Origin of the sequence: Ensifer sp. NM-2 (genome assembly GCF_003024455.1) — a bacterium.
Taxonomy (GTDB): domain Bacteria; phylum Pseudomonadota; class Alphaproteobacteria; order Rhizobiales; family Rhizobiaceae; genus Ensifer; species Ensifer canadensis.
On record NZ_PVZR01000008.1, the window covers coordinates 112,539 to 225,968 of the forward strand.

The following is a 113,430-nucleotide window of genomic DNA, read 5'->3' on the forward strand; positions in this document are numbered from 1 at the left end:
CGCGCTCAAGGCCGCCGAAGGAACGGCGCGACAGATCGCCGAATATCTCCGCGCGGCCATGTCGCGCACGCTGATGGCCAAGATCGGCTACATCCTGGCCAAAGGTGCCTTCGACCGCCTGCGCGAAAAAATGGACCCGCGCAAGGTTAATGGCGGCGTCTTTCTCGGCCTCAATGGTGTCGTGATCAAGAGCCATGGTGGCGCCGATGGCGAGGGCTTTGCGGCCGCTATCGACGTCGGCTATGACATGGTGAAAAATGGCCTGAAGGCGAAGATCGAGATCGATCTGGCGAAGTACCATGGCGCCGAGCCGCCGAGCGCGCTTCCCGCCGGCATGAATGATGAGGTTTGAATAAATGATCCGTTCCGTCGTTCGCGGCTTCGGTGCAGCGTTGCCGAAGCGCATTGTCACCAATCAGGAGCTGGAATCCAAGGTCGATACGTCAGACGAGTGGATCGTGCAGCGCACCGGCATCCGCCAGCGCTACATCGCCGGCGAAGGCGAAACCACGGCGTCGCTTGGCGAGGCCGCTGCACGCGCAGCACTGGACAATGCCGGGCTGACGGCGGCTGATCTCGACCTGATCATTCTGGCGACGTCAACGCCAGACAACACCTTTCCGGCAACTGCGGTCAACATTCAGAACCGGCTCGGCATGCACCATGGCGCGGCCTTCGATCTGCAGGCGGTCTGTTCGGGCTTCATCTACGCGGTAACGACGGCGGACGCCTATATCCGTGGTGGGCTGGCAAGGCGTGTTCTGGTGATCGGTGCCGAGACGTTCTCACGCATTCTCGATTGGTCCGATCGCACGACCTGCGTGCTCTTCGGCGATGGCGCTGGCGCGATCATCCTGGAAGCCCAGAAAGGCGAGGGCACGATTGCCGATCGCGGCGTGCTCACTGCCAAGTTGCGCTCCGATGGTGCGCATCGCGAAAAGCTTTATGTCGATGGCGGACCATCGACAACGGGTACCGTCGGCCATCTCAAGATGGAAGGCCGCGAAGTCTTCAAGCATGCCGTCGGCATGATCACCGACGTGATCGAGGCCGCCTTCGAGGCCACGGGAACGACGGCGGAAGACATCGATTGGCTCGTGCCGCACCAGGCCAACCGCCGTATCATCGATGGTTCGGCCAAGAAGCTCGGCATCCCGCTCGATAAGGTTGTGGTAACAGTCGATCTCCATGGCAACACCTCTGCCGCGTCCATTCCGCTGGCTCTGAACACCGCGGCGGCGGACGGCCGGATCAAGAAGGGCGATCTCGTTCTGCTTGAAGCCATGGGGGGTGGCTTCACATGGGGCTCCGTTCTGATACGCTGGTAAAAAATGCTGAGGCAACGCAGGCGCTTGACCGCAAAAGGCAAGGGCAATAGTCTTCGGTCGCTGATCGGCGTGCCAGACATCGGTGGGGGAAGATGAGCGGAAAAACAGTAACACGAGCAGACTTGGCTGAGTCGGTTTTTCGCAAGGTGGGTCTGTCTCGTACAGAGTCTGCCGAGTTGGTGGAAACCGTCATTGACGAAATATGCAACGCAATCGTGCGTGGCGAGAGTGTGAAACTATCCTCCTTCGCGACCTTTCAAGTTCGCGATAAGAACGAGCGCATCGGCCGCAACCCGAAGACCGGTGAGGAAGTGCCGATTTCGCCGCGGCGGGTGATGACCTTCAAGGCGTCTAACGTCCTGAAGCAGCGGGTGTTGAAATCGCATCTGAGCCGCAAGGCCAAGCTGAAGCCGGCCTCTCCCGTATCGTAAGCGGAGGTCGGCAACCACAATGTGGTTGAAAACCCATCCATAAGCCGTTGAAATGGAGCCGATTCGTGCGATCATCGCACGACATCGGTTCATTGCGCTTAGGCTTGCCCTGAGTCGCATGACATGGAATGGGAACGAAATGGAAAAAAGCCCCGACGCTTTTCGCACCATCAGCGAGGTCGCCGACGATCTCGATCTGCCGCAGCACGTCCTGCGCTTCTGGGAAACACGCTTCCAGCAGATCAAGCCGATGAAGCGTGGTGGCGGCCGGCGTTATTATCGCCCTGAAGATGTCGACCTGCTGAAGGGCATCCGTCACCTGCTCTATGATCATGGCTACACGATCAAAGGCGTGCAGAAGCTGCTGAAGGCCAACGGCAACAAATTCGTGGCGGCGATCGCCAGCGGCGATCTGGCGACGGTTGAGGCCCTGGCCGCCTCGAGCAACGAGGAGCCGCTACCGCCGAAGGCCGGCTTGTCCGACGAGGATCAGATCGTCGGTCGCGCCAAGGCGCCAGCCAGCCGCCGCTTTTTCTCCTTCGGCGGCGGCAATGACGACGTTCCGGAAATCTCTCTCGGCAAGTCCTCCTCCGTCGGCAAGGAAGATCGGGCGCTGCTTCAAGAGGCGCTTTACGATCTCCTGGAATGCAAGCGTTTGCTTGATCAGGCGCGGTAACTGGCGCCTGCTGATTCGGCAGCGAAGGTTGCGCGTCGGCGAGGCAGAGGCGCAGGCCGCGAAAGTAGAGGGGCTGTGCAGGTCACGCCGGAGGATTGCGGCAACTACGCCGGTCCCGAGCTGATGAAGCACGCCTCGATCCTGTCGCATAGTCGAATCACTTCACCGATGCAGGTGCGCGCTAAGGGTGTTCTTTGGGTGTCCTTTGATGGACTGCACAACTCCTTAAATTGACGGTGATTCAAGGGGGCTGCGGCGGGCCTTTAGCCGTGACTCATTCGACGTACACCCGTCGGCGTTCGCCTGAGAGCGAGAGCTGATCGCAAAGGGACCCCAGGGCCTGAGCTATTTTGCGCGAGGTCCTGATGGTTCTGGAAGATCGCGGATAGGCGGAAAGCGGTCCTGCATGTCAGGCAGCGTTCAGATCCGCAATCTCGCCGAACTGGACCAATAGGCGAGGGCTACTCATGTCGCCGCTTTCTTCGTCCACCTGGACAGCATAGGCGGCGACGCCGACATGCCTCGGCGCCATAGCCGCCGCAACCTTCTCTGCCCCAGCCGCGGTCGTGGCGGCACGCATCTCGCCGGGCGCGAGCCCACCGCGAACGCGTTTAAAGGGCATGATGATAAATTTCTCTGACATGGCAAAGCCTCCAATTTGTTCTACAAATGTTCTGATGCTGGTCAGAAGTCAACGGCTTAATTCTGCGGGAGACCAATCGCTCGTTTGCGCTGCAGAAAGACGGGCCTAGCTGGGTTGCCAGCCCTGTGAAGGGAGGGGCGAAGCGGCGGTGTGGCGACAACCGTTGCCGGCAGTGACCGCCGCGTTCACATGGAGTGTATTCTAGACCGACAATCGCAAAGTTTTGACCTGTGGGACTTCTCGTCCCATTTTCCACTTATCCACGCCGTTTGTTCCTTTTTCCTGCCGGGCCCGAAATTCCCGCTTGCGCTCTAAGCGTTGAGAATATAGGGATTTCCTCGGTCCGGAGCGTAGCGCAGCCCGGTAGCGCACTTGACTGGGGGTCAAGGGGTCGTGGGTTCGAATCCCGCCGCTCCGACCATTTCAATCACCAAGCCCCCAAGGGGTGATTGATAAATTCCTTCGTTTGTTGATTTTCCGTTGTCGCCAACTAGGCGGCTATACGGCGCCGCCAACTCACCCGTCTGAGCGTCAGAGGCCGAAAATCCGATACCTGGTCTTACGCCTGGCATCGTTCCAGCACATGCGGAATAGCATCAATCGGCTGTAGAGGGATGCGGGAGGAAGCTTGTCTTTGAGCTTGTAGCAGCCGATCGTGTATTGCCAGCGAGCTCGAATTTTTGCTGTGATGGATGTCACCATGTATTTTTTGTCCGAACCGGATCCCTCGGTGAATTCGTAGACAGGGCCGTCGGTGTAGGCGACGAGGTCGCGAACGACGAACTCCGTGACGACATAGGAGCTGAGCGCCCAGACCGCGCCTTCGTGCCACCGCTTGAGAACGATCTCGTCGGCTGCAGCAGACCGGAAGACGCCGTAGATCCACTCGGACGGATACATGAGATTCCGCGGGGCTCGGCCGCGTACGTAGCGTTCCTTGAAACGGAAAATGTCCTGGTTCGGCTTGGCGTGTTTTACTTTTGTGCCGTCGACGCGCTCGACGTTGCCCACGGCCAGCATTTTACTTGGATCCGCATCCAGCGATGCGACGAGTTCCTGCAGGAAGTCGGGTGTTGACGTGTCGTCGCACGCGCGAAGGCAGAAGTATTCGCCTTCGCATGCGCCTATTCTGAACGCCTTGGCAAATTGCTCGAGCGCGCTCAGAAAATTGGCGTTCTGAATAACGGAAAATCGCGGATCCCTTGCGCAAAATGCTCTGGCGATCTCTAAGGTGTCGTCGGTCGAGCCATTTTCCAGGATAAGTGCCCTGAAATCGGACAGGGATTGGTCCGCAATGCTCTGCAGACTTCGCTCAAGCGTTTTTGCGCCGTTGTGGACCGGAAAGACGACGACGATCTTGGATTTTTCAGGCATGGCTACACGTGTTACCGTCTGGGCTCAGTTGGAGCAATTGGCGTAATGAAGCCAAGGTCGAGCAACTGCTGCGAGCCGGTAAACTTCAATGAGTCGTCGGACTGTAGCTGCAGCGTCCCTTTTTTCGCGATGACATCCGTCATCTTCGAATACGCAGCCGCATTGTCGAAATATTGCCCGTCGCGTGCAGCCTCCGTTATTTCCTTCTCGTAGTCTGAGAAAAACTTGAAGTGGAGCAGGGCGCCCATCATGCTCGCGAAGTTTCTCCGATATGGAAGCGGTTGATGTATGCTGGGGCCGAAGCGACAGTCATCGTCCCAGTATATCAGGGGGTACTTGATGAGTTCGAGGTCTGCGTCGAATTCTCGTTTGCGCGCTCCGCCCTTGATTGAAATCGCCCGTTTGGTTGTAGACAGCGTGTACCCGGAGCTATCGAGGTGGTCCGCGATTTCCCAAGGCGCGCGCGAGCTCAGCAGATTGGCGTCCGCTTTAGATAGGTCGATGGGATACATATCGAGCATGGGCGCCGGCAGTCTCAGCGCGCCTGCCTTTTCAAGACAGTGTATAACAGACCAGAGTGTCCTGGTTTCGAACCCGTCATAGACGAGGAATTCATCGGAATCGACATTGACGTACCACCTTGGGCCGCCATAGAGGCCCAAAAGTGTCTCGCGCCATGCTCGGCCGCGGCGTGCGTCCTTGTAGCGGACAGGCGAAACCCACAGGTCCACATCGTCCTGTTTGAGGAGGAATTCTCTTGTTCCGTCCGTGGAGACGTCGTCCACGCAAATGAAGCGCGTTACACCTAGCTGCCGATAGTGCGAAAGGAATGCGGGAACCAGCTTTGCGTCGTTGTGCGTCAGGAAAACAAGCGGAAGTTCGTCGGGATATAGTGACGTTTGGCCGTGATGACTGACGCAACGCAGGCTAACGGATGTCGCTTTGCGCCGTTCGCGCCGTTCGACCTTCAGCGTTTCATACCAAGTGGAGAGACGCTCCAGTACCCCCCTGTCAGCGATCGAAGTCGCGTCGGCTTGAGCCCTGAAGGGATAGTTGATTTCGGCCATTCCCGCCCCAGTATAGCTTCCAGATATTATTTCGACTTAGATGAAAAGCTACGGTTTCGCAATGTTTGCGGTATGCCTACATGTCGTCATGCAGGTCGTCGTCCCAAAACCGTGTTATGTAATCAGGCGGTTACCCTGATACGTCGTCGTTCCGCCAGCTTCCAATAGAGCATCTCGGTTTGGTCGAGCATCGCGTCGAGCGTGAAGCGCTCCTTGACGCTGTCGGCTGCCGCCGCGAGCTTCCTGAAGGTGGCTGGCGTAGCGGACGCAGCCATAGTCTTGGCAAGCTCCGAGATATCGTCGGTATTCTGCACGATGAAGCCGTTGTGACCATCCTCGATCACGGTTCGTGCGCCGCCGATATCGCTGGCAATGATCGGCTTTCCGGCCGCCGCCCCCTCCAGCATGACGTAGGACATCGCCTCGTAGCGGCTCGGCATGACCAGCACATCGAAGGCAGGGGCCGCTTGCGGACCTGTGAATGCGGATGTCAGATGCATCCGGTTCTGTAGGCCGCTCTCGGAAATGGCGGTGCGAACCGTGCCTTCGAGCTCGCCGGCGCCAACCATGACGAGATGACTGTCTTTCACCGTCGCGGCGATGTTCTTAAAGGCGGCAACGAGCCGTTCGGGTGCCTTCTGCGCGGTCAGCCGGCCGATGAACCCGAAGACAAATGCGTTCGGCGCAATGCCGAAACTAGCCCTTATGGTCGTTGCCATATCCCGTGAGGGCGGAGCAACGCCATTGACGATCACCGACATCCGCTCCTCCGGCATGTATAGCGAAACGGCGTGGGAGCGCTCGTCGTCGGACACACAGATGAGATGGTCGGTATAGAACCAGGCGAGACCCCATTCGATCGCGCCATAGATCAGCCTGCCGCCGCGTCCCAGTGTCGGATCCAGCGTACGGAAAGCGTGCGGCGTGTAGATGCGCGGCAAATGGCGACCGGGCAAGCGCAGGCGCGTCAACGCTCCGGCCTTGGAGCTGTGGCCGTGAACGATATCGAAAGGGCCATGATCGCGCATAATACGACGCAGCGTCAGGAAGGCTGGGATGTCGGTGGGCCCTGGGGCACGCTTCATGTCGACGGCGTGAACAGCGGGAAGGCCAATAGCCTTCAGCTCGCGCACGAAACTTTCCTCGGCTCGCACCGGTGAGTAGACCGCCTCGACGTGATGCCCGCGGAGATGCATGCCGCGGCAGAGATCGATGAAATGCCGGCCCGATCCGCCACCGCTCGGCTCGAGGACTTCGAGCAGGCGCAGCGGCGCGGCGGCGGTGCGATTTGGCAAAGGATATTCCATGTTCATTGCTGCCATCCGGCCCGCATTGTTCGACGATGGCGGTATTCGAGGGCGGCACATCCCCAGATGATGCCGAGAAGCATGTAGAAATGACGCCAGTGATCGGTATCGATGACATTGCCGACGCCCACATGACCGATCAGCGCGACCCAGGCGATCATCAGATAAACCTGCCAGGGGCGCTCGAGCAGCAGGAAGCGGAAACCGAGCGACAGCGTCCAGATGATAAGCGTGACGTAGCTGACGAAACCGAGCCAGCCGTAGGATGTCAGCGACTTCAGCCAGACGTTATGTTCGTCCTCGGGAAAGATCGTGCTGAAGACCATCGGACCGATGCCGAGCGGTTTCTCCATCGACATCAGGAAACCGATGCGGTGACGGTCGAAGCGGCCGAGGTGGCCGCCGTCATAGTCCTGCACGAGCTGCGAGCGGCTGGAAAAGAGCGTTGCCACCTGCTCCGATTGCAGCGCGGCCAGCAGGGCGCCGACAACAAAGACACCGCCGACCAGGGCGACGACGAGGATGCGCAGGCGGAAGAGGCCGTTGCGCTCCTTGAGCAGCATCACGAAGACGAAGGCAACCACGCAGAAAAGGTTGAGCGCCCATGCAGCACGCGAGAACGACAGGAACACGCCGAGCGCCAGCACCAGAAGCGCGGCGATCTTGGGCGGGGCCTTGTGGATCGGCTGCGTCAACAACCCGTGGATTAGATAGAGTGCGGGAACCGACAGGAATGGGCCGAACACGTTCGGGTCCTGGAAGGCGCCTTTGGCCCGGTCGTAGAGTGTGAAGTTTTCAGCGCCCGGGATTGCGCCGAAGTAGCCGAGAATACCAAGCAGGGCGGTCAGGACGGCAGCCGTGACCCAGGCGTTGAAGATCAGCCGGAGCCGCTGATAGCGATCCTCGATGATGGCGGCGTAAAAGACCGCCGACAGCGCCAGAAATCCGGAGACCGCCATGTACATCGGCCCCTTGGTCAGGTCGACCATCGTCATCAGCGACAGGATCCCGCCGATCATGAACAGGGTGAGCAGAGTAAGAAGCGGCGCGACATAGCGCGAGATTTTCAGGCCGAAGAGCGCCCAGAGCCCAATGAGGACCACCAGGAATAGCTCGTAGGGCGCTGGTTCGGCAATCACGAAACCCGACAGAAACACCACAAGCGCAACCAGCCATGAGCCGAAGAGCGAAAGCGCGGCGAGCTGGGGTCTAAAGACGATCGGCGGTGGTGTGTCGACGGTGCTCAATAGGCATTTTCCGTGTTGAGCAGCCGGAACGGTGTCAGGAACAGGATCTTCAGGTCGAAGAGCAGCGACCAGTTCTCGATGTAGTGGAGGTCGAAGGCCGTGCGCAGGCGGATCTTGTCGTCACTGTCGATCTCGCCGCGCCAGCCGTTGATCTGCGCCCAGCCGGTGACCCCGGGCTTGACGCGGTGACGGGCGAAATAGCCTTCGACGACGTCGGAATAGGTGCGGTTCTGCGTCTGCGCTAGCACGGCATGCGGGCGCGGGCCGACGAGCGAGAGCTCGCCCTTGAGCACGTTGAAGATCTGCGGCAGTTCGTCGATCGAGGACTTGCGGATGAAACGCCCAACCGGCGTGACGCGGGGGTCGCCCTTCGTCACAGCGTTGCGGGCGCTCGGGTCGCTCAAATGCGTGTACATCGAGCGGAACTTGTAGACCTCGATGGTCTCGTTGTTGAAACCGTGGCGCTTCTGCTTGAAGATGATGGGGCCGGGCGAGGTGGCTTTGACCGCGATCGCAGCCCCCAGCATCACCGGCCACAACAACACCAGAGCGACGATGCTGAAGAAGATGTCGAAGCCACGCTTGGCGACGGAATCCCAGTCTGCGATGGGTTTGTCGAAGATATCCAGCATCGGCACTTCACCGACGTGGGAATAACTGCGCGGCCGGAAGCGCAGGTTGTTGGCGTGCGCTGCAAGACGGATGTCGACCGGCAGTATCCAGAGCTTCTTCAGGAGCTGCAGGATGCGTTTCTCCGCCGTCAACGGCAGCGAGATGATCAACATGTCGATGCGCGCCAGGCGCGCGAATTCCACCAGCTCGTCGACCGTTCCGAGCTTGGGGTAGCCGGCGATGACATTCGGAGACCGACGTTCGTCGCGATCGTCGAAGATGCCACAGATCCTGATGTCGTTGTCGGTCTGATGTTCGAGTGTGCGGATCAGATCCTTGGCCGGCTGGCCGCCGCCGACGACGACGGCACGACGCTCCATCGTTCCGTTGCGGGCCCAATGCCGGATGGAATAGGCAATGAATGCGCGTTCTGCCACGAGGAAGAGCGCACCGGCGACGAACCAGCCGCCGAACCACACACGCGAATATTGATGACCGGACTTTAGAAAGAAAAGCGCGATGGCAATGCCGCCGAATGCGATCGCCCAAGAGGCGAGGATACGCGGAGTAAAGCGCAACCAGGCGCGAAGAGCAGGGACCTGGTAGGTGTCGGCGATCTGCATCGCGGCAACGGCTAGTGCGGAGCCACCAACGAGGATCGTCAGGTAAAGCGGCAGCTGATCGAAGCCGGGCTGCACATAAAGCGCATTGATGGCATAGCCGATGGCGAACAGTGCGCAGAACTCGAAAAGACGCATCAGGCCCATGATCATGGCGGGCGAATAGGTGTCTGCGCGGAATTGTTCGGCAATCTGTCGGGCGAGGGGGTTGAGTTCCGTCGACGGTTCGTCACCGGCTTTTTCGTCCGGCGCACGGGTACGGATCTCCGAAATCTTCTTGCGAAGCGCTTCGGGGTCGAAGGCTTCCGACCGCTTAAACTCGTTCATGGCTTCCTTCCGGCACTGAAGTCCGCACGGGATAGCAGAAAGCCACTAAGAAACGCTTACGTTGCAACCTGAGGCCTTATCGGAGCCGATTGGTCCCGGCACAAATCCCGGTAGAGCCGCAGCACCTCCGCCGTCATGACCGAGGCCGCGAAGCGGGACTTGAATGTCTTCGGGTCGGGCATCACGCGCGCGGACCAGTCCTTCTCGACGATTGCAGAAGCCATGATCGTGGCAAGTGACTGCGCGTCTGCCGCTTCGGCAAGAGCTGCGCTGTGCTTGCCGAGGATTTCCGGTATGCCGCCGACGCGGCTGGCAATCACCGGCTTTTGCGCCGCGAGCGCCTCGAGCACGATATAGGGCATGGATTCTGCCCGGGATGGAATGACGATGTTTCGTGCCAGCGCAAAGGCTTCGCGGGCGTTCATGGCAGGGCGCATGGTGATCCGTCGCCCGAGGCCCTGCTCGAACGTGAGGTCGCGGTATTCTTGCTGCTGTGGGCCGTCGCCGACCATCAACGCCGAGAGCGGCCGCCCGACAAGCCGTTCCGTGCGGGCAAAGGCATCCACAAAAAGATCGGGACCCTTCAGGTCCCGCATCATGCCGATATAGAGGAAGTCGACCGCATCCGGCCGCGCCTCTACGGCCTCGAACTCGCGATCGTCGATGCCGTTGTAGATCAGCTCGTAGTGCTCGCGCGGCTCGCCGACCTTGGAAAAATAAGTCTGGCGCTCGAAGTCGCAGACGAAGACGAGCGCGTCGGTCAGGCGTTCCTGAAGCCGCTCCAGCGGGAAGACGATCCGCCCGACAAACGACTTCGGGCTGTAGTGGAGACTGCCACCGTGCGGGGAATAGAGGCGGGCTACGCGATACCTGTTGACCCGCAAGGCTGAACCGATGAGGCGGGCTATGGCGCCACCTTTGGCGCCGTGCCCATGCAGCACATCCGGTTGCAAACTTCTGATTTCCTTGTAACAGCGCCAGAGCGCGGCAAAATCCCTTGGGCCGATCGAGCGATGGATCGGCATGCGGACGAGGCCCAGCGCCAGATAGGGCCGGATTCCGTCGAAGAGCGAATCCTCATAGGATCCGCCAGTGGTACTGTCGCAGAGGATGCCGACCTCATGACCCGCCGCCGCGTGCGCCTCCGCCAGCTCGCGCACATGGCGGAAAATACCACCGACGGGCGATCTGAAGCAGTGAATGATGCGCAAGGGACGCTGCGGCTGCATCGAGATCAGAACAGCCGTTCGCGAATGTAAATCGTATCGCCAGCCAGTACGGCATCGGTAATCGGCACGCGACCGGTGATGATCCGGCCGTTGATTTTACGCGTGACGTCGGCGCTGGCCTGGTTGGCCCGCGGCGAGAAGCCGCCGGCAACCGCAATCGCGTTCTGTATCGTCATTCCCGGCACATAGGCATATTGTCCTGCCTGGCCGACTTCGCCCATGATGAAGACCGAGCGATAGCGATCGACTTCGATGGTGACATCCGGATCGCGCAGATAGCCCTGTTTCAACTTTGCGGCGATCATGCCTTCGAGTTCGGGCAGCGTGTGGCCGCGCGAGGCGACGGTGCCGATCAGCGGAAAGGCAACATAGCCTGCCTGATCGACCGTGTAGGTACCACTTAGGCCTGCCTGCTCGAATACGTTGATGCGCAGCCGGTCGCCGCTGTCCAGCCGATAGGGCTGGATCGTTGCTTCGCTGAACGCTTTGGGTGCCGGCTGATAGCTTGTGCAGCCGCCGAGCAACATCGACAGTGCTGCCACCGTAATAGCGAGACCCGTCTTCATACCTGCGGTTGACATGCTGCTCTTCGGCTCCGGAAACGACCACCTCTCTCGCCGTTATCGATCCGTTAGGGTTAATAGCTGGTAAACTCGCGGTAGAATTTTCAACGGGGGACCTGCGGCAGAGGAGGGGCGAAATCGCCCAGAGGTTGAGCAGCCATTAACCCTTGCGTTACCATGTTCATTTACCTTCCAGCGAGATTTTAAGGTTCGGAGCCAGAAGCATGTCGGGAAACGGCAGCGGACAACAGGATGTGGATATCGATCTCGGCGGGCTGTTCCGCGCCGTGTGGGATCGACGCGTCAAGGTATTGCTCGCCACTGCGTGTGTTGCAGCGCTCGCTTTCGGCGCCGCGAAGATGATCGCACCGGACTATCAGAGCGAGACGCGCGTCCTCATCGAATCGCGGGAGCCTGAATTCAGCGGCTCCAACCAGAACGCGCAGACAGGGTCCGACCGCGTCTTCGACGAATCCGGCATTCTGAGCCAGGTTCAGGTGCTGCGTTCGGCCGACCTGATCAAGCAGGTCGCGCGCAACATGAAGCTACACGAGCAGAAGGAGTTTGATCCTTCGGCCGCACCTTCGGCGGTTTCCGACCTGATGGTCATGCTGGGCCTGAAGAAGAACCCACTGGAAATGCCGCCCGAAGAGCGGGTGCTGAAGGAGTTCACATCGAAACTGCAGGTCTATCAGGTCGAGAAGTCGCGCGTGATCGCGATCGCCTTTACCTCGAAGGATCGACAGTTGGCGGCTGCGATCCCGAACGAGATGGCAAAGGTATTCCTTTCGCTGCAAAGCGGCGCGAAGCTCGACACCAATTCTGAAGCCAGCCGTTGGCTTGAGCCGGAGATCGCCAATCTGCGCGAGAAGGTGCGGGATGCCGAAGCCAAGGTGGCGGCCTATCGTTCGTCGTCCGATCTGTTGCCAACCGGCGAGACCACGAATTTCGCAACCCGGCAACTCACGGATATCTCGACCGAGCTGACCCGCGTGCGTGGCGAGCGGGCTAATGCCGAGGCGCGCGCCGAAGGTGTGCGGGCGGCGCTGGCGAGCGGCCGCGAGGCTGATACCATCGCCGACGTCGTTGGTTCGCCGATGATACAGCGCCTCAAGGAGACGGAAGCAAACCTGCAAGGGCAGGTGGCTGACCTTTCGACCACGCTTCTGGACGGCCATCCGCGGCTGAAGGCCCTGAAATCGCAGGTCGAAGGTATCAGGGCGCAGATCCGCTCAGAAACCCGCAAGATCCTCAGCAGTCTGGAAAACGAGGCGAAGGTCGGCGAGTTGCGCGAGCAACAGCTGACGCAGCAGCTCAACGCGCTCAAGGCCAAATCGGCCCAGGCCGGCGAGGAAGAGGTGGGCCTGCGTGCACTCGAGCGCGAGGCGACCGCCCAACGGCAACTGCTCGAGACCTATCTGGCGCGCTATCGCGAAGCGACGTCGCGCACGGTCGAGAATGCAACGCCCGCCGATGCGCGTGTCATTTCAAGCGCGGTCGTCCCCACCGGCGCCAGCTTCCCGAAGGTGATGCCGATCACCATCGTTGCGGCACTTGCGACCTTTCTTCTGAGCTGCATCATCATCATGCTCGGGGAGTTGTTCAGCGGTCGTGCACTGCGGCCGGTGTCAGTCGGTGCCGAGCGGCCGCCGGCACGTTCGCGGCCGGCCATTGCCGCCGTCGCTGCTGCTGATGGTTTCGATGAGAAGAAGCTCAACATCTCGCCTGCATTGAACGACGCCATCGATCTGCCACCGTTGGCGCCACTGGCCGAGGACGAGACGGACGATGTTGTCGACGACCCGAGCGGCGAGACGGCCGAACCGGATTTCTCGATCGAGGCGGTTGCCGATCACCTGCGTGAAAACGCAGTGCGGATCGCAATCTCTGTTTCGCCCGGTGGCGACGAGGGGTCGACGGCGACGGTGATGCTGGCGCGTCTGATCGCGGAGGAAGATCGCAAGGTCGTGTTGATCGACCTCACAGGTTCGGCCTGCCCGACCCGCCTGATGGCGCGTTCGGCGCAACTGCCTGGCATCACCAACTTGCTGGCCGGCGAGGTGGCGTTCACCGAAACCATTCATGCCGATCGGTTCTCCGACGCGCACATCATTCCGCAAGGCGATGCCGATCCGCGGCTCGCAATGCGCGGCATCGAGCGCCTGCAGATGATCATCGATGCGTTGACCAATGCCTATGATCTGGTGCTGGTCGAATGCGGACCGGCCGACGAGGGAGCCGTCGACAAGATTGCCCGCCGCGACGGCGCGGAAATCATCCTGTCGGCGCCGGCGGTTAGCGAAGAGAGAATCATTGAAGTCCTGACCGGCTTCGGCGAGGCCGGCTACCGGGACATCGTGTTGATGACTGGGCGGGGTGAACCCGGCCCGGATTATCCCGACCGCCACGCGGCCTGAGCCGAGGCGCGCTAACGGCGCTGCTTATTCGCTATCGATCTCGCCGGTCTGTCGATCGGTCTTCCGCTTGCGGCTCCGCACCCGCTGGAAGAATGAATAGGCGGCCCTGTTGGCCTTGATCGCCACTTTCGCCTGCACCAATGCCCGGTGGTAGCCGGCTGCAAACCGGCCGCGCACCGTCAGCGGCAGGACGATGTCCCTGAGCGGCGTCTCGACTGTACACCACGAGCGTTTGTAGGGCTGGTCTCCGACGCCGAAGTCGAAGAGCGCCGCGCCCTCGCCGCAAAGCCTTTGGATCATTCTGTAGAACAAGAGCTCGCCCGGGCTGGCGTCGCCTGCCAATTCCTCGTCGATGGAGCCGAATTGACAGATGACATGATCGGCCTTTCGCGACAGACTGGCGACGGCCACAATCCGCCCGCCATGTTCGCCTTTAAGGCGGATGGCATTGAGTTCGAGCAGTCGTTCGTCAGCTGCGCCGCAACTGCCCGCGACTGCGTGAAAGAACGTTCTGGTCGGGGCGCCCTGAAAGACATCGGGAAGTCCGAGAGCTGCAAAACGAGTGGCCTTCTGGCGAAAAAAGACGTCGAGCAACGACCGCGCTTCGCAGGGATCCTGCGCAATGACGTAGTCGTACCCCCCGAGAGCCTCGAGCCGCCGCTCGGAGATCCGCATCTTCTTGCGCCGCCGTTTGGCATTGACCTGTGCCAGCGTGCGTTCGAAGCTCGAAAACAGCGGCAGCTGAAACGAGGAATTCTGGTTCTTGATGCCGGGTAGGTTCGCAAACGGGCTTGCGGTTCCGCGCCAGGCAAGCGGCGTCTTTTCGAGCGCCACGAGATCGACTTTATGGCGCAGCCGATGAGTGAGTTCGCGCGCCAGTCGGTCAGCGAAGTCGTTTCGGGGAAGGGTCAGCGCATCTGCCGCGAAAAGTCCGGTATTGAGATTGCTGTGGGGCGCACCGACAAACCGCGCCGTGTTGAACAGGCGACCGGGCACGAATTCAAGAGGCAGGATGAACAGCAATTCGCCATCAAGGGCGCCGCGAACGACCTGCAACTCGCTGTCATGAGCCTGCGCCCATGCCGCGCACCAGTCGTAGCCTTGATGCAGGGAGTTGAAAGACAGCGCTTCCAGCGACCGCCATTCCTGCTCCAGCGGCGCCATCGTATCATGGATGGAGATCTCGAATCGGCTCATGGCGGCATCAGACCGGGACGCAGCGTGTGCGTCTCGATGGCCCGGCCGGCCGATGGTCAGATCTGTGTTCGTCATCGGCAAGGCCGTCCGGATGCTGGTTGCGGCTGCCATTCAACGGCAACTCCGCTACAATCCGTTTAATTCCTGAAATATGACTGCGACCTCCGGGCAACAACCGGCGAATGCAGTTAGCAAAGCATGAAGCCCGGATTGCTACCCACCGAGAAAACCTGTTGCAAGAGCTTGCGCCCATTGCAGGCGGTTTCGCTGCGCGGCAAGCCTTGCCATCGTCTCGTGCTGGTAGGGAACTGTGCGGAACGTGACACTCCAATCATTGCCAACGCTTTCGACGATGGCGTAGCGCGCATCCGGCGAGCCGACTTCAACCTTGTGGGCGACCGGGCTGTCGGCGTCATATCCAGGGCAACCAACGCTGCCGGGGTTGACTACGAGCCGGCCGTCCGCAAGGCGGATCGCTCGGGGAGTGTGCGTGTGTCCGCAGAGAATGACTGGTTGCTTGATGCCTGTAGCGAGGACTTCGATGGCGCTGCGCGCTGCCAGATGGACCACGCCCTCCGCCGTCAATGCTTCGAGCCAGTACGCCTCGTCGCTCGCAGGCGTGCCATGGCAAAGAAAGAATGCATCGCGATAGACGAGGGTGGCCGGCAGGGTCGCTAGCCATTCAAGATGCCGAGGCTGCAATTCCGCATGGGCCGCGCGGTCGGACAACCCCATGCCGGTGGGATCGAGCGTCAGCAGGTATCGGTCATGATTGCCAGAGATCGAGGGGATGTTGCGCGCCATCAGGATATCGGCGGTGCGCGCCGCATTGAGCGGACCGCTGACATGGTCGCCGAGATTGACAATATCGGCGATCCCCAGCGCGTCGATATCGGCAAGCACCGCCTCGAGTGCAAGGTCGTTGCCATGGATATCGGAAATGATCGCAACCTTCATCGAGGTCCCCCTTGGCTCAGCGGTCTTTCGCCGGCTTTTCCATCCACTTGATGATCAGCATCGCCGGCAGCACCCAGAGCAGGCCGGTAAAGAAGAAGTACATCAGATGCACCCACCACGGCGCAGCGCCGAGCAGCAGTGACGCGAAGGTGACGGCGGCGAGCGCATAGACGATGACGAGGATGATGATCAGGATCGTACCGATCAGCTTTCTGAGACGTACGGGCATTTCAATTCTTTCAAATGGCGCGAGATCCGGCCGCGACGGCATGCCGCAAAGGGTTCGGCCTTGTTTTGCATGCCGCTCTGGTGCAAATCAACGGCTTTCCGGCAGGCGCGGCGATGAACCGCTCGCCGCCAACCCCGCGATACCAGAGGGAAAGCCATGGCAGGCGTCGAATTGGCGACAGAACAGATGCTCCGAAGCGAGATTGGCAGGACCGATCGCAACCGCCGGCAGATCCGCGGCTGGCTCGTCGTCGTTCTCTTTACGCTTTTTGCGCTGGTGCTTGTCGGCGGCGCGACGCGCCTGACCGAATCCGGCCTTTCGATCACGGAGTGGAAACCTATCCACGGTGTGATCCCGCCGCTGACGGCCGAGGAGTGGGAGGAGGAGTTCCAGCTCTACCAGCGCATTCCGCAATACCAACAGCTCAACAACGGCATGACCGTCGGCGAGTTCAAGACGATCTTCTGGTGGGAATGGGCGCACCGGCTGCTGGCGCGCACCATCGGCATCATCTTCGCCGTGCCGCTCGCCTTCTTCTGGCTGACGGGTCGGGTCGAACGCCGGCTGCGCTGGCCGCTGCTCGGCATTCTGGCGCTCGGTGGCTTCCAGGGTTTTATCGGCTGGTGGATGGTTTCGTCCGGTCTGGTGGAGCGGACCGAAGTCAGTCAATACAGGCTGGCGACCCACCTCGTCATCGCCTGTTTGATCTTCGCCGCCTGCATGTGGATCCAGCGCGGCCTTTGTCCGCATTCCGATGATGCGGCGCCGACGGATCGTTCGCGTCGGATGGCCGCCATCATCGCAATCATGAGCCTGTTCCAGATCTATCTCGGCGCGCTGGTTGCCGGGCTCGATGCGGGCTTCAGCTACAATACCTGGCCGCTGATGGATGGCGCGTGGATCCCGTCCGATCTTTTCCTGCAGCACCCCTGGTGGATCAATGTCTTCGAGAACCCGAAGACCGTGCAGTTCATCCACCGGATCGGCGCCTACGTGCTGTTTGCGCTGGCGTTGATGCACGTGATCGCCTCGGTGCGGGCGGCGCCGGAATCGACCCATGCGCGCCGCTCGGTATTGCTGTTCGTGCTCGTCTGCGTCCAGGCGATCATCGGCATCACGACGCTCCTGCTGCAGGTGCCGGTCGGCTGGGGCGTCCTGCATCAGGGCGGTGCGCTGGTGGTGCTCGGCTTTGCCATCGCCCATTGGCGCGGCTTCATCGGCGAATATCCGAAGCCGACTGCAATCGAGTTGCGCAACTAAAACCCACAATCGCAAAGAAAAACCCGGCGAACGTCTCGCCGGGTTTTTTCGTTTGCAATTGCTGTAACCGATCAGGCGGACAGCATCAAATCCATGTTCTGGACAGCGGCCCCCGAGGCCCCTTTGCCGAGATTGTCGAGCAGAGCGACGAGGTTCACGTGAGTTCCGCCAGGCGTGCCGAACACGAACAGCTTCATCGTGTCTGCTCCTGCAAGTTCCGTGGCGTCGATGCGGCCGAGCTTTTCGCTGACGGCCAGCGGGACAACGTCGACGATCGATTGGCCGGCATAGTGCTCGACGAGCGCCGCATGAATGTTCTCGATCGTCGCGCCGGAGGCGAGATCGTCGAGATAGAGCGGAACCTGAACGATCATGCCCTGCGGGAATTTGCCGACGGATGGCGCAAATACCGGTGCGCGGTCGAGCAGGCCATGCATCTTCATCTCCGGCACGTGCTTGTGCTTGAGCGTCAGCCCATAGAGGAAATGTGGCGCGCTGATGTGATCCGGGTTCGCCTCGTCTTCCATCTGCGCGATCATCTGCTTGCCGCCGCCGGTATAGCCGGAAACGGCATTGACCGTGACCGGGTATCCATCGGGCAGGATGCCGGCCTGACGCAGCGGCCGGATCACGCCGATTGCACCCGTCGGGTAGCAGCCGGGATTGGCGACGTGGCGGGCGTCACGGATCTTGGCGGGCTGTGTCTTGTCCATCTCCGCAAAGCCGTAGGCCCAGTCGGGAGTGATGCGATGCGCGGTCGACGTGTCGATGATGCGTACCCGGTTGTTGCCGGCAACCATGGAGACGGCCTCGCGCGATGCGTCGTCCGGCAGGCAGAGGATTGCGATGTCGGCATTGTTCAGAAGATCTTCGCGCATCGCGGCATTGCGTCGCTCGGCTTCCGGTATCGACAGGAGTTCGAGATCGCTGCGGCCGGCCATGCGGGTGCGGATCTGCAGCCCGGTGGTGCCGTGTTCGCCATCGATGAAGATCTTCGGTTTCATGATTTTCCCGTTCGTCCAGAAGGTTACGAGTCATTCCGGAATCAATCTGACACAGATTTGATTCAGTTTCTCAACGCCCCGTTCGCGCGTGAAGCGCCCGCCCGGTGGCGCGGTGGTGTTCATATATAAGCAGCGGCCGGAGCCCGCAACTGGGCGGCCCGCGCAAGCAACGGGCCGGCGACGCCGCGCCGCGCATTCCACGCTTAACCATGAATTGTGATTTACAACCCAGAGGTTGCCTTGTCGTCGGTAATTCTGCATCTGAGGCGCTGTCATAAAACTGTCATATGGGAGCAGAGGGTGAAATACGTGATCGAGCAGGCCGGGCGCGTGCTCAGGCATCCGCTGCCTATCTCGCTGGCGTTCCTGACGCTGCTCCAGGCCTTACACTATTTCGATACGCGGTGGCGGTTCGTGCCCTTCCTCGTCGCCGTGACGCTGGCGATCGCCGCACTGCTGTTCCTCTTGTCGCGCCGGCCGACTTTTTCGCTCTGGGCAGCGGGATTGACGGTATTGCTCATTGCGGCGATGTCGGAGGTCAAGTTCCGCCTCAAGGGTTTTTCCCTGCACGTTTTCGATTTCGCCTTTACCGGCCTTGATCGATCTGCGCTTTCCTTTCTGGTCGGCTCCTACTTCAATTTGTTGATTGCCGGACTGGCTGCGCTGGCCGCAGCATTCGTGTTCCTGGTCGTGGCATTCAGGAGCGACCGCCGGTCGGCTCGCTCTTTTGTCGTGCGCGCTTGCCTGTTTGTCATAGCGGCAGTCGGTGTTGTCGCTCTTTATCCGCAGAAGAACGGCGAGCCAGACTACGTCCATTACATCTCCGGTTATGACGCCTCGTCCTTCTTCGTGTCGATCGGCGATCTTGAGTTTCCGCTCGGGCGGATCGTCCTTGCCGGTCGACTGGAAAATGTCGAAGCGGAGGGGAAGCTCAGCGATGACATCAGCTGCGGCGTGGCGGCCAGCCAGCCCGACCTGTTTCTCGTTCTCAGCGAGAGCCAGACCAGCCCCAGCTATTTCCCGCAGGTAACGGTCCCTGAATGGATGAGTGCGTCGTTCCAATCACAGGACGGCCGGGTGCATCCGATGCAGGTCGAGACGTTCGGCGGCGGCACATGGGTCACGAATTTCTCCGTGATGACGGGGCTCTCCGGAGCAGATTTCGGCTGGCAGAGCCCCTATGTGACGCAGATCCTGGAAGGCCGGGTCAAGGCGAGCCTGCCGAGCCTCATGGCACGCTGCGGCTATCGCACCATCGCCGTGATGCCGATGCAGGCGAGCTTCGTCAATGAAGGGCCGTTCCTGACCTCGATCGGATTCCAGGAAATCGTCGATTTCGACGCAATGAAACCGGAGTCGCACTTCGTGCGCGATCGTTTCTATTTCGATGTCGTAGAACGAATTGTGCGCGAGCACCGCGAAAAGGATCGGCGACCACTGTTCATTGCCATGCAGACCCTTTTCCCGCACGGCCCTTACGACATGACGCTGGTGCCGCAAGACGCCTTGCCGGACAAGGCTTTCGCTCCGGATGCCCAGGTTGACGAATACCTGCGGCGTGTTGCATTGTCCAAACAGGACCTGCAGGATTTTCGGCGCGAGCGTGAACGGATGCCAGGCCCCAATGGCACGATCGTGCTCGATTTCGGCGATCACCAGGCGGTTGCCACCAAGGACTACCTTGCCGCCGGTACCCCGGGAAACAATGTCTTTTCCGACCTGGGATCGATTGCCTACAAGACCTATTACACTGTGCACGGCTACGGGCGCGATATCGATATGCGGCCTTTCGCCATACCGTTGGACGTCGGTTTCCTTGCCGCAAGCCTGATCGAGGCTGCGGGCTTGCCGACATCGCCGACGTTCGAGGCGTTGGCACGACTACGCGATGCTTGCGAGGGGCGCTATCACGCGTGTCCTGATCGAGCGCTCGTCGATCAGCATCTCCGTCAGCGTCAGGACGCCGGTCTGCTCAATCTCGATTGACGGAGCAGGAAATCAGCGAAGCGTCGAACGCTCCGCCAGCTTTTCGGCGTGCAGGCCGAGCATGTACATGGCGACCGTCGCGCCGGCGATGGCGGTGATGTCCGCGTGGTCATAGGCAGGCGCGACTTCGACGACATCGCTTCCGACGACAGTCAGGGCTCCGAGCTTGCGTAGAACCGAGAGTATCTTGGCGCTGGATGGGCCGCCGGCGACCGGAGTGCCGGTGCCGGGCGCATAGGCAGGGTCGAGGCAATCGATGTCGAAGGTCAGATAGGCTTTGCGTTCCCCGACCTGCTGAATGATGGCGTCGGCAATGTCTGAAACACTCATTTCCTCGATGTCGTAGCCATAGAGAATGCGGATGCCGCAGTCTTCGGGCGCATGGGTGCGGATGCCGATCTGGATCGATGCGTCGGTATCGATCAGGCCCGCCCGCGCCGCACGGCCGACAAACGAGCCATGATCAATACGACCGCGTTCATCCGGCCAAGTGTCCTGGTGCGCGTCGAACTGGACGAGGGCGAGGGGGCCATGGATGGCCGCATGGGCTTTCAGGATCGGATAGGTGATGAAGTGGTCGCCGCCAAGCGTCTGCAGATAGGCGCCGCTCTTCAGGATCTTTGCCGCTTCGCGCTCGATCGTCGCCGGCGTTTTCGAGTGGTTGCCGTAGTCGAGCAGGCAGTCACCGTAATCGATGGTTGCCATTTCAGCAAAGAGGTCACGTTCGAACGGGTATTGCGGATCGTTGTCGAAGATCGCCGAGGCGCGGCGGATGGCCTGCGGCCCGAAGCGGGCGCCGGGACGATTGGAGGTTGCGGCGTCGAACGGGATGCCCCAGACGACGGCATCGACGTCCTTCAGCTGCTTTGAGTATTTGCGCCGCATGAAGGAGAGAATGCCGGCATGCGTCGGGTCCGATGCCGCCGATGTGAGTGAGCGCGCCGTTAGCGCGTGATCGATCGTCCTGTTCGCCATATCCCGTCTCCCGTGTATGGCGGAACGTTGGACAATCGTCGCCGGCAAGGCAAGTCCCTGCCGGCGAATTCTACTGCATAGTTCCTTAAATCGATTCCGATTTAAGGATAAAAATATGTAGCAGGTTCAAAGTGTTACAGCGTCCTTCGCGCGTCATATTTGACGCGCGGCGCTGTAATGCTGTCAGGACGCCTTGGCTTCGAAGGTCGGCGCGAAGTCACCCAGCGCCTTGGCCTCGGTAATGCGCGCGCCGATGTCCTCTTCGATGATGGACTCGAGCTGCGCGAAGCTGTCGATCACGTAGTAGATCGGCTGGACGATATCGATGCGATAGGGGGTGCGCAGCACCGTCATCAGGTCGAAGGGGCGAAATTCACTCGCCGACGGCTCCATCGCCGTGCGGGTCTCGTTCGGCGACGACACGATGCCGGCACCGAAGCAGCGCCGACCTTGCGGCGTGTTGATCAGTCCGAACTCGACAGTGAACCAGAAGATCCGGAACATATGCCAGGAATAACCCTTGCCAAGTGCGACGGCCTTTTCGCCGAAGCGGCGGACGAAGTTGGCGTAGCTCTGGTTGGTCAGAAGCGGGCAATGGCCGAAGACCTCGTGGAAAATATCAGGCTCTTCGATATAGTCGATGTGTTCGCGCCTGCGGATGAAGGTTGCGAGCGGAAACTTGCCCTCAGACAGAAGTTCGTAGAACCGCGATGGCGGGATCAGTGCCGGTACGCCTTCGACACCGAAGCCGGTGGTTTCCTGCAGGCGGCGGTTGACGTCCTGCAACTGCGGCACGCGGTCAGGGCCAAGGCCAAGTTTGCGCGCGCCCTCCAGATATTCGTCGCAGGCCTTGTCGGCGAGCAGTGCCATCTGTCGCTGGTAAAGTTCGCCCCAGATCGCATCTTCCTCGGGCGTGTAGTGGTAGCTGCCATCGGGCTCCGGCAGTTTCGCGGTGTAGCTGCTTTCCTTGGGCATGACGTCTCCTCATTCGTCAAAACATCCGGTTGTTGCAATTGTATCGCGAATGGAGCGAGTATTTGTTTCACAGTTGCCGGCGGAAGCCGCTGATGCGGGAGGAAATTTCAAAATGTCGTCGGATTTGAAGGAAACTTCCCAGCCATTGCGCAAGCTGCTGAGGCTGATTCAGGCCGACAGCGGCCAGTCGCTGTCGGAGCTCGCGGAAAGCGCGGGCATGTCGCAAAGCTCCGCCTGGCGCCGGCTGCAGGAACTGGAGGCCGACGGCGTGATCCGCAAGCGGGTGGCGCTGCTCGATCCGTCGAAACTGGATCTGAAACTCTGCATCATCGCCCATGTGACGCTGGAGGATCATCATGACGAGGCCATCGCCTCTTTCTCGGCGGTTGTCCGCGATCGGCCGGAGATTATGGAGTGCTATGCGCTGTCGGGAACCTTCGACTACATGCTGAAGATCCGCGCGAACGACGTCGACAGCTATGACGCCTTCATGACGCGCTATCTCATGCGCAATCCGCATGTGCGCACGGTGGTTTCAAGCTTCGTGCTGCGCGAGTTGAAGTCGACGACCGAGCTGCCGATCTGAAACAAAAAAAGGCCGGGCGAACCCGGCCTTCCAAAATGCAGTGTCTTCCAGCGATTAACGCTTGGAGAACTGGAACGAACGGCGGGCCTTGGCCTTACCGTACTTCTTACGTTCGACGACACGGCTGTCGCGGGTCAGGAAGCCGCCCTTCTTCAGGACCGGACGCAGGCCCGGTTCGAAGTAGGTGAGCGCCTTGGAGATGCCGTGACGAACGGCACCGGCCTGGCCGGAGAGACCGCCACCGGCGACCGTCGCGTCGATGTCGAACTGGCCATCACGGGCAGCTGCGACGATCGGCTGCTGCAGGATCATCTGCAGAACCGGACGAGCGAAGTAGTCGAGGTACGGCTTGCCGTTGACGGTGATCTTGCCCGAGCCGGGCTTGACCCATACGCGGGCGACAGCGTTCTTACGCTTGCCGGTCGCGTAGGAGCGGCCCTGTGCATCGACCTTCTTGACGTGAACCGGAGCTGCCGGTTCCGCAGTCGTGGCGATTTCCTTGAGAGCGGAAAGGTCGGCCATTAGGCGCTCCTTGTGTTCTTGCTGTTCAGCTTGGCGACGTCGAGGACGGCCGGCTGCTGTGCTTCATGCGGATGGTTCGTGCCTGCGTAAACGCGCAGGTTCTTCATCTGGCGACGGCCGAGCGGGCCGCGGGGAACCATGCGCTCGACGGCCTTCTCGATGACGCGCTCCGGGAAGCGGCCTTCGATGATCTGGCGCGCGGTGCGCTCCTTGATGCCGCCGGGGTAGCCGGTGTGCCAGTAGTACTTCTTGTCGGTGTACTTCTTGCCCGTAAGCACGGCCTTCTCGGCGTTGATCACGATGACGTTGTCGCCATCGTCAACATGCGGCGTGAAGGTGGCTTTGTGCTTGCCGCGCAGGCGGTTCGCGATGATGGAAGCGAGGCGACCGACAACGAGGCCTTCGGCATCGATGATGATCCACTTCTTCTCCACCTCTGCAGGCTTCTGAACGAAGGTTGCCATAACAAAACTCTTTCTCTGGACCCGAACGGCGAACCGCTGGGCGTTTCTTGTTGCTTGGTTTTGACTGAAACTCAGCCAAAAGAAGAAAGCGGCCCGAGAGGGACCGCGATCTGAGGGTGCTTATACCCAAGCCCTAAACCGGCGTCAACAACGTGAATTTTGCAAGGTCGAAATAAAGTATTGCGAAAACAACGACTTAGCAATGTGGTGCATTGATACCTCAATTTACTGAGGCGGAATCGAATAGGTCGCTGTCGCATGCGCCACGAGATCGTCGCTGCTGACCATTGCGATAGCGGCGTCAAGAACGGCCAATCGCTTACCGAGCTTGAGGATGCGGCAGGTGCATTCGAGCGGCCGCGGCTCCGGCTTGCGCAGGAAATTGATGTTGAGATTGGTGGTGACGGCAAGCGCCACAGGTCCGATATGGGCGATCAGCGCGATATAAGCCGAAACGTCCGCAAGCGCGAAAAGTGTCGGGCCCGATACGGTGCCGCCCGGCCGGATATGACGCTCGTTCGGATCGAGTCGCATCGTCGCAAATCCGGGGCCGGCCTCGGTGACATGGAACACTTTGCCGTCCGTGTGGACCTGAGGAAAGTCCGTGTCGAGAAACCGGTTCAGCTCCTCGACCGTCATGATGGGCTGGATCTTCATCGGCAGGTATTCCTTTGCGCTAACATCGACACTTAGTGAAGCCGACATGCGTTTTTGCGCAAGGCGGAAAAAGGTCTAAGTCGCGACAGCTACCACTGACTTGAAAGGTTGCAGGAGGCGGCGTACCACGGATGCCCATTTACGGGGATAGACAGGACAGCAGGAGAAAAGCATGGCGGACGTTGTTTCATTTCGGAAGGAAGAGCCGAGTGCATTGCTGGTGCGCGAGCTTTCGGGACCGGTGCTTCGGCTGACGCTCAACAACCCGCCAGCCAATGTGCTTTCGATCGAGCTGATGGAGGCGTTGCATACGGCGCTCGATGCCGTTGCCCATTCCAAGGACATCAGAGTTGTCGTGCTGGCGGCATCCGGCAAGCTGTTCTCCGCGGGCCACGACCTCAAGGAAATGACGGCACATCGGGCCGATGCCGACGGGGGCAGGGCCTTCTTCGAAACGACGATCCGCCTTGCTGCAGATTTGATGATCAAGATCACGCGGCTGCCCCAGGCGGTCATCGCCGAGTTCGACGGCCTGGCGACGGCAGCCGGTTGCCAGCTTGTTGCCAGCTGTGATCTGGCGATCTGCACCGACAGCTCCACCTTCTGCACGCCGGGCGTCAATATCGGCCTGTTCTGCTCGACGCCGATGGTGGCGCTGTCGCGGGCAGCACATCGCAAGCAGGCGATGGAAATGCTTCTGACAGGCGAGACCATCGATGCATCGACCGCCAAGGATTTCGGCCTGGTCAATCGCATCGTGCCCCAGCAATATCTTCGCCAGGTCGTCGACAAATATGCAGCCGTCATTGCTTCGAAATCGCCGCAGGCGCTGAAGATCGGCAAGGAAGCGTTCTATCGCCAGGCGGAAATGAGCCTTCCCGAGGCTTACGATTATGCGGTCGGCGTCATGGTCGAAAATATGCTGGCAGGCGACGCCGAGAACGGCATCGGCGCCTTCCTCGGCAAGCGGATGCCGGAGTGGGATAGGGAATAATTGGGATTGGGAATAGCGGTCAGGCCAGTTTCAGGAGCAGGGCGCCAAGCGCGATTACGCAGGCGGCGGCGATGCGCCAGATGCTGACGCGCTCCTTCAGAAACACCACGGAGATAACGACAGCGAACAGGATCGCGGTCTCGCGCAGCGCTGCGACGGTCGCGACCGGCGCCTTCGTCATCGCCCACAGTGCCAGGCCGTAGGCGCCAATGGAGCCGGCGCCGCCGATGAGGCCGCGCCACCAGTTCTTGTAGACGTGGCGGGCGACCGGCTTGATGCCCCGCCGGGCAAAGGCCCAGGTAAACAGCAACACCGGCGGAAGCAGCGCCATCCACAAAGTGTAGGAGATCGCGTTGCCCGACACCCGCGCGCCGATGCCGTCGACAAAGGTATAGCATGCAATCACGCAGGCATTGAGTAGCGCCAGGATGATCGCGTGTTTGCCGCCTTTTCGCGATTCGAAGGCGAGCGTCAGCACGCCGACGCTGATGGTCAACACACCCGCCATGGCGCCGGTTGTCAGCTGCTCGCCGATGATGACGCTGCTGGTGGAGGCGACGATCAGTGGCGCGACGCCGCGCATCAGGGGATAGACTAGCCCGATATCGCCGGCACGGTAGGAGGCAGCGACCAGCTGGAAATAGGCAAACTGGAAAAGCGCCGAAACCAGGATGAACGGCCAGGCTTCCGGCTGCGGCAATGGCAGGAACGGCAGGAAAGGAATGGCCACGACTGCCGCGCCGAGTGCGATCATTGCCGCATCGAGCGATTTCTCCGAGCCCGCCTTGACCAGCGCATTCCAGGTCGCGTGCAACAGCGCCCCGAAGAGGACGAGCGCAATGACATCAAGGGGCAAGGTGAAACCTCAGTGGAGAATGGGGCAGGCCGTTGCCAGCGTTGTCGCGCCACTGTACGGGAAAAGCAACCGGAAATTGGCGGGAGGATGCCTGTGCGGCGCTACAGCCGTTCCGCCGCCGCCATCGGGCGCTCGATTGACACCCGCCGCCACCGTGCGAACTATACACGCGTATAACAGATGAGTTCGGATCAGAACATGAACCACGACGCCTACCCGGATTATTACCTCGCCGACATCCTGCGTTCGACAAAGACGATCGCCCTCGTCGGTGCATCGCCGAACGCCGAGCGGCCGAGCCATCGGGTCATGGCCTTCCTGTTGCGCAAGGGCTATCGCGTCATCCCCATCAATCCGGGTCATGTCGGCAAGACGATCCTCGATCAGCCCGTCGTCGGCAGGCTCACCGACGTCAAGGAGCCGATCGACATGGTCGACGTCTTTCGCGCGGCCCATGCACTGCCGGCGCTCGTCGACGAGATCCTGGCGCTCGAGACCTTGCCGAAGGCGATCTGGGGCCAACTGTCGGTGAGGCACGACGCCGCTGCTGCCAAGGCGGAGGCCGCCGGTATCAAGGTCGTCATGGATCGCTGTCCGGCGATGGAGTATCCGCGTCTGATCGGCTGACACGGCATCGGCCACAGCGATGTTTCGTGCAACCGTCAGTTTTGAAAAAATCTTTCTTTGACCACGCGTGGCGGCTCTGGGATAGTGCCGCCGCTCCAGCGCATGAAGCCGAAATCGAAGCTGTTCTTCGACGCGCACGATGCCTGGAATCAAAGGGATAGGGTGCGTTTGGCGCCTCCATGGGAGGTGCGGCGCGGTCATGGGAGGGACGAATGACGAAAGACAATCCTGGTTTCAGCACGCTCGCAATCCACGCCGGAGCGCAACCAGATCCGACGACGGGCGCCCGGGCGACGCCGATCTACCAGACGACCAGCTTCGTCTTCAACGACACCGACCATGCGGCAGCACTCTTCGGCCTCCAGCAGTTCGGCAATATCTACACCCGCATCATGAACCCGACGCAGGCGGTGCTGGAAGAGCGCCTCGCCGCATTGGAAGGCGGCACTGCGGCGCTGGCGGTTGCTTCCGGGCATGCGGCCCAGCTTCTCGTATTCCACACGATCATGAGCCCGGGTGACAATTTCGTCGCCGCCAACCGTCTTTACGGTGGCTCGGTCAATCAGTTCGGCCATGCCTTCAAGTCCTTCGATTGGCAGGTTCGTTGGGCGGATCCGGGCGATCCTTCGAGCTTTGAGGCGAAGATCGATGCGCGCACCAAGGCGATCTTCATCGAAAGTCTCGCCAATCCGGGTGGTACCTTCGTCGATATCGCCGCGATTGCCGAGGTCGCACACAAGCATGGCCTGCCGCTGATCGTCGACAACACGATGGCGACACCCTACCTGCTGCGTCCGCTGGAGCACGGTGCGGATATCGTCGTGCATTCGCTCACCAAGTTCATCGGCGGTCATGGTAATTCGATGGGCGGCGTCATCGTCGATGGCGGCACCTTCGACTGGTCGAAGTCCGGCAAGTACCCAATGCTGTCGGAGCCGCGCCCGGAATATGCAGGCGTCGTGCTGCATCAGGCCTTTGGCAATTTCGCCTTTGCGATTGCTGCTCGCGTTCTCGGGCTTCGCGACTTCGGGCCGGCGATTTCGCCGTTCAACGCCTTCATGATCCTGACTGGCGTCGAGACGCTGCCGCTGCGCATGCAGCGCCATTGCGACAATGCGCTCGCCGTTGCCAAGTGGCTGAAGGGCCACGACAAGGTGTCCTGGGTCAACTATGCCGGGCTTGAGGACGATCCGAACAATGCGCTGCAAAAGCGCTATGCACCGAAGGGTGCCGGCGCCGTCTTCACCTTCGGTCTCAAGGACGGCTACGAGGCAGGAAAGCGCTTCGTCGAGGGGCTCGAGATGTTCTCTCACCTTGCCAATATCGGTGATACCCGTTCGCTCGTCATTCACCCGGCCTCGACCACCCATCGTCAGCTGACCCCGGAGCAGCTGGTTGCGGCGGGGGCAGGTCCCGATGTCGTGCGCCTGTCTGTCGGTATCGAAGACGTTTCCGACATCATCGCCGATCTCGAGCAGTCGCTCGCAAAGATCTGATATTGATATGAAAAAGAGGGGACGGACCTTCCGTCCCCTTATGGAGTTGGTGCGTGATGGTGAAGATGCAGAAATTCGACTTGGCGGCGATCGAGCCCGAAGTCGGCGGGCCTGCGGCCGATCGGCTGATTTCCGGCACGCCTCGGTTCCGCACCTGGAACGTCGAGGAGGCCGATGGCGGGATTTATGCCGGCGTCTGGGAATCCACGCCCGGAAAGTGGCGCATCGCCTATGACGAATGGGAGTACTTCCATATCCTGTCGGGCTACTCGGTCGTCACCGACGACGGCGGCGCAGTGGTGCACCTGCGCGCCGGCGACAGCATGATCCTCCAGCCCGGTTTCAAGGGAACGTGGGAGGTCATCGAGACGACCCGCAAGGATTACGTCATCCGCCTCTGATCGACCCGTTATCCCTTTGCGCCCGGCTCGGTACCGTCCGATGCCCGGGTGAACGCTTCGGCAAACGAGGCTTCCGAGATTCCGTTCAGCGCCCGCCGCAAGGCTTCGGCCTCCTGTTTACCGAGAGCATTGTCGAAGCGCGCCTGCGCCTTGCGCCAGAGATCCGTCGTCTCCCGCTGCTTCTTGGCGCCGAAGGGCGTCAGCTGAACGCGCTTCACTCGCCGGTCCGACGCGTCGGGCACAAGCTCGACATAGCCGTCGCGGATGAGTGGCTTCAGCGTGTGACCAAGCGCCGACAGGTCCATCACCAACAGATCCGCGAGCGTGCGCAGCGACGCATTCTTGCTATGGGCGATCTGGCTCAGCAGCGAATACTGCGTGCCGCGCAATCCGCTTGGTGCGAGCACATCCTCATAGAGCTGTCCTAACTGTCGCGAGGCGCGCTTCAGCGCACTGTTGGTGCAGAAGTCCCAGATTCCCTTCGGCGTGTCGTCCATCGTTTCCTCCGTCGGGAGCTGCGGCGCCCATTTTCGACTTTGGTAGCGCCACTCTTGCGCAGCGTCCAGTTTGCTGTATATTTAGTGGCATATACCACTAGATTGAAATCCGAACAAGGAAACCGACAATGCGTGCAGTGGAGAAAAGGGGTAAGGCGCTGGTGACGGGCGCGTCGTCGGGCATCGGCGCGACCTATGCGGACCGCTTGGCGCAACGCGGCCATGACCTGGTTCTGGTGGCACGCGATAAAAAGCGTCTCTCCGATCTTGCCGCCAAGCTGTCGGCGCAATACGGTGTGACGGTCGACGTGCTCAAGGCGGACTTGACGCTACGGGATGACGTAAGGCTGGTCGAGAAGCGCCTGCGCGAAGACGAGGCAATCGAACTCCTTGTCAACAACGCGGGGATCGGTCCGAAGGGACCGCTGCTCACTGATGACCTGGACTATCTCGAAGCCATGATCGAGCTGAACGTCGTCGCCGTGAACCGGTTGGCGATTGCCGCCGCCCAGACATTCGCGATGCGCGGCAAGGGAGCGATCATCAACATCGCCTCCGTCGTCGCGCTGGTGCCCGAGCGGTTCAACGGCACATACAATGCCTCCAAGGCGTTTGTGCTTAACCTGACGCAATCGATCAACGTGGAAGCGGCAGACAAGGGCGTCAGGGTTCAGGCGGTGCTGCCCGGGCTGACCCGCACCGAGATCTTTGACCGGGCCGGCGGCTCGATCGACCGGCTCGACCCTTCGATGGTGATGGACGTCACCGATCTCGTCGACGCGGCACTTGCCGGTTTCGACCAGGGAGAACTGGTCACCATTCCATCGTTGCCCGACGCTGCCGACTGGCACGCCTTCACAAAGGCGCGCATGGTGCTGTCGCCCAATCTTTCGCATGACAGGCCGGCGGCGCGCTACGGTGTCGAACAGACGGCCGCCGCCGTCTAAACCCCAACGCATTCGCCTCTGCAATTGGGATCAAACGGCTTCGGCGGTTGCGTCGAAGCCGTTTGCTTTGCGCAGACCGGGCAGGGGTGTCCCTTCACCAAACGAGATCGAGCCGCTCCAGGCCATGGAAATGGAAACTGTCCTTCACTTCCGGCGGGTGTTTCAGCCGCATCCCGGGCAAGCGCTGGAACAGGATCGGCAGCGACAGCTTGAGTTCGAGCCGGGCGAGCGGCGCTCCGATGCAGAAGTGCAGGCCCGCACCGAACGAGACGTTGACGCCCTCGTCGCGCGCAGGCTTGAAGCGGTCAGGGTCGCTGAACTTCCGCGGATCGACATTGGCGGCACCAAGAAGCAGGCCGATCTTGTCGCCCTTGCGAAGCGCAATCCCTTCGTCGAGTTCGATATCCGACAGCGCATAGCGTTGAAAGATATGCAGCGGTGCGGCAAATCGGAGGCACTCCTCGATCGCAAGATCGGTCGTCGCCTCCGTTGCGAACAGATCTCCCGGCGCGTGGTCCGACTGCAGGATCGTTCTGACCGCGTTGCCGATCTGATGGACGGTCGCCTCGTGGCCGGCGTTGAGAAGCAGGGCGGCCGTCGAAACCAGCTCTGCCTCGGACAATCGCTCTCCATCTTTCTCCGACGTGATCATATGTGTCAGCAGATCGTCGGCCGGCTTGCGGCGCTTCTCGGCGATGATGGTCTTGAGGTAGTCGGCGAAGTCGGCGGAGGCCTGGTTGGCGTCGAACTCGGTCTCGTGGCTCCGATTGAAGACGTACATTCTCACCATGCGATGCGACCAATCGAGCAGGTTTGGCGCGGCGTCGACGGGAATGCCGAGCATCCTGGCGATGATCGTGACCGGGATCGTTTCGGCATAGGTCTTCAGTAGCTCGACTTCGCCGTCCTGCTCGAAACCGTCGATGATCGTATGCGAAAGCCGTTCGATGTCCGGCCGCAACTGTTCGATCTGCCGGGAGACGAAGGCGCGGTTGACGAGGGTGCGAAGCCTGGTGTGGGTCGGCGGTTCGAGCTCCAGTAGCGAATGCTCCTCAAGTGCGTCGAAATCCTTCAGATGCGGCTTCGGTGCCGGCATGCCGAGTTCTTCGCGTGTCGCCACGTGTAGGATCTGCCGGCCAAAACGCCGGTCGCGTAGCAACGCGTTCACCTGGTCGTAGCCCGCGAAATACCATTGTTCGCGCTCGCTCCAGTAAAATGCCGGGCAATGGGCGTGAATTTCCGCGTAAGCCGACAGTGGCGCACGGTAGAAATCCGGGTCGTGCACGTCGATCGAAACGCTTCGCTTGGCGCTGTCGATGATGATGGCGGGCTTGGGCGGCATGATCTGGCTCTTTGCAAGGCGGGTGCGACAGCTATTTCTAAGGGCGACCGGGTTCGCCCCGCAAGAGTACAAGTTGCAGAGCCCTGACCGATCGACAGCGCGACTGAGTGGTTGTCGCAACGGGTCATCGGCTTGCGGTATCAGCGCGTTGACAAGATAGCTCACCGCGAGTCAATGTTCTGACGCTGCGTAGGGCGCATCGGTGCAAGGTCGAAAGGGCAACGCCCACCTACGGTAGATAGACCTTAGTTGCGCCCATGCCGAACCTCGAAAACCTCAAGAAGCAGGCCCGACCTGGATGATCGGGAAATATTGAAGGCAGACTTCAAGCTCGCCGACGCCCAGGAACTGGTCGCACGCCAGATGGGTTTTGACGGCTGGCAGGCGCTCAAATCAGGAGCCCTGACAATGACCATGCAAGCAAAACAAGCAGCACCGCGCCCTGTTCTGCAATCGACTTCGGCACAATTGTTCGTCGCCGATATCAAGGCGTCTTGCGACTTCGTCACCGACAAACTCGGTTTTGCCGTCGACTTCGTCTACGGCGATCCACCCTTCTATGGCCAGGTGAAACGCGACAATGCGCTGCTCGCATTGCGCCTGGTCTGCGAGCCTGTCTTCGTCGGCGACATCAGAGAGCGGGAGCATCTGCTTTCCGCCTCCTTGACCGTCGCCACATCGGATGAGCTCAAGCGCCTGTTCCTCGACTATCAGGCCGCCGGCGTGCGTTTTCACCAAACATTGCGGACCGAGCCTTGGGGTGCGCGGAACTTCATCGTCCTTGATCCCGACGGCAATCTGATCCTCTTTGCCGGTCCGGCGGATTGAAGGTCGCGTTTGCGCAACGGCGGGTGGCCCGGCGGCCGGCCGTCATTCTCCAGCCCTCAAAAATGCGGGAAACAGTCTACCTGTGCCTTGAGGTCTGAGCGGCGCCGATGACTGTGGAGCAGTTCGAAAAAGCGCCACTGCCGCCATTTCGAACGGAACAAGTTTTGGTCTGGAGCCTTTTTCAGTGGCGTCCGGCGACCTATTTGCGCATGATGCGGCAGCAAGCAGGGAGCGGCATGGCAAAAAACCAGACCAGTCTATCGGCGGGCATCGTAGCGGCAATCCGCAAGCGGCGACCCACCGTCGTCAGCCGTGAGGCGGCGGTCAACCGCGGTGATATCGTCATCGCTTCCTACAACATCCACAAATGTGTCGGCACCGATGGCCGCTTTGATCCGGGCCGCACGGCCCAAGTGATCGGCGAACTCGGCGCCGATATCGTCGCCCTTCAGGAAGCCGACCAGCGGTTCGGTGAGCGGGCAGGGCTCCTCGATCTGGAACATCTGCGGCGCGAAGCGCATCTCGTATCCGTTCCGATCTCGGGCTTCTCCACCAAGGGGCATGGCTGGCACGGCAATGTGCTGCTTCTGCGTGAAGGTGCGGTTTCCGACGTACAGCAACTGAAACTTCCGGGTGTCGAGCCGCGCGGAGCGCTCGTTGTCGATCTTGACCTCAGGATGGGGCCGCTGCGCGTGATCGCCGCCCATCTCGGATTGCTTCGTCATTCCCGCGCGCAACAGGCCGAGGCGATCATCGAGGCGGCCTCCGATGCGGGCGGGCGACCCACGCTTTTGATCGGCGACCTCAACGAGTGGCGCATGGGCAAACGGTCGTCGCTGTCCTTCCTTAGCCCCGTCTTCGACCCCTCGCATGCGACCGTCGCGAGCTTTCCCTCTCGCTTTCCGCTGTTGCCGCTCGATCGCGTTCTCGGCAACCCGCACAGCCTGGTGACATCGGTCGCAGTGCACGATTCTCCTCTGGCCCGCATCGCTTCCGATCATTTGCCGGTCAAGGCATCGATCGATCTGAAGGTCGGCAAGCGGGAAGACCATAACAACGAACGGATTGAAGTGAGCCGGGCCGGATCGGCCTGAGACACTTTCTGGCGGGCAGGTGATGTTGTCCTTTGTCATTGTTGCCGTTGTCGCCATCGGCGGCGCGTTCGGTGCGGCGATTTTCTATGTCTATGGCCGCTTCGGTCGGCGTCCCCATGGAGACCCGTCTGCTGCACTCCCTGTCGCTGACGCCGATACCGAACTCGATCGGGCCATAGGCCCGCTGCTTCGCACCCGTTCCGGAAAGAACGGCATATCGCTGGTCTCTGACAACATCGAAGCTTTCGTCGTCAGGGCGCATGCGGCTCGCAGGGCCGGCCGCGGCCTCGACCTGCAATACTACTACTGGAAGGATGACTTGACCGGTCTCTTGCTCACGCGTGAAATCCTGACGGCTGCCGACCGCGGCGTCCACGTCCGCCTGCTGCTCGATGATATCAACGCCGGCATCCACGACCGGATGTGCATCGCGCTTGATGCCCACGAGAACATTGAGGTCCGGCTCTTCAATCCAAGCCGTGCCCGCACCGATCGTATCCGCCGGGGTTTCGAGATGGCCATCCGCGCTTTCAGCGCCACACGCCGCATGCACAACAAGCTGTGGGTTTCCGATGCGCGCCTGGCCATCGCCGGCGGGCGCAATATCGGCGATGCCTATTTCGACGCGGCCGAGCTTTCAAACTTTCGTGACCTCGATCTCTGGATGATCGGGCCGGTGGTCGATCAGGCAACGGCAATGTTCGATCGCTATTGGAACAGCACGTCCGTGCTGCCGATCGCCAAACTGCGCACCCCCCGCAAGCAATATCTGCCGGCGCTGAGGGAGGCGCTCGATGCCCATGCGCGCACGCCTGCCGCCCGTTTCTATCTGGAGCGCGTGACTGACGCGATGGCCGAAGAGACGTTCTATAGCGGCTCGAGAAGGCTGTACTGGATCGACAACGTTCGCCTTGAGGCCGACCCGCCCGAGAAGGCGCTGATGCAAAAGCGGCAGAACTGGCTGCTGCGCGAACTCTTCCCGCTGATCCAGGCGGCAAAGAACGATCTGCGCATCATTTCGCCCTATTTCATTCCCGGCACGGCCGGGACGCGCGAACTGACGGCGCTTGTGAAAAAGGGCATCCGCGTCGCGGTGCTGACAAATTCACTGGCTGCGACCGACGTCGCGGCCGTTCATGGTGGCTATGTGAAGTACCGTCGAAACCTCGTTCGCGCCGGTGTCGAGCTTTTCGAACTGAAAGAGCAGGGCGATACGGTCGAGAGTCATCGTATGTCGCTGTTTGGCCGGCGCAATGCGAGCCTGCACAGCAAGGCCTTTGTGGTCGATGGTCTGAACGGCTTCGTCGGTTCGATGAATTTCGACCCGCGGTCGGCATCGCTGAACACCGAAATGGGCGTTGTGTTTGTGGATGCAGCACTTGCCGGCGAACTCGCCACGATGTTTGAGGACGAGACGGCCCCGTCCGTCAGTTATCGGCTAAGCCTTGAAGGTGCGCGGCTCGTCTGGCGTGACCGAACCAACGGGACCGAGCGGCGGCTGCGGCGCGAGCCCGACGCCAGCCTGCTGAGGCGCGTTATCGCCGGGATCATCCGTATCCTGCCGATCGAATCGCAGCTTTGAGGTCCGCCGTGGCGCGCGCGCCGTTTACCGTCCGTTTACCCAGCGGTGGCGAATGCTGTGCGGAAAGCGCAAAAGCCAGGGCGTTGGCAAAGGCGGCGGCGAAAAAATGTTCTATCAGCAATCACGTGTGGAGGACCGCTGTTCTTAGGCTGGAAGGGCGCCGCCGATTAAGGTTATCGGAGGTTGGCGACTTGAAGTGAAGGGTGTTGACACTCTATGTAGGGGCAGAAGGCTAATCCTGTGATTCCCGGTTCGCAAAGGCATTGCGGGCCCGATTGATGAAGGTTCGATATGAGAAATCCAGTTGATACCGCCATGGCGCTGGTGCCGATGGTTGTGGAGCAGACCAACCGCGGCGAACGTTCCTACGATATCTTTTCGCGCCTTCTGAAAGAGCGCATCATCTTCCTGACCGGTCCGGTCGAAGATCAGATGGCAACGCTCGTCTGCGCCCAGCTTCTTTTCCTCGAGGCAGAAAACCCGAAGAAGGAAATCGCTCTCTACATCAATTCGCCGGGTGGCGTCGTTACCGCCGGTATGGCGATCTACGACACCATGCAGTTTATCAAGCCGGCGGTTTCGACGCTGTGCATCGGTCAGGCCGCCTCGATGGGTTCGCTCCTGCTGGCTGCCGGCCACAAGGACATGCGTTTCGCCACCCCGAACTCGCGCATCATGGTGCATCAGCCGTCCGGTGGCTTCCAGGGCCAGGCCTCTGATATCGAGCGTCACGCCAAGGACATCCTCAAGATGAAGCGGCGCCTGAACGAGGTTTACGTCAAGCATTGCGGCCGGACCTACGAAGAGGTTGAACAGACGCTCGATCGCGACCATTTCATGAGTTCCGACGAAGCGCTCGACTGGGGTCTGATCGACAAGGTCATCACGTCGCGCGAAGCGATCGAGGCTGCAGAGCAGGCGTGATAACGCGCTTTTGTGTCACGATAGATGCAATTGTGACACAATTGTAATGGTGAAAGGGCTTTATCGAGGGGGTAAAGCCGCTAAGATGACCCCTTAATGTTCTATTGAGCTGTGAAGACATAGGGTTCAGAGTTAGGTGGGAGAGTCGTTGCGGCCGAATCTTGGGCAAAATGCCCTGATACGGTGAGTACTCCCGGAAGCCCTCTTAATGCGGCGCAGGTCTTTGCGCGGGGCGAATTGAGTGGTCCGTGATATCTTTTCCGAAGATGTCCGGCGTGCTGGAAGGAAATGGAAATGAGCAAGGTCAGCGGTAGCAACGGCGGTGACTCGAAGAATACGCTTTATTGTTCGTTTTGCGGCAAGAGCCAGCACGAAGTCCGCAAACTGATTGCCGGACCGACGGTCTTCATCTGCGATGAATGCGTCGAGCTCTGCATGGACATCATTCGCGAAGAGAACAAGACCTCGATGGTCAAGTCCCGCGATGGCGTTCCGACCCCCCAGGAAATCATCAAGGTCCTCGACGAGTACGTCATCGGCCAGCAGCAGGCGAAGCGCATTCTTTCGGTCGCCGTGCACAACCACTACAAGCGTCTGGCCCATGCGGCCAAGGGCAGCGATGTGGAGCTGGCGAAGTCGAACATCATGCTCGTCGGCCCGACCGGTTGCGGCAAGACCTATCTCGCACAGACGCTTGCACGCATCATCGACGTGCCCTTCACGATGGCCGATGCGACGACGCTGACGGAAGCCGGCTATGTCGGTGAAGACGTCGAAAACATCATCCTGAAGCTGCTGCAGGCTGCCGACTACAATGTCGAGCGCGCCCAGCGCGGCATCGTCTACATTGACGAAGTCGACAAGATCTCGCGCAAATCCGACAACCCGTCGATCACCCGTGACGTTTCCGGTGAGGGCGTGCAGCAGGCGCTCTTGAAGATCATGGAAGGCACTGTTGCTTCGGTGCCGCCTCAGGGTGGCCGCAAGCATCCTCAGCAGGAATTCCTGCAGGTGGATACCACCAATATCCTGTTCATCTGCGGCGGCGCCTTCGCCGGCCTCGATAAGATCATCTCCGCCCGTGGCGAGAAGACGTCGATCGGTTTCGGCGCGACGGTTCGCTCGCCGGAAGATCGCCGCGTCGGCGAAGTTCTGCGCGAACTCGAGCCGGAAGATCTGGTTAAGTTCGGCCTGATCCCGGAATTCATCGGCCGTCTGCCGGTTCTGGCAACGCTCGAAGACCTCGATGAGGACGCGCTGATCCAGATCCTGTCCGAGCCGAAGAACGCTCTGATCAAGCAGTACCAGCGGCTGTTCGAGATGGAGGACGTCGAACTGACCTTCCACGAGGACGCGCTGCGCGAGATCGCCCGTCGCGCCATCGTGCGCAAGACCGGCGCCCGTGGCCTGCGCTCGATCATGGAAAAGATCCTGCTCGACACGATGTTCGAGCTGCCGACGCTCGAAGGCGTTCGCGAAGTCGTGATCTCCGACGAGGTGGTGAAGGGTGCGGCGCGGCCGCTCTACATCTATTCCGAGCGCTCGGAAGAGAAGGCGAACGTTTCGGCCTGATCGCAGGCCCACAGATCGGACCTGAAAAAGCCCGCCTCGTGCGGGCTTTTTCATGGCCTTGCACTTAGTTGTTGAGATGGCTTGCGCGGGGGACGATTTAACAATTCGGTTGTTGCTAAAGTGTCTTAACAACGCAATGATGTGACGATTCAGTAGAGGGCCTCGGCCGTTGCATATCCTTGAAGCCTCGTTTTCCGTCGCAAGGTACGCAACAGCAATAAAGCGTAGTCAGAAGGACCCGGCCACTGATGGTGGATGTTGCGGCGAGCCTTGAAAAGGACTCTCTAGCACTCCACTTTCATGTGGAAAATATGACAACCGGGAGTGCCGCTGTGGCTCCCGGGAACGGGCCCGAAATCGGGACGGAAAGGAAATGACATGACGAGCAAAACGTCTCCGGCGACTGAAAGCGCGACCTATCCGGTCTTGCCGCTTCGCGACATTGTAGTCTTCCCGCACATGATCGTGCCGCTCTTTGTCGGCCGTGAAAAGTCCATCCGTGCGCTTGAAGAAGTCATGGGGACCGACAAGCAGATCATGCTTGCCACCCAGATCAACGCGACGGACGACGATCCGGAAGCCTCGGCGATCTACCAGGTGGGCACGATTGCCAATGTCCTGCAGCTCCTGAAGCTGCCCGACGGCACCGTCAAGGTGCTGGTCGAAGGGCGCACGCGCGCCAAGATCGACAGCTACACGCCGCGCGAAGAATTCTACGAAGCGTCCGCACAGGCGCTCGACGAGCCGGAAGAAGATCCGGTCGAGATCGAGGCGCTCAGCCGCTCGGTCGTCTCCGAATTCGAAAGCTACGTGAAACTCAACAAGAAGATTTCTCCGGAAGTCGTCGGCGTCGCGAGCCAGATCGAAGATTATTCGAAGCTTGCCGACACCGTCGCATCGCATCTATCGATCAAGATCGTCGAAAAGCAGGAAATGCTGGAAACCACCAGCGTGAAGATGCGCCTGGAAAAGGCGCTCGGCTTCATGGAAGGTGAGATCTCCGTCCTGCAGGTGGAAAAGCGTATCCGTTCGCGCGTCAAGCGCCAGATGGAGAAGACCCAACGCGAGTACTACCTCAACGAACAGATGAAGGCGATCCAGAAGGAACTCGGCGACGGTGAAGACGGCCGCGACGAGATGGCCGAAATCGAAGAGCGCATCGCCAAGACCAAGCTTTCCAAGGAAGCGCGCGAAAAGGCCGACGCCGAGCTGAAGAAGCTGCGCCAGATGAGCCCGATGTCGGCGGAAGCAACCGTCGTGCGCAACTATCTGGATTGGCTGCTTGGCATGCCGTGGGGCAAGAAGTCCAAGATCAAGACCGATCTGAACCATGCCGAGGAAGTGCTCAACGTCGATCACTTCGGCCTCGACAAGGTCAAGGAGCGCATCGTCGAATATCTCGCCGTCCAGGCCCGTTCGACGAAGATCAAAGGCCCGATCCTGTGCCTCGTCGGCCCTCCGGGCGTCGGCAAGACTTCGCTTGCCAAGTCGATCGCCAAGGCGACCGGCCGCGAATACGTGCGCATGGCGCTGGGTGGCGTTCGTGACGAAGCCGAAATCCGCGGTCACCGCCGCACCTACATTGGCTCGATGCCCGGCAAGGTCGTCCAGTCGATGAAGAAGGCGAAGAAGTCCAACCCGCTCTTCCTGTTCGACGAGATCGACAAGATGGGCCAGGACTTCCGTGGCGACCCGTCCTCGGCTCTGCTGGAGGTGCTGGATCCAGAACAGAACTCGACCTTCATGGATCACTACCTTGAAGTCGAATACGATCTGTCCAACGTGATGTTCATCACCACGGCGAACACGCTGAACATTCCGGCGCCGCTGATGGACCGCATGGAAGTGATCCGTATTGCCGGCTACACCGAAGAGGAAAAGCTGGAAATCGCCAAGCGGCACCTGCTGCCGAAGGCGATCCGCGATCACGCGCTGCAGCCGAAAGAGTTTTCGGTCACCGACGGTGCGCTGATGGCGATCATCCAGACCTACACACGCGAAGCCGGCGTTCGTAACTTCGAGCGCGAACTGATGAAGCTCGCCCGCAAGGCGGTAACCGAGATCATCAAGGGCAAGGCCAAGGCAGTGGCAGTCACTGCCGGCAACATCCAGGACTACCTTGGCGTACCGCGTTATCGTCACGGCGAAGCCGAACGCGACGATCAGGTCGGTGTGGTCACAGGTCTTGCCTGGACCGAGGTCGGCGGCGAACTGCTGACGATCGAAGGCGTCATGATGCCCGGCAAGGGCCGCATGACCGTCACCGGCAACCTGCGCGACGTGATGAAGGAATCGATTTCGGCGGCGGCATCCTATGTCCGCTCGCGGGCGATCGACTTCGGCATTGAGCCGCCGCTGTTCGACAAGCGCGACATCCACGTGCACTTGCCGGAAGGCGCGACGCCCAAGGATGGCCCGTCGGCCGGTGTTGCCATGGCAACAGCGATCGTCTCTGTCATGACCGGTATTCCGATCTCCAAGGACGTGGCGATGACGGGTGAGATCACCCTTCGCGGCCGCGTGCTGCCGATCGGAGGACTGAAGGAAAAACTGCTGGCGGCCGTTCGCGGCGGCATCAAGAAGGTGCTGATCCCCGAGGAAAACGCCAAGGATCTCGCCGAGATCCCGGACAACGTGAAGAACGTGCTGGAGATCATCCCCGTTTCGCGGATGGGTGAAGTGCTCGAGCACGCTCTGGTCCGCGTCCCGGAGCCGATCGAATGGGACCCGGCAAATGAGCCGGCAACCGTCGCCGCGGTTGATTCGCAGGACGAAGCGGGCGCTTCCATCGCCCACTGATTGACAGGACCGGGCGGGTGCAATTGTGTTCCCGTCAGGCCCATTTGGCAGAAAAACAAGGAAGACCGGCCTCTGGCCGGTCTTTTTTGTTGTAAAAGCATGCTGCAAGCCTTGCATTCCAAGGGATTAGGCGCAATTGGGAATGGCAAGACGCGGGCGATGCGCAAGCCGCCGCGGCTTAAAAACACAGTCGTTTCGAACCATTTTGAAAGGGGTGGAAACATGAACAAAAATGAGCTCGTGTCTGCCGTTGCTGAGAAGGCCGGACTTTCCAAGACCGACGCATCTTCCGCAGTTGATGCAGTTTTCGAGACCATCCAGGCTGAACTTAAGGACGGTGGCGACATTCGCCTCGTCGGTTTCGGCAACTTCTCCGTTTCGCGTCGCGAAGCCTCCAAGGGCCGCAACCCGTCCACGGGCGCTGAAGTTGACATCCCGGCACGCAACGTTCCGAAGTTCACGGCCGGCAAGGGCCTGAAGGATGCCGTTAACGGCTGATAGGTTTGCTTGACGGCCGGATACGAGGCCGGCCGTCCAAGTCTTGAAGGGTTCGGTTCACGCCGGACCCTTTTGCGTTTCGGCTGCCCTTGCAGCAGCGCGGTCTTTGGTCTACGGCTCAGCCCTGTTCTCAGGGTGGGGTGAAACTCCCCACCGGCGGTAAGGGCTCAGCGCCGCGCGTCAAATATGACGCGCAACGGACGCTGTGACACTTGAAAGCTGCTGCATAATTTTCTCCTTAAATCGGATTGGATTTAAGGAATTATGCAGCAGGCCCAAGCCCGCGAGCACTTCAGGCGCTGTCGTGTCGGAAGGTTAGCAGATCCGGTGCGATTCCGGAGCCGACGGTCACAGTCCGGATGAAAGAGAATGATCGTGGGTGCGACGGGCGGGCGGTCCGTCGTCGCATCCTGCGCTCATGTGTCCTGATTTGTGTAGGTCCCTGTTTGCGGATGAAGGACATGAGCGAGACGACCCAAGCACTTTTCACCTCCCGTGCCATGGCCGGTGCGGCCTGGATGATACTGGCCGGCGTCGCCTTTGCTCTCCTGAATGTCGTCACGCAATGGATGACGATGCAACTCGGCTTTTCCGCCACCTCGACTGCCTTCTGGCAATATGCATTTGCACTCGTCTTCTCCCTGCCGTTCCTGTTTCGCGCCGGCCTGTCGGCCATGCGCACCGATTACCCCTGGCGTCACGTCATTCGCGTTGCCTTTGCGGCGCTCGGCGTAGGGGCCTGGGTTTCGGGCCTGGCTTCTGTTCCGATCTGGCAGGCGATCGCGCTGGTGATGACATCGCCATTTTTCATCATTCTTGGTGCGCGGCTCTTCCTGGGCGAACGCGTTGGTCCGGCACGCTGGGCAGCGGCGGCAGTCGGCTTTGCCGGCGCCACGATCATCCTGCAGCCCTGGTCGGAAAGCTTCACCTGGGCAGCGCTGCTGCCGGTTTTCTCGGCGCTGCTCTGGGGGGCGGCGTCGCTGATCACCAAGAGCCTGACAGGCATCGAGCGCCCTGAGACGATAACGGTCTGGTTGCTCGTGCTTCTGACGCCGATCAATGGTGTGCTGGCGCTGTCGGCAGGGTTTGTCGTGCCGAGTGGAACTATCCTTGCGCTATTGGTGCTGGCGGGGCTTTTGACCGTGGTGGCACAGTATCTGTTGACGCTTGCCTATACCGTCGCAGACGCAGCGTATGTGCAGCCTTTCGACGATCTCAAGCTACCGCTCAACGTTCTCGCCGGCTGGCTCGTCTTCGGTTATGCGCCGAGCGGCTATCTGTGGCTGGGGGCGGTCCTGATCCTCGGCGCCTCGCTTTTCATCATGCGCAACGAGATGAAACGCGAGCGCGCGACCGCGTAAGACAACGCTGCACAACAAAGGCGCGAGACTGTCATGCGCCTGTCATCGCCATCCCGCAGAACCCCCTTGTTTTGAATATTCGACATGGGGGATTTTTCATGACCATTTCATCATGCAGAACGGCACTTGCCGCCATACTTCTTGCGTCCGTTGCCTTTCCGGCTGCCGCCGAACCGGTGTTCAATCGTATTGCGTCCTTCGCCGTTGCCGACAATCTGCCGGAGGGCGATGCCCGCAAGGACGCGACATCCGCGGAAATCATTACCGCCACCGAAGACGGCAATACGCTGATCTATTCCGATAGCCCGGGCAAGCGCATCGGCCTTATCGATATCACCGACGCCAAGGCGCCGAAGGCGGCCGGTATCGTGTCGTTCGATGGCGAGCCGACCTCGGTAACCGTCGCCGGTACCAAGGCCCTGATCGCGGTCAACACACGCGAAAGCTTCACCAAGCCTTCCGGCTTTCTCGCTACCGTCGACGTTGCCTCGAAGAAGGTCGAGTCGACCTGCGATCTCGGCGGCCAGCCGGACTCCGTCGCGGTCAACAAGGACCGGACCATTGCTGCGATCGCGATCGAGAATGAGCGCGATGAAGAGGTCAACGACGGCAAGATCCCGCAGATGCCTGCCGGCGACCTGGTGATCCTGTCTCTGAAGGATGGTGGTGCCGATTGCGCGACGATCAAGCACGTGACCCTCACCGGTCTTGCCGAGGTTGCAGGCGACGACCCGGAGCCGGAATTCGTGTCCTTCAACGGCAAGGACGAGATTGCGCTGACGCTGCAGGAGAACAACCACATCGTCATCATCGACGGCAAGTCGGCGACGGTAAAGACGCATTTCTCCGCTGGCGCGGTCGACCTTAGGGACATCGACGCCAAGCGTGACGGCGCCATCGCCTTCATGGACGAGCAACCGGGCCGCAAGCGCGAGCCTGACGCCGTCAAGTGGCTCGACGACAATCGCATCGTCGTCGCCAACGAAGGTGACTATGAGGGCGGTTCGCGCGGCTTCACCATCTTCGATACGGCCGGTAAGGTCCTGTTCGAATCGGGTGCGAGTTTCGAACACGAGATCGCTTCGATCGGCCACTATCCCGAGAAGCGCTCGTCGGCCAAGGGCGTCGAGCCGGAAGGCCTCGAGGCTGCCAAGTTCGGCGAAGACAATCTGTTCTTCGTGCTTGCCGAACGTGCATCCGTCGTCGGCGTTTACAAGGACACCGGCGCCGAGCCGGAACTGCTGCAATTGCTGCCGTCGGGCATCTCGCCGGAGGGTGCCGTCGCGATCCCGTCGCGCAATCTGCTTGCGACCGCCAACGAGGTCGATCTCGGCGAAGACGGCGGCGCTCGCTCGCATGTGATGATCTACGAGCGTGGCGAAGGTGAAGCCGCCTATCCGCAGATCCGTTCGGCGGACAAGGATGGTCTGCCGGTGGGCTTCGGAGCCTTGTCGGGCCTCGCAGCCGTTGCCGACAAGCCGGGCTTCCTGCGCGCAGTCAACGATTCGGTTTATGCATCGCAGCCGACCATCTTCACCATCGATGCGACGCAGAAGCCGGCGTTGATCACCGAGACGCTTCGGATCACCCGCGATGGCGCCCCGGCACAGAAGCTCGACATCGAAGGCATCGCCAATGATGGGGAAGGGGGCTTCTGGCTCGCTTCGGAAGGCAACGCCGACAAGCTCTACAGCCACGCGCTGCTGCGTGTGAACAAGAAGGGCGAGATCAAGAAGGAGATCGCCCTGCCCGAAACTCTGCGTGCAGGCGAGAGCCGCTTCGGCTTCGAGGGTGTAACGGTTGTCGGCGAAGGCGACGATCAGGTTCTCTGGATGGCCGTCCAGCGCGAATGGAAGGACGACGAGAAGGGCTTCGTCAAGCTCGTCTCCTACAAGCCGTCGAGCGAGGAATGGGGTGCTGTGCGTTATCCGCTCGAGAAGGCGGATGGCGGCTGGGTCGGCCTGTCGGAAATCTCCGTCCACGGCGATTATGCCTATATCATCGAGCGAGACAACCTGATCGGCCAGGCAGCCAAGCTGAAGAAGCTCTACCGTGTCGCCCTTGCCGACCTGAAGCCGGCAGCCCTTGGCGGCGAGCTTCCTGTCGTCAAGAAGGAAGAGGTTCGCGACCTCCTTCCCGATCTGAGGGCCCTGAAGGGTTACGTCGTCGACAAGGTCGAAGGCTTCACCGTCGATGCCGCCGGCAACGGCTATGTCGTCACCGACAATGACGGCGTCGACGATTCCTCCGGCGAGACACTGTTCTTCTCCATCGGTGCCATCGACGCGATGTAATCGTCGGGCCAGGAGAAAAACGAAAGAGGCCGGGACATGACGTCCCGGCCTCTTTCTGTTTCGGCTATCTGTAAAGGCTGGGGGAAGGGCGGGCCTAGCGAGCGACCGCAATCTGTGCTGCTTCGGCCTCATCCTTGCGCTTGCGAATTTCGTCGGTCTTGTCGACGAGTTTGCCGACGATATCGAAGAGCTGACCGAGCTCCTTGTCGTCGAGCGCGGAGAAGATCTCCTCGATCAGCTGTTTGCGCGGGTGTTCGGCTGCCTCCAGGATCACGCGTCCCGTGTCGGTGATCGAGACGATCTTGGCGCGGCGATCCTCGGGATCGGGTTTGCGCATCACCAATCGGTCGCGCTCGAGGCCGTCGATCGCTTCGGTGACGGTGCGCGGCGCAAAGTTCAGCGCGCAGGCGATATCCGTCGAGCGACAGGGGCCGAGCTTGCTCAGGAAGAACAGGAATTTGCTCCGCGCCAGCGAAACGCCTTCCTCCGTCATCGACTCGTTCACGAGCCGGTGGACGCGGTGATAAAGCTCAAACAGTCTGTCGGAAACTTCGAATGTCTTCTTCATGATCATCGTTGGAAAATTGTGAGGTGCCATGTCAAATGGCAGCAACATTATTGATAGTTACAATTGCTACATTTGTCGACTAAAACCTCTGCAATTTCACGGTAACGACCTCCGCAAGCAAGAAACGGCCTCCGTTTCCGGAGGCCGTTTCACTTGTAGTGCCAAGAATTTCACCCGTTCGGACTATGCTGCCCGGCGCGATGAGCCGGTCCAAGGCGCGTAACCGTGGCCCGAATCCTGGGCCAATGTGAAGCGAGCGATCAGTTCGCGAAGACGGCCGGCCTCCTGTGCCAGCGTCGCGCTTGCGGCGTTCGCCTCTTCGACCATTGCGGCGTTCTGCTGGGTCACCTGGTCCATCTGGTTGACGGCGGTGTTGACCTCGGAAAGCCCGGCGGACTGTTCCTGTGCCGAAACGGCGATCGCGTCCATGTGCTGGTTGATCGTGACGATAAAGCCTTCGATCGTGCGCAGAGCCTCGCCGGTTTCACGCACGAGTTTGACGCCGCTCTGCACTTCCACCGCTGAATTGCGGATCAGGTCCTTGATCTCCTTGGCGGCATTGGCCGAACGCTGTGCGAGTTCGCGCACTTCCTGGGCGACGACGGCAAATCCCTTGCCGGCATCACCGGCGCGCGCTGCTTCCACGCCGGCATTCAGCGCCAGCAGGTTGGTCTGGAAGGCGATTTCGTCGATGACGCCGATGATGTTGGAGATTTGGCTCGACGAATGCTCGATGCGGCCCATGGCGTCGATTGCGCCGGAGACGATGGCGCCGGACTTGTGGGCGCTTTCGTTTGCCTGGCTGGCAATGGCGCGGGCTTCGTTGGTGCGCTTGGACGAGCTGCCGACATTGACCGTGATCTGGTCGAGGGCGGCTGCCGTTTCTTCCAGCGACGCGGCCTGCTGTTCGGTGCGACGTGACAGATCGTCGGCGCTCTGGCTGACTTCGCGTGCACCGCTGTCGATGCTGCCCGAGCTGGAGGAGACGGCAGCCAGTGTATCGGCCAGCTGGGCAACGGCCTGGTTGAGGTCGTGACGCAGCTGTTCGAAATCCGGTGCGAAAGGTTCGTTGAGCTGGAAGGCGAGATCGCCGGCCGCCAGGCGGCGAAGACCGGTTGCAAGGCCGGCTGTCGCTTCCTGCAGACGGAGCTGTGCGGCCGCCTCGGCCTCTTCGGTCACGCGGTGACGCTCGGCCTCTGCCTGCGAACGCTGGACCTTGGCATCTTCCTCGAGCTGAAGATTGGAGATGGCCGCCTCGCGGAAGACCTCGACGGCGCGCGCCATCTCGCCGATCTCGTCCTTGCGCACGCCATAGGGAATGGCGGTGGCCGTATCGCCATTTGCGAGACCTGCCATCGAGCGGGTGATGATCTGGATTGGACGGGCAATGCCGCGGATTGCGTAGAAAATAGCGCCGAGGACGATGAGAGCCGCAACCGCGATGACAGCCATTTCGATCATACGGATCTGGTCGTGCGTGGTGGAGCTGTCAGCAACGGCAGCGTCGGCGCCGGCCAGATTGAGCGCGCGCATTTCCTTGATCGCCTGGTCGACCTGCTGTTCCCTCTCGCGCATCTCGACCTTGAACACGCTTTGCGCCTTCATATTCTCGAGATTGTTGGAGAGCTTGACCATGCCGGCGGAAACCGAGAGGTAGGCCTCATAGGCGCTCTTGACCTTTTCAAGTGCTGCCTTGTCGGCGTCGTTGACCATCAGGGCGGCGTATTCGTCCGAAAGCTTGTTGAAGCCATCTACGGTTTCGCCGATGACCTTCTCGGCCGCCTTCTTCTCGAAGGGGGTCAGCGAGATCAGGTGCCGGGCAAACGACATGCGTGTGTCCGAAAGCTGGGTTTCCAGTGCGCGCGAGAGCGAGACACGCGGCAGCCACGTGGTGGCAATCTCGTTGTTGCGCTCGTTCATCATCTTGATGCCGCCAAGCGAGGCGACGGCCAGAACGGTGACGATGAGGCCAACCATCAGGAAAAGGGCAATAAGGGTGTGTGATATCTTTAGGCGCGACATGAATAACTCCGGAGGAACGGCGTCCGTAAAAGCTTGTGCATGAATAAGTCGTTCCGGCTCTTGATCGTCATGACGGAGCGGATGCCGAAGCAGGGAGTCATTCCTGTGCTTGGCCGCACGCAAAATGCAGCCGAGCGGAACCTAGCCAACAAGTTCTTACAAAAGCGCTAATCGATTAAAGTGAGTATAATCTGATATTTGCACATAGGGGCGCGCGCTTTTGCGGCAGAACGTTTCAAGTCGAAACTCCAGTCATTACGTATGAGCGCTGGCTTTACTTAACTGCCCTGAAATAACGGCGAGTGACGGGCGCATCCGCGTGGATGACGGTGTCCGGCGCATTGACGGGTGCTGCTCCCACGGGCCATGGTCGGCCATGTCCTTCCGCTTCGTTCACACCGCCGATCTTCATCTTGATTCCCCGCTGCGCAGCCTTGCGCTTCGAAATGCCGAGCTCGCCGACATCGTGCGCGGTGCGACCAGGCAAGCGCTTGTGAGGATCGTCGATCTTTGCCTTGCCGAAGAGGTCGATGCCTTGCTGATCGCCGGCGACCTTTATGATGGCAGCCAGACCTCGATGAACACCGCGCTGTTTCTCGCTGGCGAACTGCGCCGGCTCGACGAGGCCGGCATCCGGGTCTTCATCATCCGCGGCAATCACGATGCCCAATCGCAAGTGACGAACGAGCTGACGCTCTCGCCATCGACACACGTCTTCAAGGGCCGCGGCAAGGCAGTCCTCGCAAAGACGCTGGAGAGCGGCCGCGATGTCTATATCCATGGTGTGAGCTTTGCGAACCCCCATGCGTCGGAAAGCTTGCTGCCGTCCTTTCAGTCACCGGTCGCCGACGCGATCAATATCGGCATGTTGCACACGAGCCTCGCCGGCGCTGCCGGCCATGACCTCTATGCTCCCTGCAGCGTGGCGGATCTCCAGGCGCACGGCTTCGACTATTGGGCGCTCGGCCATGTCCATCAGCGTCAGGTCCATGCCAGCGAACCTTTCGTCGTCATGCCGGGCATGCCGCAGGGGCGCGACATCAACGAAGCCGGCAGCAAGGGCGTGACGTTGGTGACGGTGACCGACGAAGGGCGGGTTTCGATCGAGGAGCGGGCAATCGGCCTTGCCACCTTCGAGCGGATCAGCCTTGACCTCACCGGCGTTTCCGAGTGGGGCGATATGCTTGATACGGTCGGGAACGCTTTCTTGCAGTCGCGCGAGACGACCGCTGCCGACAATGTGATCTTCCGCCTGACACTGACTGGCGCGACGCCGCTTTCCTGGCGCATGCGCCGTGATGGCGATCTGCTCCGGGCCGAGATCGACAATGTGGCTGCGGGCAACGGCGGCTGCTGGGTCGAGAAAATCGAGCTCGATTGCCGCAGTCCTGGTGCAGAGGCGGGGGCGGTTATGGCTGATCCGGTCGACGAACTGGCGGCCCTTGTCGGCAGCGATGTCCTGCCGGCCCACGGTTTCCGTCAGGAAGTGCGCTCTGCGGTCGAGGAATTGCTGCAGCAGTTGCCGCCGGACCTGCGCCAGGTTCTGGCGCCGGATGAGGCGGCGGTCGAAAGACTGGCGTTCGATGCCGGTGTCTCCGGTGCTGCGGAGGTGCTCGCACACCTTCATGGCAATGCAGGCGAGGGTTCACGCTGATGCGGCTGCGCGAACTCGACCTGGTGCGGTACGGCAAGTTTACCGAGCGGCGCCTCGACTTCGGTCCGGCGATATCAGGTAGGCCAGACCTGCATATCGTTTACGGCCCGAACGAGGCCGGCAAGTCGACGCTGTTTTCGGGCTTCCTCGACCTGCTCTTCGGCATCGAGCATTACAGCTCCTACGGCTTTCTGCACGCCTATCAGACGATGCGGGTTGGCGGCACGATCGAGGCGGCCGGCCGCACCCATCAGGCCTTCCGGATAAAGCGCAAGACCAACACGCTGGTCGGTGCCGACGATCAGCCGTTGCCGGACAATCTGTTTTCCGCCGCGCTCGGCTCGATCGACCGCGCGACCTACCGCATGATGTTCTCGCTCGACGACGACAGTATCGAGCAGGGAGGGGAGGCGATCCTGAAGAGCGAGGGCGAACTCGGCTCCCTGCTCTTTTCCGCCAGTTCAGGTCTGCCGGACAGCGCTGCGATCCTGTCTATCCTGCGCGCCGAGGCGGATGCCTTCTATCGACCCCAGGCACGCAAGCATCAGCTTTCCGAGCTGAAGGCCGAACTCGATGCGTTGAAAGTCGAGCGCAACGGGCTGGACGTCAATGCGCGTGAATATGCATCGCTGCGCAAGACGCTTCTTGCCGCCCGCGAGCGCCACGACGCGGCCATGGCGCGGCGCGTCGAACTGCGAGTGGAGCGCGATCGCCTGCGAGCGCAGATCGATGCCTTGCCGCTCTTCCGGCGCCTGTGTGGCTTGCGCATTGATCTGGCAAAGGCGCCGGCCTTGCCGCCAGCGCCGGCCGAGTGGGCCGCAGAACTGCCCGCACTGCGACGGCGCGACATCGAAATTGCGACCAGGTTGCGTCAACTCGCGGACGAAAGTCGCCGTCGGCAGGAAGAGCTGGAGGTCCTGCCGCATGACAAGGCGGCCCTCATCCTGGTGGAACGTTTGAACGCGCTGCAGGAGACGGCGCTCGATGCGCGTTACGTCACAGCCGCGCGCGACATGCCCGCACGGATCGACGAACTGTCGCGGACAAATATCGAAATTTCTGCCTGCCTCGTTAGGCTCGGCGAGCGCGGCGACCAGGATCCGGCATCGCTGCTGTTGCCGACGGCCACAGGCGCTCGCCTGCAGGAACTCTCACGGCGGCATTCCGCGTTGCAGGAGCGTGCGGCATCGGCTCGACAGGAGGCGGATGGGGCAAAACGGATGGAGCGGGAGGCGACAGACGAGCTGGCGCGGCTGCAGGCCGAACGCAGCTCGGCCATCGATCCGAGCGCGTTTGTCGAGCGCTTGCGGCGTGTTCGGCAGGATGATTGCTCCCTGCGCCTGCAGGCCACCCGACAAGTGCTCGAACGCCTGGATGCAGAGCTTGCCGACAAGCTGGCGGCTTTGAAACCCTATTCAGGCAGCGCCGATGATCTGCTTGGCCTGACTGTGCCCGCTGCCGGCACGATCGAGACCTGGCGACGCGACACGGCGGCGCAGGACCAAAGGCGCCTGCGCCTTGCCGACCGCGTCGCGAGCGAAACTGAACAACTGGCCGGAGAGGAAGCTCGCCTCGCGGCCCTGATTGCTTCGGGCGGCGCCCTTGACGACCGGGCGTCCATCGAGATTCGCCAGCAGCGACAACACGCCTGGGAGCGGCACAAGGTCCGGTTGGATGCGACGACTGCGGAAATCTTTGAGGACGCGTTGGGTCGCGACGACGATGCGACGGCATTGCGGCTCGCCGAGGCAGCAAAGGTCGCGGATATGCGCTCGCTCGCTTTGTCGATCGCCGAGCGCCGGGCGCGTCTTGATGAGCTTGGGCGACAACAATGCTCGCTCGCCGAGGAGGCGTCTGCACTTGCACAGGCGGTCAAAGCAACAGCCTCTGCAAGCGGTTTACCTCACGTCACGCAGTTGACGCAGCTGGAAGCCTGGCTCGTGTCCCGGCTCGCGGCGCTCGATGTCCGCACACAACAGCGTTCTACGCGGCTGGAGCTCGATCGCGCCCAGGCCGACGAGAATGACGCGCGCGATGTTCTGAAGGATTCACTTGCCGAGATCGGTGTGACCGAGCGTTTGCCGCAACGGCTCGACGATCTCATGGCCTTTGCCGAGAATGCTGTCGGGCAGGCCCAGGCGGCTTTTTCTGCCGGCAAGGCGGCGCGCGAGGCGGTCCGACGTTCCAGTGACGCGCTGGAGCAGCGTAAGTCGATCTTGGCGCAAGCCGAGGACGCCCTGTGCTCCTGGCGGGAGCAATGGGACGATCTGCTCTCAACCACCTGGCTTGCCGGTCGGCCGGAACAGCTGCTGCCGGATCAAATCGCCCCCATGCTCGCGGTCTTGCAGGATCTCGACAAGCTGGTGCAGCGCAAGGCCGATCTCGATCACCGCGTCGCCGGCATGCGCAAGGATCAAGTGGCTTTTGAAGCGGCGATCGCAAATCTTGCCGGTGTGCCCGACACCGGAGATACGCTTGCGATTTTCGCCGCCATGAAGGCGCGTGCCGCAGAGGCTGAAAAGCAGGAGGATCGGCGCGCTACGCTGTTGACGGAGCTTGCCCGCCTTGAGGAGGAGAAACGCAGCGTTGCTGCCGAGCAGGATCTTCACATTGCCCGCAAACGTCTGGTCCTCGACTTCTTCGACTGCGAGACATTGGATGAAGCCGGCTTGCGGCTCGACGCTTCCCGCGAGCAGGAACGGCTGCGCCAGCGCATTGCCGAATCGGAGGCCGACCTTGCGCAGCGCCTTGGTGTCGCCCGCAGCGAAGACGCCGAGGCGTTGCTGGCTGCGCTTGACGACGAAGCGGTGCGGCTGGAACTGGCTCGCGTCGAGGCGCTGCTTGAAGAGAGCGACCGTGATGTAAGTGAATTGCACGCCGACATGCGGACGAAGGAAGGGGCGCTCGCCAATATCGCCGGCGACGACGCTGTCGCAGCACTCGATCAGCGTCGCCGCACGCTGCTTCTGGAGATCGAGGCCAAGGCGCTCGGCTATCTCAAGCTGAGAGCCGGCCTGATCGCCGCCGAGCAGGCACTCCGGCTCTTTCGCGAGCGCCATCGCAGCGGCATGATGCGGCGCGCCTCGGAAACCTTCAGCCGCATCAGCGGTGGAGAATATTCCAGCCTGTCGGCGCAGGCCGACAAGGGTCAGGAATTCCTGATTGCCAACGCCGCAACTGGCGGGTCCAAGCTGGCGCGCGATCTTTCCAAGGGGACGCGCTTTCAGCTTTATCTGTCGCTCAGGATCGCCGGCTATCACGAGGTCGCCGCGGCGCGCGAAACCTTGCCCTTCATCGCAGACGACATCATGGAGACGTTTGACGACGGCCGCGCCGGTCGCGCCTTCGAGCTGATGGCGGATATGGCCCGCGTCGGGCAGGTGATCTACCTGACGCACCACGAGCATCTTTGCGATATTGCCCGAACGGCGTGCCCGGAAGTGACTATCCACAGGTTATGATGCCGACATGCCGTCGGCGAATGATCGTGACGGAAACCCGGAGGAACGGCAGATGGAAATCATACCCAGCGGATCGCGAGCGTCGACACGACCCTCGGCCGACTACTTCACCGGGACAGTCAGGCAGGATCCCGTCATCGAGGCAGCAGAGCCGGCCCGTGTGCGCGCCGTCAACGTGACCTTCGAGCCCGGCGCGCGGACCGCATGGCATACGCATCCGCTTGGGCAGACGCTGGTGGTGACATCGGGCAGAGGCCTGGCGCAGGTCTGGGGCGAGCCGGTGCGTGAGATTCGTACGGGAGACGTGGTCTGGTTTCCGCCAGGCGAAAAACATTGGCACGGTGCCGCGCCTGACACGGCCATGGTTCACCTCGCCATCCAGGAAGCGCTCGACGGCAAGGCGGTCGACTGGCTGGAGCATGTCACCGACGAACAGTATCGCGGCAGCTAGCTGATTCTTTTGCTCGTCTGCTGCTTTGCGATTCGTGACGAATCTGTCGCCAGCGCGTTCACAGCGCACGTGGCGTAAGGATCGCTTTCAACAAATTCGGTTGCATCGCGCGAAAGGCGCAGGTCGCTCTATCGTCGAAGCCTGTGCGGGCGTTTGCCTTGGGTCACGGTACCGACAGCTCGATCTGATGAACGCCTGAACACAGGAAGCGCAGAATTTTGGCCACGGACAGTTCGACAGTGAAAACATGAACGCAAATGCGCTTGTTGAGTCGGCGGTGGAAGTTCCAAGGAAAAAATGGTGGGCGATGAGAGACTCGAACTCCCGACATCCTCGGTGTAAACGAGGCGCTCTACCAACTGAGCTAATCGCCCTTCAGCGTTCGGACCGGATGTGTCCGCCGCGTCGGTGGCCGTGATCTAGGCGTAACCGAAAAAAACCGCAAGAGCATTTCCGTCGTTTTTTTGATTTTTTTTGCACGAGGCGACAAAAGTGCAGGAGTTGCCGGGTTTTCACATTGTGGAAAAAAGCGGAGAGCGGCGACTGTGGAAAAAGGTGATTGGCCACGCGACGACTTTCATCCGAATCCATCAGTCGCTGGCATGTATCTGTGCATTGTCTTTCCTCACGCCAGAGCCGGCTGCTGCGCAAAGGGCAGGGGCCCTCTCTCTTAAGGGGAGGTCGAGGGCGGCTTTGACATTGCCTGTGGATCAAAATTGGCTCCGTTATGGATTTGTCTCCAAACACGCTTGACACCCAAATGCGAACCGCTTAGTTAGCCGCTCATCGAACGGGCAAGCCCGCTCGGTGCCGGGGCGGAAACGCTCCAGCCACTTCAAGATGATGCGGGTGTAGCTCAGTCGGTTAGAGTGCCGGCCTGTCACGCCGGAGGTCGCGGGTTCGAGCCCCGTCACTCGCGCCATTCTTGACATGGTTTGACTTGAGGCATTCTCACGAAGCGCCGATGGTGGTAATACTGACCCCTTGGGTCATATGCGCGGGTGTAGCTCAGTCGGTTAGAGTGCCGGCCTGTCACGCCGGAGGTCGCGGGTTCGAGCCCCGTCACTCGCGCCATTTACCTCTTGATTCCTCCGATACAACGTCACTGCAAATTCTGTTTTTTGCAGTGCGGCAATCTGTCCTTCTGGCGTCGCTTTTACCGTAAAGTCTGCCCGTGCCTGCAAATCAGCGCTTTGCCGCGACACGTCGTCCAATCCTGTGCCGCGAACCGGTTTAAATGGCCCTCGAAGGCTTGCGCGCAAGCGCGGGCTGCGCTAACCACTCTGGCGTTGCAACATATTTTTCGGCCTGCGAGATTTGTTGTTTGGCGCTCTCCCATGCGCCCTCCCGCAGGCAGGGACGGATAACAATGACTGAACTTCTCGGTTCCTATGTTCCGATCGCGATTTTCATTGGAATCGCACTTGTGATCGGCGTGGCACTTTTGATTGCCCCCTTCGCCGTCGCGTTCAAGGCGCCTGATTCGGAAAAGCTGTCGGCCTACGAATGCGGTTTCAATGCGTTCGACGACGCTCGAATGAAGTTCGACATTCGTTTCTATCTTGTGTCGATCCTCTTCATCATCTTCGACTTGGAAGTCGCCTTCCTCTTTCCGTGGGCCGTCTCGTTCCACCAGCTGGGCTGGTTCGGATTCTGGTCCATGATGGTCTTCCTCAGTGTGCTGACGATCGGCTTTATCTATGAATGGAAGAAGGGAGCGCTGGAATGGAACTAGCATCCGGCACCACGCTCGTTGCGCCCAAGCCGAAGGGGATCATCGATCCCTCGACCGGCAAGCCGATCGGCAGCAATGATGCATTCTTCGGCGAGATCAACAATGAGCTCGCCGACAAGGGTTTTCTGGTTACGTCGACCGACGAGCTCATCAATTGGGCGCGCACTGGTTCGCTGATGTGGATGACCTTCGGTCTTGCCTGCTGCGCCGTCGAGATGATGCAGATGTCGATGCCGCGTTACGACGCCGAGCGCTTCGGCTTCGCGCCGCGCGCTTCACCGCGCCAGTCCGATGTGATGATCGTCGCCGGCACCCTGACCAACAAGATGGCGCCAGCGCTCCGCAAGGTCTACGACCAGATGCCGGAGCCGCGTTACGTGATCTCGATGGGCTCGTGTGCCAATGGCGGCGGCTACTATCACTATTCCTATTCCGTCGTGCGTGGCTGCGACCGTGTCGTGCCCGTTGATATCTATGTGCCAGGCTGTCCTCCCACAGCAGAAGCGCTGCTTTACGGCGTGCTTTTGCTGCAGAAGAAGATCCGCCGGACCGGCACGATCGAACGCTAAGGGTAGGGGGTCCTTAACATGAGTGAAGCCCTGAACGAGCTTGCCTCCTATCTGCGCGAGACGCGCAGCCAGCTGATTTCGGATGCCGCCATCAACTACGGCGAACTGACGCTGACGACGACGGCTGCAAACCTGATCGAGCTCTTGACGTTCCTGCGCGACGACGTGCAGTGCGCCTTCATCAACTTCGTCGATGTTTGCGGTGTCGACTGGCCTCAGCGGCCGGACCGTTTCGATGTCGTCTACCACCTGCTGTCGCCACGCCAGAATTTCCGCGTGCGCATCAAGGTTGCGACCGGTGAAGGCGAGCCTGTGCCGTCGGCCACCAGCGTCTTTCCGGGCGCCGACTGGTTCGAACGCGAAGCCTACGACATGTATGGCATTCTGTTTACCGGCCATCCGGACCTGCGTCGCATCCTGACGGACTACGGTTTCGAAGGGCATCCGCTGCGCAAGGACTTCCCGGTCACCGGGTTTGTCGAGGTTCGCTATGATGACGAAGCCAAGCGCGTCATCTATGAGCCCGTTGAACTGAAGCAGGAATTCCGTAACTTCGACTTCCTCTCCCCGTGGGAAGGGACGGAATACGTCCTGCCCGGCGACGAGAGGGCGAAAGCACGGTGAGACTAAGTCGGCCCGCGGCGACCCTTTGAGGGCGCCGTCCGGCCTGGAGTAATCGGTATGACCGAACATAACGTCCGCAATTTCAACATCAACTTTGGTCCGCAGCATCCGGCGGCGCACGGCGTTCTTCGTCTGGTGCTCGAGCTTGATGGCGAAATCGTCGAGCGTGTCGACCCGCATATCGGTCTGCTGCATCGCGGCACCGAAAAGCTGATCGAAACCAAGACCTATCTGCAGGCGATTCCCTATTTCGATCGGCTCGACTACGTCGCGCCGATGAACCAGGAGCATGCTTTTGCGCTTGCAGTGGAAAAGCTGACCGGAACCGAAGTTCCGATCCGCGGCCAGCTGATCCGCGTTCTCTATTCGGAAATCGGCCGTATCCTGTCGCATCTTCTGAACGTGACCACGCAGGCCATGGACGTCGGCGCGCTGACGCCGCCGCTCTGGGGCTTCGAGGAGCGCGAAAAGCTGATGGTGTTCTATGAGCGTGCCTGCGGCGCGCGCATGCACTCGGCCTATTTCCGTCCCGGCGGAGTGCACCAGGATCTGCCGCATGAGCTGGTCGAGGATATCGGCAAGTGGATCGACCCGTTCCTCAAGACCGTCGACGATATCGACGAGCTTCTGACTGGCAACCGCATCTTCAAGCAGCGCAACGTCGACATCGGCGTCGTCAAGCTGGAAGACGCCTGGGCCTGGGGTTTCTCGGGCGTGATGGTTCGCGGTTCCGGCGCTGCCTGGGACCTGCGCCGTTCGCAGCCCTACGAATGCTATTCGGACATGGATTTCGACATTCCGATCGGCAAGAACGGTGACTGCTTCGATCGTTACCTCATCCGCATGATCGAAATGCGCGAGTCGGCCAAGATCATGCGTCAGTGCGTGAACCGTCTGCTCGGCGATGCCAAGATTGGCCCGGTCTCGTCGATGGACGGTAAGATCGTTCCGCCAAAACGTGGTGAGATGAAGCGCTCGATGGAAGCGCTGATCCACCACTTCAAGCTCTACACCGAAGGCTACCACGTGCCGGCCGGCGAGGTTTATACAGCCGTTGAAGCGCCCAAGGGCGAATTCGGCGTCTATCTCGTCTCCGACGGTAGCAACAAGCCCTATCGCTGCAAGATCCGTGCCCCGGGCTACGCGCATCTGCAGGCGATGGACTTCCTCTGTCGCGGACACCAGCTTGCCGACGTGTCAGCCGTGCTGGGCTCCCTCGATATCGTGTTCGGTGAGGTGGATCGCTGATGCGTTTCGCGCCCCTGGCAATGGCAGGATTTCTTATGCTTGCGACGGCGGCATCCGCACAGGATTCCGTCAACAGCGAAGCGTCTGCCGCGATGCGTGGGGGCTCGATGGCCGATCTCGTGGCCAAGGGCTACGAGATCAAGGCGGCCGTGGCCAACGGCACGCGCTACATCGTATTTTTACAAAAAGACCAGTCAGCCTATGCCTGCGAATTCGTTTCGGTGACGAAATCGCGGTGTGGGTCGATTAACTGATAAGGTGTCGTGAAGAATGTCTGTTCGTCGACTAGCCGAAGACAATGTTCAGCCGGCCGCATTCGCGTTCAATCGCGAAAACGCCGCTTGGGCAAAGAAGACAATCCAGAAGTATCCGAAAGGCCGTGAGCAGTCCGCGGTCATTCCGTTGTTGATGCGGGCGCAGGAGCAGGACGGCTGGGTAACGAAGGCCGCGATCGAATCGATCGCTGACATGCTCGGCATGGCCTATATCCGCGTGCTCGAAGTTGCGACCTTCTATACCCAGTTCCAGCTGAAGCCGGTCGGAACGCGCGCTCACGTGCAGGTCTGCGGCACGACGCCGTGTATGCTGCGTGGCGCCGAAGACCTGATCCGGGTCTGCAAGAGCAAGATCGCCCACGATCCTTTCACCCTCAACGAGAGCGGCACGCTTTCCTGGGAAGAAGTGGAATGTCAGGGCGCCTGTGTGAATGCGCCGATGGTCATGATCTTCAAGGACACCTATGAAGACCTGACGCCCGAGCAGCTCGAGCAGATCATCGACCGCTTCGATGCAGGCAAGGGTGCCGAAGTCGCCACCGGTCCGCAGATCGATCGTGTCTTCTCGGCGCCGGAAGGTGGCCCGACCACGCTCATGACGCCGGACGCGCCGGCCAGGAAGGCTCCCGCGAGCGCGAAGAAGGTCAGCGATGCGCCTGTTGTCAGCGTTCCGCCATCGAACGCTGCACGGGCAAAGACCGCTGCCAGCGAAACCAACGCCGCCGTGAAGACGCCGGCGACGGCGAAGAAGGAAGCGGCGGCAAACGCCAAGGTCGAGGGCGACACCGCCGACAAGTCGAAGCCCGCCAGGGCGGCCGACGTTTCCGGCAAGCCGTCGCTTGAAGACAAGAACCGCCCGGCAGGCATCGCTAGGCCGGCGGCTGTCGACGACCTCAAGCTGATCTCCGGCGTTGGCCCGAAGATCGAAGGCACGCTGCACGAACTCGGCATCTACACGTTCGCGCAAGTCGCGTCGTGGAAGAAGGCCGAGCGCGAATGGGTCGACAGCTATCTCAATTTCAAGGGCCGGATCGAACGTGACGATTGGGTCAAGCAGGCCAAGGCGCTCGCCAAGGGTGGCGAAGCCGAATACATCAGAGTTTTCGGCAAGAAGCCGCGGTAAAGAGGTGAACCATGCTCAGAGATGAAGATCGCATCTTTACCAATATCTACGGCCTCAAGGATAAGTCTCTCAAGGGCGCGATGAGCCGCGGCCATTGGGATGGCACCAAGCAGATCCTCGAAAAGGGTCGCGACTGGATCGTCAACGAGATGAAAGCTTCGGGTCTTCGCGGTCGTGGCGGCGCAGGCTTCCCGACCGGTCTCAAGTGGTCCTTCATGCCGAAGGAAAGCGACGGGCGTCCGCACTATCTGGTCGTCAACGCCGACGAATCCGAACCGGGCACCTGCAAGGACCGTGACATCATGCGTCACGATCCGCACACCCTGATCGAAGGCTGCGTCATCGCCAGCTTCGCCATGGGTGCGCACACCGCATACATCTACGTGCGCGGTGAATATATCCGCGAGCGCGAGGCGCTGCAGGCTGCGATCGACGAATGCTACGACGCCGGCCTGCTCGGCAAGAACAACAAGCTGGGCTGGGACATGGACATCTACGTCCACCACGGCGCCGGCGCCTACATCTGCGGCGAAGAAACCGCGCTGCTCGAAAGCCTTGAAGGCAAGAAGGGCCAGCCGCGCCTGAAGCCGCCGTTCCCGGCGAACATGGGTCTCTACGGCTGCCCGACGACCGTCAACAACGTCGAGTCGATCGCAGTTGCCCCGACGATCCTGCGCCGCGGCGCTGGCTGGTTCTCGTCGATCGGCCGTCCGAACAACGTCGGCACCAAGCTGTTCATGCTCTCCGGTCACGTCAACAAGCCGTGCACGGTCGAAGAAGCGATGGGCATCACCTTCCGTGAACTCGTCGACAAGCATGCCGGTGGCATTCGCGGCGGCTGGGACAACCTGCTGGCGGTCATTCCCGGCGGCGCATCGTGCCCGGTGGTCAAGGCGGAAGACATCATTGACTGCCCGATGGATTTCGACGGGCTTCGTGAAGTCAAATCGTCCTTCGGCACGGCGGCTGCCATCGTCATGGATCGCTCCACGGACATCATCAAGGCAATTGCCCGCATCTCGGCTTTCTTCAAGCACGAGAGCTGCGGCCAGTGCACGCCGTGCCGCGAAGGCACCGGCTGGATGTGGCGCGTGATGGAACGCATGGTGCAGGGCCGCGCCCAGAAGCGCGAGATCGACATGCTGTTCGACGTCACCAAGCAGATCGAAGGTCACACGATCTGTGCTCTGGGTGATGCGGCCGCCTGGCCGATCCAGGGCCTGATCCGCAACTTCCGTCCGGAGATCGAAAAGCGCATCGACGAATACACCCGCAACGCGACGTCGCACGGCGCGGTGCTGGAAGCGGCGGAGTAACGGGCCATGGCCGGCACACGCAAGGATGGACAGGTGAGGGGAGAGGCCGAGAGCGGCATTCCGTCCGCACGTCCGCTTGGCAGTGATCCGGCCGATCCGTTCGGCATGGCCGAATGGATGAAGACCATGCCCAAAGTGCCGCTGCATCCGCTGATGGCGCATCCGGCAGGCGCCGTGGCAGCTGCCACCGCGCTTGGTTTCGGTCTGTCGAGCCACATCGCCGGCGTTATGTTCGGCGCGATGCAGGGCGCCGTCGAAGCGCTGCAGAAGGGCTCGGCCTTGGCTGGCCAGATGCAGGCAGACGCCCCGGCTGAGGTCGTTCCGACCCAAGCAGCTCCGGTTCAGGCAGAAGCAATGCCGCAAGAGACGGTGAAGCCGGTAGTCGCCAAGAAAGGCGCGGTATCAAAGCCGAAGGCTGAGAACAAGCTGGCGGAGCGCGTGAAGGCGCCGGCAGCTTCGCGGTCCAAGACCCGCACCGCCGACGACCTCATGCGGATTTCCGGCATCGGCCCGAAGCTCGAGCAGGTCCTGAACGGCAAGGGCATTCGCCGGTTCGCCGATATCGCCGCCTGGAGTGACGCCGACATTGCCCGCTTCGACGACGAACTGGGCTTTGGCGGACGTATTCTGCGCGACGACTGGGTAAAGCAGGCAAAGGCGCTGAAAGGCGCAAAAGAATAAGAGGCGGTGACCGGCAGAGGTCGCCACCGGCAAGCAGCATGGCTGTGTTGGAATTGTCCGTCGCCTCAAGGTGGACGGATGGAAGACAGGATTGAGTACGAAGATGGCAAAGCTGAAAGTCGACGGAAAAGAGATCGAGGTCCCGGATCATTTCACGCTGCTTCAGGCGTGCGAAGAAGCCGGCGCCGAGGTTCCGCGCTTCTGTTTCCATGAGCGGCTGTCGGTCGCCGGCAACTGCCGCATGTGTCTGATCGAGGTGAAGGGAGGGCCACCAAAGCCCGCCGCCTCCTGTGCCATGGGTGTGCGCGACCTTCGTCCGGGTCCGAACGGCGAGACGCCGGAAGTCTTCACGACCACACCGATGGTCAAGAAGGCGCGCGAAGGCGTCATGGAATTCCTGCTGATCAACCATCCGCTCGATTGCCCGATCTGCGACCAGGGTGGCGAATGCGACTTGCAGGACCAGGCGATGGCCTTCGGCATCGATAGTTCGCGCTACCAGGAAAACAAGCGCGCTGTCGAAGACAAGTATATCGGCCCGTTGGTCAAGACGGTGATGAACCGTTGCATCCATTGCACGCGCTGCGTCCGTTTCACCACGGAAGTGGCCGGCATTGCCGAACTCGGCCTGATCGGCCGCGGCGAAGACGCCGAGATCACTACCTATCTTGAACAGGCCATGACCTCCGAGCTTCAGGGCAATGTCGTTGACCTCTGCCCGGTCGGCGCGCTGACCTCCAAGCCGTTCGCCTTCACGGCGCGTCCGTGGGAACTGAACAAGACCGAATCGATCGACGTGATGGACGCGCTCGGTTCGGCCATCCGCGTCGATACCCGTGGCCGCGAAGTGATGCGCATCATGCCGCGCGTCAACGAGGACATCAACGAAGAGTGGATCTCCGACAAGAGCCGCTTCATCTGGGACGGCCTGAAGACTCAGCGTCTCGACCGTCCTTATGTCAAGAAGGACGGCCGTCTGCAGGCTGCAACGTGGAGCGAAGCGTTCCAGGCGGTCAAGGCTGCCGTTGCAGCGACCTCCGGCGACAAGATCGGCGCCATCGCCGGTGACCTTGCTTCCGTAGAAGAAATGTACGCGCTGAAGGAACTGCTTGCTTCGCTCGGTTCCGAAAACGTCGACTGCCGCCAGGATGGTGCAGCGCTCGATCCGTCGCTCGGCCGCGCCAGCTACATCTTCAACCCGACCATTCAGGGGATCGAGAGCGCCGACGCGCTGCTGATCATCGGCTCGAACCCGCGCTTCGAAGCATCCGTTCTCAACGCACGCATCCGCAAGCGTTACCGGATGGGCAATTTCCCGATCGCCGTCATCGGCGAGCAGGGTGAACTGCGCTACGAATACGAATACCTCGGTGCAGGCACCGACACGCTGGCCGAACTCGTGTCCGGCAAGGGCAAGTTCGCTGCGACCTTGAAGAAGGCGCAGCGTCCGATGATCATCATCGGCCAGGGCGCCGTTGCAGGGGAGGGCGGTGCCGCCGTTCTCGCCGCTGCCGCCAAGCTTGTCGGCGCAGTGACGGCCGACTGGAACGGCTTTGCCGTTCTGCACACCGCAGCGTCCCGCGTCGGTGGTCTCGACCTCGGCTTCGTCCCGGGCAAGAACGGCAAGACGGCCGCCGAAATGGTTTCGGCCACTGACGTTCTCTTCCTGCTCGGCGCCGACGAGATCGATCTTGCTGGCCGCAAGTCCGGCTTCACTGTCTATATCGGTTCGCATGGCGACAATGGCGCCCACGCTGCCGACGTCATCCTGCCCGCCGCCACCTACACCGAAAAATCCGGCACCTGGGTCAACACCGAGGGCCGCGTGCAGATCGGCAACCGTGCCGGCTTCGCTCCGGGCGACGCCCGCGAGGACTGGGCGATCATCCGTGCGCTCTCCGACGTTCTCGGCAAGAAGCTGCCCTTTGATTCGCTTGGCGAATTACGCTCGAAGCTTTACGCCGCGCAGCCGCATTTCGCCGATGTCGACGCGATTGCCGTCGGCAGTGGCGACGAAATTGCCGCACTTGCTCAAAAAGCCGGTGAGATGGGCAAATCCGTGTTTGCGTCTCCGGTCAAAGACTTCTATTTGACGAACCCGATAGCGCGCGCATCCGCCGTCATGGCCGAATGCTCGGCTTTGGCACGCAACAACTTCAAAGCTGCGGCGGAATGAGCGCGAGGGAATAGAGTATCATGGACGCTTTCGTTTCGACCTATGTCTGGCCTGCGATCATCATGGTCGCCCAGTCGCTGCTGCTGCTGGTCGCGCTGCTGCTTTTCATCGCCTACGTTCTGCTGGCCGACCGCAAGATCTGGGCTGCTGTCCAGCTTCGCCGTGGTCCGAATGTGGTGGGCCCCTGGGGTCTTTTCCAGTCCTTTGCCGACCTTTTGAAGTTCGTCTTCAAGGAGCCGGTGATTCCGGCTGGCGCAAACAAGGCAATCTTTCTGCTCGCGCCGCTCGTCTCCGTGACGCTGGCGCTCGCCGCCTGGGCGGTTATTCCGCTCAATGCCGGCTGGGTGATCGCGAATATCAACGTCGGCATCCTCTTCGTGTTCGCCATATCTTCTCTTGAAGTTTATGGCATCATCATGGGTGGCTGGGCGTCGAACTCCAAATATCCCTTCCTCGGCGCGCTTCGTTCTGCCGCGCAGATGGTGTCTTACGAAGTCTCGATCGGCTTCGTCATCGTCACCGTCCTGTTGTGCGTGGGTTCGCTGAACCTGACTGATATCGTCAATGCGCAGAGCAACGGCATCGGTACGAACTTGGGTCTGCCCGCATCGTTCCTCGACTGGCACTGGCTCGCACTGTTCCCGATGTTCATCGTGTTCTTCATTTCGGCGCTGGCTGAAACGAACCGCCCGCCCTTCGATCTGCCGGAAGCGGAATCCGAACTCGTCGCCGGCTTCATGGTCGAATACGGCTCCACGCCTTACATGATGTTCATGCTCGGCGAGTATGCCGCCATCTGCCTGATGTGCGCGCTGACGACCATTCTCTTCCTCGGCGGCTGGCTGCCTCCGGTTGACGTCTGGTTCCTCAACTGGGTCCCGGGCATCATCTGGTTCGTTCTCAAGGCATCCTTCGTGTTCTTCATGTTCGCGATGGTGAAGGCTTTCGTTCCGCGTTACCGCTACGACCAGCTGATGCGTCTCGGCTGGAAGGTCTTCCTGCCGATTTCTCTGGCAATGGTCGTGATCACTGCATTCGTTCTCAAGCTGACGGGAGCTGCATGATGCTGGCTTTCGCTCGGTTGCATACCGCTGGCCGCTCCCAGGCCGGCAAGTCTGGAGGTAAATGATGGCCGGTCTTTCGCAAGCCGTCAGCTCGCTGTTCCTCAAGGAATTCGTCGGCGCGTTCTTTCTGTCGATGCGCTACTTCTTCAAGCCGAAGGCGACGTTGAACTACCCCTTCGAAAAGGGGCCGGTCAGCCCGCGCTTCCGTGGCGAACACGCCCTGCGCCGTTATCCGAACGGCGAAGAGCGCTGCATCGCCTGCAAGCTCTGCGAGGCGATCTGTCCTGCCCAGGCCATCACCATCGAGGCCGGCCCGCGCCGCAACGACGGCACCCGCCGCACGGTGCGCTACGACATCGACATGGTGAAGTGCATCTATTGCGGTTTCTGCCAGGAAGCCTGTCCGGTCGACGCCATCGTCGAGGGACCGAACTTCGAATTCGCCACCGAGACGCGTGAAGAGCTGTACTACGACAAAGACAAGCTCCTCGCCAATGGCGACCGTTGGGAGCGGGAAATCGCACGCAACATCGCAATGGACTCGCCCTATCGCTGAGGCCGATGCGTGGTGTCGCCCTTCAAGGCGGCACATGTGAAACAGTTTGGGGCAAAGGCCGGACATCAGTCCGGCTTTGCCAGTGGAGTGGGGGCTGCAAGAGCCTCACGCCGTGCAAGACGAAAAAGGCACCGATCATGGGTCTGCAGGTTCTTTTTTTCTATCTCTTTGCCTTCATCGCGGTGGCATCGGCATTTATGGTCATTGCGGCCAGGAACCCCGTTTATTCGGTGCTGTTCCTGATCCTGACCTTCTTCAATTCGGCGGGCCTGTTCCTGCTGGCTGGCGCCGAGTTCCTGGCGATGATCCTGCTCGTGGTCTATGTCGGCGCGGTTGCGGTGCTCTTCCTGTTCGTCGTCATGATGCTCGATATCGATTTCGCCGAACTCAGAGCCGGCGTGCTTGAATATGCGCCCGTCGGTGCGCTGATCGGTCTGATCCTGGCTGCCGAACTGATCATCGTCGTCGGCGGCGCGACCTTCTCGCCGGAGATTGCCAAGGGCATCTCGATGCCGATCCCGGCGGTTGCCGACCGGACGAACACCGCCGCACTCGGCGACGTGCTCTATACCCACTACGTCTACTTCTTCCAGATCGCGGGCCTTGTGCTGTTGGTCGCCATGATCGGCGCCATCGTCCTCACGCTGCGCCACCGCACGAACATCAAGCGCCAGAGCATTCCGCAGCAGGTTGCCCGCACGCCCGAGACCGCCGTCGAGGTGATCACGGTCAAGCCCGGGCAGGGCATTTAATTCGGACGCGAGGTCGAGGAACCAAAAAATGGAAATCGGAATTTCCCACTATCTCACCGTCAGCGCCATCCTGTTCACGCTTGGTGTCTTCGGCATCTTCCTGAACCGGAAGAACGTCATCGTCATCCTGATGTCGGTCGAACTGATCCTGCTTGCGGTCAACATCAACATGGTCGCCTTCTCGTCGTTCCTGAACGACATCACTGGCCAGGTCTTTGCTCTGTTCATTCTGACCGTCGCGGCCGCGGAAGCCGCCATCGGGCTTGCAATTCTCGTCGTCTTCTACCGCAACCGCGGCTCGATCGCTGTTGAAGACGTCAACATGATGAAGGGCTGATTGGGCTATGGATACCATCATCAAGGCTATCGTCTTCCTGCCTTTGATTGGCTTTCTGGTCGCCGGCCTTTTCGGCACTTCGATCGGCGCCAAGGCTTCTGAATATGTCACCAGCGGACTGATGATCATCGCCGCCGCATTGTCGTGGTACGTCTTCTTCGACGTCGCGATGGGCGAGCAGGAACTGATCAAGGTTTCGGTGCTGCGCTGGATCCAGTCCGGCGGCTTCGACGTCGAATGGGCGTTCCGCGTCGACACGCTGACCGCAGTCATGTTCGTGGTCGTCAACACAGTGTCGACGCTCGTGCATGTCTATTCGATCGGCTATATGCACCACGATCCGCATCGTCCGCGTTTCTTCGCCTATCTGTCGCTCTTCACCTTCGCGATGTTGATGCTGATCACGTCGGACAACCTGGTGCAGATGTTCTTCGGCTGGGAAGGCGTGGGTCTCGCATCCTACCTGCTGATCGGCTTCTGGTATAAGAAGCCGTCGGCGAACGCGGCGGCGATGAAGGCGTTCATCGTCAACCGCGTTGGCGACTTCGGTTTCTCGCTTGGCATCTTCCTCGTCTTCGTGCTGTTCGGTTCGGTCAACCTCGAAACCATCTTTGCAGCAGCCCAGACCTACCTGCCGGCCGAAGGTGCCGCAGCAGGGGAGGCGGTTGTTACGCTGTTCGGCATGCACCTCGACAAGGCAGATGCCATCACGGCCGCATGCCTGCTGCTCTTCATGGGCGCGATGGGCAAGTCGGCTCAGTTCCTGCTGCACACCTGGCTTCCGGACGCGATGGAAGGCCCGACCCCGGTTTCGGCCCTCATTCACGCCGCAACCATGGTCACCGCCGGCGTCTTCCTTGTCGCTCGCATGTCGCCGCTGTTTGAGCTGTCGCCGACTGCACTGACGGTCGTCACGCTGATCGGCGCGATCACGGCCTTCTTCGCCGCAACCGTCGGTCTGGTCCAGAACGACATCAAGCGCGTCATCGCCTATTCGACCTGTTCGCAGCTTGGCTACATGTTCGTGGCCCTCGGCGTCGGCGCCTATGGCGCGGCCATCTTTCATCTGTTCACGCACGCCTTCTTCAAGGCTCTCCTTTTCTTGGGTGCAGGTTCGGTCATTCACGCCGTCGATGGCGAACAGGATATGCGTTACATGGGTGGCCTGCGGAAGCATATTAAGGTCACCTATTGGATGATGTTCATCGGCACGATCGCGCTCACCGGCGTCGGCATCCCCGGCACCGTCATCGGTACGGCCGGCTTCTTCTCGAAGGATGCCATCATCGAATCGACGTTCGCTTCGCACAGCATCGTTTCGGGCTTTGCCTTTGCGATGCTGGTGATCGCCGCTCTGTTCACCAGTTTCTATTCCTGGCGCCTGACCTTCATGACCTTCCACGGCAAGCCACGCGCTTCGTCGGATGTCATGCATCACGTCCATGAATCACCTCAGGTCATGCTGGTGCCGCTCTACATCCTGGCTGCCGGTGCTCTGCTCGCAGGCTTCCTGTTCCACGACCACTTCTTCGGCGAGGGCTATGCCGAGTTCTGGAAGGGTGCGTTGTTCACCTCGGCTGAAAACGAAATCCTCCATGAGTACCACCACGTTCCGCTGTGGGTTAAGTGGAGCCCGTTCTGCGCCATGGCGCTTGGTCTCTTCACGGCCTGGTACATGTACATCCGTCGGCCTGAGCTGCCGAAGTACCTGGCGGAACAGCATCGCGGCCTCTACCAGTTCCTGCTCAACAAGTGGTACTTCGACGAGCTATACGACTTCCTGTTCGTACGCTCGGCCAAGCGCCTCGGCGTCTTCCTGTGGAAGGAAGGCGACGGCCGGGTCATCGACGGCCTTGGCCCTAACGGAATTGCGGCACGCGTGCTTGATGTCACCGATCGTGTGGTCCGGCTGCAGACCGGTTACCTCTATCACTACGCGTTCGCCATGCTGATCGGCATTGCTGCGCTCGTTACATGGATGATGCTCGGGAGTTCCTTCTGATGACCGATTGGCCCGTACTTTCCGCGGTCACCTTCATGCCGCTCGTCGGCGTCCTGCTTCTCTTGCTGACAAGAGAAGACAGCGCCTACGGCCGCCGCAACATCCTGAACGTATCGCTGCTGACGACGCTCTTCACGTTCGCCGTGTCGGTCTATATCTGGTACCAGTTCGATAGCTCGAACCCGGGTTTCCAGATGACCGAGAAGCACGAATGGCTCGGCACCGGGATTTCCTATCATCTCGGCGTCGACGGCATCTCGGTGCTCTTCGTCGTTCTCTCTGCCTTCCTGATGCCGTTCTGCGTGCTCGCAAGCTGGTTCTCGGTCGAAAAGCGGCTGAAGGAATACATGATCGCGTTCCTGATCCTGGAAACGTTCATGATCGGCGTGTTCGTGTCGCTCGACATCGTGCTGTTCTACGTGTTCTTCGAAGCCGGCCTCATTCCGATGTTCCTCATCATCGGTGTCTGGGGCGGCAAGGATCGCGTCTATGCGAGCTACAAGTTCTTCCTCTACACGCTGCTCGGCTCGGTGCTGATGTTGCTCGCCATCATGGCGATGTACTGGCAGGCCGGTACCACCGACATCACTGAACTTCTCGCCTACAACTTCCCGCGTGAGATGCAGACGTGGTTATGGCTCGCCTTCTTCGCTTCCTTCGCGGTGAAGATGCCGATGTGGCCGGTGCACACCTGGCTTCCCGACGCGCACGTTCAGGCGCCGACGGCGGGTTCGGTCATCCTGGCCGCCATCCTCCTGAAGCTTGGCGGTTACGGCTTCGTGCGCTTCTCGCTGCCGATGTTCCCGCTGGCGTCCGACTATTTCGCGCCCTTCGTCTTCACGCTGTCGGTCATCGCGATCATCTACACCTCGCTGGTGGCGATGATGCAGACCGACATCAAGAAACTGATCGCCTATTCGTCCGTCGCACATATGGGTTACGTGACGATGGGTATCTTCGCGGCCAATACGCAGGGTGTTCAGGGTGCGATTTTCCAGATGCTGTCGCACGGCATCGTCTCCGGCGCGCTCTTCCTTTGCGTCGGCGTCGTCTATGACCGGCTGCACACCCGCGAGATCTCGGCCTATGGCGGCCTCGTCAACAACATGCCGAAATACGCCGTCGCCTTCATGGTGTTCACCATGGCCAACGTCGGCCTACCCGGCACATCAGGCTTCGTCGGCGAAGTGCTGACGCTCGTCGGCGTCTTCCGCGTCAATACCTGGGTTGCGTTCTTTGCAACGAGCGGCGTTATTCTCTCGGCTGCCTACGCGCTCTGGCTCTACCGCCGAGTGATCTTCGGTGCGCTGGAAAAGGAAAGCCTGAAGGCTCTGCTCGATCTTTCGGCTCGCGAGAAGGCGATCCTTTACCCGCTGGTGATCCTGACGATCTTCTTCGGTGTCTATCCGGCGCCGATCTTCGATGCGACCGCAGCCTCCGTGGATCTGCTCGTCAACAACTACTCCGCAGCCCTGCAGGCAGCGCAAAACGTTGCGCTTTCGGTGCAATGACCACAGGACGTGATTGGACATGACTGCTGAAATCCTCCTCGCTAGCCTGCAGCTCTCGATCCCCGAGTTGATCCTCGCGGTCGGCGCGATGGCGCTCTTGATGATCGGCGTGTTCGCCGGTGAAAAGTCGACCTCGACCGTCACCGGCCTTGCGGTTGCCCTTCTCATCATCGCCGGCCTCTGGCTCGTCCTGAAGACGGGCGAGGGCGAAGCTTACGGCGGCGCCTTCCTGTCCGATCCCTTCGCCAAGTTCATGAAGGTGCTGGCGCTGATCGGCTCGATCACCGCCATGGTGATGACGGTCGGCCATGCCCGTTCCGCGCAGATCGATCGTTTCGAGTTCCCGGTGCTGCTGGTGCTCGCCACCCTCGGAATGCTCCTGATGATCTCGGCCAACGACCTGATGTCGCTGTACCTGTCGCTGGAATTGCAGTCGCTGGCGCTCTACGTCGTAGCCGCCATCAACCGTGACAGCATCCGTTCGACGGAAGCCGGCCTGAAGTATTTCGTCCTCGGCGCGCTGTCTTCGGGCATGCTGCTTTATGGCATGTCGCTGGTCTACGGCTTCACCGGCCACACCGGCTTTGACGAGATTGCCGCTGCATTGACGACTACGGGCACGCCGTCGCTCGGCCTGATCTTCGGACTGGTCTTCATCCTTGCCGGCCTTGCATTCAAGATTTCTGCCGTTCCGTTCCACATGTGGACGCCGGATGTTTATGAAGGTGCGCCGACGCCGGTCACCGCATTCTTCGCCGCGGCCCCGAAGGTTGCCGCCATGGCCATCTTCGTTCGCATCGTCATCAACGCGTTCGAGCCGGTCGTTGTCCAGTGGCAACAGATCGTCGTCTTCATCTCGATCGCTTCGATGCTGCTCGGAGCCTTTGCGGCGATCGGCCAGAAGAACATCAAGCGCCTGATGGCCTATTCCTCCATCGGTCACATGGGCTACGCGCTCGTCGGTCTCGCCGCCGGCTCTATGGCGGGCGTTCGCGGCGTTCTGCTCTACATGCTCATCTACATGGTCATGACGCTCGGCACCTTCGCCTGCATCCTCGCCATGCGCCGCAAGGATGGCGAGAACGTCGAAAGCGTCGACGATCTCGCTGGCCTGTCGCAGACCAACCCCTTCATGGCCACGGTCCTTACCATCCTGATGTTCTCGCTCGCCGGCATCCCGCCGATGGCAGGCTTCTTCGGGAAGTACTTCGTGTTCATGGCGGCTATCGAAGCCCATCTCTATGCGCTTGCCATCATCGGCGTGCTCGCTTCGGTCGTCGGCGCCTACTACTACCTGCGTGTCATCAAGGTGATGTGGTTCGACGATGCCAAGGGCGAGTTTGCCCGGACGGCCGGCGAGCTTCGCCTGGTTTTCGGTCTCTCGGGCCTGTTCGTGCTTGGCTACGTCCTGATCGGTGGTCCGCTCGGCAACGCCGCTGAAGTCGCGGCTCGGACCTTCTTTTGATAGGGCTTGAAGGCGGCGGCCGGGTTTCGCTCGACGATTTCCGGCACGTCGCTCTCAATGAAGTCGGTTCGACCAACAGCGAATGCCTGGTGCGGGCGCGCGAGGGGGACAGGGGAAATCTCTGGATCACCGCCGCCCGCCAGACAGGTGGACGTGGTCGACGCGGTAGGGCCTGGTTTTCAGAGCCCGGCAATCTCTATGCTTCGCTCCTCTTGATCGAGCCGGCTCCGATCGAGCTGCTGCACTCGCTGCCGCTGGCAGTGGCAGTGGCGGTTCACAGGGCCATCCGACAGGTAATGCCGCTGGCCGGCGCTCCGGTCGAGATCAAATGGCCGAACGATATCCTCATCGACGGCAAGAAGACTTGCGGCATCCTGCTTGAAGGCGAGAGTCTTGCAGACGGACGTCGCGCGCTGGTCATCGGCTGCGGCATCAACATCGCCGTCATGCCCGACGAGGCACTCTACCCGGTGACTTCGCTTCGCAACGAAGGGGCGTCGGTATCGCCGGACGACTTGTTTGCCCACCTTTTCCTGACCATGGCCGAAACGCTCTCCGTTTGGGACCAGGGCAGGGGTGTGGCACACATCATAGACCAATGGCGGGCGGCAGCGCGCGGCATCGGCGAGACCATTACGGTGAACCTGCCGGATCGGTCGCTTTCCGGCCGCTTTGCCGGTATTGATCAGGACGGCCGGCTGATGCTCGATACGGGCTCGGACACGATGCAGACGATCGCCGCCGGCGACGTATTTTTCGGATAATCAAAACAAGGGCGCATCAAAAACATGGCGCAAGAAGAAGAACTGGTGTTCTTGCCGCTCGGCGGCGTCGGTGAAATCGGGATGAACCTCGGCCTCTATGGCTATGGCAAACCCGGTCATCGACAGTGGATAATGGTCGATTGCGGCGTCACCTTCCCGGGGCCGGAGCTGCCGGGAGTGGATCTGGTTCTGGCCGATATCAGTTTCCTGGCGGAAGAACGCCGCAATCTCAAGGGCATCATCATCACCCATGCCCACGAGGATCACTATGGTGGTCTCAACGATCTTTGGCCGGGGTTGAACGTACCGGTCTATGCCTCGCCGTTTACCGCGGGCATGCTTGAGGCGAAACGCGACTTCGAAAGGAGCCGCGGCGAAATCCCGATAACGATCTTCAGGCAGGGCGACCGCATCAATGTTGGCCCGTTCGAAATCGAAGCGGTCGGCGTCAACCACTCGATCCCCGAGCCGATGTCGCTGATCATCCGCACGCCGCTTGGCGCGATCGTTCACACCGGCGACTGGAAGATCGATCTTCAGCCGTCGCTCGGGCCCCTGACCGACGAGCAGCGCTTCCGCAAGATCGGTGACGAGGGCGTGCTGGCGCTGGTCTGCGATTCGACCAATGCGCTTCGTGACGGGGTCTCGCCGTCCGAGCAGGAGGTTTCGGCAAGCCTGACGCAGATCATCTCCAAGTCTGAAGGACGTGTGGCGATCACCACCTTCTCTTCCAATGTCGGGCGCATCCGCTCGATTGCGGAAGCTGCGGAAGAGGCGGGCCGCGAGGTGTTGCTTCTCGGCAGCTCGATGAAGCGCGTCGTCGCCGTCGCCCGCGATCTCGGCCTGATGGAAGGCATCAAGCCTTTCCTCGCCGAAGACGAGTTCGGCTATGTGCCGCGCGACAAGGTCGTGGTGATCCTGACCGGTAGCCAGGGCGAACCCCGTGCCGCACTTGCCAAGATCGCCCGCGACGAGATGCGCAACGTCGCCTTTTCCGCCGGCGATACGGTCGTGTTTTCGTCGCGTACCATTCCCGGTAACGAGAAGGCGATCAACGACATCAAGAACGGCCTGATCGAGCAGGGCATTCACATCATCACCGACAGTGAAGCGCTGGTGCATGTGTCGGGCCACCCGCGTCGCAGCGAGCTGCAGCAGATGTACCAGTGGGTCCGTCCGCAGATCCTCGTGCCGGTGCATGGTGAGGCCGCACACCTGACGGCGCATGCCGAACTTGGCCTGCAGTCGGGTATCGCCAGCGTTCCGCGGCTTCGCAACGGCGATATGCTGCGGCTGGCGCCAGGTCCGGCCGAAGTCATCGACACTGCGCCGCATGGCCGGATCTACAAGGATGGCTCGCTGATCGGTGATTTCGAGGAAATGGGCATCGGTGAGCGGCGCAAGCTCTCCTTTGCCGGACATGTCTCAGTCAACGTCGTGCTCGACAACCGCTACGATTTCCTCGGTGATCCTGACCTCGTTGCCATCGGCTTGCCCGAGTTCGACGACGAGGGCGAGGACATGGAAGACACGCTCTATGACGCCGTGCTCGGTGCTGTCGAAAGCATCCCGCGTGCCAAGCGCAAGGATCTGGCCATGCTGCAGGAGGCGGTGCGCCGCGCCGTGCGTAGCACCGTCAACCAGATCTGGGGCAAGAAGCCCGTGGTGACCGTGTTCGTCACCAAAGTCTGATTTCCTTCAGGCTCCCGGCGCTGTAGACGTCCGGGGGCTTGAAAACAGCCCGAAGGTTGGAGGATCGCGATGCTTGGACGTGTAAACCATGTGGCAATCGCCGTGCCGGATCTGGCATCCGCTGCTGAGGGCTACCGAGTGACGCTCGGCGCTTCGGTGACCGAGCCGCAAGCCTTGCCCGAGCACGGTGTCACCGTCGTTTTCGTCGCGCTTCCCAACACCAAGGTCGAACTGCTGGAGCCGCTCGGCGATGCCTCGCCGATTGCGGCGTTTCTCGCCAAGAACCCGTCCGGCGGCATGCATCACATTTGCTACGAGGTCGAGGACATCATTGCTGCCCGTGACACGCTGAAGGCGTCCGGCGCGCGGGTTCTCGGTGACGGCGAGCCGAAGATCGGCGCTCACGGCAAGCCGGTGCTTTTTCTGCACCCGAAGGATTTTCAAGGCACGTTGATCGAGCTTGAACAGGTGTGACAGTTGACCGCGCGATGCCGGTTTGTGTGATCGCGCCGGTGGCGTTATAAGCGGGCTACAGCGCCGCGCGTCAAGTTTGACGCGCTCAGCACGCTGTAACACTTTAAACTTGCTGCATAATTTTCTCCTTAAATCGATGCCGATTTAAGGAATTATGCAGTAGAATATCGCGAGGATCGTTCCGTTGAGGGCCAGTAGCCAGTTCGGGACAGGTCTTCATCAGGAGCCGGAAATGCCGCTTTTTTCAACCTTTGCCATCTACTTCATTATCTGGTGGCTGACGCTGTTTGCAGTGCTGCCGCTTGGCGTGCGCACGCAGGCGGAGGAAAACGAGGTGGTGCCCGGCACTGTCGAAAGCGCGCCGGCGCGGTTCCGTGCCAAACGGGTCATCCTGCTGACAACTGCAATCGCGGCGGTCATCCAGCTTGCCTGGTACATTGTGTCGGTGCGGCTCGGCTACGGCATCGACAGCATTCCGCGCTTCTATCCGAAGTTCTATTGAGCCAAGCATCGGCAAGCATGTGGGCGCTCGGCGTCTAGGGATATCGAGTGATCGTGTCCGCTTCCTCACAATCCCCAGTTAAGTATTATCGATTTACCGCTGCACAGGCCCGTAGAGTTCTCTCGGGTGCCTCTCTGCGCGAAACCCGGGCAATCCTACGATTGACCGCCCCGAAATTGACATAGTTCAAGAAAGCCCGGGTGCTCCGATGAGGGTTCGCTTGGCGAAAGGCAAAAAAAAACAAGGCTAAAAGCCTTGTTTTTCAAGTATCGCGTGATCTTTAATCCGTTTCCGGCGGCAGCGACGAAGCGCGCCTAAGATCTTATCCTCCCAAGACTTGACCGCGAAAGTCGGCAAGAATTTAGACTTCATGCCTGTTTTGTGAGCCGAAATTAGCCCAAACATTGGGCGATGTCACCTTATTTTTTTGCATTTTTGCTACAGTTGGATAAAATTTCTCCGTTGACAAGCATCGTCGCAATACTGTTACTACCGTGCTCTTTGACGCAGCTTTTGGCTTGTCGGTTCTCCTTCGAATCTCTCGATCCACTCTGTGTGGTTCCTTCTGCAAGCAGGGTTTTCATCCGGGCGCGAAGCGGCTATGAACGCAGGGCTCGGAAAGGTTCCTGCCGACTTGTCGGTGACGGAAATTTGAGAGCCGACCCCAAGAAGCAATGGTCGCCTTTGCCTGTTTTCGGCGAGACCGGCGTACCTGAGCTCAACGTCATTTCGCCCGAATCCGTCGATAGTGCGACGTTCATCAAGTTCTGGAACCCGTCATGCGCCTGTCCCGCTTTTTCATGCCCATCTTGAAGGAAAATCCGAAGGAAGCGGAAATCGTTTCCCACCGTCTTATGCTCCGGACGGGCATGATCCGGCAGCAGTCCTCGGGGATCTATACCTGGCTGCCGTTCGGAAAGCGGGTTCTCGACAAGGTCAATGCGATCGTTCGCGAAGAGCAGAACCGCACCGGCGCGAATGAGCTTTTGATGCCGACGCTGCAGTCCGCCGAGCTTTGGCAGGAGAGCGGCCGTTATGACGCCTATGGCAAGGAAATGCTGCGCATCAAGGACCGCCAGGATCGGCCGATGCTCTATGGTCCGACCAATGAGGAAATGATCACGGATGTCTTCCGTTCCTACGTGAAGTCCTACCGCAATCTGCCGCTCAATCTCTACCATATCCAGCTGAAGTTCCGCGACGAGATCCGTCCGCGCTTCGGCACCATGCGCTCGCGCGAGTTCCTGATGAAGGATGCCTATTCCTTCGATCTCGACCGCGAAGGTGCCGAGCACGCCTATAACAAGATGTTCGCCGCTTACCTGCGCACCTTCTCGCGCATGGGGCTGCGTGCCATTCCGATGCGTGCCGACACCGGACCGATTGGCGGCAATCTCAGCCATGAATTCATCATTCTCGCCGAAACCGGTGAATCCGAAGTGTTCTGCCACAAGGACTTCCTCGGCTTCGATATTCCCGGCGAAGACACCAATTTCGATGATGTCGCTGGTCTGAAGACGATCTTCGACAAGTGGACCTCGCGCTACGCGGCCACGTCCGAAATGCACGACGAAGCGGCGTTCAACGAAGTCGCCGAAGGCGATCGCCTGTCGGCACGCGGCATCGAAGTCGGCCATATCTTCTACTTCGGCACCAAGTATTCCGAGGCGATGGGCGCGAAGGTTCTCGGTCCGGATGGCAAGGAACACGCGGTCCATATGGGCTCCTACGGCATCGGCCCGACACGGCTGGTTCCGGCGATCATCGAGGCGTCGCATGACGACAACGGCATCATCTGGCCGAAGTCGATCTCGCCGTTCGATGGTGTGATCATCAACATGAAAGCGGGCGATGCCGCTTGCGACGCAGCCTGCGAGACGCTCTATTCGAAGCTCGGCGCCGCAGGATTCGATGCGCTGCTCGACGATACGGACGACCGCGCCGGCGCCAAGTTCGCCTCTGCCGATCTTATCGGCGTACCTGTCCAGATCATCGTCGGACCGCGTTCTATCGCCAACGGCGAAGTCGAGCTCAAGGATCGCAAGACCGGTGAGCGCGAGACCATGACTGTCGAGGCAGCCCTCAACAAGCTGATCGCGACGAAGTAAGTGAGGCAAGGGGAGGCAGGATGACCGCCGTGACGGAAGATCAGGTGCAGGCCGCTGGCCAGTCTGCAAAGTCCGCCAGCCGCCCTTTTTCCGCCTTTGAGCGCATGGTCGCCTGGCGCTATCTGCGTTCGCGGCGCAAGGAAGCCTTCATTTCGGTGATCGCCGGCTTCTCCTTCATCGGCATCATGCTCGGCGTCGCGACGCTGATCATCGTCATGGCGGTGATGAACGGTTTTCGCACCGAGCTCATCTCGCGCATCCTCGGCATCAATGGCCACATGATCGTGCAACCGATCGACGGTCCGCTCAACAATTACCCCGACCTCGCCACCCGCTTTTCCGGTGTGAAGGGTGTGACGATGGCGATCCCGCTGGTCGAAGGCCAGGTTCTGGCCCAGGGCGTCGGCGATTCTTCGACCGGTGCGCTCGTGCGCGGCATCCGCGCCGATGACCTCAGCAAGATGAAGTCGGTCTCCGACCATATTCAATCCGGCGATCTCGTCGGCTTCGCCGCCGGCACCGGCGTGGCGATCGGTTCACGTATGGCTGAGCAGCTCGGCATTCAGGTGGGCGGCACGATCACGCTGACATCGCCGAACGGCGACGTCACGCCGATGGGCATGAACCCGCGGGTCAAGGCCTATACGGTCTCGGCAATCTTCGAGATCGGTATGTCGGAATATGATGCGTCGATCATCTTCATGCCGCTTGAGGAATCGCAGCTGTTCTTCAATGCCGAAGGCTTGGCCCAGCAGATCGAGATCTTCGTCGAGCACCCCGATATGGTCGACGATTTGCGCAAGCCGGTCGAGGACGCTGCCGAGCGGCAGATCTTCATCACCGATTGGCGCGACCGCAACAAGACGTTCTTCTCGGCGCTCGAGGTCGAGCGTAATGTGATGTTCATGATCCTGACGTTGATCGTTCTGGTCGCGGCGCTGAACATCATTTCCGGACTGATCATGCTGGTGAAGGACAAGGGGAGCGACATCGCCATCCTTCGCACGATGGGCGCGACCTCCGGCTCCGTCATGCGCATCTTCTTCATGACTGGAGCTGCCATCGGTGCGGCGGGAACCGTTGCCGGCGTGCTGCTCGGTGTCGTCGTCTGCCTGAACATTGAGTCCATTCGCCAATTCTTCTCCTGGATTTCAGGCACGACGCTGTTCAGCCCCGAGCTCTATTTCCTCAGCCAGTTGCCGGCAGATATGAACGCCGACGAGACGATCCTCGTCGTCGTCATGGCCCTCAGCCTGTCGTTCCTTGCCACGATCTTTCCGGCATGGCGCGCCTCGCGCCTCGATCCCGTGCAGGCCCTGCGGTACGAATGACAAGGACATCATCTGAATGAATGCGCGCGTGGCACTGCAGCTTTCGGGCATCGAGCGTAATTACGGGCAGGGGGACACCTTCCTCTCGATCCTCAAGGGCGCGGACTTCACGCTGAAAAGCGGCGAGACCGTTGCGCTTGTGGCGCCGTCAGGCACTGGCAAGTCGACGCTTCTGCATGTTGCGGGCCTGCTGGAGCGGCCGGATGGCGGAAAGGTCGTGGTCAACGGCGTGACCTGCGACGGTCTCAACGACGACAGGCGCACCGCTATCCGTCGCAACGAGATCGGTTTCGTCTACCAGTTCCATCATCTGCTTCCGGAGTTCACCGCTCTCGAAAACATCATGATGCCGCAGCTGATCGCCGGCCTTGGCAAGGCTGAGGCCGCCGAGCGTGCGCGGGCGCTGCTCGACTACATGCGTATCGGCCACCGCGCCGATCACCGCCCGTCGGAGCTTTCAGGCGGCGAACAGCAGCGCGTGGCGATCGCCCGCGCCGTTGCCAATGCTCCCTTGGTATTGCTGGCCGATGAGCCGACCGGCAATCTCGATCCGGAAACTGCGGGATACGTCTTCGAAGCGCTCGAAGCATTGGCTCGCCAGTCCGGTCTTGCAGCCCTGATCGCCACGCACAATCACGAGCTGGCATCGCTTATGGACCGGCGGGTGACGATCGAGGACGGCAAGGTCGTCGAGCTGAAATAACGCTCGCGTCAAAGCCCGTTTCCAATGGAGCGCGCGATATCAATGTGATGCGAAACCTTTAGTTTAAGGCACGATGAGGCCACCTCGATAGTCGAGTTCGTAGGCTTCGTCGCCGTCGACAAAGATGACTTCACGTCCGGAAAAGTGCCCGGTGTCGCCGCGGCTGTTGTCGATGTAGTAGCCGTAGGCGTGGCGATATTCCATTCCACCGAGAAAGTGCCGCTTCTCGCGATACATGGTATCGAGCGCGGCTTTGATGACGATGCCGGCGCGTTCCGCATCGATCAGATCGGGCCGGATGACGCGGCCGAAATAATTCATGGCCCAGCGGGTGTCGTCCTCGAACCAGACGGTTTCCTGTCCTGCGAAATCGGTCCCACCGAAGTAACTGTCGAGATACCGCCACCGGTCGCGTTGGTAGCCGATATCGCGCGAGCCCGCGCGCGATGGCGGGCTTGTTATCCCGCCACCGACATATGTCTTCGATTTGGCTTCCACGATGAAGTCTTTGAGCTGCTCGATGCTGGCCATGAGAACACCTTGTTTGTTCCCTGGCAGCATGCCGCGACATTCCGTCGATGTAAAGAACAAAAAGGGAACAAATAGCTCGATTAGATGCCGCAGGCGTGCTGGCCGCGGTCGTCGTTCCAGTCATCGAGAAGCACAAGCTCGCCTTTGGCGCTGACGGGCTTGTCGTTCGATTTGCCCTTGCCCGTCAGCACATTCAGGTCGCAGTGCGAGGTATTGTCGAGATTGAGCGTGTCATAGGACGAGTAGGTGTAGCCGCCGACGACAAAGTCGAAATTGCGATAGGCGATCGTCAGCTTCTGTTCCCAACGGTCACGCCCGACCGAATCGTTGTGGGTGGTAATCACCAGCGAACCATTCGGAAGCGCCGTGACGGACGGTGCCTGGCCGGCCATGCCGTATTGCCCCCAGACCTTGTTCGGAACGGCCGACTTGAGCGCCAGCGGGCCGTCTTCGCCGGCGAGATAGATATAGACGGCATTGTTCTCGTCTGTCCCGTCATCGGGCTTCACCAGCAGCGCCAGATCGCCAGCACCATTCTTGTCCCAGTCGCCTGTCGCGGCCGGGACAATGCGGCCGGGATCAATCGCCTCGGCGGCAAGGGCGAGGGAAGGAAGCAGAAAAACGAGAGGCAGGGTCAGGCGTGCAGTCATGTCGTTGTGCTCCGTGTGGTTGGTCCAGTCATAGGCGCGATGGACGGAGCGCTCAAGGTTTCGGTTAATTACCTCAAACGCTCTTTGTTGATGCGGTTAACCATGCGCGGTGGAAAGCGGGCGGTGTGCTCAACAGCGATTGACGAGAGAACAAAAAAAGAACAAAGTGGATACATAACGGAAAAGGAGCCATGTTATGACTGATTTTGTTCGTGACCTCGCCGCCTTCACATCGATGGGCCTGTTTGTCGCCAGCGTTGCCTTCATCGCTCTCGGACTTTGATCCCTGGGCATACTCAAGATGCTGCGCGACCCCGATGCGGGGTCGCTCGATATTATCCCGGCACAGCACCCCCGACACCAGCACCGTTGAAAAGAACGCCGGCCCACGATGCAAAACTGGACATGGCGGGTGATAAACGGGATATCCTGACACCCTGACAGGAATCAGGATGTAGAGATGGCGGATCACGGCAGCGGGGAACGGAACGATCAGACGACTGCAGATCCGCAGTTCGTGCATTTGCGTGTTCACTCGGCTTTTTCGCTGCTCGAAGGCGCACTGCCTTTGAAGAAGGTGATCGGCAAGGCTGTGGCCGATGCTCAGCCGGCGATCGGTATCGCCGACACCAACAATCTTTTCGCAGCCCTTGAATTTTCCCAGAAGGCGGCCGAAGACGGCCTGCAGCCGCTGACCGGCTGTCAGTTGTCGATCGACATGGAAGACGACGGTGACGGCGAACGTCGCAGCCATGCCCAGCAGCTCGCCAAGCTGCCGGCCATCGTCCTGATCGCCGCGACGGACGACGGCTACACACGACTGGTCGATCTGGTAAGCCGCGCCTATCTCGGCGGCGAAGGCAGCCAGGTCACGAGGATCACGCGGTCGTGGCTCGTGGAGGCCGGCACCGACGGGCTGATCGCCCTTTCGGGCGCAGGCGGCGGCCCGATCGACATGGCGGTGAAATCCGGCTCGACGGCCTTGGCCGAGGCACGCCTGGAAGCCCTAAAGGATCTCTTCGGCGATCGGCTCTATATCGAGCTGCAACGGCACGGAAACTTTGACCGCCGACATGAAAGCCGGATGATCGATCTGGCGTACAAGTTCGATGTGCCTCTGGTTGCGACCAACGAGGCGTTCTTTCCCTCGCCATCCGACTATGACGCGCACGACGCGCTGATGGCGGTCGCTCACAACGCCATGGTTTCCGACGACAGTCGGTTCCGGTTGACGCCGGATCATTATCTCAAGAGCCGGAAGGAAATGGCGGCACTTTTTGCCGACCTGCCCGAGGCGCTCGAAAATACCATCGAGATCGCGCGGCGCTGCTCGTTCATGCTGAAGACGCGCGGGCCGATCCTGCCACGCTTCACCGGCGCCTCGGACGATCCGGAGGAGGCCGAGCGTGCCGAGTCCAGCGAGTTGCGCCGGCAGGCGGAAGAGGGGCTCGACGATCGGTTGCGCAAGCTCGGCATGGCGCCCGGCTATACAGAGGAAGAGTACCGCGAGCGGTTGGCGTTCGAACTCAGCGTCATCGAGCGCATGAAGTTCCCCGGCTACTTCCTGATCGTTGCCGACTTCATCAAATGGGCCAAGCAGCAGGACATCCCCGTCGGCCCGGGACGCGGTTCGGGCGCGGGCTCGCTCGTCGCCTATGCGCTGACGATCACCGATGTCGACCCGATGCGGTTCTCACTGCTGTTCGAACGCTTCCTCAATCCGGAACGCGTATCGATGCCCGACTTCGACATCGACTTCTGTCAGGACCGGCGCGAAGAAGTCATTCGCTACGTCCAGGCGAAATACGGCCGCGAGCAGGTGGCCCAGATCATCACCTTCGGTTCGCTTCAGGCGCGCGCGGCGCTGCGCGACGTCGGCCGCGTGCTCGAGATGCCCTATGGCCAGGTCGACAAGATCTGCAAGCTCGTGCCCAACAATCCGGCCAACCCGACGCCGCTGTCAAAGGCGATCGAGGAAGAACCGCGCCTGCAGGAAGAGGCGGAAAAGGAACCCGTCGTCGCCCGTCTTCTCGACATCGCGCAGAAGATCGAGGGTCTCTATCGCCATGCCTCGACCCACGCAGCCGGTATCGTGATCGGCGACCGGCCGCTGTCAAAGCTCGTGCCGATGTATCGCGATCCGCGTTCCGATATGCCGGTGACGCAGTTCAACATGAAATGGGTCGAGCAGGCCGGCCTGGTAAAATTCGACTTCCTCGGCCTGAAAACGCTGACCGTGCTGAAGGTCGCCGTCGACTTCGTCAAGCTGCGCGGCATCGAGGTCGATCTCGCCAGCATTCCGCTCGACGACGAGAAGACCTACGAGATGCTGTCGCGCGGCGAGACGGTCGGCGTGTTCCAGGTGGAAAGTGCCGGCATGCGCAAGGCGCTGATCGGTATGCGGCCAGACTGCATCGAGGACATTATTGCGCTGGTGGCGCTTTATCGTCCGGGCCCGATGGAGAATATCCCGGTCTACAACGCCCGCAAGCACGGCGAAGAAGAGATCGAATCGATCCATCCGAAGATCGACCATCTGCTCAAGGAAACGCAGGGCGTTATCGTCTACCAGGAGCAGGTGATGCAGATCGCCCAGGTCCTGTCGGGCTATTCGCTCGGCGAAGCCGACCTTCTGCGTCGCGCCATGGGCAAGAAGATCAAGGAGGAAATGGACAAGCAGCGCGCCCGTTTCGTCGACGGCGCGGTCAAGAACGAGGTATCGAAGCCGCAGGCCGATCTGATCTTCGATCTTCTCGCCAAGTTCGCCAACTACGGCTTCAACAAGTCGCACGCTGCCGCCTACGCCATCGTCTCCTATCAGACGGCCTATATGAAGGCGCACTATCCGGTCGAGTTCCTGGCGGCGTCGATGACGCTCGATATGGCCAACACGGAGAAGGTCAACGACTTCCGTCAGGATGCCGGGCGCCTCGGCATCCAGGTGATTGCGCCGTCGGTCCAGTCCTCCTTCCGGCATTTCCAGACCGGCGACAAGCGCATCTACTACTCATTGGCCGCCATCAAGGGTGTCGGCGAATCGGCAGTCGAGCATATCGTTGCCGTTCGCGGCGACCGCGAGTTTGCGAGCCTTGAGGATTTCTGCCTGAGGATCGACCCGAAGCTGCTCAACCGGCGTGTGTTCGAAAGCCTGATCGCGGCCGGCGCCTTCGATTGCTTCGGTTACGACCGTGCCGAGCTGGTCGGCGGTCTCGATCGCATCCTCGGCTTTGCCCAGCGCGCGCAGGAAAACAAGACGAGCGGACAGAGCGATATGTTCGGTGCGGGGGCCGCGACCGGACCGGAACGGATCTCGCTTCCCACCTACACGCCGTGGCTCGCCTCAGAAAAGCTGCACCGCGAGTTTCAGGTGCTGGGCTTCTATCTCTCGGCCCATCCGCTCGACACCTACAACCCGCTGCTCGCCAAGATGCGCGTCCAGACCTTCGGCGATTTCGCCGGAGCGGTGAAGAAGGGCGCAACGGCGGGACGTCTCGCCGGCACCGTTACCTCCAGACAGGAGCGCAAGACCCGAACCGGCAACAAGATGGGCATCATCGCTTTCTCGGATTCGTCCGGTCAGTTCGAGGCCGTGCTGTTTTCGGAAATGCTGCACCAGTATCGCGACCTGCTTGAGCCCGGCAAATCGCTGGTGATGACGGTTCAGGCGGAGGAGCGGCCGGAAGGCATCGGCCTTCGCATCCAGACCCTGCGCTCGCTCGAGGAAGAATCGCTGCAGATGCAGAAGGCGCTGCGCGTTTATGTGCGCGATTCAGGACCACTGAAGTCGATCGCCGCCCATTTGAATGCGAGGGGCGAGGGTCTCGTTTCCTTCATCGTCATCAAGGATAACGGCCAGCGCGAGATCGAGGTCGAACTCAACGAGAAGTTCAGGATTTCGCCGGAGATTGCCGCAGCACTTCGCTCGGCTCCGGGTGTGGTCGACGTTGAACTCGTCTGACCGCGCTGCATGATTGCTTGAGCCGGCGGCGTATAAAGATACGGAACGTCAGGCGCGGCTGCAGCGCAGCTTTTGAGTATCGGATCGACTGCGCAGGGCATCAGCCCCGCGGGGATGCGCGGGTGATTGTGATGAAATCGGTCCCGTCGCCGGTTTCGAGCCCGCTCTCCATGTCCGAAATCGACAGCGACGAACCGTCTGCAAGCAGGCCGCCGATCCGTTCGCGGACGTCGTCGGAGACCGTCAGGCGCCCGAGCGTGCGCTGGACGGCATTGAAGGCTGATGCGTCGGCGTCGGCGGCGATCCCGAGGCGCTTCTTCACCGATGACGGCAGATGGTTTTCGAGCGGTACGCCGTACCACTTGCCTTCGCTCTTTCCCTCGTCAATCTCTTGAAATTGCAGGAAATGCGTGCCGAGCGCCTGCTCCGGCTTGTCGATCGTGACGCCTGCCTCGAAAATCGGCTTGAAACCCTGGCGGACAAGGATCACCCCGTTGGGGGGAACGTCGCGGCCCGCTTTCCTGAAGATCGCCTCAGTCAGCTCCGGCGTCAGCTTGCCATCGACGGTCGATCCCTCGGCAGTCTGGAACGCGTTGATGGCGGCGGTCGTGTCCGGGCCGATGTGGCCGTCCGGCACGCCGGCGACATAGCCGAGTTGGTTCAGCGCCGACTGGACTGCACGCTTGATATCGCGCTCGCCGCGTCGGGTGATCAGCATGCGGATCGGCTCGCGGTCTTCTGCTTTGATGACTGAGTTGGCGGTCGATGCCTCGGTCATCGCCACTTCGACCGGCATGGTCTCGGTCTGGCTGATCGCCGGGCGGAGGGGCACATCCGACAGCGGTGCGGGGTTCTCGCCGGGCGCCGGGTTGCGCTGGAAGAGCACGGCGCTCGACACTTCGGTGGGGCTGACCTGCCGATCGGTTATCAGGACATGCACGCCGCGCGACGTCATCTTGAAGAGGCTGGCGGCAAACTTGCTCGGCAGGCGCACGCAACCGTGCGAAGCCGGATAGGCCGGCACGTGATTGGAGCCATGCAGCGCAATGCCTGACCAGGTCAGTCGCTGCATGAAGGGCATCGGCGCATTCGAATAGATGTTGGATTTGTGGTGACGGCGTTTTTCAAGGATCGAGAAGATGCCCGTCGGTGTGGAATGGCCGGCCTTGCCGGTAGAGACTGCCGACGTTGCGATCACCGCGTCGCCGTCATAGACGACGAGGGATTGCTGGTTCTTCGAAACGATGATCTGCAGCGGTGCGTTGCTGCCGGCAAAGCCGACCGCAGGCGAAAACAAGAAGACGACGACGCTGGCCGTGAGAGCGAAACGCAATACCATACACTCATCCCAACACGTAAACTGGCCGACAAGCTTACGCTGAAATCTTTAAAGAATTTGTCCCGATCGACCTACAGCGCCGCGCGTCTTATTAGACGCGCAAAGGTCGCTGTAGCACTTTGAATTGCTGCATGTTTTTATCCTTGCAGGATACGTCAAGCCGCCGCCGATAACGCACTAGTGATCGCGCTTGCGGCTGCCAAAGGTGTAGCCGGTTTCGACGCTGGCCTTGCCGAACTTGTCGCGCAGCTTGTTGATGGCGTCCTCGGCGGCGGCACGACGGGTTGCGGCTGGATCGACCAGATCGGGGGGATCTGCGAGATCGGGGCTGGAAAGATCGCTGACTCCGATGCCGATCAGCCGGTACTTCGTGCCGTCAACTTCCTTCTCCAGAAGCTGCAGCCCGGTGCGGAAGATACGGTCTGCGAGCCGCGTCGGACTGTCGAGGCGGCGGTTGCGAGTCCTGGTCTTGAAGTCGGCAGTCTTCAGCTTCAAAACGACGGTCTGGCCGGCGAGTTCGGATTTACGCAGGCGGTGGGCGACCTGTTCGCTCAGCCGACGCAGATGCGTGACGAGATCGTCGTAGCGGGCGAGATCGTCGTTGAATGTCGTCTCTGACGATACGCTTTTCGCCTCGCCGTCGATCTCGACCGTTCTTTCGTCGAGGCCGCGCGACAGGCGGTAGAGCCTCTGGCCCATGGTGCCGTAGCGGCGCATGAGGTCGGCTTCCTCCATCGTCTGAAGCTGACCGATCGTGCGAATGCCATCGCGCTCCAGCGTGGCGGCGAACGCCTTGCCGACGCCCCAGATCAAGGTCACCGGCCTTTCTCTCAGGAATTCGAGCGCCTCGGCCTGGCCGATTACCGAGAAGCCGCGAGGCTTCTGCAGATCGGAGGCAACCTTGGCGAGGAACTTGCAGTAGGAAAGGCCGACGGAGACGGTAATGCCGATCTCCTGTTCGACACGGCGGGCAAAGCGGGCGAGGGTGCGCGCGGGGGGATCGTGGTGCAGCCGTTGGGTGCCGCTGAGCTCCAGGAAGGCCTCATCGATGGAGAGCGGTTGCACCAGCGGTGTCAGCTCCTGCATCAACGTGCGGACCTCGCGGCCGACGCGAACGTATTTTTCCATGTCGGGCTTGATCACGACCGCCTGCGGGCAGGCCTCAAGCGCCTTAAACATCGGCATTGCCGAGCGCACGCCGTGAATGCGGGCGATGTAACAAGCCGTCGAGACGACGCCGCGCTTGCCGCCGCCGATAATCACTGGCTTGTCGGCAAGCTCCGGATTGTCCCGCTTCTCGACGGAGGCGTAAAACGCATCACAGTCGATATGGGCTAGAGTCAGGTCGTAGAGCTCGGCATGACGCAACAGACGGGGGCTGCCGCAGGCAAGGCAGCGTCGCGCCGTCGCGGTCTGTTCCCTGAGGCAGTCACGGCAGAAGCCTGGAGTTTGAGAACCACTGTCGAGCATATCTGGAACAAATGTTGAACATTGGGACTTTACGCTCTACGCTAACGAGTCTCAAGGGAGGCCGCGTTGGAAATTGCCTTGCATGTCAGGTTGCCGACGCCAAGCCGCTGGTCGGATTTTGCGCGTCGTCTTGCAGGTCTCGATCTGCTGGTCCGGGTGCCGCTATCGCTGGAAATGCGCGCGAATGGCATTCGCAGCGTCGACCCAGTCGCTAGCAATGTGAACGCAGTCCGCCGGTTGAGGCGCGAGCGCCCGAAACTCGGCGTTCGCCATCAGATTGATCAGCAGGCAGGATGGCGCGTGCTCCTGCACCGATTGCAGGTTGCGCGCGATATCGTCGATGAAAACAACGGGAAGCGCCCGTCCGGCATGCAGGCGCTGAACGATCGGCCCTTTGGGTTCCTCGGATGCGAGCAGTGGATAGGGAAGATCGAGCCGGTCGAGCAGAGCACGACGCGCGGCCGCATGGCGCGGTGGCATGGCCGTCAGGAAGACGATGTCAGCCTGCTTGGACAATTCACGGAGAGTCTCGACAACGCCGGCAGTCGGCGTCTGCCAGCGATCCTGCGTGGCGTAGAAGGCATCGAGCATGTCCTTGACGTCAGCCTCGCTCGCTGCCCGCTCCGTTGCGCGATGGATGATGTTGCCGGTCAGCCGGAAGGAGCGCGGCAAGAGGACGTGGTCGCGGCTTTCGAGAAAGGACCGGAATGGATCCAGGAATTCGAGCACGACTTCATCGATGTCGCTGATAACAAGCGGGCGGTTGCTAAGGCGGATTTCATCTTCGAAGACGGTGTTGCTCAAGCTCAGCTGTCCTGCAGATCGGCGGCGCCGGAAAGCTTCTCATGCGCACGCACGACATCCTGCGGGGCTGTCCCTGTTGCATCGCAGAAAGCGATCAACGTTGGTTCGTGGTCCATAAGAAAGGCGATGAGCCCACCCATGCAGCCCGGCTCGCCGATCGCGTTGCGCAGGGAGGACGGGTCCGTGCCGGTCAGCGCCAGAAATCGGGACAGCAGGTCCGGCTCGCCGGCAAGCCAGGAGAGAATGTCGATGGCGATTTCGTCGGCGCTCTTCAATGTCTTGGCCTCCTACTGTTTTTACGCCCGGAATTACCTATTTTTCAACCAAATAGGTTTATCGGTGAACTTGAGGAAATGGGTCGAGTCGTTGGTTCTGCAACTTAGATGTCTTGAGAAGACTTGCAAGAAGACGACGGACAGCAAGGGATCGACATGCCCAAACAGGTAATGATTGTTGAGGATAACGAGCTGAACATGAAGCTCTTCCGAGACCTGATTGAGGCTTCCGGCTACGCGACGATCCAGACGCGCAACGGTATGGAGGCGCTCGAGCTGGCGCGGAAGTATCGCCCCGATCTGATTTTGATGGACATTCAGCTGCCGGAGGTCTCCGGGCTCGAAGTCACGAAGTGGTTGAAGGAAGACGATGAGTTGCACGTCATCCCGGTGATCGCCGTGACTGCCTTCGCCATGAAGGGCGACGAGGAACGTATCCGTCAGGGCGGATGCGAAGCCTATGTTTCAAAACCGATTTCTGTGCCAAAGTTTATTGAGACGATCAAGACCTACCTTGGCGATGCCTAACTGGCGGGAAAATTGATATGACTGCGCGCATTCTTGTTGTCGATGACGTGCCTGCCAACGTTAAGCTTCTCGAAGCGCGTCTGCTCGCTGAGTATTTCGATGTGCTGACGGCGGGTGATGGCCATACGGCGCTGACGCTCTGCGAGACGACACCGGTCGACCTGGTGCTTCTCGACATCATGATGCCCGGCATCGACGGCTTCGAGGTCTGCGAACGTCTGAAGGCCAATGCACGCACAGCACATATTCCCGTCGTCATGGTGACGGCACTCGACCAGCCGTCCGATCGGGTTCGCGGGTTAAAGGCCGGCGCCGACGATTTCTTGACGAAGCCGGTCAACGATCTTCAGTTGATGTCGCGGGTGAAGAGCCTCGTCCGCCTGAAGAACGTCAGCGACGAATTGCGGCTGCGGGCCCAGACGGCGCAGACTATCGGCCTGCAGGAACTGGCCCGTCAGGACCGTCCGGACGAGCCGGGCAATATCCTCCTGGTCGATGGCCGCGGCTCCTCTCAGGAGCGGCTGCAGCGCACGCTCAAGCCGATTGCCGATGTCTCTGTTATCTCCGACCCGCAGGCGGCGCTGTTCGAGGCGGCCGAGAACAATTTCGACCTCGTCATCGTCAACGCCAACTTCGACGATTACGATCCCTTGCGATTGTGCTCGCAGTTGCGATCGCTGGAGCGCACACGTTTCATTCCGATCCTGCTGATCACGGAGCAGGGCAATGACGAGATGATCGTGCGTGCGCTCGATCTCGGTATTACCGACTACATCATCCGGCCGGTTGATCCCAATGAGCTTGTTGCCCGCTCGTTGACCCAGATCAGGCGCAAGCATTGCAACGACATGCTGAGAAAGAGCGTGCAGCAGACGATCGAGCTGGCGGTCACCGATGGCCTGACAGGGCTGCACAACCGCCGCTATCTCGACAATCATCTGAAGCTGCTGCTCGATCGTGCGGGAGCACGCGGTCGCCCGTTGTCGATCTGCATGACCGACATCGATCGGTTCAAGCAGGTCAACGACACCTATGGTCACGATGTTGGTGATGAGGTGTTGCGCGAATTTGCCAACCGCATCCGCTCCACCGTCCGCGGCGCCGATCTGGCCTGCCGCTTTGGCGGCGAAGAGTTCGTCGTGGTCATGCCCGACACACCGCCGGAGATGGCGGCCGCCGTTGCCGAGCGGTTGCGGCATATCATCGAGAGTCAGCCATTCTCGATACCGCATGCGGACGGCGCGCTGGTCATCACCGCGTCCATGGGCATTGCCGGCCTGAAACTGGAAGGCGACACGACAGAAGCTTTGCTGAAGCGCGCAGATATGGCGCTCTACCAGGCGAAGAACGAGGGTCGCAACAGAGTGGTGGCGGCTGCAGCCTGACGGAAAGAACCGAGCCTGTCACCACCTGCTGGTGGCTTGATGAAATTCCGGATCCCTCTTGCGATATGCCTTTAAAGTTGTATTCTCCGCCGCAACGATGCTACCGAGGGGTTTGGTAGCGGCGGCGCGCAAGCATTTACATGTGCCGATGTGATACGGAATTAACCATGCGCCGAGCGACACCGCTTCGCGCATTAAGAATTCATTGATTTTTTTCTATTTTCAGGTGATGCTGATAAATGCGGGGGCATAGCTTCCATCAGCTTCGGTTACCCCATGATGCTCAGGTCCGCCGCATCTCCTGGGTCGTGGGGTCGGTCGGTTGGCTTTTGACACCTGCGGAATCCTCGTGCCGCGGTCAGTAGCCAACCGACCCCCATTCAAAGCGCTGTTCCGGAAGGGACAGCGCTTTTTGATTCTTGCCTGTGCGCACACGCAGGCGGGACGGCCTCCGAACAGTCGGCGGCCGCTTCTTGGCGCACCAACGGAAAGGGGCGCCAAACCTTGCGGTTGGCGCCCCTTGATCCCACGAAACGTCAGATCTTACTTGATCTTGGTTTCCTTGAACTCGACGTGCTTTCTGGCGACCGGATCATACTTGGTCTTGGTCATCTTGTCCGTCATCGTACGGCTGTTCTTGGTCGTGACGTAGAAGAAACCCGTGTCGGCTGTCGACAGCAACTTGATCTTGATGGTGGTGGCTTTTGCCATGGTCGTCCTGCCTTTATGAAATTGAAAGCCGTGGACAACCGGTTGCGGGCCACGGGCAAGGTTGGCGCGAAACTACAAATCGCGGCCGAAAAGTCAAGACCGTTTTGGATTCAAAACGATCCTTACAACCGAAAGCGCGACGTAAAGGCCGAAAAACCCGGCAATCGCCCAGGCAAAACCGTTGTTGCCAGCCACATCCATCGATGCGCCGATCACCTGCGGCCCGGCCACCGTGCCGACCGCATAGGAGAAAACGAACGCCGCATTGGCCGCGGCAAGGTCGGAGCCCTGCAGGCGCGAGCCGAGATGGCTGAGGCCGACCGTGTAGAGACCAGAGACGCAGCCCCCCCAGAACAACAGAATGATCGCCATCAGGAACCAGCTTTCCACCAGCATCGGCAGACAGAGGGCGCCAATGAGGCCGATAACGGTCATGGCCGTCAGCAATGTGCGCTTATCCTTGATCTGGTCTGACAGCATGCCGAGCGGAATCTGGAAGATGAAATTGCCGATGCCCATCACGGTCAGCAGCAGCGCCGCCTGTGATTCGGTGAACCCCGATCGTGTCCCGTAGACCGTAAAGAGCGACAACCCGCCCGATTCGACCGCGCCGAAGATGAAGACGGCGGCGGTCGCGGTCGGCACCAGGAAGATGTAGCGCATGAAATGGCGGTCGGGCTTTTCGTCGATGACAGGGCTCTCGTCCCGCGCGAGGAAGATTGGCACGGCCGCGAGCAGAATGACACCGGCGCCGACCACGAAGGGCAAGACACCCTCGCTGCCGAGGATCGAGAAGAGCAGCGGCCCGCTCAGGAAGCCGAGGGATAGAACCGTGCCGTAGATGCCGAGGACGAAGCCCCGTTTCGCTGGCGGGGCGGTGGCGTTGATCCAGAATTCGGAGAGGATGAAGAGTACGGTAATGGCGCCATGGAAGACGACCCGCAGCGGAAACCAGAGCCAGAAGTTGGTAATGTAGTAAAAGCCGAAGGCGCTGATTGCGGCGAGCAGGACGGCCCAGAGCATCGTCGGCGCAACACCGTGGCGATGGGCGAATTTGGTCGTGAAGGAAGCCGCGACCATGGAGGCCACGCCGGCCATCGCCGAATTGAGACCAATCAGCGTCGACGAGATGCCGCGGTTCTCCATGATGCTCGAAAGCAGCGGTAGGCCGAGGCCGATGGCGATGCCGACGGCGCTGATGGCGGAGACCGCCGCGATCAGCGACGGCCAGTGAATTTCCTCAACCGGTGCTGGGCACCCGGGCGTCGGCTGTGACATGCGACGGTGGTCCTTAGAGAAGCGTGCGGATGAGCCGCCCACGGCGCGCGAAATAGAAGGGCACGGAGCGCTCATAGGGTAGCGTCGGGTCCGTGTTAAGGCCGCTTCTCAAATCCGAAAGGATGATTGCGGTTATCTCCGGTATCCGGAGCGAGGGGAGGTCGTTGACATCGATCCACTGCAAATCCTGGAGCTCCCGGCTTTCCAGAACCCGTGATGTATCGACTTCGGCTTCGTCCGCGAAGATCGCGAAGAAGCGTGTATCGAACCGCCTCGAGTGTCCCGGAGGAGTAATGGCCCGAGCCATATAGCGCAAGTTTGCGAGATCTGGAAGAAAGGGCAGTGGCGCTTCCGCCTTTGCATGCGGCGTGCCCAAGGGAACACCGGCTTCCTCGTAGAGTTCTCGGAGCGCCGCCAGCGCCAGTGCTCTTGCACGAGAGTCGCTTACGGGTGCCCCCCGGACGCTTTTCAGCGCCTGCAGGACGGCGGGGTTGAGATCACTGGAGAACGCGAGGCGATGGTCGGTCGGGTCTCGGCGCCCGCCGGGAAAGACATAGAGATCGGGCATGAAGACATGCGCACTGCTGCGCCGGCCCATCAGCACGCGTACGCCGTCGCCGGAGCGGTCGAGCAGCATGATCGACGCTGCGTCACGCGGCCTTGCGCGCCGCTCAGGCGTGTCGGGGGCCAAGGTGACGCTTTCGCGTCCTGACGTCATGCGGAGGGATCTCGCACAGGCAGGACGTCCTCGGGCGTGTCCTCCTGTCCACCGAAGCCGTGCATCCTCAGCGCCCATTGCAGGCCGATGACAGCGCCCTTGATCGGCTGCAGCAGCGCAAGCGAACTGATCAGCGTAATCGGCGTCCAGATGGCAAGGTGCTGCCACGTCGTCAGCGGCAGGATCAAGTCGGTCATCATGTAGCCGCCAAGCACCAGATGGCCGACGATGGTGACGACGATATAGGGTGGAAAGTCGTCGGCGCGCTGGTGGTCCATACGCTCGCCGCAGGCCGCGCAGGCATCGACGGCTTTGACATAGCTGCGGAAGAGCTTGCCGCTGCCACAGGCCGGGCACGTGCCGAAAAAGCCGCGACGCATGGATCGACCGACGGGACGTTCATCGGCTGCATGACCACCGAGGTGAAGCGTTTCCTTGTCCGTTGCCATCATCTGCATTCTCTCCTTGTCGAAGCCGCCGGCCACATGTCGTGGCCTAAAGCGCATCGCGATCTTTCAGATCCGCTTGCTGCGCTTTAAGCTCTTGTTTTTGCGCATGCCGTCATCGCAAAAGCGATGAACACTTTTGCGCGACATGCTCTAGCGCTTTCCGCGCGGCGGTCGTGTACCCGGCGTCTTGCGCGGGCTCGAGCGATCACGACGCCCCGATTTGTGGAAGGAGCGCGTGGCGGTCGGCATTTTCCGTCCTTCGCTGATCATCTCGAAGCGAAGCGCGCCGGCAAGCGGTACGGCTTCGACCAATTTGACCTGCACCTGATCGCCGAGACGAAAGCCGAGACCGGTCTTTTCGCCGGAAAGGGCCTGATGCGCTTCATCATAGATGAAGTAGTCTCGTCCGAGCGTAGATATAGGTACGAACCCGTTGGCGCCATAGGCCGGCAGGGTGACAAAAAGTCCCGCCTTGGTGACGCCGGCAACACGGCCTTCGAATTCCTCGCCGATGCGGCCGTTCAGATGATGGGCGATCAGCCGGTCGACAGTATCGCGCTCGGCGGCCATGGCCCGGCGCTCGAAGGTCGAGATCTCAGCGGCGATATCGTCGAGCACCGCCTCTTCCTGCGGCGTGAGACCGCCTTCGCCAAGACCGAGCGAGGCGACCAGCGCTCGGTGCACGATCAGATCGGCGTAGCGCCGGATCGGCGAAGTGAAATGCGCATATTTCAACAGGTTGAGGCCGAAATGGCCGATGTTCTCAGGGCTGTAGATCGCCTGGCTCTGGGAGCGCAGCACCATCTCGTTGACCATGGTTTCGAACGGCTTGCCTTCGGCCTTGGACAGGATGCCGTTGAAGTGGTTCGAGCGCATGTTGCCGCCCTTGACCAGCGCGATGTCGAGCGTGGCCAGGAACTCGCGCAGGCTCTCCTGCTTGGCCAGCGACGGCTGGTCGTGCACCCGGTAGATCAGCACCTGGCGCTTCTGCTCGAGCGTCTCGGCGGCGGCGACGTTCGCCTGGATCATCATTTCTTCGATCAGCTTGTGCGCGTCGAGGCGGTCCGGCACGAAGACGCGATCGACGGTGCCGTCGGGCTTCAAGATGATCTTGCGCTCGGGCATGTTCAACTCGAGCGGCTGGCGGCGGTCACGACCGCGCGTGAGCGTGCGATAGGCCTCCCACAGCGGCTTCAGGATCGTGTCGAGGATCGGGCCGGTCTTGTCGTCGGGATTGCCGTCAATGGCGGCCTGGGCCTGCTGGTAGGAAAGCTTGGCCGCGCTCTTCATCATGATGCGATGGAAGGTGTGGCCCGCCTTGCGGCCCTCCTTGGAAAAGCGCATGCGCACGGCGAGCGCCGGCCGGTCGACGCCTTCCTTGAGCGAGCAGAGGTCGTTGGAGATCCGCTCCGGCAGCATCGGAACGACTCGGTCCGGGAAATAGACCGAGTTGCCGCGCTTCAACGCTTCGAGGTCAAGTGCCGATTTCGGCCGGACGTACCAGGAGACGTCGGCAATCGCGACGGTGACGATGACGCCGCCCGGATTGTCCTCCGACGGGTCCGGCTCCGCGTGAACAGCATCGTCGTGGTCCTTCGCATCGGCCGGGTCGATGGTGATCAGCGGCAGCGAGCGCCAGTCTTCCCGATGCGCCATGGTGGCCGGGCCGGCGTCTTCCGCTTCGTTCAGAGCGCGTTCCGGAAAGACGTGCGGGATGCCGTGGGCATAGATGGCGATCATCGAGATCGCCTTTTCCGAAGCGACCGAACCGACGACGTTTTGAACCTGAGCGCGCGGCAGGCCGTAGCGGCCAAGGCGCGTCAGTTGGACTTCGATGAGATCGCCGTCCTTGGCGTCGCCGACGAAGTCCGGATCAACAAGGATTTCCTCGCCGCGCTTTTCGATCGGCATCAGGCGCCCGCCGCCACCCGGCGTGGCGCGGAAGACGCCGAGGACGGCGTCCCGGCGCTTGTCGAGCACCTTGATGATGCGTGCGGTATAGGCTGGGCCGCCACGGTCCTTGGCCGGGAAGATCTTTGCAAGCACGCGGTCGCCGAGGCCGCCGACCGGCGTCTTGCCCTTGTCCTTGCCGACAGTCGACTGCTTGATCAGCACTGCCGGTGCGACGCCATCGTCATCCAGCCATTCGGCCGGGCGGCCGATCAGTTCGCCGTCAACGTCGCGCATGGTGATATCGAGCACGGTAACCGGGGGAAGGGCGCCCGGACGCACGAGCGACTTGCGCTTCTTCTCGACCAGCCCGTCTGCTTCCAACGAACGCAGCAGCGCCTTGAGTTCGACGCGCGTGTCGCCCTTGAGACCGAATGCTTTGGCAATTTCTCGCTTGGAGGCGCGTTCCGGATTCTCGGCGATGAAGCGCATCAGCACATCGCGCGGGGGAACCGCACCGTGGATGATCGAGGTTTTCTCCGACGCCGGCGCGGCCTTTGCCGCGCGGCCCTCTTTCCTGCCGGAGCCTTTTCCGGATCTTTCGGTCGGGTCGCGCGGTATTCTGGTCAAGGTCAGTCCTTCTTGGCCTTCGCGGCCGTCTTTGGTTTTGCCTTGGCAGGCGCCTTGGCCTTGGTCGTCTTCTTGGTGGCGCCGTCTGTCGCAGCCTTGGAAGACTTCGTCGTCTTTGCCTTCGTCGCCTTGCCCTTGCCGGTGCCGCTCTTGGCTGCACGCTCGGCAATGAGGGCGAGCGCCTCTTCGACCGTTACCGATTGCGGATCCTTGCCTTGCGGCAAGGTCGCGTTGATCTTGCCCCAGTTGACATAGGGCCCGTAGCGGCCGTCGCGGACGGTGATTGCGCCGCCTTCCGTATGGTCGCCCAGTTCCTTCAGCGCGACCGCGGCGCCACGGCCACGACCGGCACCGGCCTTGGATTGCTTGTCGGCAATCACGGAAACGGCGCGGTTCAGACCGATCGAGAAGACGTCTTCGATCGATTCGAGGTTCGCATAGGTGCCGTCATGCAGCACGAAGGGTCCGTAGCGGCCAAGACCCGACGAGATCATCTTGCCGGTTTCGGGGTGCGCGCCGATATCGCGCGGCAGCGAGAGCAGGGCGACGGCCTTCTCATGGTCGATGAAGGATGGCGTCCAGCCCTTGGGCAGGCTCGAACGCTTGGCTTCCTTGCCGTCGCCGCGCTGGACATAGGGACCGAAACGGCCGCTGCGCAGCGTGATTTCCTCGCCGGTGTGCGGATCCTTGCCGAGCGCCTGCGGCTCGTTCGAGACCGAAGCCTCGGCATCGCTGTTGCCGTCGGACGAAAGCTGGCGGGTGAAGTTGCACTCGGGGTAGTTCGAGCAGCCGACGAAGGCGCCGTACTTGCCGAGTTTCAGCGACAGCTTGCCGGTGCCGCAAACCTGGCAGATGCGCGGATCGCTGCCGTCTTCGCGCTTGGGGAACACCAGCGGTGCCAGTTCCTCGTTCAGCGCGTCGAGCACGTTGGTTACGCGCAGTTCCTTGGTTTCCTCGATCTGCGCGAAGAAATCCTTCCAGAAGTCGCGAAGAACGTCCTTCCAGTTGACCTCGCCAGCCGAGACCTGGTCGAGCTTTTCTTCGAGCGACGCCGTGAAGTCGTACCCGACGTAGCGCGTGAAGAAGCTTTCGAGAAACGCCGTGACGAGCCGTCCCTTGGCCTGGGGCACGAGCTTGCGCTTGTCGTTGGTGATGTAGTCGCGGTCGAGCAGCGTCGTTACCGTCGCGGCATAGGTCGATGGACGGCCGATGCCGAGCTCTTCCATCTTCTTGATCAGCGTTGCTTCCGAGTAGCGCGGCGGCGGCTCGGTGAAATGCTGCGAAGCATTGATCTTCTGCTTTGCCAGGCTTTCGCGCGCGTTGATCTCCGGCAGGCGACCATCTTCGTCGCCGTCATCGGTCTGCTCGCCGTCTTCCTTGGCGTCCGTATAGGCGGCGATGAAGCCGTCGAAACGAATGACCGAACCGGTGGCGCGCAGGCCAGCCTTGTTGCCACCGTTATCGGCGGTAATCTCGGCGGTCGTACGTTCGATCTCGGCAGACGCCATCTGGCTGGCGATGCCGCGCTTCCAGACAAGATCGTAAAGCTTCAGCATATCGCCGTCGAGGAAGCGGCGGACCTGGTCGGGCGTCCGGTTGAAGTCGGTCGGGCGAATGGCCTCGTGCGCTTCCTGGGCGTTTTTCGCCTTGGTAGAGTAGAGGCGTGGCTTTTCCGGCAGGTAGCGGTTGCCGAACTGGCTGCCGATCGCCTCACGTGCGGCCTCGATCGATTCGGGCGCCATCTGCACACCGTCGGTACGCATGTAGGTGATCAGACCGACGGTTTCGCCGCCGATATCAACACCTTCATAGAGCTTCTGCGCAACCTGCATGGTGCGGGAGGCGGAGAAGCCGAGCTTCGATGACGCAGCCTGCTGTAGCGTCGAAGTGGTGAATGGCGGCGAGGGGTTCCGCTTGACCGGCTTTGCCTCGATGCTGTCGACGACATAGGTTGCGCCATCGAGCAGGGTCTTTAGCCGGTTGGCTTCCTCGCCGTTGCCGACCGCACGTGGAGCCAGTCGCTTTCCGTCCGCCGAAACGAGCCGTGCCTCGAACTCGTCACCGCGCGGCGTCTTCAAGAGCGCCGACAGGTTCCAGTATTCTTCGGAGATGAACCGTTCGATTTCCGCTTCGCGATCGCAGACCAGCCGCAGCGTGACGGACTGAACGCGGCCGGCAGAGCGGGCGCCGGGGAGCTTACGCCAAAGTACCGGCGACAGGTTGAAGCCGACGAGATAGTCGAGTGCACGGCGCGCCAGATACGCATCAACAAGCGGAATATCGAGGTCACGCGGATGGGCGATCGCGTCAAGCACGGCCTTCTTGGTGATGGCGTTGAAGGCCACACGCTTGACCGGCTTGTCACCCAACACCTTTTTCTTCCTGAGAAGATCGAGCACATGCCAGGAGATCGCTTCGCCTTCGCGATCCGGGTCGGTCGCGAGGATGAGGCCGTCCGCTGCCTTCACGGCATCGGCAATATCCTTCATGCGTTTGGCCGACGCGGCGTCGACCTCCCAGGACATCTCAAAATCTTCGTCGGGACGAACCGAGCCGTCCTTGGCAGGCAGATCCCGCACATGGCCGAACGAGGCAAGAACCTTGTAGCCTGGGCCGAGGTACTTGTTGATCGTCTTTGCCTTCGAAGGCGATTCCACCACTACAACATTCATCGTCATTTTTCTGAGACAACCGGGTTTGGTCCTGCGTCAGCGCGGTTTGCACTGAGCATCGCCGAATATCGATGCCCCGAAATGGACAGGGATTCGAGCGGGGTCAAGGGGTTTCATTCAAAATAGCGACAGGGCTGCGTTATGCAGCCATTGCGAGAATAGATAATTATATCTCTTTCCGATTGAGTCGCTCGTGTTTTCTTCGTATCTGCGAATGTGCTTTTGTGTTGCCGGTTGCCGACTGGATCGTGCGCAAACAAGAAGTTTTATTGCTCCGCATTGAGCGACACCAGTCCGCCAGCATGGCGGCTGAGGCGTCCGGCAAGGTCAAGCTCGAGCAGCACGAGGTAGACTTCCGCTGCAGGCTGTCCAGTGTGGCGGATGACATCGTCGATTTCGGCCGGTGTCGGGCCGAGCGCGTCGATGATCGTTGCCCGGTCGCCGTCAGCGAGCGGCACCGGCTGTCTCGACGGGGCTGCATGGCCGGGCTCTTCGGCCCCTGCCGCCAAGGGCAGCCTGTATTGGCTGAGAGGCGCAAGGGCGTCGAGAACATCGTCCGACGTCGTCGTGACGATCGCGCCCTGTTTGAGCAGATCATTGGTTCCGTGGCAGCGTGGGTCGAGCGGCGAGCCGGGAACGGCAAATACCAGTCGGCCGAAATCGGCGGCGTAGCGGGCCGTGATCAGTGAGCCCGAGCGGTTGGCTGCCTCGACGATCGCCACGCCGAGACTGATGCCGGCGATCAGACGGTTGCGCCTCGGGAAATCGCGAGCCCGCGGCTCCCAGCCGAACGGCATTTCGCTCACGGCCAGGCCCTGGCCTGACATGATATCGTTGAGCAGCCCGACATTTTCCGGTGGATAGGGTCGGTCGATACCGCCCGCAAGCACCGCGATCGTTCCGCTTTCCAGGCTTGCTCGATGGGCGGCGGTGTCGATGCCGCGCGCCAGCCCTGACGTGATCACATAACCGGCACGACCGGCATCGCGCGCGATCATCGCTGCGAACTTGGCACCGCTGACCGAGGCGTTGCGCGAGCCGACGATGCCGAGAGACGATCGTGCCGCGGCGTCGAGGTTGCCTTTGACCGCCAGAAGCGGTGGAGCGCCATCGATCTGGCGAAGGGCGAAAGGATAATTTGGTTCGCCGATACCGACGAAGGTCGCGCCGAAGCGGTGCGCTATTTCGAGCTCCCGTTCCGCTTCGGCGATAGTGGCGACGCGGAACGTCCGCGCCCCGGCGCCGCGCCGCGATAGTTCGGGCAAGGCGTCAAGTGCGGCGTCAGCCGTGCCGAAGTGATTGATGAGATCGCGGAACGTTACGGGGCCGACATTATCGCTGCGGATCAGCCGCAGCCAGGAAATCTTCTGTCGTTCGGTCAGTGCAACTCCGGTTCGCTTTGCACTGACGTTCAACATTATCCCTTGTCTCCGATCCTGCTTTCGGTGCCCGCGATGAGCCGCTGGATATTGGCGCGATGTTTCACCCATGTAATCAGGGTCATGACCGCAAACAGCAGGGCGACTTTCTCGTGTCCTGTCAGGTAGAGTACAACCGGAATGACTGCAGTTGCAACCAGCGCCGATAGCGAAGAGTAACGGCTAATTTTCGCCATCGCCAGCCAGATCGCCGCAAAGACGAGAACCATCCAGGGCACGAGGCCCAGCAGCACGCCGATATAGGTAGCGACGCCCTTGCCGCCCTTGAAGCCGAGCCAGACCGGGTAGAGATGGCCGAGGAAGGCGGCAAGACCTGCGGCGATACCGGCTTCGACACCCCAAAGCGATGCGATAGCGGCTGCCGCCGTGCCTTTCAGGGCGTCAAGCAGCAGGGTTGCCGCGGCAAGCTTCTTGTTGCCGGTTCGCAGGACATTGGTGGCGCCGATATTGCCCGAGCCGATCTTGCGAACGTCACCGAGGCCGGCCATGCGGGTCAGGATCAGCCCGAAGGGGATCGAGCCGAGCAGATAGCCGAAGGCAAGGCTCAAGGCTGTCGAAGGCAGTCCAAGCTGCCAGGAAAAAAGATCCACCGATTCCTCCCGCGCGACTGCTGTCGCTTATGCCGAATGCACAAGCTTGCCGGCAACATAGGTTTGCACAACCCGTCCGGTAAAGCGCGCATTTTCGAATGGCGTGTTCTTCGATCGTGAAACGATCGCTTCCTTGTAGAGGACCCAAGGCTCTTCGAGATCGATGACGGTGATGTCGGCCTTGGCACCCGGCTTCAGCGAGCCGGCATCAAGCCCGAAGATCGCCGCCGGACGCGTCGACATCGCGTCGATGAGGCGCATCAGCGGAACCTGGCCGCTGTTATGCAGGCGAAGCGCTGCGGCTAGCATCGTCTCGAGCCCGATCGCGCCATTTTCCGCGTCGGAGAAGGGCAGGCGCTTGGTGTCGACATCCTGCGGATCATGCGAGGAAACGATGATGTCGATGGTGCCGTTGGCAAGAGCTTCCGCCATCGCGACGCGGTCGTCCTCGCGGCGCAGCGGCGGCGAGAGCTTGAAGAAGGTCCGGTATTCACCGATGTCGTTCTCGTTGAGCGTCAGATGGTTGATAGAGATGCCGCAGGTGACGTTGGCGCCGCGGTTGCGGGCGGTCAGAACGGCTTCGGCGGATTCGGGAACCGAGATGTTGGCGGCGTGGTAGGCGGCCTTGGTGAGGCCGGCGATACGCAGGTCGCGCTCGAGCGGGATGATTTCCGCCTCGCGCGGCACACCGGCAAGACCGAGCCAGCTGGCAAGCAGGCCCTCGTTCATCACGCCGTTGGCGCCGAGATACTTGTCGCGCGTTTCGAGCGCGATCACCGCGCCGAACTCGCGGGCATAGGTCATGGCGCGGCGCAGCATCAGCGTATCGTGAATCGCCTTGCGTCCGTTGGTGAAGCAGACCGCACCTGCCTCCCGCAGCAGACCGAACTCGGTCATCTCTTCGCCGGCGAGACCCTTGGTCATCGCGGCCGCCGGATAGACATTGACGAGCGCCTTGTCGCGGGCCGTCTTCTGCATGAATTCGACAAGCGCGATGTCGTCGATGACAGGATCCGTGTCCGGCATCGAAATGAAGGAGGTCACACCGCCGACGGCTGCTGCGCGCGAGGCCGATTCGATCGTTTCGCGGTGCTCGGCGCCCGGCTCGCCGACGAAGACGCGCGCGTCGACGAGGCCCGGAACGGCCGTTAGTCCGTCGCAATCCTTGACGAAGGCGCCAACAGGCGTTCCCTGATTGAGGGCATCCTTGCCTGCGGCCAGGATACGGCCATCATCACCGACGATGATCGTGCCGGTTTCGTCGAGGTTGCGGGACGGATCGACGATGCGAAGGTTCCTAAGAACGAGCGGTCTGGTCATACGCGCGGCCCCTGGTTCTGCGAAAGAAGAAGCGTTTCCATCACCGCCATGCGCACGGCGACACCCATTTCAACCTGCTGCTCGATTACGCTCTGCGGCCCATCGGCGATTTCGGACGCGATCTCGACGCCGCGGTTCATTGGGCCCGGGTGCATGACGAGCGCGTCGTCCTTGGCTGCCTTGAGCTTTTCGGCATCGAGGCCGTAGTAGTGGAAATATTCGCGCACCGAAGGCACGAAGGAGCCGGCCATGCGCTCGCGCTGCAGGCGCAGCATCATCACCACATCTGCATCCTTCAGTCCCTCGGCCATCGAGTGGTAGACCTCAACGCCCATGTCGGCGATCCCAGAGGGAAGCAGCGTTGCCGGTGCGACGACCCGCACCCTCGCGCCCATCTGGTTGAGCAGAAGGATGTTGGAGCGGGCGACACGCGAATGCAGCACGTCGCCGCAGATCGCCACGATGATGCGCGAGAGCTTGCCCTTGATGCGGCGGATCGTCAGTGCATCGAGCAGGGCCTGGGTCGGATGTTCGTGCTGGCCATCGCCGGCATTGACCACGGAGCAGGAAACCTTGTGGGCCAGAAGTGCGGCCGCACCCGCGGACGAATGGCGCACGACCAGCACGTCGGGGTGCATGGCGTTGAGCGTCATCGCCGTATCGATCAGCGTTTCGCCCTTTTTCACCGACGAGTTGCCGACCGACATGTTCATCACGTCGGCGCCGAGCCGTTTGCCCGCTAGCTCGAAGGAGGATTGCGTCCTGGTGGACGCTTCAAAGAAGAGATTGATCTGCGTCATCCCTCGAAGGGTGGACGTCTTCTTCTCTCTCTGACGGGAGATCTTGACGGCTTCATCGGCACGATCGAGCAGGTAGGTGATATCCTGCTCCGTAAGACCTTTGATGCCGAGCAGGTGGCGATGCGGGAAAGTGGTCATGGGCCGCCCTTGCGCTCTGGAATGTGGCTCGCTCTATAAGACGTGACCCCCGGCACGGCAAGCGTTGCGCGGGCCCTTCCGCAGAAAACTTGGGTGCGGCATCCTATCTTTCCCTGGCCCCGTTTCGTGGTCGGCAAAGTTGCGCTAGAACCGGCCCATGAATCAGATGAACCGGACCGAACAGAAACTCGCCGAGCTGAACCAGCCCAAGCCCTGGTCCGGCATCAATGCCTATCGTTCCGATCCGCTGGTCGTGGACATCACGTCGGGCATGCCGAAGGCCCTGCGCGACGAGTTCGGTACGCTCGGGCGCTACGTGACCTCGCCGGAGGCGCAGGAACTCGCGCGCATGGCGAACGAAGGCGTACCGAAGCTGAAGACGCATGGCCCACGCGGCGAGCGCCTCGATGTCGTCGAGTTCCATCCGGCCTGGCATGCGCTGATGCGACGCTCCATGACCTCGGGCCTGCACGCATCCGCCTGGGAGAACCTGCCTGACGAGCGCAATCAGTCGCACAAGACGCGGGCGATCCGTTTCTACCTGACGGCCCAGCTGGAATGCGGCCATCTTTGCCCGCTGACGATGACAAGTGCATCGCTTGCCGCGATCACCGCCTCGCCCGCCGTGCAGAAGGAATGGGCGCCGAAGATCCTGTCGCGCAAATACGATTCGTCCAACAAGCCGTGGATGCAGAAGTCTGCCGTTACCGTCGGCATGGGCATGACGGAAAAGCAGGGCGGCACCGATGTGCGCGCCAACACTTCGACCGCAGAGCGTGTCGGCGAGGGTATCTACCGCCTGAACGGCCACAAGTGGTTCATGTCGGCGCCGATGAGCGACGCCTTCGTCATGCTGGCGCAGACCCGCGACGGGCTCGGCTGCTTCCTTGTACCGAGGCTGCTTGAAGACGGGAGCGCCAACGGCCTGCGCTTCCAACGCCTGAAGGACAAGCTCGGCAACCGCTCCAACGCATCCTCCGAAGTCGAGTTTTCCGACACATTCGGTTTCGTGCTCGGCGCGCCCGATGCCGGTATCCGCACTATTCTCGACATGGTGACGCTGACGCGTCTCGATTGCGCGCTGGCGTCCGCCGGCATCATGCGGGCATCGCTCGCCGAGGCCGTCCACCACACGCGTGGCCGCAAGGTTTTCGGCAAGCCGCTCGTCGGCCAGCCGATGATGACCCGGGTCCTCGCCGATATGGCGCTCGACGTCGCCGCCGCCAGTGCCCTGTCGTTCCGCCTCGCCGATGCCTTCGACAAGGCGCACGGCAGTGCCGAAGAGGCGGCCTATGCGCGCATCATGACGCCGGTCGCAAAATACTGGTGCTGCAAGATCGCCCCGGCGCTGATCTATGAAGCGATGGAATGCCTCGGTGGCAACGGCTACGTCGAAGAGCGGGCGCTGGCGCGGCATTATCGCGAGGCGCCGGTCAACGCGATCTGGGAAGGCTCGGGCAACGTCATGGCGCTGGATGTGCTTCGCGTTCTGCTTAAGCGCAAGGATCTCTTCGAACAGCTGTTTGCCGTGCTGAGCCGCGATCTCGGGCCTGCCGGTCGCAAGACGATCGACGTGCTGCGTGCGGCGATGTCGCTCTGCGAGCGCGACGAAGGGGCCGCCCGCATGCTGGTCGAGCAACTGGCTCTGGCAGCGGCGGCTGCCGAACTCTATCGGCTCGGGGCCGGCCGCATCGCCGACGCCTTCCTCGAATCGCGCCTTGCCGCCGGCTGGCGGTCCACCTACGGCATGCTCGATTCGCGCTTCGATTCGGCCTACATCCTCGACCTGCTCTATCCGGCCGCCACATAGGCGGTCACCGACAGCACCAGCGGGATCGTGAAGAAGGAGACGACGGTCTGAACCGTCGCCACCGCCGCGTAGAGCTCTGCGTCGCCGCCCATCTGTTTGGCGAGCAGATAGCCGTTCATCGCGGTCGGAACGGCAGCGTCGAGCGCAATGACGCACAACGCATCGCCGCGGATGCCGAGCAGGAAGCTGGCACCCACCATGAACACCGGCATCATGATCAGCTTCAGGAAGACTGCCAACATCGCCGATCCACTCGGCTTCAGTGCGTCCGACACCCGCAATCCGGCACCGACCATAACGAGCCCGAGGCTGAGCGAGGCGCTTGCCAGCATGTCGATGGTCGTCATCACCGGCCCGTAGACAGTTATGCCCATCCGGTTGAACACGATGCCCAGCACCGATGCGACGATTAACGGATTGGTAGCGATCTTGGCAAAGAAACGCCGGAAATCCCGGTTGCCGCCCCCGAACCAAACCAGCACGCCGACGTTGTAGAGATTGATCGGGATGATCACGAGGGTCATCACCAGCGCCGTCAGCGTCAGCCCGATCGGTCCATAGAGTTTCTGTGCGATCGCCAGTGCCATGAAGCCGTTCCACCGCGTCGCCGTCTGGAAGACCGAGGTGAAGGAGGCGCCCGAAACCTCTCTGTTTCGAAACAGCGGCCAGAGGAAGAGGACAAAGATCGACATCAGGCTGACACTGCCGATCGTGGCGATCGCCGTGGCGTCCGCCTTCATGCCGGAAAAATCGGCCTGGGCCAGCGTGGAGAACAAGAGGGCGGGGAAGAGAATGTAATAGCCGAACTGTTCGAGGCCCAGCCAAAGGTTCTGATCGACCAGCGTCGTGCGTTTCAGCCATGCGCCGAGCAGCACCAGAAGGAAGATGGGAAGGATACTTTCAAAGACGATGATCATGACGGGGCCTGAGCGGGAGAGGAGCCCACCGTTACTGCATAATCCCTCGAGCCGGAATCAATTTAAGACGAAATCGCGCCGTGCGTTTCAAGCTTTGCAGCGCCTTGGCGGGTCGGGCTGGCTGCAGTCGGACAGGAGCCTGTGAAAATTAACCTTAACAAGTGGTTTACATTGCGTGACCGCCGGCGAGCGTGGACAGTGGTTGGGTAACGCAAAGAGATCCGGAAGGGAGCGGTTCGGTGAGAACTGGTCTTTTGATCATCATGATGATGTTTTTCGCCGGACTGGCGCTCGATATCGTGGTTCCCGCAATGGTTCTGCTTGCCTTGGTACTGGCAGACCGCGCGATCTATCCATTGTTCTATCGACGCATATCGGAAAGGGGGGCCGCATGAAGTGGTTTCTGATCCTGTGGGCATGCCCCGTCATGTTTTTGGCCGCCTGGTACGGCCTTTCCTACTACGACATGAGCTTCGGATTCTTCATGCTGACGCGCCAGACCCATGACCTGGTCTTCCAGGTCTACGGCAACGTGCTCGGCATTCCGCCGGAAAGCATTCCGCCGCTCGTCGCCCGCGCCATCATTGTCGACAGCTTCATCGTTTTCGGCATCATCGCCTTCCGCAAGCGTCGTGAGCTTGCAGTCTGGTATCGCCGCTGCTTTGGTGCAGTGGCCGCTCAGTCGGCCGAAGCGCCGTCCCTGGCAAGGGACGCCAGCCTGTCGAGCGCCCCTTGAAGAATGAAGGATGCGGCAGCCGAGTCGATGCGCTCGGCCCGCTTCTTGCGTGATACGTCCATTTCAATCAGCACCCGTTCGGCCGCGACGGTCGAAAGCCGCTCATCCCAGTAGACGAAGGGCAGGGGCGTCTTCTCGACCATGTTTCGCACGAAAGCGCGGGTCGCCTGACACCGGGGCCCTTCGCTGCCGTCCATGTTGACCGGCAGGCCGATGATAAGGGCCGCAACCCGTTCCTTCTCGGCCACTGCCAGAAGCGTCACCGCATCGATGCCGAATTTGACCCGCCGGATCACCTCGCGCGGCGTTGCGATCCGGCGTCCAAGGTCGGACACCGAGATGCCGATCGTCTTGGTGCCGAGATCGAGGCCGGCGATGGCCTGGTTGGGCTGAAGCTGGCTCGCGAGCTCTTCGATGGTCAGAATTGTCATTTGATTTGCCGATTCGATCTTTGCAGGTGTTCGATCCGTTCCATATAGCTGGTCCAAGGCGCAAATCATCTGGGAGAATGTCATGAAGATCAAATGGCTCGGCCATTCCGCTTTCCACATCGAAACGGCAACGTCGAAGATCCTGATCGATCCCTTCTTCACCGGCAACCCGGCCTTCCTCGACAGCGAGCGCAAGGAGGTGACGACCGGGCTCACCCATATTCTGCTGACGCACGGTCATGGCGATCATGTCGGCGACACCGTCGCAATCGCCAAGGAAACGGGAGCCGTGGTCGTTGCGAACTTCGATCTCTGCATGTGGCTTGGGCGCCAGGGCGTTTCGGCGATGGAGCCGGGCAACACCGGCGGCACCATTCATCTCGCCGGCTTTTCCGCCACTTTCGTCAATGCGCTGCATTCTTCGGCACAGATTACCGAAGACGGCGTTTCGCATTCGCTCGGCAGTGCTAACGGCCTCGTTCTGCATTTCGAGGATGAACCGACGCTCTACCATATGGGCGACACGGACATCTTTTCGGACATGGCTCTGGTAGAGGAATTGCACCAGCCGGAGATCGGCCTCGTTCCAATCGGCGACCGGTTCACCATGGGAGGCGCCGTGGCCGCACTTGCCTGCCAGCGCTATTTCAAGTTCTCGACCGCCATTCCCTGCCACTACGGATCCTTCCCGATCATCGATCAGACGCCGGAAAACTTCGTCGTCGGCATGGACAGCGCCTCGACCAAAGTGGCAACACCGGCCGTCGGTGGCGTAGTGACCGTCTGACGGCGAAGGCCGTCAGCACCGCGGCAGGCGAGCGATCGGGCGATTCCCCCGTTGCGCGCCTCGCCGCGCACCATTATAGCGGGGGAAAGTTCCAGATACCGGAGACGACCATGTCCGTAGACCTTGCCACCGTGAAGCGCGTCGCGCGCCTCGCCCGCATCGCCGTCAGTGAAGATGAAGCCACGCGAATGGTGGGCGAAATCAACGGCATCCTTGGTTTCGTCGAGCAACTCTCCGAAGTGAATGTCGATGGCGTAGAACCGATGACGTCGGTGACGCCGATGGACATGAAGAAGCGCCTTGACGTCGTGTCCGATGGCAGCAAGGCCGACGATATCGTTGCCAATGCTCCCAATACCGATCGCAACTTTTTCCTCGTCCCGAAGGTCGTCGAATAATCCGACCACCTGCCGCCCCGGCGTCCCTGATTGCGCCCGGCGTCCCTGATTGCGAAAGTCCGATTTCATCATGACCGAACTCACCAGCCTTACGATCGCCGAAGCCCGCACCAAGCTTGTCGCCAAGGAAATCACCGCCGTTGAACTGACCGACGCCTATATCGCGGCGATCGATTCCGCCAATGAAGCGATCAATGCCTATATCGCCGTCACGCCGGACAAGGCGCGCGAAATGGCCAAGGCATCGGACGCGCGCATCGCGGCCGGCAAGGCCGGCGCGCTCGAAGGCATTCCGCTGGCCATCAAGGATCTGTTCGGTACCGAAGGCGTGCACACGCAGGCCTGCAGCCACATTCTCGATGGTTTCGCCCCGCGCTACGAATCGACCGTGACCCAGAACCTCTGGAACGACGGCGCCGTGATGCTCGGCAAGCTCAACATGGACGAGTTCGCCATGGGCTCCTCCAACGAAACCTCTTACTACGGTGCCGTGAAGAACCCCTGGCGCGCCAAGGGCTCCAACCTCGATCTGGTCCCGGGCGGCTCGTCGGGCGGCTCGGCCGCTGCCGTCGCCGCGCATCTGTGCGCCGGTGCGACCGCAACCGATACCGGTGGCTCCATCCGTCAGCCGGCCGCCTTCACCGGCACCGTCGGCATCAAGCCGACCTATGGCCGCTGCTCGCGCTGGGGCGTCGTCGCCTTTGCGTCGTCGCTCGATCAGGCCGGCCCGATTGCCCGTGACGTGCGCGACGCCGCGATCCTTCTGAAGTCGATGGCAAGCGTCGACGCCAAGGACACGACCTCCGTCGATCTGCCGGTGCCGAACTACGAAGCTTCGATCGGACAGTCGATCAAGGGCATGAAGATCGGTATTCCGCGCGAATACCGGGTAGACGGCATGCCGGAAGAGATCGAAGCCCTGTGGCAGCAGGGTATCGCCTGGCTTAAGGATGCCGGTGCCGAGATCGTCGACATCACGCTTCCGCACACCAAATACGCGCTGCCGGCTTACTACATCGTCGCTCCGGCCGAAGCGTCTTCGAATCTTGCCCGCTACGATGGCGTCCGCTACGGCCTGCGCGTCGACGGCAAGGACATCGTCGACATGTACGAGAAGACCCGCGCAGCCGGCTTCGGCCAGGAGGTCAAGCGCCGCATCATGATCGGCACCTATGTGCTTTCTGCCGGCTATTACGACGCCTACTACCTGCGCGCCCAGAAGGTTCGCACGTTGATCAAGCGCGACTTTGAACTCGCTTTCCATGCGGGCGTCGACGCGATCCTGACGCCGGCGACACCGTCCTCCGCGTTCGGCATCGCCGACGAGGATCTCGCATCGGATCCGGTCAAGATGTACCTCAACGACATCTTTACGGTGACGGTCAACATGGCCGGCCTGCCGGGCATCGCCGTTCCCGGCGGCGTCGATCACAAGGGCCTGCCGCTTGGTCTGCAACTGATCGGCAAGCCGTTCGAGGAAGAGACCCTCTTCAAGACCGCCCATGTGATCGAGCAGGCAGCCGGTCGTTTCGCGCCCACCAAGTGGTGGTAAAACGCTAACGGCGCAGCACCGCAAGCGTGCTGCGCCGCGATCGCCGCGACTGGTGTGTCAGCCAGCGTCCTTGACGCGTCACACATGACGCGCGACGCTTCAGTGACGCGGAGAGGGGGGCCGCGCCATGCCCGTGATCCGTCATGCTCGAGAGGATGAGGTTGGTGCTCTCACGGCCGTAGGCCTTCGCGCCTGGGAAGGGGCGATTGTCGGCCTTGCCGATGTCGGTCGGATGAGGCGCCTGGCGGAGAACGCCTTTGGCGATTTTCTTGCCAATCATTGGCTCTCCGTTTCGCTGATCGAAGTTGATGGCCGGCCGCGTGGCTGGGCCGCTCGCGAGAACTTCGACGAGATGATCTCCGATCTGTGGATCGAGCCGGAAGCCCAGAGGCGGGGGCTCGGCGGTCGTCTGCTCGCCGACATTGAGCTTCGCATCTCAAACGACGGCTTCGACGCAGCGAAAACCAAGACGCACGCCAAGAACACAGCAGCCATCGGCTTCTTCCGCAAACACGGCTACGGGGTCACCTGGCTGTCGACCTCCTATGCGCCCAAGCTTGATCGCGATGTCGAGTACATCGGGCTGGGCAAGCCGCTTGCTGTTACCGATCTCGGCCTTTACGGCCGCTAGGTGATAAGAGATACGATCCCTAATCGCGGCATACCGTAAGGGCTGGAGAAAATGCCGGGCGATACCCGGCATCCTCATGGTTTCGCCGATCAGCGATTGTTGAGTTCCGACCGGACCAGGCGCAAGCCCCGCTCGGTGATGCGATAGGGTTTGCCGGCCGATGACGAGATCGCTTTCTTGCGCTTCAGCTTGCGGAAGAGTTCGAGGTCGAAGCCCGGATAGACCCATCCGTCGCGCGTGAAGCATCTGATGTCGATGATCGTCTTGTCGTCGCGGGTAATTTCGATACGGCCGCCTTGGGCCAAATGATGAAGAATGCGCTGCTCAGCGCGTGAGATATCCATATCTGAATGTTCCGGAATAGCGTTCGTGAGAACGCAGAAAAACGTTCCGCAAATCTTGGGAAAAGCGGGGTTACGTTTCCGGCCCGTGCGCGCAATCTATGAGAAAGCGGGCAGGGGCCTTACCGGGACTCAGACGATGTGAACATCAAAACTCCATTCGAACGAACGCTTCCTAGAAGAGACCGACGAAAGCGTCAATATATCCGCTCGCAAAGATTGCGCAGGCAACCGCCACAATCATCTGGAACAGGACGATCAGAATGAGATGTGTTCGAAACGGCTCCTTGCGTGTCTTGTGCCTGAAGACCTGGCGACCGGCCATCGCACCGATGCTGCCGCCGAAAAATGCCGATTGCAGCAACGTCCGCTCGCTGATGCGGCGCCAGCCTGATCGCGCCGCGTGCTTGTCGTACCAGAATTGGCAGAAGCTCGTGATGTTGATCGCGACAAGGAAACACAGGAGACTGGCAGCGGTGAGGGCCATGTCCACCTTTTGCCATAGCGACCGCTAAGCGGCGGTTAAACCGTGCGCCACGTCATCGCGGGGCGGCTGATCGCGCCTAACAACTTGCACCATTGCGGCAATTGCTCTACCGAGAAACCAAGAATTCAGGCTTCAAAGAAGAGCATGATATGAGCATTGTCGACGTCCGCACTCCCGATTCCAAACGCTTCATCCCTGGCGCCACTGGCGACTGGGAGGTTATCATCGGCATGGAGGTCCATGCCCAGGTGCTTTCCAATTCGAAGCTGTTCTCGGGTGCATCGACCGAATTCGGCAAGCCGGCGAACGCCAACGTGTCGCTTGTCGATGCGGCCATGCCTGGCATGCTGCCCGTCATCAACGAGGAATGCGTCAGGCAGGCGGTCCGCACCGGCCTCGGTCTCAAGGCCGTGATCAACAACCGCTCGATCTTCGACCGCAAAAACTACTTCTATCCCGACCTGCCGCAGGGCTATCAGATCTCGCAGTTCAAGGATCCGATCGTCGGCGAAGGCAAGATCATCATTTCCGTCGGGCCTGATCGCCAGGGCCAGTTCGAAGACGTCGAGATCGGCATCGAGCGCCTGCATCTCGAGCAGGATGCCGGCAAGTCGATGCACGACCAGCATCCGTCGATGTCCTATGTCGACCTCAACCGCTCCGGCGTGGCGCTGATGGAAATCGTCTCAAAGCCCGACATGCGGTCGTCCGACGAGGCCAAGGCCTACATGACCAAGCTGCGTTCGATCGTGCGATACCTCGGCACCTGTGACGGCAACATGGACGAAGGTTCGATGCGCGCCGACGTCAACGTTTCGGTCCGTCGCCCCGGCGAAGGTTTTGGCACGCGCTGCGAAATCAAGAACGTCAACTCCATCCGCTTCATCGGTCAGGCGATCGAATATGAAGCGCGCCGTCAGATCGGAATTCTGGAAGACGGCGGCTCTATCGACCAGGAAACGCGCCTGTTCGACCCGAACAAGGGCGAGACACGCTCCATGCGGTCCAAGGAAGACGCGCACGACTATCGCTACTTCCCGGACCCGGACCTGCTGCCGCTCGAATTCGACCAGGCCTTCGTCGATGCGCTGAAAGCCGACCTGCCGGAACTGCCTGACGACAAGAAGGAACGCTTTGTCAGCGCCATGGGCCTGTCGGTCTATGACGCCTCGGTGCTCGTTTCCGAAAAGTCGATTGCCGACTATTTCGAGGCTGTGGCCGAAGGCCGTGACGGCAAGATCGCTGCAAACTGGGTCATCAACGACTTGCTCGGCGCCTTGAACAAAGCCGGCAAAGCTATTGAAGAGACTCCGGTTTCCCCTGCCCAGCTCGGCGGCATCATCGATCTCATCAAGGCGGAGACGATTTCCGGCAAGATCGCCAAGGACCTCTTCGAAATCGTCTGGAACGAAGGCGGAAATCCTGCCGAGATCGTTGAAGCGCGTGGCATGAAGCAGGTAACAGACACCGGCGCCATCGAGAAGGCGGTCGACGAGATCATCGCCGCCAACCCGGACCAGGTTGCCAAGGTGCAGGCAAAGCCTTCGCTCGCTGGCTGGTTCGTCGGCCAGGTGATGAAGTCGACCGGCGGCAAGGCTAATCCGCAGGCCGTTCAGGCACTGGTCAAGGCCAAGCTCGGCATCGAGGAATAAACGATGTTCTTCGTCCGCACGGCGAGCGAGCGCGATCTGGAAAAGGTTCGCGCGCTGCTCGTCGAGACGTGGCACGCGACCTATGACACCTTCTATGGCGTCGAGAAGGTCAACGAACTGACGGGCCGCTGGCATTCGCTACCGGCGCTCAAGGTCCGGCTAGAGCGCAAGGACGCGGAATTCCTGGTTGCCGACGATGGTCGCAGCATTGGCGGCATGGGCTATGCGTCCATGTCAGATACGTTGAAGAAGACCGTGGTGCTCCACCAGCTTTACGTCCTGCCGAAACTGCAGAGGCAGGGCATCGGCCGCGACATTTTCGCCGAACTCGAAACCTGCTTCCCGGATGCCGAGCGCATGCGGGTCGAGGTCGAGCCGCAGAACCTTCATGCCCTCGCATTCTACCGGACTCACGGCTTTTCCGAAGTCGGTCAAACCAGCGATTGCGGCGACGACCAGTCGGGGCTTCTGGCACTCATCCTCGAAAAACCGTTGGTCTGACGCCGTCGTTCCTCTGAGGTTAGCGGCCGTCGCCTTCCTCCGGGGAAGATCGCGCGGTTAGGGTTGGCTGTCGCGAAACGCTAGCCTTCTGATGATTGATGCTCGGTGCTGATGGTGACGCCCGGAGGAAAACATGCACGCGCTGACTGACTTGGATATCCGCAAGGCCGAGCGGGCTGATCTACCGGCGATCATCGCGCTCTTTGCCGCCGACGACGTTGGCGGACACGGTGACACGGTCGAGCCGGAGGCTTTCGACGACTATCTCGCGGCCTTCGCGCGCATCGAGGCATCACCGCTTCAAACCCTTTATGTCGCCCGCCTCGGTGAAGAAGTGGTCGGCACTTTCCAGGCAACATTATTGACCTCGCTTCCTGGACGCGGCCGGCCAAGACTGCTGATCGAGGCCGTGCAAACCCGTAAAGACATGCGCGGCCGTGGCATAGGCGCACGCATGATACGTCATGCGAGCGAGCGTGCGCGCGAGGAGGGGGCAGCAAAGGTCCAGCTCTCCTCTAATGCGACGCGCACCGACGCGCATCGCTTCTACGAACGTCTCGGTTTTGTACGCAGCCATTTCGGGTTCCACATGCCGCTGAAATGACTGTGTTTGCCTCGGAATCACTGGACAAGCCTGGAGTGGCGGGGCATAAGCGGGGACATAGTTTTGGTATCCGGCCGCCTTCCCAACGGTCGGTTGAGGACGGCATCCATGAAGCTCCTGCTGCAGATTTTCACCTGGTGGAACCAACAGACGATCGGAACGCGGTTTCATACCTGGCGTAACGGTCAACGTGTCGGCGAAGACGAGCTCGGCAACGTCTATTATCAGGGCGGTAAGGACTCCGAAGGCCGGACGCGCCGTTGGGTGATTTACAACGGTTATGCCGAAGCCTCTGCTATTCCGGCCGGCTGGCACGGCTGGATGCATCACCGCACCGACGTTTCGCCGGCTGACGAAAAATACGTCGCTCGCGAGTGGCAGAAGCCACATCGTCCGAACCCGACTGGTACGGCCAACGCTTACCGGCCGCAGGGTTCGATCGCCGGTACCGGTGCGCGTCCGCGCGTAACGGGTGATTATGACGCCTGGACGCCGGGCTCCTGAGACGCTTGTCGTCGGACAAGGCGCGCCGCCCGCGAAATGGTCCGATGACCACGGGGCGGCCACATTTCATGTTTAGCGCCTGATATCCATCAACGGTGAATGCGAAGCGCGCGGGAGACAGGCGGGAATGGCGGGTTCTTATCTGCGGAAAACAATCGGCCAGATGTCGAGCCGGCTCTGTGTCGCTGCGCTTGCCGCGCTGCCGATGATTTCCTCGGCCGGTACGGCCGAGGCCGCGCGGGTAAACAACGCCGTCGCCGTGTTTTCCGGCATCGACAAGATCACCGGCCGCATCACGACCTTTGACGTCTATATCGGTGAGACCGTCCAGTTTGGCGCCCTGCAGGTAACGCCGCGCGTCTGCTATAACAGGGACGACACGGAAGCTCAGAAGATCACCACCTTCGTCGAGGTCGACGAGATTACGCTTGACCGCAAGATCAGGCGGATCTTTACCGGCTGGATGTTTGCCGACAGCCCCGGCCTCAACGCCGTCGAGCACCCCGTCTATGATGTCTGGCTGCAGTCCTGCAAAGCGACGTCGGACCTGCCGCCACCGGATACTGCCTCCAAGA

104 protein-coding genes, 4 tRNA genes, 1 pseudogene and 1 riboswitch (2 of these 110 running past the window's edge) are annotated in these 113,430 nt (G+C 60.9%); of the genes and pseudogenes, 66 read left to right on the forward strand and 43 right to left on the reverse strand.

From position 1 onward, the window contains the following. From plsX to C6558_RS17675, 4 genes are all read left to right on the forward strand, one after another. Positions 1 to 352: the 3' end of a phosphate acyltransferase PlsX gene (gene plsX, locus C6558_RS17660; protein ID WP_025426534.1), read on the forward strand. Its footprint begins 707 nt before the window's first position; 352 of the gene's 1,059 nt are visible here — the last part of the coding sequence; its start codon lies beyond the left edge, outside the window; its stop codon occupies positions 350 to 352. A gap of 4 nt (positions 353 to 356) precedes the next feature. After that, the gene (locus C6558_RS17665) at positions 357 to 1,328 is read left to right on the forward strand and encodes a beta-ketoacyl-ACP synthase III (RefSeq protein ID WP_057211437.1); all 972 of its coding nucleotides are present in this window, start codon (positions 357 to 359) and stop codon (positions 1,326 to 1,328) included. 92 nt (positions 1,329 to 1,420) lie between these two features. Beyond that, positions 1,421 to 1,759: an integration host factor subunit alpha gene (locus C6558_RS17670; RefSeq protein WP_025426536.1), complete on the forward strand. Its 339-nt coding sequence runs from the start codon at positions 1,421 to 1,423 to the stop codon at positions 1,757 to 1,759. 139 nt (positions 1,760 to 1,898) lie between these two features. Further along, on the forward strand, positions 1,899 to 2,435 hold the full coding sequence (locus C6558_RS17675) for a MerR family transcriptional regulator (RefSeq protein WP_025426537.1): 537 nt from the start codon (positions 1,899 to 1,901) through the stop codon (positions 2,433 to 2,435). A gap of 409 nt (positions 2,436 to 2,844) precedes the next feature. Here C6558_RS17675 and C6558_RS17680 read toward each other — a convergent pair whose 3' ends face one another. Further along, positions 2,845 to 3,078 (reverse strand): hypothetical protein, encoded by a 234-nt coding sequence (locus C6558_RS17680; RefSeq protein WP_025426538.1) that lies wholly within the window; start codon positions 3,076 to 3,078, stop codon positions 2,845 to 2,847. Positions 3,079 to 3,422: 344 nt separating this feature from the next. Here C6558_RS17680 and C6558_RS17685 point away from each other — a divergent pair. Beyond that, positions 3,423 to 3,499: transfer RNA gene (locus tag C6558_RS17685), tRNA-Pro, on the forward strand. A 110-nt stretch (positions 3,500 to 3,609) separates the two neighbouring features. Here the strand turns inward: C6558_RS17685 and C6558_RS17690 are convergent. The 7 genes from C6558_RS17690 to C6558_RS17720 all read right to left on the reverse strand — a co-directional run bounded on the left by C6558_RS17690 (position 3,610) and on the right by C6558_RS17720 (position 11,442). Then, a complete protein-coding gene (locus C6558_RS17690; protein ID WP_025426539.1) occupies positions 3,610 to 4,452 on the reverse strand; it encodes a glycosyltransferase family 2 protein in 843 nt (280 codons plus the stop codon). Between the two features lie 11 nt (positions 4,453 to 4,463). Further along, entirely contained in the window at positions 4,464 to 5,378 is a 915-nt protein-coding gene (locus tag C6558_RS17695) for a glycosyltransferase family 2 protein (RefSeq protein ID WP_025426540.1), read from the reverse strand. 263 nt (positions 5,379 to 5,641) lie between these two features. After that, positions 5,642 to 6,826: a glycosyltransferase gene (locus tag C6558_RS17700; RefSeq protein WP_057226542.1), complete on the reverse strand. Its 1,185-nt coding sequence runs from the start codon at positions 6,824 to 6,826 to the stop codon at positions 5,642 to 5,644. Positions 6,827 to 6,828: 2 nt separating this feature from the next. Further along, positions 6,829 to 8,073: an O-antigen ligase gene (locus C6558_RS17705; protein WP_025426542.1), complete on the reverse strand. Its 1,245-nt coding sequence runs from the start codon at positions 8,071 to 8,073 to the stop codon at positions 6,829 to 6,831. Then, on the reverse strand, positions 8,070 to 9,632 hold the full coding sequence (locus C6558_RS17710; RefSeq protein ID WP_057211436.1) for an undecaprenyl-phosphate glucose phosphotransferase: 1,563 nt from the start codon (positions 9,630 to 9,632) through the stop codon (positions 8,070 to 8,072). Before C6558_RS17710 ends, C6558_RS17705 begins: the two co-directional genes overlap by 4 nt. Before the next feature lie 56 nt (positions 9,633 to 9,688). Next, positions 9,689 to 10,861, reverse strand: coding sequence for a glycosyltransferase family 4 protein (locus C6558_RS17715; RefSeq protein ID WP_025426544.1), 1,173 nt, complete (start codon positions 10,859 to 10,861; stop codon positions 9,689 to 9,691). Positions 10,862 to 10,866: 5 nt separating this feature from the next. After that, positions 10,867 to 11,442: a polysaccharide biosynthesis/export family protein gene (locus C6558_RS17720; protein ID WP_025426545.1), complete on the reverse strand. Its 576-nt coding sequence runs from the start codon at positions 11,440 to 11,442 to the stop codon at positions 10,867 to 10,869. 206 nt (positions 11,443 to 11,648) lie between these two features. Here C6558_RS17720 and C6558_RS17725 point away from each other — a divergent pair, with 206 nt between their 5' ends. Beyond that, complete coding sequence (locus tag C6558_RS17725; protein ID WP_057211434.1) at positions 11,649 to 13,841, forward strand: exopolysaccharide transport family protein; 2,193 nt, start codon at positions 11,649 to 11,651, stop codon at positions 13,839 to 13,841. A gap of 24 nt (positions 13,842 to 13,865) precedes the next feature. Here the strand turns inward: C6558_RS17725 and C6558_RS17730 are convergent, their stop codons facing one another. The 3 genes from C6558_RS17730 to C6558_RS17740 all read right to left on the reverse strand — a co-directional run bounded on the left by C6558_RS17730 (position 13,866) and on the right by C6558_RS17740 (position 16,224). Next, entirely contained in the window at positions 13,866 to 15,113 is a 1,248-nt protein-coding gene (locus tag C6558_RS17730) for a GNAT family N-acetyltransferase (protein WP_057211521.1), read from the reverse strand. 138 nt (positions 15,114 to 15,251) lie between these two features. Next, entirely contained in the window at positions 15,252 to 15,995 is a 744-nt protein-coding gene (locus C6558_RS17735) for a metallophosphoesterase (RefSeq protein ID WP_025426548.1), read from the reverse strand. A gap of 16 nt (positions 15,996 to 16,011) precedes the next feature. After that, complete coding sequence (locus C6558_RS17740; protein ID WP_025426549.1) at positions 16,012 to 16,224, reverse strand: DUF2842 domain-containing protein; 213 nt, start codon at positions 16,222 to 16,224, stop codon at positions 16,012 to 16,014. Positions 16,225 to 16,380: 156 nt separating this feature from the next. Here C6558_RS17740 and C6558_RS17745 point away from each other — a divergent pair, with 156 nt between their 5' ends. After that, a complete protein-coding gene (locus C6558_RS17745; protein WP_025426550.1) occupies positions 16,381 to 17,484 on the forward strand; it encodes a COX15/CtaA family protein in 1,104 nt (367 codons plus the stop codon). A gap of 71 nt (positions 17,485 to 17,555) precedes the next feature. Here C6558_RS17745 and argC read toward each other — a convergent pair whose 3' ends face one another. Next, on the reverse strand, positions 17,556 to 18,488 hold the full coding sequence (gene argC / locus C6558_RS17750) for an N-acetyl-gamma-glutamyl-phosphate reductase (RefSeq protein WP_025426551.1): 933 nt from the start codon (positions 18,486 to 18,488) through the stop codon (positions 17,556 to 17,558). A gap of 300 nt (positions 18,489 to 18,788) precedes the next feature. Here argC and C6558_RS17755 point away from each other — a divergent pair, with 300 nt between their 5' ends. Next, the gene (locus C6558_RS17755) at positions 18,789 to 20,474 is read left to right on the forward strand and encodes a sulfatase-like hydrolase/transferase (RefSeq protein ID WP_025426552.1); all 1,686 of its coding nucleotides are present in this window, start codon (positions 18,789 to 18,791) and stop codon (positions 20,472 to 20,474) included. A 12-nt stretch (positions 20,475 to 20,486) separates the two neighbouring features. Here C6558_RS17755 and speB read toward each other — a convergent pair whose 3' ends face one another. Beyond that, entirely contained in the window at positions 20,487 to 21,449 is a 963-nt protein-coding gene (gene speB, locus C6558_RS17760) for an agmatinase (protein WP_057211432.1), read from the reverse strand. 183 nt (positions 21,450 to 21,632) lie between these two features. Next, on the reverse strand, positions 21,633 to 22,424 hold the full coding sequence (locus C6558_RS17765) for a phenylalanine 4-monooxygenase (protein ID WP_025426554.1): 792 nt from the start codon (positions 22,422 to 22,424) through the stop codon (positions 21,633 to 21,635). Between the two features lie 112 nt (positions 22,425 to 22,536). Here C6558_RS17765 and C6558_RS17770 point away from each other — a divergent pair, with 112 nt between their 5' ends. Beyond that, positions 22,537 to 23,010: an Lrp/AsnC family transcriptional regulator gene (locus tag C6558_RS17770; RefSeq protein ID WP_051509158.1), complete on the forward strand. Its 474-nt coding sequence runs from the start codon at positions 22,537 to 22,539 to the stop codon at positions 23,008 to 23,010. Between the two features lie 54 nt (positions 23,011 to 23,064). Here C6558_RS17770 and rpsI read toward each other — a convergent pair whose 3' ends face one another. From rpsI to C6558_RS17785, 3 genes are all read right to left on the reverse strand, one after another. Then, positions 23,065 to 23,532, reverse strand: a complete 468-nt coding sequence (rpsI, locus tag C6558_RS17775; protein WP_025426556.1) for a 30S ribosomal protein S9 — start codon at positions 23,530 to 23,532, stop codon at positions 23,065 to 23,067. After that, positions 23,532 to 23,996 (reverse strand): 50S ribosomal protein L13, encoded by a 465-nt coding sequence (gene rplM / locus C6558_RS17780; RefSeq protein WP_025426557.1) that lies wholly within the window; start codon positions 23,994 to 23,996, stop codon positions 23,532 to 23,534. The genes rpsI and rplM overlap by 1 nt, the downstream gene beginning before the upstream one ends. Positions 23,997 to 24,221: 225 nt before the next feature. Continuing rightward, a complete protein-coding gene (locus C6558_RS17785; RefSeq protein WP_025426558.1) occupies positions 24,222 to 24,653 on the reverse strand; it encodes a PaaI family thioesterase in 432 nt (143 codons plus the stop codon). A 172-nt stretch (positions 24,654 to 24,825) separates the two neighbouring features. Between C6558_RS17785 and C6558_RS17790 the strand changes: the two genes are divergently transcribed. After that, entirely contained in the window at positions 24,826 to 25,647 is an 822-nt protein-coding gene (locus tag C6558_RS17790) for an enoyl-CoA hydratase (protein ID WP_025426559.1), read from the forward strand. Between the two features lie 19 nt (positions 25,648 to 25,666). Here C6558_RS17790 and C6558_RS17795 read toward each other — a convergent pair whose 3' ends face one another. Further along, positions 25,667 to 26,503, reverse strand: a complete 837-nt coding sequence (locus C6558_RS17795; protein WP_025426560.1) for an EamA family transporter — start codon at positions 26,501 to 26,503, stop codon at positions 25,667 to 25,669. Between the two features lie 198 nt (positions 26,504 to 26,701). On the opposite strand from C6558_RS17795, the gene C6558_RS17800 reads away from it, so the two are divergent. The 3 genes from C6558_RS17800 to C6558_RS17810 all read left to right on the forward strand — a co-directional run bounded on the left by C6558_RS17800 (position 26,702) and on the right by C6558_RS17810 (position 29,027). Next, positions 26,702 to 27,130: a CoA-binding protein gene (locus C6558_RS17800; RefSeq protein WP_025426561.1), complete on the forward strand. Its 429-nt coding sequence runs from the start codon at positions 26,702 to 26,704 to the stop codon at positions 27,128 to 27,130. Between the two features lie 212 nt (positions 27,131 to 27,342). After that, entirely contained in the window at positions 27,343 to 28,626 is a 1,284-nt protein-coding gene (locus C6558_RS17805; protein WP_025426562.1) for an O-acetylhomoserine aminocarboxypropyltransferase, read from the forward strand. Positions 28,627 to 28,682: 56 nt separating this feature from the next. Beyond that, a complete protein-coding gene (locus tag C6558_RS17810; RefSeq protein ID WP_025426563.1) occupies positions 28,683 to 29,027 on the forward strand; it encodes a cupin domain-containing protein in 345 nt (114 codons plus the stop codon). An 8-nt stretch (positions 29,028 to 29,035) separates the two neighbouring features. Here the strand turns inward: C6558_RS17810 and C6558_RS17815 are convergent, their stop codons facing one another. Beyond that, complete coding sequence (locus tag C6558_RS17815; protein ID WP_025426564.1) at positions 29,036 to 29,524, reverse strand: MarR family winged helix-turn-helix transcriptional regulator; 489 nt, start codon at positions 29,522 to 29,524, stop codon at positions 29,036 to 29,038. A 128-nt stretch (positions 29,525 to 29,652) separates the two neighbouring features. On the opposite strand from C6558_RS17815, the gene C6558_RS17820 reads away from it, so the two are divergent. Then, entirely contained in the window at positions 29,653 to 30,471 is an 819-nt protein-coding gene (locus C6558_RS17820) for an SDR family oxidoreductase (protein WP_025426565.1), read from the forward strand. Positions 30,472 to 30,565: 94 nt separating this feature from the next. Here C6558_RS17820 and C6558_RS17825 read toward each other — a convergent pair whose 3' ends face one another. Beyond that, positions 30,566 to 31,813 carry a cytochrome P450 gene (locus C6558_RS17825; RefSeq protein WP_025426566.1) on the reverse strand — a complete coding sequence of 416 codons (1,248 nt, stop codon included), beginning with the start codon at positions 31,811 to 31,813 and terminating at the stop codon, positions 30,566 to 30,568. 257 nt (positions 31,814 to 32,070) lie between these two features. Here C6558_RS17825 and C6558_RS17830 point away from each other — a divergent pair. The 9 genes and pseudogenes from C6558_RS17830 to C6558_RS17870 all read left to right on the forward strand — a co-directional run bounded on the left by C6558_RS17830 (position 32,071) and on the right by C6558_RS17870 (position 44,765). After that, positions 32,071 to 32,641: pseudogene (locus C6558_RS17830) on the forward strand (VOC family protein). Positions 32,642 to 32,877: 236 nt separating this feature from the next. Then, positions 32,878 to 33,735 carry an endonuclease/exonuclease/phosphatase family protein gene (locus tag C6558_RS17835; RefSeq protein WP_025426567.1) on the forward strand — a complete coding sequence of 286 codons (858 nt, stop codon included), beginning with the start codon at positions 32,878 to 32,880 and terminating at the stop codon, positions 33,733 to 33,735. 22 nt (positions 33,736 to 33,757) lie between these two features. Beyond that, positions 33,758 to 35,317 (forward strand): phospholipase D family protein, encoded by a 1,560-nt coding sequence (locus tag C6558_RS17840; RefSeq protein ID WP_025426568.1) that lies wholly within the window; start codon positions 33,758 to 33,760, stop codon positions 35,315 to 35,317. Positions 35,318 to 35,608: 291 nt separating this feature from the next. Beyond that, the gene (gene clpP / locus C6558_RS17845; RefSeq protein WP_025426569.1) at positions 35,609 to 36,241 is read left to right on the forward strand and encodes an ATP-dependent Clp endopeptidase proteolytic subunit ClpP; all 633 of its coding nucleotides are present in this window, start codon (positions 35,609 to 35,611) and stop codon (positions 36,239 to 36,241) included. A gap of 294 nt (positions 36,242 to 36,535) precedes the next feature. Continuing rightward, positions 36,536 to 37,813 carry an ATP-dependent Clp protease ATP-binding subunit ClpX gene (clpX, locus tag C6558_RS17850; RefSeq protein ID WP_025426570.1) on the forward strand — a complete coding sequence of 426 codons (1,278 nt, stop codon included), beginning with the start codon at positions 36,536 to 36,538 and terminating at the stop codon, positions 37,811 to 37,813. A 378-nt stretch (positions 37,814 to 38,191) separates the two neighbouring features. Then, positions 38,192 to 40,612: an endopeptidase La gene (gene lon / locus C6558_RS17855; RefSeq protein ID WP_025426571.1), complete on the forward strand. Its 2,421-nt coding sequence runs from the start codon at positions 38,192 to 38,194 to the stop codon at positions 40,610 to 40,612. Between the two features lie 222 nt (positions 40,613 to 40,834). Continuing rightward, the gene (hupB, locus tag C6558_RS17860; RefSeq protein WP_025426572.1) at positions 40,835 to 41,110 is read left to right on the forward strand and encodes a DNA-binding protein HupB; all 276 of its coding nucleotides are present in this window, start codon (positions 40,835 to 40,837) and stop codon (positions 41,108 to 41,110) included. 122 nt (positions 41,111 to 41,232) lie between these two features. Next, a riboswitch (FMN riboswitch) is annotated at positions 41,233 to 41,485 on the forward strand. A gap of 77 nt (positions 41,486 to 41,562) precedes the next feature. Next, positions 41,563 to 42,471: a DMT family transporter gene (locus C6558_RS17865; RefSeq protein ID WP_371412277.1), complete on the forward strand. Its 909-nt coding sequence runs from the start codon at positions 41,563 to 41,565 to the stop codon at positions 42,469 to 42,471. Positions 42,472 to 42,569: 98 nt separating this feature from the next. Then, positions 42,570 to 44,765: an esterase-like activity of phytase family protein gene (locus C6558_RS17870; RefSeq protein ID WP_057221474.1), complete on the forward strand. Its 2,196-nt coding sequence runs from the start codon at positions 42,570 to 42,572 to the stop codon at positions 44,763 to 44,765. Between the two features lie 94 nt (positions 44,766 to 44,859). Here C6558_RS17870 and C6558_RS17875 read toward each other — a convergent pair whose 3' ends face one another. Both C6558_RS17875 and C6558_RS17880 read right to left on the reverse strand, forming a co-directional pair. Next, positions 44,860 to 45,333, reverse strand: a complete 474-nt coding sequence (locus tag C6558_RS17875) for a MarR family winged helix-turn-helix transcriptional regulator (RefSeq protein ID WP_025426575.1) — start codon at positions 45,331 to 45,333, stop codon at positions 44,860 to 44,862. Between the two features lie 183 nt (positions 45,334 to 45,516). Further along, a complete protein-coding gene (locus C6558_RS17880; protein WP_025426576.1) occupies positions 45,517 to 47,355 on the reverse strand; it encodes a methyl-accepting chemotaxis protein in 1,839 nt (612 codons plus the stop codon). Positions 47,356 to 47,731: 376 nt separating this feature from the next. Between C6558_RS17880 and C6558_RS17885 the strand changes: the two genes are divergently transcribed. The 3 genes from C6558_RS17885 to C6558_RS17895 are packed head-to-tail and all read left to right on the forward strand — an operon-like array spanning position 47,732 to position 52,921. After that, complete coding sequence (locus C6558_RS17885) at positions 47,732 to 49,009, forward strand: exonuclease SbcCD subunit D (RefSeq protein WP_025426577.1); 1,278 nt, start codon at positions 47,732 to 47,734, stop codon at positions 49,007 to 49,009. After that, complete coding sequence (locus C6558_RS17890; protein ID WP_107027581.1) at positions 49,009 to 52,470, forward strand: AAA family ATPase; 3,462 nt, start codon at positions 49,009 to 49,011, stop codon at positions 52,468 to 52,470. Before C6558_RS17885 ends, C6558_RS17890 begins: the two co-directional genes overlap by 1 nt. Before the next feature lie 52 nt (positions 52,471 to 52,522). Continuing rightward, on the forward strand, positions 52,523 to 52,921 hold the full coding sequence (locus C6558_RS17895) for a cupin domain-containing protein (RefSeq protein ID WP_025426579.1): 399 nt from the start codon (positions 52,523 to 52,525) through the stop codon (positions 52,919 to 52,921). 298 nt (positions 52,922 to 53,219) lie between these two features. Here C6558_RS17895 and C6558_RS17900 read toward each other — a convergent pair. Next, positions 53,220 to 53,295 (reverse strand) — tRNA-Val (locus tag C6558_RS17900). Between the two features lie 471 nt (positions 53,296 to 53,766). Between C6558_RS17900 and C6558_RS17905 the strand changes: the two genes are divergently transcribed. From C6558_RS17905 to C6558_RS18025, 25 genes are all read left to right on the forward strand, one after another. After that, positions 53,767 to 53,843, forward strand: a tRNA-Asp gene (locus C6558_RS17905). Positions 53,844 to 53,918: 75 nt separating this feature from the next. Continuing rightward, positions 53,919 to 53,995: transfer RNA gene (locus tag C6558_RS17910), tRNA-Asp, on the forward strand. A 295-nt stretch (positions 53,996 to 54,290) separates the two neighbouring features. Further along, positions 54,291 to 54,656 carry an NADH-quinone oxidoreductase subunit A gene (locus C6558_RS17915; RefSeq protein ID WP_025426580.1) on the forward strand — a complete coding sequence of 122 codons (366 nt, stop codon included), beginning with the start codon at positions 54,291 to 54,293 and terminating at the stop codon, positions 54,654 to 54,656. Beyond that, on the forward strand, positions 54,647 to 55,225 hold the full coding sequence (locus C6558_RS17920) for an NADH-quinone oxidoreductase subunit B family protein (RefSeq protein ID WP_025426581.1): 579 nt from the start codon (positions 54,647 to 54,649) through the stop codon (positions 55,223 to 55,225). Before C6558_RS17915 ends, C6558_RS17920 begins: the two co-directional genes overlap by 10 nt. Positions 55,226 to 55,243: 18 nt before the next feature. Beyond that, positions 55,244 to 55,849 carry an NADH-quinone oxidoreductase subunit C gene (locus C6558_RS17925; protein WP_057226518.1) on the forward strand — a complete coding sequence of 202 codons (606 nt, stop codon included), beginning with the start codon at positions 55,244 to 55,246 and terminating at the stop codon, positions 55,847 to 55,849. 57 nt (positions 55,850 to 55,906) lie between these two features. Then, positions 55,907 to 57,097, forward strand: a complete 1,191-nt coding sequence (locus C6558_RS17930; protein WP_025426583.1) for an NADH-quinone oxidoreductase subunit D — start codon at positions 55,907 to 55,909, stop codon at positions 57,095 to 57,097. Further along, on the forward strand, positions 57,097 to 57,351 hold the full coding sequence (locus tag C6558_RS17935; RefSeq protein WP_025426584.1) for a hypothetical protein: 255 nt from the start codon (positions 57,097 to 57,099) through the stop codon (positions 57,349 to 57,351). The genes C6558_RS17930 and C6558_RS17935 overlap by 1 nt, the downstream gene beginning before the upstream one ends. A gap of 16 nt (positions 57,352 to 57,367) precedes the next feature. Continuing rightward, positions 57,368 to 58,495 (forward strand): NADH-quinone oxidoreductase subunit E, encoded by a 1,128-nt coding sequence (locus C6558_RS17940; RefSeq protein WP_025426585.1) that lies wholly within the window; start codon positions 57,368 to 57,370, stop codon positions 58,493 to 58,495. An 11-nt stretch (positions 58,496 to 58,506) separates the two neighbouring features. Beyond that, complete coding sequence (gene nuoF / locus C6558_RS17945) at positions 58,507 to 59,811, forward strand: NADH-quinone oxidoreductase subunit NuoF (RefSeq protein WP_025426586.1); 1,305 nt, start codon at positions 58,507 to 58,509, stop codon at positions 59,809 to 59,811. A 6-nt stretch (positions 59,812 to 59,817) separates the two neighbouring features. Next, positions 59,818 to 60,492 (forward strand): NADH:ubiquinone oxidoreductase, encoded by a 675-nt coding sequence (locus C6558_RS17950; RefSeq protein WP_084814299.1) that lies wholly within the window; start codon positions 59,818 to 59,820, stop codon positions 60,490 to 60,492. A gap of 103 nt (positions 60,493 to 60,595) precedes the next feature. Next, a complete protein-coding gene (gene nuoG, locus C6558_RS17955; protein WP_025426588.1) occupies positions 60,596 to 62,668 on the forward strand; it encodes an NADH-quinone oxidoreductase subunit NuoG in 2,073 nt (690 codons plus the stop codon). 20 nt (positions 62,669 to 62,688) lie between these two features. Continuing rightward, entirely contained in the window at positions 62,689 to 63,732 is a 1,044-nt protein-coding gene (nuoH, locus tag C6558_RS17960; protein ID WP_025426589.1) for an NADH-quinone oxidoreductase subunit NuoH, read from the forward strand. A 64-nt stretch (positions 63,733 to 63,796) separates the two neighbouring features. Next, complete coding sequence (nuoI, locus tag C6558_RS17965) at positions 63,797 to 64,288, forward strand: NADH-quinone oxidoreductase subunit NuoI (RefSeq protein WP_025426590.1); 492 nt, start codon at positions 63,797 to 63,799, stop codon at positions 64,286 to 64,288. Positions 64,289 to 64,425: 137 nt separating this feature from the next. After that, entirely contained in the window at positions 64,426 to 65,040 is a 615-nt protein-coding gene (locus tag C6558_RS17970; protein ID WP_025426591.1) for an NADH-quinone oxidoreductase subunit J, read from the forward strand. Positions 65,041 to 65,068: 28 nt separating this feature from the next. Beyond that, the gene (gene nuoK, locus C6558_RS17975; protein ID WP_025426592.1) at positions 65,069 to 65,377 is read left to right on the forward strand and encodes an NADH-quinone oxidoreductase subunit NuoK; all 309 of its coding nucleotides are present in this window, start codon (positions 65,069 to 65,071) and stop codon (positions 65,375 to 65,377) included. Positions 65,378 to 65,384: 7 nt separating this feature from the next. Beyond that, positions 65,385 to 67,379 carry an NADH-quinone oxidoreductase subunit L gene (gene nuoL / locus C6558_RS17980; protein WP_057211425.1) on the forward strand — a complete coding sequence of 665 codons (1,995 nt, stop codon included), beginning with the start codon at positions 65,385 to 65,387 and terminating at the stop codon, positions 67,377 to 67,379. Continuing rightward, entirely contained in the window at positions 67,379 to 68,890 is a 1,512-nt protein-coding gene (locus tag C6558_RS17985; RefSeq protein ID WP_057211424.1) for an NADH-quinone oxidoreductase subunit M, read from the forward strand. The genes nuoL and C6558_RS17985 overlap by 1 nt, the downstream gene beginning before the upstream one ends. 19 nt (positions 68,891 to 68,909) lie before the next feature. After that, on the forward strand, positions 68,910 to 70,355 hold the full coding sequence (nuoN, locus tag C6558_RS17990; protein ID WP_057211423.1) for an NADH-quinone oxidoreductase subunit NuoN: 1,446 nt from the start codon (positions 68,910 to 68,912) through the stop codon (positions 70,353 to 70,355). Continuing rightward, the gene (locus C6558_RS17995; RefSeq protein WP_162249774.1) at positions 70,355 to 71,119 is read left to right on the forward strand and encodes a biotin--[acetyl-CoA-carboxylase] ligase; all 765 of its coding nucleotides are present in this window, start codon (positions 70,355 to 70,357) and stop codon (positions 71,117 to 71,119) included. The genes nuoN and C6558_RS17995 overlap by 1 nt, the downstream gene beginning before the upstream one ends. A 24-nt stretch (positions 71,120 to 71,143) precedes the next feature. Further along, on the forward strand, positions 71,144 to 72,811 hold the full coding sequence (locus C6558_RS18000; protein WP_107027582.1) for a ribonuclease J: 1,668 nt from the start codon (positions 71,144 to 71,146) through the stop codon (positions 72,809 to 72,811). 69 nt (positions 72,812 to 72,880) lie between these two features. Further along, the gene (gene mce, locus C6558_RS18005; RefSeq protein WP_025426598.1) at positions 72,881 to 73,285 is read left to right on the forward strand and encodes a methylmalonyl-CoA epimerase; all 405 of its coding nucleotides are present in this window, start codon (positions 72,881 to 72,883) and stop codon (positions 73,283 to 73,285) included. A 232-nt stretch (positions 73,286 to 73,517) separates the two neighbouring features. Continuing rightward, positions 73,518 to 73,787, forward strand: coding sequence for a DUF1467 family protein (locus C6558_RS18010; RefSeq protein WP_025426599.1), 270 nt, complete (start codon positions 73,518 to 73,520; stop codon positions 73,785 to 73,787). Between the two features lie 779 nt (positions 73,788 to 74,566). After that, positions 74,567 to 75,895, forward strand: coding sequence for a proline--tRNA ligase (gene proS, locus C6558_RS18015; RefSeq protein ID WP_025426600.1), 1,329 nt, complete (start codon positions 74,567 to 74,569; stop codon positions 75,893 to 75,895). Positions 75,896 to 75,915: 20 nt separating this feature from the next. Beyond that, positions 75,916 to 77,226, forward strand: coding sequence for a lipoprotein-releasing ABC transporter permease subunit (locus C6558_RS18020; protein WP_025426601.1), 1,311 nt, complete (start codon positions 75,916 to 75,918; stop codon positions 77,224 to 77,226). A 16-nt stretch (positions 77,227 to 77,242) separates the two neighbouring features. Continuing rightward, the gene (locus C6558_RS18025; protein ID WP_025426602.1) at positions 77,243 to 77,929 is read left to right on the forward strand and encodes an ABC transporter ATP-binding protein; all 687 of its coding nucleotides are present in this window, start codon (positions 77,243 to 77,245) and stop codon (positions 77,927 to 77,929) included. A 63-nt stretch (positions 77,930 to 77,992) separates the two neighbouring features. On the opposite strand, the gene C6558_RS18030 is transcribed toward C6558_RS18025, so the two are convergent. Both C6558_RS18030 and C6558_RS18035 read right to left on the reverse strand, forming a co-directional pair. Beyond that, positions 77,993 to 78,460 carry a DUF5680 domain-containing protein gene (locus C6558_RS18030; protein WP_025426603.1) on the reverse strand — a complete coding sequence of 156 codons (468 nt, stop codon included), beginning with the start codon at positions 78,458 to 78,460 and terminating at the stop codon, positions 77,993 to 77,995. A gap of 80 nt (positions 78,461 to 78,540) precedes the next feature. Continuing rightward, the gene (locus C6558_RS18035; protein ID WP_025426604.1) at positions 78,541 to 79,110 is read right to left on the reverse strand and encodes a hypothetical protein; all 570 of its coding nucleotides are present in this window, start codon (positions 79,108 to 79,110) and stop codon (positions 78,541 to 78,543) included. 460 nt (positions 79,111 to 79,570) lie between these two features. Here C6558_RS18035 and dnaE point away from each other — a divergent pair, with 460 nt between their 5' ends. Continuing rightward, positions 79,571 to 83,068 (forward strand): DNA polymerase III subunit alpha, encoded by a 3,498-nt coding sequence (gene dnaE, locus C6558_RS18040; protein ID WP_057211420.1) that lies wholly within the window; start codon positions 79,571 to 79,573, stop codon positions 83,066 to 83,068. A 100-nt stretch (positions 83,069 to 83,168) separates the two neighbouring features. Here dnaE and C6558_RS18045 read toward each other — a convergent pair whose 3' ends face one another. From C6558_RS18045 to C6558_RS18060, 4 genes are all read right to left on the reverse strand, one after another. Beyond that, on the reverse strand, positions 83,169 to 84,401 hold the full coding sequence (locus C6558_RS18045) for a L,D-transpeptidase family protein (RefSeq protein ID WP_057211517.1): 1,233 nt from the start codon (positions 84,399 to 84,401) through the stop codon (positions 83,169 to 83,171). Between the two features lie 183 nt (positions 84,402 to 84,584). Beyond that, positions 84,585 to 85,877: a DNA polymerase IV gene (locus C6558_RS18050; RefSeq protein WP_025426607.1), complete on the reverse strand. Its 1,293-nt coding sequence runs from the start codon at positions 85,875 to 85,877 to the stop codon at positions 84,585 to 84,587. A 162-nt stretch (positions 85,878 to 86,039) separates the two neighbouring features. Beyond that, positions 86,040 to 86,681, reverse strand: a complete 642-nt coding sequence (locus tag C6558_RS18055; RefSeq protein WP_081788849.1) for a hypothetical protein — start codon at positions 86,679 to 86,681, stop codon at positions 86,040 to 86,042. 2 nt (positions 86,682 to 86,683) lie between these two features. Next, complete coding sequence (locus C6558_RS18060) at positions 86,684 to 86,956, reverse strand: DUF3572 domain-containing protein (protein WP_025426609.1); 273 nt, start codon at positions 86,954 to 86,956, stop codon at positions 86,684 to 86,686. Positions 86,957 to 87,112: 156 nt separating this feature from the next. Here C6558_RS18060 and C6558_RS18065 point away from each other — a divergent pair, with 156 nt between their 5' ends. Together C6558_RS18065 and C6558_RS18070 are read left to right on the forward strand one after the other, a co-directional pair. Beyond that, a complete protein-coding gene (locus C6558_RS18065) occupies positions 87,113 to 87,484 on the forward strand; it encodes a response regulator (RefSeq protein WP_025426610.1) in 372 nt (123 codons plus the stop codon). Between the two features lie 17 nt (positions 87,485 to 87,501). Then, positions 87,502 to 88,869 (forward strand): PleD family two-component system response regulator, encoded by a 1,368-nt coding sequence (locus C6558_RS18070; RefSeq protein ID WP_025426611.1) that lies wholly within the window; start codon positions 87,502 to 87,504, stop codon positions 88,867 to 88,869. Positions 88,870 to 89,412: 543 nt separating this feature from the next. Here C6558_RS18070 and rpmG read toward each other — a convergent pair. The 10 genes from rpmG to C6558_RS18120 all read right to left on the reverse strand — a co-directional run bounded on the left by rpmG (position 89,413) and on the right by C6558_RS18120 (position 101,504). Next, positions 89,413 to 89,580 (reverse strand): 50S ribosomal protein L33, encoded by a 168-nt coding sequence (gene rpmG, locus C6558_RS18075; protein WP_007626161.1) that lies wholly within the window; start codon positions 89,578 to 89,580, stop codon positions 89,413 to 89,415. A gap of 93 nt (positions 89,581 to 89,673) precedes the next feature. Then, a complete protein-coding gene (locus C6558_RS18080; RefSeq protein WP_025426612.1) occupies positions 89,674 to 90,858 on the reverse strand; it encodes an MFS transporter in 1,185 nt (394 codons plus the stop codon). A gap of 13 nt (positions 90,859 to 90,871) precedes the next feature. Next, a complete protein-coding gene (locus C6558_RS18085) occupies positions 90,872 to 91,576 on the reverse strand; it encodes an NUDIX hydrolase (RefSeq protein WP_025426613.1) in 705 nt (234 codons plus the stop codon). Continuing rightward, positions 91,573 to 92,034 (reverse strand): DUF983 domain-containing protein, encoded by a 462-nt coding sequence (locus C6558_RS18090; protein WP_107027590.1) that lies wholly within the window; start codon positions 92,032 to 92,034, stop codon positions 91,573 to 91,575. The genes C6558_RS18085 and C6558_RS18090 overlap by 4 nt, the downstream gene beginning before the upstream one ends. 141 nt (positions 92,035 to 92,175) lie before the next feature. Further along, the gene (gene rnr, locus C6558_RS18095) at positions 92,176 to 94,545 is read right to left on the reverse strand and encodes a ribonuclease R (RefSeq protein WP_025426615.1); all 2,370 of its coding nucleotides are present in this window, start codon (positions 94,543 to 94,545) and stop codon (positions 92,176 to 92,178) included. A gap of 2 nt (positions 94,546 to 94,547) precedes the next feature. Continuing rightward, positions 94,548 to 97,217, reverse strand: coding sequence for a type I DNA topoisomerase (topA, locus tag C6558_RS18100; protein WP_107027591.1), 2,670 nt, complete (start codon positions 97,215 to 97,217; stop codon positions 94,548 to 94,550). A 266-nt stretch (positions 97,218 to 97,483) separates the two neighbouring features. Further along, on the reverse strand, positions 97,484 to 98,635 hold the full coding sequence (gene dprA, locus C6558_RS18105; protein ID WP_057226514.1) for a DNA-processing protein DprA: 1,152 nt from the start codon (positions 98,633 to 98,635) through the stop codon (positions 97,484 to 97,486). Next, positions 98,635 to 99,246: a glycerol-3-phosphate 1-O-acyltransferase PlsY gene (gene plsY / locus C6558_RS18110; protein WP_025426617.1), complete on the reverse strand. Its 612-nt coding sequence runs from the start codon at positions 99,244 to 99,246 to the stop codon at positions 98,635 to 98,637. Before plsY ends, dprA begins: the two co-directional genes overlap by 1 nt. Positions 99,247 to 99,273: 27 nt before the next feature. After that, a complete protein-coding gene (locus C6558_RS18115; protein ID WP_025426618.1) occupies positions 99,274 to 100,566 on the reverse strand; it encodes a dihydroorotase in 1,293 nt (430 codons plus the stop codon). Continuing rightward, positions 100,563 to 101,504, reverse strand: a complete 942-nt coding sequence (locus C6558_RS18120) for an aspartate carbamoyltransferase catalytic subunit (RefSeq protein WP_025426619.1) — start codon at positions 101,502 to 101,504, stop codon at positions 100,563 to 100,565. The genes C6558_RS18115 and C6558_RS18120 overlap by 4 nt, the downstream gene beginning before the upstream one ends. A 157-nt stretch (positions 101,505 to 101,661) precedes the next feature. On the opposite strand from C6558_RS18120, the gene C6558_RS18125 reads away from it, so the two are divergent. Beyond that, positions 101,662 to 103,314, forward strand: coding sequence for an acyl-CoA dehydrogenase family protein (locus C6558_RS18125; RefSeq protein WP_025426620.1), 1,653 nt, complete (start codon positions 101,662 to 101,664; stop codon positions 103,312 to 103,314). Here C6558_RS18125 and C6558_RS18130 read toward each other — a convergent pair. Beyond that, on the reverse strand, positions 103,296 to 104,231 hold the full coding sequence (locus C6558_RS18130; RefSeq protein WP_107027584.1) for an AEC family transporter: 936 nt from the start codon (positions 104,229 to 104,231) through the stop codon (positions 103,296 to 103,298). The genes C6558_RS18125 and C6558_RS18130 overlap by 19 nt on opposite strands. A 239-nt stretch (positions 104,232 to 104,470) precedes the next feature. Between C6558_RS18130 and C6558_RS39940 the strand changes: the two genes are divergently transcribed. Further along, entirely contained in the window at positions 104,471 to 104,626 is a 156-nt protein-coding gene (locus C6558_RS39940; protein WP_156407888.1) for a hypothetical protein, read from the forward strand. Continuing rightward, a complete protein-coding gene (locus C6558_RS18135) occupies positions 104,623 to 104,967 on the forward strand; it encodes a DUF6105 family protein (protein ID WP_025426622.1) in 345 nt (114 codons plus the stop codon). Before C6558_RS39940 ends, C6558_RS18135 begins: the two co-directional genes overlap by 4 nt. Here the strand turns inward: C6558_RS18135 and ruvX are convergent. Further along, positions 104,910 to 105,398, reverse strand: a complete 489-nt coding sequence (gene ruvX / locus C6558_RS18140; protein WP_025426623.1) for a Holliday junction resolvase RuvX — start codon at positions 105,396 to 105,398, stop codon at positions 104,910 to 104,912. The two genes, C6558_RS18135 and ruvX, sit on opposite strands and share 58 nt — an antisense overlap. An 82-nt stretch (positions 105,399 to 105,480) precedes the next feature. Between ruvX and C6558_RS18145 the strand changes: the two genes are divergently transcribed. From C6558_RS18145 to C6558_RS18160, 4 genes are all read left to right on the forward strand, one after another. After that, the gene (locus tag C6558_RS18145; RefSeq protein ID WP_025426624.1) at positions 105,481 to 106,185 is read left to right on the forward strand and encodes a metal-dependent hydrolase; all 705 of its coding nucleotides are present in this window, start codon (positions 105,481 to 105,483) and stop codon (positions 106,183 to 106,185) included. A gap of 110 nt (positions 106,186 to 106,295) precedes the next feature. After that, positions 106,296 to 106,583, forward strand: a complete 288-nt coding sequence (gatC, locus tag C6558_RS18150) for an Asp-tRNA(Asn)/Glu-tRNA(Gln) amidotransferase subunit GatC (RefSeq protein WP_025426625.1) — start codon at positions 106,296 to 106,298, stop codon at positions 106,581 to 106,583. Positions 106,584 to 106,653: 70 nt separating this feature from the next. After that, complete coding sequence (gene gatA, locus C6558_RS18155; protein ID WP_084814298.1) at positions 106,654 to 108,135, forward strand: Asp-tRNA(Asn)/Glu-tRNA(Gln) amidotransferase subunit GatA; 1,482 nt, start codon at positions 106,654 to 106,656, stop codon at positions 108,133 to 108,135. A gap of 127 nt (positions 108,136 to 108,262) precedes the next feature. After that, positions 108,263 to 108,766, forward strand: coding sequence for a GNAT family N-acetyltransferase (locus C6558_RS18160; RefSeq protein WP_025426627.1), 504 nt, complete (start codon positions 108,263 to 108,265; stop codon positions 108,764 to 108,766). Between the two features lie 89 nt (positions 108,767 to 108,855). Here the strand turns inward: C6558_RS18160 and C6558_RS18165 are convergent, their stop codons facing one another. Both C6558_RS18165 and C6558_RS18170 read right to left on the reverse strand, forming a co-directional pair. Further along, complete coding sequence (locus C6558_RS18165; protein ID WP_025426628.1) at positions 108,856 to 109,110, reverse strand: YjhX family toxin; 255 nt, start codon at positions 109,108 to 109,110, stop codon at positions 108,856 to 108,858. A 172-nt stretch (positions 109,111 to 109,282) separates the two neighbouring features. Then, a complete protein-coding gene (locus C6558_RS18170) occupies positions 109,283 to 109,594 on the reverse strand; it encodes a DUF1294 domain-containing protein (protein WP_025426629.1) in 312 nt (103 codons plus the stop codon). 149 nt (positions 109,595 to 109,743) lie between these two features. On the opposite strand from C6558_RS18170, the gene gatB reads away from it, so the two are divergent. The 5 genes from gatB to C6558_RS18195 form a co-directional block, all read left to right on the forward strand. Next, on the forward strand, positions 109,744 to 111,246 hold the full coding sequence (gene gatB / locus C6558_RS18175) for an Asp-tRNA(Asn)/Glu-tRNA(Gln) amidotransferase subunit GatB (RefSeq protein WP_025426630.1): 1,503 nt from the start codon (positions 109,744 to 109,746) through the stop codon (positions 111,244 to 111,246). A 3-nt stretch (positions 111,247 to 111,249) separates the two neighbouring features. Next, positions 111,250 to 111,747 (forward strand): GNAT family N-acetyltransferase, encoded by a 498-nt coding sequence (locus C6558_RS18180; protein ID WP_025426631.1) that lies wholly within the window; start codon positions 111,250 to 111,252, stop codon positions 111,745 to 111,747. A gap of 133 nt (positions 111,748 to 111,880) precedes the next feature. Further along, positions 111,881 to 112,351 carry a GNAT family N-acetyltransferase gene (locus C6558_RS18185; RefSeq protein WP_084814297.1) on the forward strand — a complete coding sequence of 157 codons (471 nt, stop codon included), beginning with the start codon at positions 111,881 to 111,883 and terminating at the stop codon, positions 112,349 to 112,351. A 108-nt stretch (positions 112,352 to 112,459) separates the two neighbouring features. Then, complete coding sequence (locus C6558_RS18190) at positions 112,460 to 112,855, forward strand: NADH:ubiquinone oxidoreductase subunit NDUFA12 (protein WP_025426633.1); 396 nt, start codon at positions 112,460 to 112,462, stop codon at positions 112,853 to 112,855. Between the two features lie 127 nt (positions 112,856 to 112,982). Beyond that, on the forward strand, positions 112,983 to 113,430 hold the 5' portion of the coding sequence (locus C6558_RS18195; RefSeq protein WP_025426634.1) for a DUF2155 domain-containing protein. It continues 5 nt past the right edge of the window; the window shows 448 of its 453 coding nt (coding positions 1-448); the start codon lies at positions 112,983 to 112,985; its stop codon lies beyond the right edge, outside the window.

What these genes read in the sequence shown, in the direction of transcription:
- C6558_RS17665 (WP_057211437.1), top strand. Translation starts at nt 357, where the DNA reads ATGATCCGTTCCGTCGTTCGCGGCTTCGGTGCAGCGTTGCCGAAGCGC.
- C6558_RS17670 (WP_025426536.1), top strand. Translation starts at nt 1,421, where the DNA reads ATGAGCGGAAAAACAGTAACACGAGCAGACTTGGCTGAGTCGGTTTTT.
- C6558_RS17675 (WP_025426537.1), top strand. Translation starts at nt 1,899, where the DNA reads ATGGAAAAAAGCCCCGACGCTTTTCGCACCATCAGCGAGGTCGCCGAC.
- C6558_RS17680 (WP_025426538.1), bottom strand. Translation starts at nt 3,078, where the DNA reads ATGTCAGAGAAATTTATCATCATGCCCTTTAAACGCGTTCGCGGTGGG.
- C6558_RS17690 (WP_025426539.1), bottom strand. Translation starts at nt 4,452, where the DNA reads ATGCCTGAAAAATCCAAGATCGTCGTCGTCTTTCCGGTCCACAACGGC.
- C6558_RS17700 (WP_057226542.1), bottom strand. Translation starts at nt 6,826, where the DNA reads ATGGAATATCCTTTGCCAAATCGCACCGCCGCCGCGCCGCTGCGCCTG.
- C6558_RS17710 (WP_057211436.1), bottom strand. Translation starts at nt 9,632, where the DNA reads ATGAACGAGTTTAAGCGGTCGGAAGCCTTCGACCCCGAAGCGCTTCGC.
- C6558_RS17715 (WP_025426544.1), bottom strand. Translation starts at nt 10,861, where the DNA reads ATGCAGCCGCAGCGTCCCTTGCGCATCATTCACTGCTTCAGATCGCCC.
- C6558_RS17720 (WP_025426545.1), bottom strand. Translation starts at nt 11,442, where the DNA reads ATGTCAACCGCAGGTATGAAGACGGGTCTCGCTATTACGGTGGCAGCA.
- C6558_RS17725 (WP_057211434.1), top strand. Translation starts at nt 11,649, where the DNA reads ATGTCGGGAAACGGCAGCGGACAACAGGATGTGGATATCGATCTCGGC.
- C6558_RS17730 (WP_057211521.1), bottom strand. Translation starts at nt 15,113, where the DNA reads ATGACGAACACAGATCTGACCATCGGCCGGCCGGGCCATCGAGACGCA.
- C6558_RS17735 (WP_025426548.1), bottom strand. Translation starts at nt 15,995, where the DNA reads ATGAAGGTTGCGATCATTTCCGATATCCATGGCAACGACCTTGCACTC.
- C6558_RS17740 (WP_025426549.1), bottom strand. Translation starts at nt 16,224, where the DNA reads ATGCCCGTACGTCTCAGAAAGCTGATCGGTACGATCCTGATCATCATC.
- C6558_RS17745 (WP_025426550.1), top strand. Translation starts at nt 16,381, where the DNA reads ATGGCAGGCGTCGAATTGGCGACAGAACAGATGCTCCGAAGCGAGATT.
- argC (WP_025426551.1), bottom strand. Translation starts at nt 18,488, where the DNA reads ATGAAACCGAAGATCTTCATCGATGGCGAACACGGCACCACCGGGCTG.
- speB (WP_057211432.1), bottom strand. Translation starts at nt 21,449, where the DNA reads ATGGCGAACAGGACGATCGATCACGCGCTAACGGCGCGCTCACTCACA.
- C6558_RS17765 (WP_025426554.1), bottom strand. Translation starts at nt 22,424, where the DNA reads ATGCCCAAGGAAAGCAGCTACACCGCGAAACTGCCGGAGCCCGATGGC.
- C6558_RS17770 (WP_051509158.1), top strand. Translation starts at nt 22,537, where the DNA reads ATGTCGTCGGATTTGAAGGAAACTTCCCAGCCATTGCGCAAGCTGCTG.
- rpsI (WP_025426556.1), bottom strand. Translation starts at nt 23,532, where the DNA reads ATGGCCGACCTTTCCGCTCTCAAGGAAATCGCCACGACTGCGGAACCG.
- rplM (WP_025426557.1), bottom strand. Translation starts at nt 23,996, where the DNA reads ATGGCAACCTTCGTTCAGAAGCCTGCAGAGGTGGAGAAGAAGTGGATC.
- C6558_RS17785 (WP_025426558.1), bottom strand. Translation starts at nt 24,653, where the DNA reads ATGAAGATCCAGCCCATCATGACGGTCGAGGAGCTGAACCGGTTTCTC.
- C6558_RS17790 (WP_025426559.1), top strand. Translation starts at nt 24,826, where the DNA reads ATGGCGGACGTTGTTTCATTTCGGAAGGAAGAGCCGAGTGCATTGCTG.
- C6558_RS17800 (WP_025426561.1), top strand. Translation starts at nt 26,702, where the DNA reads ATGAACCACGACGCCTACCCGGATTATTACCTCGCCGACATCCTGCGT.
- C6558_RS17805 (WP_025426562.1), top strand. Translation starts at nt 27,343, where the DNA reads ATGACGAAAGACAATCCTGGTTTCAGCACGCTCGCAATCCACGCCGGA.
- C6558_RS17810 (WP_025426563.1), top strand. Translation starts at nt 28,683, where the DNA reads ATGGTGAAGATGCAGAAATTCGACTTGGCGGCGATCGAGCCCGAAGTC.
- C6558_RS17815 (WP_025426564.1), bottom strand. Translation starts at nt 29,524, where the DNA reads ATGGACGACACGCCGAAGGGAATCTGGGACTTCTGCACCAACAGTGCG.
- C6558_RS17820 (WP_025426565.1), top strand. Translation starts at nt 29,653, where the DNA reads ATGCGTGCAGTGGAGAAAAGGGGTAAGGCGCTGGTGACGGGCGCGTCG.
- C6558_RS17825 (WP_025426566.1), bottom strand. Translation starts at nt 31,813, where the DNA reads ATGCCGCCCAAGCCCGCCATCATCATCGACAGCGCCAAGCGAAGCGTT.
- C6558_RS17835 (WP_025426567.1), top strand. Translation starts at nt 32,878, where the DNA reads ATGGCAAAAAACCAGACCAGTCTATCGGCGGGCATCGTAGCGGCAATC.
- C6558_RS17840 (WP_025426568.1), top strand. Translation starts at nt 33,758, where the DNA reads ATGTTGTCCTTTGTCATTGTTGCCGTTGTCGCCATCGGCGGCGCGTTC.
- clpP (WP_025426569.1), top strand. Translation starts at nt 35,609, where the DNA reads ATGAGAAATCCAGTTGATACCGCCATGGCGCTGGTGCCGATGGTTGTG.
- clpX (WP_025426570.1), top strand. Translation starts at nt 36,536, where the DNA reads ATGAGCAAGGTCAGCGGTAGCAACGGCGGTGACTCGAAGAATACGCTT.
- lon (WP_025426571.1), top strand. Translation starts at nt 38,192, where the DNA reads ATGACGAGCAAAACGTCTCCGGCGACTGAAAGCGCGACCTATCCGGTC.
- hupB (WP_025426572.1), top strand. Translation starts at nt 40,835, where the DNA reads ATGAACAAAAATGAGCTCGTGTCTGCCGTTGCTGAGAAGGCCGGACTT.
- C6558_RS17865 (WP_371412277.1), top strand. Translation starts at nt 41,563, where the DNA reads ATGAAGGACATGAGCGAGACGACCCAAGCACTTTTCACCTCCCGTGCC.
- C6558_RS17870 (WP_057221474.1), top strand. Translation starts at nt 42,570, where the DNA reads ATGACCATTTCATCATGCAGAACGGCACTTGCCGCCATACTTCTTGCG.
- C6558_RS17875 (WP_025426575.1), bottom strand. Translation starts at nt 45,333, where the DNA reads ATGAAGAAGACATTCGAAGTTTCCGACAGACTGTTTGAGCTTTATCAC.
- C6558_RS17880 (WP_025426576.1), bottom strand. Translation starts at nt 47,355, where the DNA reads ATGTCGCGCCTAAAGATATCACACACCCTTATTGCCCTTTTCCTGATG.
- C6558_RS17885 (WP_025426577.1), top strand. Translation starts at nt 47,732, where the DNA reads ATGTCCTTCCGCTTCGTTCACACCGCCGATCTTCATCTTGATTCCCCG.
- C6558_RS17890 (WP_107027581.1), top strand. Translation starts at nt 49,009, where the DNA reads ATGCGGCTGCGCGAACTCGACCTGGTGCGGTACGGCAAGTTTACCGAG.
- C6558_RS17895 (WP_025426579.1), top strand. Translation starts at nt 52,523, where the DNA reads ATGGAAATCATACCCAGCGGATCGCGAGCGTCGACACGACCCTCGGCC.
- C6558_RS17915 (WP_025426580.1), top strand. Translation starts at nt 54,291, where the DNA reads ATGACTGAACTTCTCGGTTCCTATGTTCCGATCGCGATTTTCATTGGA.
- C6558_RS17920 (WP_025426581.1), top strand. Translation starts at nt 54,647, where the DNA reads ATGGAACTAGCATCCGGCACCACGCTCGTTGCGCCCAAGCCGAAGGGG.
- C6558_RS17925 (WP_057226518.1), top strand. Translation starts at nt 55,244, where the DNA reads ATGAGTGAAGCCCTGAACGAGCTTGCCTCCTATCTGCGCGAGACGCGC.
- C6558_RS17930 (WP_025426583.1), top strand. Translation starts at nt 55,907, where the DNA reads ATGACCGAACATAACGTCCGCAATTTCAACATCAACTTTGGTCCGCAG.
- C6558_RS17935 (WP_025426584.1), top strand. Translation starts at nt 57,097, where the DNA reads ATGCGTTTCGCGCCCCTGGCAATGGCAGGATTTCTTATGCTTGCGACG.
- C6558_RS17940 (WP_025426585.1), top strand. Translation starts at nt 57,368, where the DNA reads ATGTCTGTTCGTCGACTAGCCGAAGACAATGTTCAGCCGGCCGCATTC.
- nuoF (WP_025426586.1), top strand. Translation starts at nt 58,507, where the DNA reads ATGCTCAGAGATGAAGATCGCATCTTTACCAATATCTACGGCCTCAAG.
- C6558_RS17950 (WP_084814299.1), top strand. Translation starts at nt 59,818, where the DNA reads ATGGCCGGCACACGCAAGGATGGACAGGTGAGGGGAGAGGCCGAGAGC.
- nuoG (WP_025426588.1), top strand. Translation starts at nt 60,596, where the DNA reads ATGGCAAAGCTGAAAGTCGACGGAAAAGAGATCGAGGTCCCGGATCAT.
- nuoH (WP_025426589.1), top strand. Translation starts at nt 62,689, where the DNA reads ATGGACGCTTTCGTTTCGACCTATGTCTGGCCTGCGATCATCATGGTC.
- nuoI (WP_025426590.1), top strand. Translation starts at nt 63,797, where the DNA reads ATGGCCGGTCTTTCGCAAGCCGTCAGCTCGCTGTTCCTCAAGGAATTC.
- C6558_RS17970 (WP_025426591.1), top strand. Translation starts at nt 64,426, where the DNA reads ATGGGTCTGCAGGTTCTTTTTTTCTATCTCTTTGCCTTCATCGCGGTG.
- nuoK (WP_025426592.1), top strand. Translation starts at nt 65,069, where the DNA reads ATGGAAATCGGAATTTCCCACTATCTCACCGTCAGCGCCATCCTGTTC.
- nuoL (WP_057211425.1), top strand. Translation starts at nt 65,385, where the DNA reads ATGGATACCATCATCAAGGCTATCGTCTTCCTGCCTTTGATTGGCTTT.
- C6558_RS17985 (WP_057211424.1), top strand. Translation starts at nt 67,379, where the DNA reads ATGACCGATTGGCCCGTACTTTCCGCGGTCACCTTCATGCCGCTCGTC.
- nuoN (WP_057211423.1), top strand. Translation starts at nt 68,910, where the DNA reads ATGACTGCTGAAATCCTCCTCGCTAGCCTGCAGCTCTCGATCCCCGAG.
- C6558_RS18000 (WP_107027582.1), top strand. Translation starts at nt 71,144, where the DNA reads ATGGCGCAAGAAGAAGAACTGGTGTTCTTGCCGCTCGGCGGCGTCGGT.
- mce (WP_025426598.1), top strand. Translation starts at nt 72,881, where the DNA reads ATGCTTGGACGTGTAAACCATGTGGCAATCGCCGTGCCGGATCTGGCA.
- C6558_RS18010 (WP_025426599.1), top strand. Translation starts at nt 73,518, where the DNA reads ATGCCGCTTTTTTCAACCTTTGCCATCTACTTCATTATCTGGTGGCTG.
- proS (WP_025426600.1), top strand. Translation starts at nt 74,567, where the DNA reads ATGCGCCTGTCCCGCTTTTTCATGCCCATCTTGAAGGAAAATCCGAAG.
- C6558_RS18020 (WP_025426601.1), top strand. Translation starts at nt 75,916, where the DNA reads ATGACCGCCGTGACGGAAGATCAGGTGCAGGCCGCTGGCCAGTCTGCA.
- C6558_RS18025 (WP_025426602.1), top strand. Translation starts at nt 77,243, where the DNA reads ATGAATGCGCGCGTGGCACTGCAGCTTTCGGGCATCGAGCGTAATTAC.
- C6558_RS18030 (WP_025426603.1), bottom strand. Translation starts at nt 78,460, where the DNA reads ATGGCCAGCATCGAGCAGCTCAAAGACTTCATCGTGGAAGCCAAATCG.
- C6558_RS18035 (WP_025426604.1), bottom strand. Translation starts at nt 79,110, where the DNA reads ATGACTGCACGCCTGACCCTGCCTCTCGTTTTTCTGCTTCCTTCCCTC.
- dnaE (WP_057211420.1), top strand. Translation starts at nt 79,571, where the DNA reads ATGGCGGATCACGGCAGCGGGGAACGGAACGATCAGACGACTGCAGAT.
- C6558_RS18050 (WP_025426607.1), bottom strand. Translation starts at nt 85,877, where the DNA reads ATGCTCGACAGTGGTTCTCAAACTCCAGGCTTCTGCCGTGACTGCCTC.
- C6558_RS18065 (WP_025426610.1), top strand. Translation starts at nt 87,113, where the DNA reads ATGCCCAAACAGGTAATGATTGTTGAGGATAACGAGCTGAACATGAAG.
- C6558_RS18070 (WP_025426611.1), top strand. Translation starts at nt 87,502, where the DNA reads ATGACTGCGCGCATTCTTGTTGTCGATGACGTGCCTGCCAACGTTAAG.
- rpmG (WP_007626161.1), bottom strand. Translation starts at nt 89,580, where the DNA reads ATGGCAAAAGCCACCACCATCAAGATCAAGTTGCTGTCGACAGCCGAC.
- C6558_RS18080 (WP_025426612.1), bottom strand. Translation starts at nt 90,858, where the DNA reads ATGTCACAGCCGACGCCCGGGTGCCCAGCACCGGTTGAGGAAATTCAC.
- C6558_RS18085 (WP_025426613.1), bottom strand. Translation starts at nt 91,576, where the DNA reads ATGACGTCAGGACGCGAAAGCGTCACCTTGGCCCCCGACACGCCTGAG.
- C6558_RS18090 (WP_107027590.1), bottom strand. Translation starts at nt 92,034, where the DNA reads ATGCAGATGATGGCAACGGACAAGGAAACGCTTCACCTCGGTGGTCAT.
- topA (WP_107027591.1), bottom strand. Translation starts at nt 97,217, where the DNA reads ATGAATGTTGTAGTGGTGGAATCGCCTTCGAAGGCAAAGACGATCAAC.
- dprA (WP_057226514.1), bottom strand. Translation starts at nt 98,635, where the DNA reads ATGTTGAACGTCAGTGCAAAGCGAACCGGAGTTGCACTGACCGAACGA.
- C6558_RS18115 (WP_025426618.1), bottom strand. Translation starts at nt 100,566, where the DNA reads ATGACCAGACCGCTCGTTCTTAGGAACCTTCGCATCGTCGATCCGTCC.
- C6558_RS18120 (WP_025426619.1), bottom strand. Translation starts at nt 101,504, where the DNA reads ATGACCACTTTCCCGCATCGCCACCTGCTCGGCATCAAAGGTCTTACG.
- C6558_RS18125 (WP_025426620.1), top strand. Translation starts at nt 101,662, where the DNA reads ATGAATCAGATGAACCGGACCGAACAGAAACTCGCCGAGCTGAACCAG.
- C6558_RS18130 (WP_107027584.1), bottom strand. Translation starts at nt 104,231, where the DNA reads ATGATCATCGTCTTTGAAAGTATCCTTCCCATCTTCCTTCTGGTGCTG.
- C6558_RS18135 (WP_025426622.1), top strand. Translation starts at nt 104,623, where the DNA reads ATGAAGTGGTTTCTGATCCTGTGGGCATGCCCCGTCATGTTTTTGGCC.
- ruvX (WP_025426623.1), bottom strand. Translation starts at nt 105,398, where the DNA reads ATGACAATTCTGACCATCGAAGAGCTCGCGAGCCAGCTTCAGCCCAAC.
- C6558_RS18145 (WP_025426624.1), top strand. Translation starts at nt 105,481, where the DNA reads ATGAAGATCAAATGGCTCGGCCATTCCGCTTTCCACATCGAAACGGCA.
- gatC (WP_025426625.1), top strand. Translation starts at nt 106,296, where the DNA reads ATGTCCGTAGACCTTGCCACCGTGAAGCGCGTCGCGCGCCTCGCCCGC.
- gatA (WP_084814298.1), top strand. Translation starts at nt 106,654, where the DNA reads ATGACCGAACTCACCAGCCTTACGATCGCCGAAGCCCGCACCAAGCTT.
- C6558_RS18160 (WP_025426627.1), top strand. Translation starts at nt 108,263, where the DNA reads ATGCCCGTGATCCGTCATGCTCGAGAGGATGAGGTTGGTGCTCTCACG.
- C6558_RS18165 (WP_025426628.1), bottom strand. Translation starts at nt 109,110, where the DNA reads ATGGATATCTCACGCGCTGAGCAGCGCATTCTTCATCATTTGGCCCAA.
- C6558_RS18170 (WP_025426629.1), bottom strand. Translation starts at nt 109,594, where the DNA reads ATGGCCCTCACCGCTGCCAGTCTCCTGTGTTTCCTTGTCGCGATCAAC.
- gatB (WP_025426630.1), top strand. Translation starts at nt 109,744, where the DNA reads ATGAGCATTGTCGACGTCCGCACTCCCGATTCCAAACGCTTCATCCCT.
- C6558_RS18180 (WP_025426631.1), top strand. Translation starts at nt 111,250, where the DNA reads ATGTTCTTCGTCCGCACGGCGAGCGAGCGCGATCTGGAAAAGGTTCGC.
- C6558_RS18185 (WP_084814297.1), top strand. Translation starts at nt 111,881, where the DNA reads ATGCACGCGCTGACTGACTTGGATATCCGCAAGGCCGAGCGGGCTGAT.
- C6558_RS18190 (WP_025426633.1), top strand. Translation starts at nt 112,460, where the DNA reads ATGAAGCTCCTGCTGCAGATTTTCACCTGGTGGAACCAACAGACGATC.